This window comes from Niabella yanshanensis (assembly GCF_034424215.1).
GTDB classification, from domain to species: Bacteria; Bacteroidota; Bacteroidia; order Chitinophagales; family Chitinophagaceae; genus Niabella; species Niabella yanshanensis.
On sequence record NZ_CP139960.1, the window covers coordinates 2,710,554 to 2,825,896 of the forward strand.

Genomic DNA, 115,343 nt, shown 5'->3' on the forward strand with positions numbered 1-115,343 from the left:
AATGTTTAAAGTCCGGAATTCAAGATTTTAAATAGTTGAGATCCGGAACCTTAAACCTTAAATTTTAACCCTGTATACTTAAAAAGATGATTACCGGTATTGGATTAGATGTAATTGAAGTAGAGCGCGTTCAGCAAAAAATAGAGAAAGAACAGGGCTTTAGAGAACTGGTTTTTGGACCCGAGGAGATCGAATACTGTGAGCCTAAAACGCATAAGTATGAACACTATGCAGCGCGCTTTGCCGCCAAAGAAGCCTTATTTAAAGCTTTGGGAACAGGCTGGACAAACGGTACTGCTTACAATGAGATTGTTATACTGGGAGATCAGGCGGGTAAACCGGAAATTCACCTGAGAGGTAAAACCGCCCAAACACTTGATACACTGGACCTGTCTAGAATCAAAATATCCATCAGCCATCTTAAAAACATCGCAGCTGCTGTGGTTATTATTGAATCTTAGTTGGCCTGCTTATTACTGTTGTTATTATTCTCTCTTCTTCTTTGAGGATTTTGGTGTTGAGGCTTATTCCCGGCGTTACGCTGCTGCGGCCGGTGATTCCCCCTGTTTTGACCTTGCTTTTGTTGCTGACCCTGTACGCCCTGGTTCGCAGCTACAGCCTGGTTACCTTGTGGCGGACCGGTTCTGCGTTGTTGCTTACGCTTCTTATCCGCTCTTTCCAGGCTACGCAATGAAATCTGACCCACTACATCTACGAAAGCAGGTTCCACTTCTTTGGGTTTGGTAGATACTACCTCAACCGCTTCCAGTTCTTCAGGAACAATATTCTGACGGTTTAAAGATTTGATCTTTCTAACCCTTTCTATAGTTAACGGGTATTGCTTATTGCTGTCAGGCAAAGAATACCACATCAGGTTTTTAAAAATGTCCTTTTTAATCAGGTATGCTCGTCCTTTTGCTACTTCCAATTGGTCGCAGTCATTCGGAAAACCCTGTAAAGCATCCAGGTAAGTATCCAATTCATAGTTCAGGCAACATTTTAAACGCCCGCACTGGCCACTTAGTTTTGTTTGATTGATGGAAAGATTCTGGTAACGCGCTATAGAAGTGTTAACTGATTTGAACTCGGTCAGCCAGGTCGCACAACATAATTCACGGCCACAGCTCCCTATACCTCCTACCTTGCCGGCCTCCTGTCTGGCCCCAATCTGGCGCATTTCCACTTTTACTTTAAACTCTGTGGCATACACTTTAATCAGCTCCCTAAAGTCTACACGGCCATCCGCTATATAATAAAAGGTTGCTTTTCTGCCATCTGCCTGCATTTCTACCTGGCTTATTTTCATATCCAGTTTTAGCTGACGCGCTATGGCCCGGCTTCTGATCACCGCTTCCGGCTCTCTTTGTTTATTAATACCTCTCTGTTCGAGGTCTCTCTCCGTGGCCGTCCTTAACACTTTTTTCATCTCAGGATTGCCCTCTTTTACCCCGTATTTTTTCATTTGCAGGCGCACAATTTCTCCAGTCAAAGAAATCTCTCCAACATCCACTCCACTCACTCCTTCCACAGTAACCAAATCGCCCTTTTCAAAAAAATGGACAGTGGTATTTCTAAAAAAGTCCTTCCTGGTACCTTTATTAAAGCTCACTTCAACCACATTGCAATGACTGTCCATATCTGCAATTGGCAGATTGCGTAACCAGTCATACGTATTCATACGATTGCAGCCACCCGTACTACAGCCTCCGTTGCTCTTGCAACCACCCGGCTTGCTGCCATTAGCAGTACCACAACTTGTACAACCCATTGTTTGTAAATTATAATAAAAGGAAAGTGCAGGCAGAAATATGGCGTACAACAAAATACATTCAGGGAACAAGCCCTGTGTATTAAAAATAAAAAACTGTAAATCAGTTTATTATGAACACCTTACCCAATAGTAAGATAAAAATGCACCCACTTTTCTTTTCGCTCTACACCATTCGCTTTCCTCAAAAAAATTATTTAACTCCCCAAAACCTGTTACCTCAATCATTCAAAAGTACAACATTGTCCTGAATGATATGATATATTTTAATAGTAAGAGCCATGAACAGCATCTTACCATTTGCGTTTCTTTCAATATAATAGGCAGCATGATCCAACTCTTCGATAATGGCCTGCTGCTGTTCGATACTCGTGATCTTGTTCAAACGAAGCGCAAAATCCCGCTCTTTGTCGGGGTATTGCTGCGCCAGCTCCGGCATTACCTGTAACCTGAGCGCCAGCTGTAACAAGTGATTAAAATACCGTAAAAACTGCTTTTGGCCCTCTCGCCCCACCTGCCCTATTTCATCTACCCATTTCGACTGCGCTACCGGCCCTGTTTTCATAATGCTGTTCAGCCAGTCACGCAATAAATTTTGCCAATCCTCGTCAGAATGCTGCATAATTTGCAGGGCTTCCCGGTAATTACCTTCGCTGATGGCAGCTACACGGGCTGCTGTGGTTTCGTCGGCCTTGTTACGATTCACCAGGGCTTCTTTTATTTCAGCGTCTCCGGGCAAGGGTACTTTTATAAGTTGGCAACGACTCAGGATCGTTTGCAAAATCTGTCCCTCATTTTCAGCGATCAGTAAAAATACCGTCTTTTCAGGTGGCTCTTCTATCAACTTCAGGAGTTTGTTGCCTTCATTTCCCAGGTATTCGGGTAGCCACATTACCAGTACTTTGTATCCGCCTTCAAAACTCTTGAGGTTCAGCTTCCTGATAATATCGTTACACTCATTGGCAGTAATATTACCCTGCTTGTTCTCGGCACCTATAAATTGGAGCCAGTCATATACATTTCCGTAAGGGTATGTTTTAACAAATTCGCGCCATTCGGTAATATAGTCGGCACTTATGGGCGGAGTTCCGGCCTTCTTTGTAACCACCGGGTAGCTAAAATGAATATCCGGATGTGCCAGTTCAGCAGCTTTCTGGCAGGACGGGCATACACCGCAGGCGTCAGTTAATGCTTCCGGCTGGGCAGCGGGCAGATCGTCACCAAACAGGGACGGACCCGGATCTTTAGATGCGCCGTTAGCTTTCTCGCAAACAATGTATTGTGCAAATGCCAGTGCCAGGGGCAAACCACCAGCCCCCTCTTTTCCCAACAGCAGCATGGCATGAGCCAGGCGATTTTCCCGCATCAATTCCGTCAACTCTCCCTTCAGGTGCTCCTGTCCGATAACATCTTTAAACTGCATGAGTGCAAAATAAGGTTAATTGACAAATTGAAGAAATCAGGCCGGTTTGATTAAGTTCTGTTCTGCTTATTCATACATTTAATTGCAGATGAACAAAAAATCTTGAAATTTGTAATACGAGGTACCTATATTATGAAAATCGAACAAATTTATACAGGATGTCTGGCGCAGGGCGCTTATTATATTGTTTCCGGGAAAGAGGCAGCCATTATTGACCCCTTACGGGAAGTAGCTCCATATATCAATCGTGCCCAAAAAGACGGCGTAACTATCAAGTATATTTTTGAGACGCATTTTCATGCTGATTTTGTAAGCGGACATGTAGACCTGGCAGCTAAAACCGGGGCCCGGATCGTTTTCGGTCCTACCGATGCTGCCATTGGCTATGATGCATTGATTGCCAGGGATGGACAAGTGTTTGAAATTGGGACTATTAAAATAAAGCTGATCCATACGCCAGGGCACACACTGGAAAGCAGTTGCTATTTATTGTTGGATGAAAATGGTAGAGAAAAAGCTCTTTTTACCGGCGATACCTTATTTATAGGAGATGTAGGCAGGCCAGACCTGGCACAAAAAGTATCAGCTGATCTCACTAAAGAAAAGCTGGCAGGCATGCTTTTCGAATCGCTTCGCAATAAAATAGCTCCGTTGCCGGATGATGTAATTGTTTACCCCGCCCATGGAGCCGGCAGCGCCTGTGGTAAAAATATGAGCAAAGAAACGAGCGATACCCTGGGACGCCAGAAAATAACCAACTATGCCCTGAACATGGCATTAAGCCAAAAAGAATTTGTAGAACAGGTAACTGACGGCCTTACACCTCCCCCTCAATATTTTCCGCAAAACGTACAGATGAATATTGAGGGGTATGATGATATAGCAGCAGTAATTGAGCGGGGTACCCAGGCGCTTTCGCCTGATGCTTTTGAAGAAGCTGCCAATCATACAGGCGCTGTAATTTTAGACACCAGGAAAGCTGATGATTTCTCAAAAGCATTTGTGCCCAACTCTGTTAATATTGGTATTGATGGCAGTTTTGCGGTTTGGGTAGGCACTTTAATACCTGATGCGAAGCAGGAATTATTGATTATTGCGGACGCGGGGCGTGAAGAAGAAGTGGTAACACGCCTGGCGCGCGTAGGCTATGATTACAGTATCGGTTATTTACAGGGAGGGATCGATGTGTGGAAAGATGCTGGTAAAGAGCTGGACCATATCGAAAATATTTCAGCTACAGCACTTTCTGCCATTAAAGATGCCAATATTATTGATGTAAGAAAGGAAACGGAATTTGAACAGGAGCATATTCAAAACGCTCAGAACTTCCCGTTAGATTATATTAACGATCATCTTTCAGCCATCAACCCGGAAAAGCCGCACTACATTCACTGTGCCGCAGGTTACAGGTCAATGGCCTTTGCCTCCATTTTAAAGGCGCGCGGCTTTGACAATGTAGTAAATATAACCGGTGGCTTTAAATCGATAAAAGAAAGTGGTCAGTTTGACATCGTAAAAGGAGATGTTAGCGAACATACACATTAAGGCTGTTTACGCTCCAGGTAGTCCATCATGTTTTCTGACTCTATGATTGGTTTTCCCTCTACATCTTTATTGTACCAGTAAATCCAGGCGACCACTTCATCTCCGGCTTCATTGGTAGTAGTTACCAGTTCTCTTTTATAGTAGATATCTTCACCATCGTCCGGGTAGAGGCCCTCATAATCATCCAGTTGTGCCAGTATAAAAGATAATTCCTTAGGATTTCGGATTTCATATAATTCCCCTCTGATCATACGTCCCGTATTGTGAGAAGTACCTACCGGGAAAGTTCCCATATCATAGATCGTTCCCTTTACTGAAGCATTTCCTCTTAACTTAAAGTATTTAGAGATATACTCATAGGCCGGGCTTTTAAATCCGCTAAGGAGCGAGCCGTAAACAAAAAGAAAATGACTGTGTGTTTGCATAAAGTTTCGTTTGAATTGAACCTGCTGTACCCGATCAGCTTTTATCGTCTATCAGGAAAACATATACTTCTTTTGGCCCATGCACGCCTACCACCAGGGTTTTCTCAATATCGGCAGTTCGGCTTGGCCCTGTTGCAAAAGTAATCAGCGATGGCAGCGATGTACCGTATTTCTCCTTAACCCCTTCCAGGGCTTCTTTTATATCATATACCAATTGGCTGGTATAGGCAATACAAACATGTACCGGTGCATACACACTGGTATTGCGGCCGCTTTGTTCGGCAGCGCTCATTACAATGCTCCCGGTTCTCGCCACCAGGTATTCGCAACCGGTAACGGCTACATCGCAACCCGCGAGATTACTAAAGTCGTTCAAAAAATTGAGGCTGCCTCTTAAAATATCAGTGATATTGTGATCGATACAATAAATAGCTTTCCATCCTTTTTCTGTAACCAGCTGGTTAAATTGCTGTACCAACTCTTTCTGGTCGAAACAAAAAGCAAACTTTCCTTGCAAAGCAGTGAATCTTTCCGCGAACTCTACCTCAATATCCTGTACGAGTGGTGTGAATACAGACGATTGTCCCTCGCTTTTTGGAAATGGGATAGGCGTTGGTTGCGCCAACGCCTCTCTTATTTTTTTTAAAATATTTCCCCTGGCAGATTGCACTTTATTCTTCGTTGGTTGAAGCCGTGTTCGTAGTACTATTGTAAGGAGGTAATGCGCTTACGTCGGCATCGCCACTCGTAGTAGGCAATACCACCTCTGCCAGTGCTTTTTTCTCTTCGAAAGGACGCTTTCCTATCAACCGCTCGAGGTCATCTTTAAACAATACTTCTTTTTCGAGCAATGCTTCTGCAATGATGCGTACTTCTTCTTTTTTTTCTTCTATCAGGGCTTTAGACCTTGCATAAGCATTGTCAGATAACTTTTTCACTTCCTGGTCGATCAGCTTACCCGTTTCCTCGCTATATGGCTTTTGAAAACTGCCTTCGCTTTGAGGATCGTAGAACGAGATATTACCGATTTGCTCATTCATACCATAAATACTTACCATAGCATAAGCTGTACGGGTTACCTGTTGCAAATCGCTCAGCGCTCCTGTTGAAATTTTACCAAAGAAAACCTGCTCGGCGGCACGGCCTCCTAAAGTCATGCACATATCGTCTTCCAGCTCTTCAGTAAGCGTTAAATACTTTTCTTTAGGCAGGTATTGTGCAAATCCTAAAGCAGCAGTACCACGGGGTACGATCGTTACTTTCAAAAGCGGGTGTGCATGTTCGAGGAACCAACCGGTTACCGCATGGCCTGCTTCGTGATAGGCAATTACACGCTTTTCATCGGGTAATATGATCTTATTTTTCTTTTCGAGACCGCCGATAATACGATCGATGGCATCGTTAAAGTCCTGCATTTCTACTTCAGTCTTCCCGTTTCTTGCAGCTATTAATGCGGCTTCGTTACAAACATTAGCAATATCTGCACCTGCAAAACCAGGTGTTTGAGCCGCTAATTTATGGATATCAAGGTTCTGTGAAGTTTTAATCTCTTTCAGGTGCACTTTGAAGATCGCTTCGCGACCTGCCAGGTCTGGCTTATCAATCGATATCTGCCTGTCGAACCGGCCCGGCCTCAGTAATGCCGAATCCAATACATCCGGCCTGTTGGTAGCAGCTAATACAATGATGCCCGAATCGGTACCAAAGCCATCCATTTCCACCAGCATCTGGTTCAATGTGCTTTCGCGCTCATCATTGCTCATCATGGCATTTTTACCACGGGCGCGACCAATTGCATCAATCTCATCAATAAAAATCACACAAGGAGCTTTCTCCCGGGCCTGCTTAAACAGGTCACGTACACGGCTGGCACCCACGCCCACAAACATTTCCACAAAATCAGAACCGCTTAAGCTAAAGAACGGCACCTGCGCTTCACCCGCCATAGCCTTGGCCAACAACGTTTTACCTGTACCCGGAGGGCCCACCAATAAAGCTCCTTTAGGAATTTTACCACCCAGGCTGGTATATTTTTTAGGATTACGAAGGAAATCCACAATCTCCATTACTTCCACTTTCGCCTCGTCAAGGCCAGCAACATCGGCAAAGGTTATATTTACCTTAGTGCCTTTGTCAAATAAAGTTGCTTTTGATTTCCCAATGCTGAATATACCACCCGGACCACCGGCGCCGCCGGCGCCTCCACTCATTTTACGCATCAGCAATATCCAAACTCCTAGTAATAATACAAATGGTAAAAGGTATCCAATAGCTTTGCCTAAAAAATCATTGTCTGATTTTACTTCCGGCTCCATTCTGGCTATTCCTGGGTGACGCTCATAGAATTTCTCCATCTGATCATTAAACACTTCCGGACTTGAGATCTCAAAATAAAACTGTGGGGTTTCTTCTGCACCTTTAACCACGTTCTTATCTGCATTCGGGTATCCCGCAAGTGAATCGGGCTTTATCCATACACGCACCAGGTCTTTATTACTAACAATGGTATATTTCGAAACATGCCCTTTAACAAACATGTTTTGAAACTGGGATATATTGATCTCCTGCCTGGATGATCCCAAGGGATTCAGGAACTGGAAGGCCAGCATAATTGCCAATATGATGATGAAAGCCCAATAACTACCGAATTTCGGTCCTTTTTTCGGCTCTCCCGGTGTATTATTGTTGTTATTATTTGAAAACGGGTTTCTCTTTTCCTGCTTCGCCATTTTTTCTGTTTGATGTATAAGGTAAAAACCTTGTAAATTGTTTATTAAGACTTTAAATAATTATTGATGCTCTTCCACCACTGCATCGCTCCACATTTCTTCGAGGTTATAAAACTTACGGGTTTCCGGCTGCATAATATGAATGACCACATTCACAAAATCTACCAGCACCCATTGCATACTTTGAAACCCCTCTTTATGAAAGACGTTCTCCCCGCAATTTTCCTTTACACGCTCCTCAATATTGTCGGCAATAGCTTTTACCTGCGGCTGGCTCGTAGCCTCACATACGATAAAAAAATCAGCTACAGCTTCCGGAATTTTTCTTAAATCAAGTGAAACGATATTCTCTCCCTTCTTTTCCTGTATGGCGGCAATGACGGATTTGAATAATTTAGAGTTTTTTGTAAGTTTTCCAGATAAATTTCTGCGTTTTGTTAGCGAAGCCAATGGTTCCAATAGAAGATGTGATTTTAATTAAAAGAAGACATTTAGTACCGAAAGGTGAAACATTAGATAGGATGGCTATTTCCGGCTCATCACTTTATTTTATCCGTGTTTCAGGATTCATTATTTAATTTGCTCAAAAATAGCGAATATTGGCACAACAATCAGCAGATAATTGCCCTTTTCCGCCTGTAATCGAACTTTTATCCATCGATAGCACCAATAATTATGCCCTAAGCCGGTTAAAACAGGCCAACCTGACGGAGCGTCAGGAGACACTGCAGCACGGGTCGGCAGTTTTTGCGCATGAGCAGTACGCAGGCAAAGGACAGCGGGGTAAAACCTGGCAATCGAAAAGAGGCGAAAACGTTCATTTGAGCGTGGTACTAAATCCTGGAAAAATTGGGCTACATCAGCAATTTCTACTAATATCTGTAGTAGCATTAGCCGTAAAAACTGTTTTCGAACACTATGCAAGAAGTGATATCCGCATCAAATGGCCGAACGACATTTATTTTGGCAACCGCAAAGCTTGCGGCATCTTAATTGAAAACATCATCAGCGGGAGGGAATGGAAATGGGCTGTGGCAGGTATCGGAATGAATATCAACCAGGTACATTTTCCGGAGGTGACAGATCGGCAACCCGTTTCGTTAAGACAGATCACCGGGAAAAGTTTTGACTGCCTTGAAATAGCCTGTAAAGTAAGAGATGAAGTATTGCAGGTATATAACCATACAGATCCCGACCAACTGGTGACTGAGTACAACCGCTTTTTATATAAAAAAGATGAATCAGTAGTTTTTGAAAGGGATGGCGCAACCTTCGAAGGAGTCGTTAAAGAAGTGTCTTACGATGGAAAACTTCATGTTTATACTGAGACAATGCCTTTATCTTTTGATTTTGGGGAATTACAGTGGCTGCGCTGATAACGGCCCTGATTACGGCCTCAGCATAGGAAAACTTCAGCTATTACAATTGGTCACCAAAAAGGAGAGCCAACTCCTGCACGGGCTGGAAATGAGATGAAATATTTCCCGGTTTGGTTAGGAAGATGCTGTGGTAGCAGCTGTTGTTGCAGCTACTGCTACAGCGGCAGCGGCGGCCGAAGTAGCAGCGGCATTGATCTGGTCCTGGGCAGCCGCGCCTGTGTTGGCATTCGCAATACTAATAAAGCTATACCCCCAGCCCTTCAGTTCATTCTTCCAGCGAAAAGAGCCATCCTTTGCGCTCAGACAAAGTAAGATACCTGATACACCTATATAAAGTTTGTCATCTTCCAGGAAGATTTGTCCCACTGCATAGCTCAATGAGGTCTTAATGTATTCTTTCAATTTTACTTCCCATGAAATTTCACCCGTTTTCTTATCAATCGCAGCTACCCTGCCATTGCTCAAAATAAACAACTTATTGTCTGTTCTCATACTTCTAAAGTTATACCATTAGCATTGAAAGGCCTTATTTAGACAGCTTTTTCAGCAGCAGCTCCGGCTCATTGGTGGTAATAAAATCGATACCCTGCGACAGGAATTCATCCATTATCTTCTCATCGTTCACGGTCCATGCGTTAGTTTTTACACCCAAAGCTTTCGCATTTTTAATCCAGTTTTTATCTTTCTGAAATACACTGTAGTGATAGTCGGCATCGAGCTTATCTGCTTTTAATTTTTCGGCAGACGCATCTCCGTTTAAATATTGCACGGGAGCGGTTGGTTCCAGTTCGCGTACTTTTTTACATACGTCATAATCGAAGGCAATATACACAGTTTGAGCCTGCCCTTTGAGGCTGCGAACCGTTTCTACTACTTTGGCAGCCAGTCGAAGTGAGCGCTCTTTGCTGACTTTAGAAGTTTTTATTTCGGCCACCATAATGGTTTTCTTTTGTCCATACCCCTCTTTCAAATAGGCTTCAAGTGTCGGAATTTTTTCCCCGTTTGCCAGCGTCTTCGTCAATAACTGCTGGTAGGTATTGGTTTCTATTTCCATACCCAGGAACTTATCGTCATGATTGACCACTAATACTTCATCACTGGTCATGTGTATATCAAATTCAGATCCGCCACAACCCAGTGCTATGGCGGCCTTCAGCGAGGCAATAGAATTTTCCGGGGCGCCGGTATTTTTAAACGCACCCCGATGGGCAATTACTTTGTTCATAAAAGGAATTGAGGTTGCCACAACAGCCTTCTGGCTGGAACAACCGCTAACAAAAACTCCCACCAGGAGGGCAAAAAAGATATACTTCATACGGCGAAATTATACTTTGCAAAGAATGAACAAGCAGCAAGATAATTCTTTATAATTTGATAACGCACTTTCTGCATTAAACCTTGTGTATCCAATACTATTGTGAAAGCATGAACCGCTCTGCAATAGTTTCATCAGTTTCCGCAGCTCTAGCCTCGCATTCCAGCCCGCATTGATAATACCCCACTTGAAAGGTTTGCCATAAATAAGTGGCAATAAACCTGATAAAACCCAGGCGTTCATATTGTTCAATGTGCTTTAATTCATGGCGCAACCATCTTTCGTTCCTAAGAAAATGTTCCTTCGAAACGCCATATAAGTGAATGCGGCTTCCTAAAACGATAGCCACATTTTTACTGCGCAGCTTTTGTGCCGCCAGCTTTGCTATAAACGAGTTTTCTTTTATGGTGAAAGGTTTCACTGGCACAAAACTACGCAACAAATCTAATGTTAAACAGCCCGCGAATGATTCAGGTTTGTGGGTATATAAAAAAACGGCCTCCGTTCAGAGACCGTCTTTCCTTGTTTTCCTTCTTATCTGTTAAGCTTCTTTTACTATTTCAATATTGGCGATCAGTTTAACATCTTCACTTACTGCAATACCACCTGCTTCTGTAACAGCGTTCCAGGTAAGACCAAAATCTTTACGGTTGATTTTACCGGTAACCTCAAAACCACCAACTGTTTGTCCGTACATGCTTAAACCTACACCACCATGCTCTACATTAAAGGTAACCGGCTTGGTTACACCTTTCAAAGTCAGATCACCGGTAAGCTTATAATCATCGCCATCTTTTTCGATTGAAGTAGAAACGAATGTCAGTTTAGGGTAGGTTTCTGCTTCAAAAAAGTCAGCGCCTTTTAAGTGTGCATCTCTTTGCTCAACACCGGTATCGATGCTATCTACATCTGCGCTAAATGTAATTTTAGCATCAGAAAAATCATCTTTCTCCGCTACCACTGTTCCTTCAAAACTTTTGAATTTTCCTGATACGGTTGATATTACCAGGTGTTTTACTTTAAAACCTACTTCAGAGTGCATTGCATCTATTGTCCAAGTTGCCATAATTTTTGTTTTTTGTGATTTATAACACAAAGCTACATTTCATTGTTGCAACAGCAATTAATGTAGGTTAAGAAAACCCCGCTTATTGGTAAAACAACGTTAAAGCGGCTATCCCAATGCGTTATGCAGGTAATTATTGAGTGGCAACAGGGTTTCAAAAGCTCCAGTCACTTTCGTAAGAAGCGCTTTACTGGTTAAATCGGTATCAGCAATATTGGTAAGCGCTACAAAGCTCTTATGCTTTAGATATTCGGCCGCCGGATTATCGGTCTCGTATCCTTTGGGCACACGGGATAATACCTGGCCCTCTTCCACCGATAAGCTGCCATAGGTGGTTTTAAATTTTTTGGAAAGAATGATCTTTTCGAAATCGGCAAGATTATAGTCAATTTCCTGCCTTACTTTAGCCAGCATGTCGGCCGGCGGCTGCCACATGCCCCCGCCTGTAAAACTGGCCCCGGGTTCCAGATGAAAATAATATCCGGGCGTCATCGACTTTTTTCCTTCGCTGTTTATAAAAGCGCCAAAATTGGTTTTATAAGGAGTTTTATCTTTAGAGAACCGTATATCCCTGTTAATACGGAACATACAATCTTTTGCTGAAAGATGGGAAATGGACGGATCTGTTTTTGAAAATTTCCGGATCACCGTATCAATAAACGCAGCAAAGTCCTGCCGAGCGTTATCATAATTTTTACGGTTGTCATCAAACCAGGGTTTATTATTATTAAGCTTTAAGTCTTTTAAAAATTGTATCGTAGATGGTTGTAGCATAGCCGATTTATTTGGGCTAAGATAAATGTTTGTATAGACTTTCTTATTGCAGCTTTGCGCCAGGGGTATGCCCGGCTATATTTTTAAATTTTCTGCTAAATATTTATCTAATTCAACATATAAACTATCCCTGTCACTCGGTCGTTTTGCATCAGGCTCCACAATATTTCCATTTTTGTCAATTATTAAATAATGCGGCATTACAACAGCACTGTCTTTCGTGGTTTGCCGGTAAAGTTTTTCATACTGTGTTTCACTTACAAAAACATGATTTCCCTCTATATCATATTTTCTTATTTGTTCCTGCCATAGATATTCGTTGCCCTGTGATACGTACAAATACTCAATATCATCTCTTCCTCTATATTTAGCTTTTAAAGGTTTAGTAAAGTCTCTAAATTCCCGTAAACAGGGCCCACATGTAGTTCCCCAAAAATCAACATAGACCACTTTACCGTTAAAATTATCCTTGTACAATGTTTGGAGGGACGAGATACTGGGATCAAGTTTTAAAAACCTGACATTTTCATTTGTATTGATTCTGTTAACTATAAATATTTTTGTCAGCGTGAAACAAGCTACGAGTGTAATTGTATAAAACAGCGGTTTCCAAAGCTTCGGCTTCTTCTCCCTCCAATAACGTTTGAAAAAATAAAATCCCAAAATCAATAACAATATAATGGAGAAACTCTTTACGTAAAAAAGAAACATAAGCATTTGGTTCCGTTCAAATACCTTGTCTAGAATGGAGGCCTTTTTCTGCCTATCAAAAGAATACAGGTTCTGTACAACAGCTATCAATTCTTCTCTTACTTCTTTTTGCCAATCCAAATAGTGCTGTATAATATCCATCGCCAGCAAAGGAACAACGGCTATTAGAATTGCTGCCAACCAAAAATACTTAGCTTCAATTATCGATTTGCGTATACTGGAAAAAGTTTGTAACATTCCTTAGGGGTTCATTAATTTATATACAACTGATAGGTTTTTAACTTTTACCCTTTTATTTTTTGAAATACATATACACCGTAGCCTGCAACAGCGAACAATAAAGAATAAGCGGCCGAATATACAATAACAGTATTTGTGGAGGCACGTCCCTCCCTTGCATAAAGCATACTATAAACGTACGGGCTGAAGTAGATGTATCTCCATTTAAATGCAATAAGCGTAATGACGACTCCCCCCAGGCCAATTCCCAGGGGAACCATAAAATTCTTTATACGAAAGCTGATTATATATTGAAGCGTAACAATAGGAATGCAGGAAAGCAAATAGTATCCATTTAATTCAAGAAAATGAGACCAGGGTATGGCCTGATCAGGGAATCGATGATCATAAACCAGGCAGGGGATGACTGCAGAAAGGATAACACCTATGTTAAAATACAAAAAGAACTTTAATGTCATCAGCAGTAATACAGACAACTTAGCTGCATAAATGGTACTATACTTTTGTGGGGTCGCATTGAGCTGCTTCCAGGTATTATTCCTGAATTCCACCTGTGCTATCAGACTGGCAGCCAGCATTACGCCCATTGGGAGCAGGAAGAAAGACATACTCATCCAAAGCTGTTTAAAATATACCTGCCATATATCCGGGTGTGTTTCTCCATTGATGCTTTTACCCGTGCGGAAAAAGTTAATGCAATAAATCAGCGGAATCAGGAAACCGCCAACTATACATAACCATGATGCTGCACTGCTTTTTGTTTTCAGCCACTCACTGCGTATTGCGTTTACAAATGTTGCCACTTTATCCGGTTATAGTTTGCATAAATATGGTTTCCAAATCATCGGCTTCAACTGCAACTTCGTACACGTCAATATGCTCCAGAACAAGATCGCGGATAAGTTGTGCCGTTATTTCCTTTTGCTGAAAGGGAATTTTAATAGCACCCTCAGATCTTTCACAGACGATTCCTTTTTGGGAAAATATATCTTCCGCTTTTTCCATGTTGCTAATCCTGTAAATAACGGAAGATGTCCTGCTTTTTTTTGCTCTGAGCTCGCTCATCGTCCCTTCAAACAACATCATCCCCTGGTGTATCAAGCCTATATGCGTAGCCATCCTATCGATCTCAGAAAGCAAATGACTGGATACTACAATGGTCGTTCCACGATCCCGGTTCAGTTGCTGCAGCATTTCACGTATTTCAACGATGCCGTTGGGATCAAGACCATTAGTAGGCTCATCGAGGATCAATAACGATGGATTATGAAGCAAGGCAACTGCAATAGCCAATCGTTGCTTCATACCCAATGAAAACTGTCCGGCCTTTTTTCTACCTGCAGCTCCAAGCCCCACCATATTAAGAACTTCCTTGATTCTCGACTGCGTGACCTTATATACATTTTGGTAAACCTTTAAATTATCAGTTGCCGAAAGCTGACTATAAACAGAGGGTGATTCAATCAAACTGCCTACTTTACCAAGAATACTTATCCGGTTTTGACTAAAATCTTCACCCAGTATTTTTACCGATCCCTGCTGCTTACGGATCAAACCCAGGATAAGCTTCAGCGTGGTTGTTTTTCCTGCGCCGTTAGGACCTAAAAAGCCATAAATGGATCTTTCCGGCACCTGCAAAGTCACATTATTGAGCACGGGTTGCCCGTTTCCAAACCGGTATGCCAGGTTGGAAGCTTCAATAGAAAACATATACTGTAATTAACCAGGTTTTAGCAGCTTAAAGATTAAGTCATTGATTGCGACTATCTGGATTGATCGATCCTTATTTCAAAAATTTACTATACCGGTAAGGTGCATTGAAAAAAGAGGCTTCAGAAATATGGCCGCTTATGGTATCAATAGAAGTAGCTTCTCTAAAGCTAATATCAGATGTTCCATCTAAACCAAGCTCTAAATTTTTAATGTTTACCTGATCCCCAATCTTTATAGATGCATGATGGGCATTTACTGTTATTTTCTGGAACACTACCGGCTGAGGCATAGGTTCCCCCTGAATCGTAGCTATTGGCCTTATATCCAATGAGCCCGCAGAGAGTGCAAAGTTCATTGCTCCCAATGCAGCAGCACTGCTATCTATGGTGATACTTGTAGCACTTGCTATCACCGGAACGGATTGAGGAATGGTTATATCTATTTCTATACCATAGGAATAATTGGGCTCGTCTATTCTAATTGATTGCCTTGGAGTATATTCAACCAACAGCGTATCACCGACCAACCGTATGCGACAGCTATCCGTTCTACCTTCCTCAGGATTAGCCATATCGTAATTTTTGATAAAGTAGCTGAATTTATCGCCATACTTAATATGGGCTTTTAAGCCGAATTCAGTGGTAAACGGAATTCCGTTAAGCTTAATGGCAGTAAAGGCTTTTACCTCTTTTGGTGCAGACACTTCATAGCCGTTATTATTTTTTACAATATACCTGTCCGCTTTTATAGCTGCTTTAAAACCCATCACCAGTATTAATGGGAATGAAAAAAGCAGCAGCACCAGGCCAATCAATAATTTATTACTCGTCTTCATTCGTAAACATTTAGTTTGTTAGGCGTACTGTTTCTTAAATTTTTCGTATTTCTGTTTGAGGTCCTCCGGCTCTATTCCCAGCAGGTACATATTTCTAAAGAACGATGGTAACTCTTTCTCCATAAACTCCTGCTTGCGGTAAGCGGTGGCCGTCTTTAACCCCTCGGTAGTGATAAAATAACCAATGCCTCTTTTATCCTGTATGATATCCTGTTGTTTCAGAAAATCATAAGACCTCGCTACCGTGTTGGGGTTCACTTCCAGCTGCATTGCCAGATCGCGTACGCTTGGGATCTTGGCATCGGGCGGCCATTCCTTCAATAGTATTTTTTCACACACATAGTCGGCTATTTGTAAATAAATGGCCTGTGCATTATTATCAAATTGCATAAAATAGTTATTTCATTGGGGGATAAATCAGATTTGTTTTTCTTTTAGCTTTACCCATGTGATTAACCACAGAAATGGCGCTATCAAAAACTTAAGAAAGAACAGGATACTCTCCTTAATAACCGGTGACAAAGTATATTCTTTATAGGTCTCTTCGCCCCGGACGTAAGGATCCCGTAAAGAAAAAAGATTCCAGTTATAATTTGCCAGTGCACTGTTGGCAATCTTTGAAACATAATAAATAAATAAGAAAAGGAAAGCAGCAATAATCACAATAGTAATAATAAATGAGAATCGCTTAAAAGTAACAGAGCCCAATAAAAATGCCGCCTGTACCGCAAAAAAGGCGCTGATAAAATAGGGCAGGGCCGCATTAATTCCATTCTTATCATTCCAGTTCACACGCTTATATGCATATTTTCCAGGGTCATTGTCTGTCAATGCCCGGATGTAGGATTCAACGCCTGTTTTTAACAGTAAAAAACAAACCAGATACACAATAGAAAATACTAAAAAATTAAAAAACCAGGTTGCTATAAACTTTTCGAGGTGACTGGCCGGGAAACTGATCCAGTAGATGCCCTTATCCTTACTGCCTAACATGTTAAAAGCAGTACTCGCGAAAATAGCTCCGGTGATAAACAATCCAAATAACCCAATAAGATATGCGGCCTCCTCATTATAGCGGGGACCTCCATTGGCAGCCCAGAATCCAAATACAATGCCTAATAAGCCAAGCAAAGCCAATACCGACATCAGGTACATACGGCGGTTCTCCCCCCATTGTTTGCTTATTAGCTGAAAGGTTCTTTTAAGACTAAAATTTGCAGTCATTTCAAATAAGGTTTATGGTTGATTTTTGAATACAGTATTAACATTATTGCCGTTGGTTACAACCGCTTTGTACAACAATTCCAGGTCTATTTTAGACTCTTCTGCGTAGGTATTAGGTGCTACAATCACATTGCCTTTTAAGGACTCTTCTTTATAAAAAGCTTTCTTTGTTTCTTCATCATCAAATGAGATTCTAAATGACAGTTTAGAGCTAATGTCATCAATGGTCTGATCAAATAAAATATTCCCCTCATCAATAATGGTGATCCGGTCTATCAGGTTTTCGAGGTCTTTTACCTGGTGGGTGCTGATGATCACACATTTATTATCATCAATGGCCCCTGCAATCACCTTTCTAAACTGGCTTTTACTCATAATATCCAGTCCGTTTGAAGGTTCATCCATTAAAAGGATCGAAGTATTGCAAGCCAGGGCAAAACTGATCAATACTTTCTTTTTCTGACCATAGCTCATTTGCTGCAGGCTGTTCTCCAGGGGAATGTCGAACTCCTGCAAATAGGTGTTGAACTGCGGCCTGGAAAACCTGGGATAAAACGGCGCATTGCAGGATACAAATTTTTCAATAGCCACATCGGGTAAATAAAATTCCTCTGGCACTATAAACGCATCCTGTAAAAACGCGGGTTGCCGCTTGCCCGGTTGATATCCCAATACGTTAATACTGCCCTGGCTGGGGAATAAAGAGCCCATAATGTTCTTTAACAAGGTAGATTTACCGGTGCCGTTTTTACCCAGCAAGCCATAAATATGCCCCGGCGAAAATGACAAAGAAAGACCGTTAAAGATCTTCTTCTTTTTGTAGGAAAAATGCAGGTTATGGATCGTTATCATAATTAGTGATTTGGTGTACTATTTGTGTAGTACAGTGTAAATATAACACTAGTTTTTCCGCTTTTCCAAATTTTTTTAAAAAAACCTTCATTTTCCAGTTCCCTTTTTATCATTTATTTTTGTCTACTGTGTTAATAGGATAAAAATGAGTGAAGATTTTATCAAGTTTTTGTTTAATAGAAATTCCAGGTGCTTTTCTGGCTTCCCCGATAAGGGCGCGGTAGAAAGTTTTATCGATGAATTGTATACCGTACTGTTTCTCCCGAATGATATTGATCATAAATGCGAGGCACAGTTAAGAGACCAGTTTACATCGTTAAAAGATAAGTTTAGCCATTTGCTGCAGGATGTGATACAGGATCCCCAGGCGATACAGGATATAAGAGATGGCTATTTCGAATCGCTGCCATCCCTCTTTACCCTGCTATTGAAAGATGCTGAAGCCCTTCTGCAGTCAGACCCTGCTGCAAAATCGCTCGAAGAAGTAATGGCTGCTTATCCCGGATTTTACGCTACAGCAGTCTATCGCTTATCGCATCAGTTACACGAGCTGGAAGTACCGGTATTGCCCCGTCTTTTCAGCGAGTACGCTCATGGTAAAACAGGCATCGATATCCACCCCGGCGCCACAATAGGTCATTCTTTCAGTATTGATCATGGTACCGGTGTTGTAATTGGAGAAACATCCCTGATAGGCAACCATGTAAAAATTTACCAGGGTGTAACCCTTGGTGCGTTAAGCGTAGCTAAAACACTGGCTACCACCAAGCGACATCCTACTATTGAAGATAATGTAGTCATTTACTCGGGCGCCACGATACTGGGTGGTAATACGGTTATCGGAAAAGACAGTATCATAGGCGGTAATGTGTGGTTAACCAACAGTGTACCAAATAATTCCGTGGTTTATCATAAAAGCGAGGTGAATGTAAAAGACCTGCTGCCACCTGAAGAAAATATTTTGAATTTTGTAATCTGATTGATAATATCAGTTTTCAGATAAGCAGTTTTCGGCTGTCATCTGTCAGCTACCATCATCAGTCAACTAAAAAACATACATTGAAAGCACAAAACATCCTGCAAACAATTGGTAATACGCCACATGTTCAAATCAACCACCTTTTTGGCAATAACCATAAGGTATGGATCAAGCTGGAAAAAGCCAACCCCGGCGGCAGCATTAAGGACCGTATCGCTTTGGCGATGATTGAAGATGCCGAGCAAAAAGGTTTATTACATAAGGATTCGGTTATTATTGAACCTACCAGTGGGAATACGGGTATCGGGTTGGCCCTGGTTGCGGCGGTAAAAGGATATAAATTAATACTGGTGATGCCGGAAAGCATGAGCGTGGAGCGCCGGAAACTGATGAGTGTGTATGGCGCTGAATTTGTATTGACACCACGTGAGAGAGGTATGACCGGAGCGATTGAAAAAGCCAATGAACTGGCCGCCGCTACGCCTCATGCCTGGGTTCCTCAGCAATTTACTAATGAAGCCAATACAGCCATTCACCGTAAAACAACAGCAGCTGAAATACTGCAGGATTTTCCGGAGGGCATAGACTACCTGATCACAGGTGTTGGTACCGGTGGCCACATAACCGGCGTTGCCGAAATCTTAAAAGAGCAATTTCCTAACCTTAAAGTGTTTGCTGTAGAGCCTGAATTATCACCCGTTATCAGTGGCGGTGCACCGGGCCCGCATCCTTTGCAGGGTCTTGGAGCCGGTTTTATTCCAGGCATTTTAAAAACCGAAGTTCTGGACGGCGCCATCGCCGTAGGAAAAGATGAGTCTTTCGATTATGCTAAAAGATTGGCCAGAGAAGAGGGGATTTTTGTGGGGATCTCCACCGGCGCGGCATTAGCAGCGGTTGCAAAAAAGCTCCCTGAAATTCCGGAAGGCGCTACCATACTTACTTTCAACTATGACACGGGCGAGCGGTATTTGAGCATTGAAGGACTCTATTAGGAAGTAGAGGAATGTTGACAGATGGCAGGAAAACAGTTTAGTCTGAATAAGGATCATTGGAGCATTAGACACTGTCAACTGTCATCTACCCACCGTCAACTTTCTTACAGCTTTCCTTTTACATTCAGCGCATCTCTTAGCCCGTTTCCCAACAGGTTAAACGCCAGTACCAATATCATAATGGCAAAGCCGGGAGCCAGCGCCAGCATAGGGTTTTGAGTGATGATGAAGTTGTAGTTTTCTTTGATCATCAGTCCCCAGCTGGGCATGGGCGGCTGTACCCCAACGCCCAGGAAGCTCAGGCCCGCTTCAATTACTATAGCGGAAGCAAAATTAGCTGCAGCAATTACCAATACGGGTCCTACAATATTGGGCCAGATATGTATCGCAATAATCCTGATATTTCTGAAACCCAATGCCCTGGCCGCTTCTACATACTCAAGCTCCCGTACGGCCAATACCTGTCCGCGTACCAAACGCGCCACATTCACCCACATAGTAAGCCCCACTGCTATAAATACCTGCCAAAAACCTTTACCCAGCGCCAGTGTAATGGCAAATACCAGCAATAGCGTGGGTATACTCCATATTACGTTGATAAACCACATAATCAAATCATCGGTCTTCCCCCTGTAAAATCCTGCAAGCGATCCTAATATAAGCCCGATGCTAATGGAGATGATCACAGTGATCAATCCTACACTAAGGCTCACCCTTGTACCAACGATCAACCTGCTTAATATATCGCGCCCATAACTATCCGTTCCTACCCAATAGGTTTTCGTGCTTACAGGCTTATCAGCAAGAGCGGTTTTTGGATAACTGACCCGCTCGCTCACGCCCTCGTCAATGTATTTTTCCGCAATAATGCTATCCCCTTTTATACTGTATTGGTTGATGGGCATAAAATGATACGCATCTGGCTGCCCGTAAAATAGTTCTTCGAAAAAATCCGGAGGCTCATAGGCGTCTTTTTTAACCTGCAGGAATTGTTTTTTAGCGCCCGGTTTTTCACCTCCTATTTCAAGAATGATCCTGTTGGAATAAGGCGATCCGTCTGGTGCAATAAAATAGCAGAATACAGCGGCAAAAACAGCAATGATGATTACCACCAGCCCGGCCATCGCGCCCTTGTTCTTTTTAAGCCTTTTCCAGGCGGGGTTCTTAAATATGCTGCTCATTGTTCTCAAATGTAAATCAAAACACTAAAATGATTTGCTCAAAAACATTATGGTTATAATCAATAAAACTCATTTTACCGTCCTCCCCTTCCACTCATAACTTCCGAAGGTTCCCAGAAAACCGGAAATAATTGTATATCCAATATGGAGCGGCTGAAAAAAGAAGAAATATTTTAAAAGATGGCGGCGATTAAAAAAACGGCTTACTTTTTCTACAAAAGATACCTCGACCAAGGTTTTCAATACAATAAAAATTAAAAAAGCATACAGGTATATAATATTGAAAACCGACAATATTAAAAGTGCGGGAAAAGAACAATTGAAAAGGTACACCAGTAACAAAACGATAAAAATTCTTTTGTCATCATAACTGGTGGCCTTACTGGCCCACCGGATGCGCTGGTTGAAAAAAGATTTCCAGGTAGGCGCTGCTTCTGTCTCTACTATGGCTTCTTTTGATTTGAGGTATCCGATCTGCTCAGGATATCGCTTCCATATTTTATGCATCAAGAGCATGTCATCGCCCGACGCAATCGTATCAATTCCTTTAAACCCCTCTACCTCATAAAACACTTCCCGTTTATAAGCCAGGTTCGCCCCGTTACACATATTGTGCTTTTTGCCCGCAACAGAAGCCCCGGTGATACCCTGCAACGTTAAAAAATCCAATGCCTGGAAAATATACAAAACTGATTCTTTTTTCCCCTTTGAAGCACCTGCAATAAAGCTAACCGGGGCAGCTACAAAGACCGGATTTTTATCGTCGATAAAAGAGGCAAATACATTCAGCCAGTCCGGACTAACCATACAGTCTGCGTCGGTACACACGATCCATTCGTTTTTGGCGGCTGCAATACCGGTTTCGATAGCCTTTTTCTTATAAGAATTAATATGATCTTCTTTTAGCTGTATTAGTCTCACGCCTTCGTATCCATCCACTATGGCAGCTGTTGCGTCTGTTGAATGATCATCTACTACGATCACTTCAAATAAATCGCGCGAGTAGGTTTGTGACAAAATGCTATCGAGCAATGCACCGATATTATGGGCCTCATTTCTCGCCGGAATAATAATTGAAAACGTAGTACTTGGTATTATGATATTTCTGGGGGCATACTCGGGTATAGCTCCCCAGTTAGTATTGTAATAAAGGATCACTACCGCATATAAAACCCACAATAATAAAATAGCCACGAATAAGAAAATCATGTCGCAAAACTAAAGTCTGACCTTTTATTTATGCGATTTATTTAATAGCGGGAAAATCACAGGTGTCTGGAGATCTCCCATGCTTTCTTAAGCCAGATCAATAAATAATTTTAAAGTTTTTGTAATTCAGAATTCTTCCTAACTTTAATTAGTTGTTAAAACAACTATATGCCAAACAACCATTTTAAGAAAAGTGAGCTGTATAGCTTTATAACAGGAATTGCAAGCACGGCCATAGCAAGACGATTACAGAAGAAGTTTAATAACGCGGATTTGAATCTGACTATAGAGCAATGGAGCGTACTCTATCATTTATGGAAGGAAGATGGCATTAGCCAGCAGGATCTTTGCCAGGCAACGTTTAGAGACAAGCCCAGCATGACCCGGCTGGTAGACAACCTGGAAAAAGCGGGCCTGGTAACAAGGATTGCTTCAAAAACAGACCGCCGTAAAAACCTGGTGTATTTAACTGAGAAGGCAAAAGCCATCCAGGATCAGTGCCATGGATTTGCCGCTGAAACTGTTGAAGAAGCTCTGGCCGGAGTAAGTTTAGCTGATATTGAAATTTGTAAAGTGGTGCTGAAGCAGGTCTATGACAATTTAAAATAATTTGATTCCAATATATTAAATTCTACATATTATGAGTGCCGCCAATGATACCAAAGAATTAATAAAAGGAGCCGAATGGCTGATTAAAGAATCGTCGCCCGCTTCCACTTTTACCAGCGAGCAATTTAATGAAGAGGAATTGATGATCCGTGATATGTGCACACAGTTTCTTGCAGCAGAAGTAATGCCTATTTTAGACCGGATTGACAGCCTCGAAGAGGGCCTGATGAAATCGCTGGTGCAAAAAGCCGGAGACCAGGGGCTGCTGGCAGGTGCATTTCCTGAAGAATACGGTGGACTGGGCAAGGATTTTATCACTTCTACGATCATCAACGAATACCTAGGTGCCGGCCATTCCTTTTCAGTAGCCATTGCTGCTCATACGGGTATTGGCACTTTACCTATTTTATATTTTGGGACCGAGGAACAAAAACAAAAATATATACCCAAACTGATTACCGGCGAATGGGCAGGTGCCTATGGTTTAACTGAGCCGAATGCAGGTAGTGACGCACTAAGCTCAAAAACAACCGCCAAATTGAGTGAAGACGGGAAACATTATATCCTGAACGGGCAAAAATGCTGGATCACCAATGGCGGATTTGCGCAGGTATATACTGTTTTTGCCAGGGTAGTTGGCGAGGATGGACAGGCTGGATTTACCGGCTTTATTGTAGAAAGGGGTACAGAGGGTTTTACCAACGGACCCGAAGAGCATAAGATGGGTATAAAAGGATCCTCTACGGTACAGCTCTATTTCCAGGACGCCAAAGTACCGGTTGAAAACGTGCTGGGCGAAATTGGTAAAGGGCATAAGATCGCATTCAATATATTGAATATAGGACGCTTAAAGCTTTGCGCAGCAGCATTAGGAGGCGCTAAAATGGCATTTGAGATCTCAGTTCAATATGCCAAAACCCGGGAACAGTTTAAACAACCCATTGCGAACTTCGGCGCTATCAAGCACAAAATTGCAGAAATGGCCATCCGTATTTTCGCAGCAGAATCAGCTCTATATCGTACTGCCAAATGGATTGATGAGTGGGAGAAAAAACTATTAGAAGAGGGCAAACCTTTTAATGAATCATTGCTGGGGGCTGCCGAAGAATATGCGATAGAATGTGCGATATTGAAAGTGTATGGCAGCGAGTTGCTCGACTTTGTAGTAGATGAAGGCGTACAGATACATGGCGGAAATGGCTTTAGCGCTGAGTACAATATTTCGCGGGCTTACCGCGATAGCCGCATCAATCGCATTTATGAAGGAACTAACGAGATCAACCGTTTGCTGACACTGGATATGACGCTAAAACGAGCCATGCAAGGGCGTTTGAACCTGATGGGGCCGGCCATGGAAGTACAAAAAGAACTGATGAGCATACCCGATTTCGGAGATGGGGATGAAACACCTTTTACCGCCGAAAGAAAACTGATCGCTAATTTTAAAAAAGCCATACTGATGGTTTCAGGAGCAGCCGTACAAAAATTAATGATGCAGATTGAAAGCGAACAGGAAGTATTGATGAATATTGCGGATATGGCTATTCAAACCTTTCACGCTGAAAGCACCTTATTGCGGGTAATGAAAATAGCTGAAGAGAAGGGAATTGAGAAAGCAGCTCTTCATATCGATATCATGCAAACCTACCTGTACGATGCCGCTGATACTATTAATAAAAGCGGGAAGGATGCCGTCAATGCATTTGCCGAAGGTGACGAACACCGCATGATATTAATGGGGCTGAAACGCTTTACTAAAGCAGGGCCGTTTAATGCAAAGGCTGCCCGTAGAAGGATTGCGGACGCCGCTTTAAATTCGGGTAAGTATCATTTTTAAGGGTGTTTAACTTTAAGATATTTTTTTATTTATGCTGGTTAATTTTAAACCAGCATAAATTTTTGTATGGACCTATATCTAAAAAACATCTTAGCAGCCGGTTTAATTTTTTTAAGTAATTGGGCGCTGGCGAACGACTCTGCTTTTATTAAACTGGATTTTGCACCCTCCTTGAATCTTGACAAATTTGAGGTTATCGTTAATGATGGGATAAACAGGTTTTCTTTTACGCCGAAGGAAAGAAAATATTGGAGGGGCAAATTATATGCTCCTTTCGCTTACTTAGAAGTAATGTATTCCAACAATGACAGCACCTACCTTTTTAAGCAATGCTTTTTTAAAGAAAAAGATTGCTACATTAACATCATAAAATCGGTAGATGAAAATGAGTATTTTTCGATAGATGAAACACGGTCCAGTAATATAACCAGCTATGCTGAAGTGGGTGGCGCAGCCTTAGATAGTTTCACCAAAGTACAGTTCGACATTTGGCGAAAGTTTGTGCTTGATAATAATCCTAAGATCGGAAAAGATGCCGAAGTGACTCAAAAGTTGATGGCACTGTCAGACTCGATGCTTTTCAGGAGATTGGCATTTATCAAATCCTATCCTTCCCTTTACATTTCATCATGGATCTTTAGCACTGTTATCGCAAAGTCAGATAAAATTGCCGCCGAAACCCTTTTAAAGCTATATAATGATTTGATGCCGGATAGTTATAAAAACACCAGGGCTGGTATGTACACAGAAGATTTGATTCAAAATAAAATAAACATTGCATCTAAAGCTCAATTCCCAACATTTTCAGTTGTCGACACAAAAGGGAATTTAATTGAATCGCTTCATCTCAGGGGAAAATACGTTCTAGTACAGATTTGGGCATCCTGGTGTAAACCATGTATTGAAGAGTTGCCGATGTTAACTGCAATCCATAACAAGTACAAAGAGGCGGGCCTGGAACTCATTTCTTTTAGTATCGATGAGGATTCAACTGCCTTTAAAAAGGCAATCGATAAATACGCCATGAACTGGAAACAGATACTGGACAGCCAACTCTATAATTCTTTAGGTGGGGGAGGCATACCAAAAATTTACTTGCTCGACAAATTAGGTGTCGTTATTTATGATCGTGAATCAGCAAAAGATTTCGATTTAGTTTTATTGAGCAAGCTGCTATCCGAGCGATTGGATAACTGACTTATAATTTCTAGCATGATTTCCAGCTTCAAAAAAAGTATATTAATTGATAATATGAAAAACTTTTCTGACAGCTATTACAGGGATTAAAAAGCGGATTAAAATAAATACCTCCGCCATCTATCTTTTTTTTAATTTTGCAGAGCTAATTAAAGAGAAGATATAACTAACTGATAACTTATGATATCTATAATTCGTGTGGCAATGCTCAGCATCTGCTGCTTTGCTGTACAGTACATTTCTGCCCAGGGCAAAAACCCTGTTAAATTCGGGAAAGTATCCGTAGCCGATTTCAATATTACGTCGCCGGCAATTGATACTTCGAGCAATGCCGTTATCCTTGCCGATGTGGGCAGCTCCATACTGGAAGGGAATAATAAAGGATTTTTCTCGCTCAAATACACACACCTGAGACGGGTTAAAATTATTAATAAAAAAGGTATGGATGCCGCCGATGTGTCTATTTCCCTGTACACATCCGGTGATGCCGAAGAAAAACTGGATGAATGCAAAGCTATAACCTATAATCTTGAAAATGGCGAGGTAAAACAAACCAAACTGGAAAGCAATGGCATCTTCAAAGAAAAGCTTAGCAAGAACACTATAGTAAAAAAGTTTACATTTCCTAATGTAAAAGAAGGATCCATATTAGAATACACTTATACCGTCATATCAGATTTTCTTACCCATTTGAGACCCTGGGAGTTCCAGGGTACCAGCTGGCCACGTGTTTACTCTGAATATACAGTAAAGATTCCCCAATTTTTTAGCTATGTATTCCTGGCACAGGGATATATTCCACTGAAGAGTGAGAATAGCAGTAAAATGCAGTCGTACAATATTTCGGAGCAAAATGGCACGCAGGCATCCAGGCAGTTTTCATTGAGCGGCTATGAAAACAACAACCGTTGGATTGCCCGGGATGTGCCTGCGCTCAGGGAAGAGAACTATACCTCAACCATTGAAAATCACCTATCAAAAATCGACTTCCAGCTAAAGCAAACGGAGTTTCCCGGGCAAACGCCGACAGAATATATTGGAAGTTGGGCCAAAGCCGCTGAGAACATGTTGAAAAGAGAGGACTTTGGTAATGAAATTACCCGGGCCAACCTTTGGTTGAATGACGATATCAAAACTATTGCTGACGGAGCTAACTCCAACCCGGAAAAAATAAGACGGCTGTATGACTTCGTCCGGGACAATTTTACTGCTACCTATAACGCCGGATTATTTCTTAACGACAATACAACCCTGAAAGATATCTTCCGGAAAAAAAGTGGTAACGTGGCAGAGATCAACTTGTTACTGATAGCCATGTTACGTAATGCTGGCGCAACGGCCAACCCTGTAATGATCAGCACCAGGGGACATGGATGGGCACATCCTGTGTATCCCTTGATGACCAAGTATAACTACCTGGTATGTGAGACATTTGTAGATGGGGAGCCCGTTTACCTGGACGCATCCCGGCCGAAAATGGGCTTTGGGAAATTGTCACCCGATTGCTACAATGGAGCAGGTTTTGTAGTAAAGCCACAGCCAGTCAATATATCTTTTGAAGCCGACTCTGTTCTTGAACGTAAGGTAACGATGATCTTTTTGACCCAGGATGATAAAAACGGTCTTAAAGGATTTTTTAAATCTACTCCTGGTTATTATGAATCTACCAATCTTAGAAACAAATTAGCAACGCAAAGCATGGACGACCTTGTAAAGAATATCAAAAAGAGCTACTCCTTCCCGGTAACCATTAAAAAACCATTTGTCGACTCATTGAATAAGTTTGATTATCCGGTGTCTATCGGTTATGACATCGGCTTTGATTTTGAAGACCAGGAGATTGTATACCTGAATCCGATGTTCTCGGAGATCACCGGTAAAAACCCCTTTAGCGCAGCCGACAGGAAATACCCGGTGGAGATGCCTTTTAGAATTTCAGAAAACTATGTCCTTAATATGGACATTCCTAAAGGATACAAGGTGGATGAAATACCCAAATCGGCCAGGGTAAGGTTAAACGAAAATGATGGCATGTTTGAATACCTAGTGTCAGCCACTGATAAAAAAATAATGCTGAATTGCAGGATCGATATTAAAAAAGCTAATTTTCCTGCAGAGGACTACCAGTCGCTTCGCGAATTCTTTGGTTATGTTACGAAAAAGCAAAGCGAACAGATTGTTTTGAAAAAAATAAAATAGTTTTTACTACTTATGAAAAAAATGGTTGTGCTCCTTATTTTGATCGTCCTGGCTTACAGCAGCCAGGCGCAATATGCAGTTAAAGAAATACCTGAAGCTTTGACCTCAAATGCCCACCTGGTAAAAAGGCTGGACGATATACGCGTGGAGATAAAAAGCCCTGGTAAGGCTTATTATTACAGGCACTATGTTTATACGATTATGAATGAGGCCGCGGAACGCTATGCCTATTTTGTTGATTACTATGACAAATTCAGGGAGATCAACAACATATCAGGTACGCTTTACGATGCATCGGGCAATAAAATAAAAAATGTAAAGAAAAAAGATATAGCCGATGAAAGTGGCACCAGCAGAAATAACCTGGCCGATGACGCACGTTACAAAGTGCATAACTTTTATCATAAAAGCTATCCTTACACCGTTGAGTACGAAGTTGAAGGTGAAATGAAAGGTATTTTCAATTTACCGGAGTGGCAACCTGTACCAGCCCCGGAAGTAGCGGTAGAAAAATCCTCGTTAACGGTTATTACACCTAAAGATTATACGCTCCGTTATAAGGAACTTCTTTATTCAGGTAATGTACTCACCAAAGATGAGAAGTCGGGTAAGATCTATCAATGGCAACTCAATAGTGAAGCTGCAAAACCAGCCGAGGCCTATGCCCCTGAGTGGGACCATATTTCGACCCGTGTTATTATTGCGCCTTCCCTTTTTGAATTTGGCGGTTATAGTGGTGAAATGAGCAACTGGCAGAATTTTGGTAAGTTCATGCTATCGCTCTACAGTGGTCGCGATATACTGCCTGCCGATATTAAAGCTAAAGTACACCAGCTTACTGATCATTTAAAAAACAACCAGGAAAAGGTAGCTACCCTGTACCGTTTTATGCAGGATAACACACATTATATCAGTATCCAGCTGGGGATTGGAGGTTGGCAGCCGTTGGACGCTACTTACGTAGCCAATAACAAATATGGCGATTGCAAAGCGCTCTCTAACTACATGGTAGCATTACTTAATGAGGCTGGGATAAAAGCCAACAATGTTCTGATAAAAGCCGGTGAAGATGAAACGGATATTTTAAGTGATTTCCCATCCAACCAGTTCAATCATGTGGTTGTTTGTGTACCAAACGGTAAGGATACTACCTGGCTGGAATGCACCAGTCAAACAGTAGCGCCGGGCTATATGGGATCCTTCACCGGGAACAGGGAAGCTCTTTTGGTAAGTGAAAATGGCAGCACTATTGTTCGTACACCGGTTTATCGAAAAGAAAATAATTTGCAGATCCGCAACGTGAAAGCCGCTATTGATGCCAACGGTAAACTCACCGCAAAAGTGAGTACCACCAGCACAGGATTGCAGCAGGACAACCTGCATTCGTTGATCAATAACAGCACTCCTGACGAGCAGAAGAAGAGACTGCAAGGCCTTTTCACGCTGTCTAATTATGAAGTCCCTGCTTTCTCCTATTTAGAAAGCCGGGAGGCCCCGGTACCAAGCTTGAACGAGACATTGGAGCTTGTTGCAAACGACTATGCCAACATTACAGGCAAGCGCTTATTCCTGCGTCCGAATATTGTTTCCACCTATACATCCAAACTTGCGGAAACCGAAAAAAGAACGCACGATATCGTATGTACTTACGCTTTCATTGATAAAGACACGGTGCATATCACTATTCCAGAAGGTTACGAGATAGAATCCATGCCACCACCTGTTAAATTGAACAATCAATTTGGCGCTTACCATGTTTCTTATAAAATTGAAGGCCGTTCTATTCTACTGATACGCAGTTACGAGCGTAATGCCGGCACTTTCCCCGCAAAAGACTATACCGGTTTTGTAGATTTTTATAATAAGATCTACAAAGCAGACCAGGCAAGGATGGTTTTTGTAAAAAAGGAAGACTAGCTGATTCTCCGACAAGACAAGGGGTTAGTTCCCCTCGGGATAGGCATTTCCCTTATGGCAGGTATTACAGCTGATACGGGTCAAAAAAGCGGGATGCACTTTGGTGTCGTAATTAAAATAGTTCTTATTGATATCAATAGTGAGTCGCATCATGCGCCTGCCTTCTTCTTTTACCGGGTTATCATCTGAAGCAAAATTCAGGGTAGTATCTCCATTTTTTATTTCCTGTACATGGCAGAAATCACAGGTTACACCCAGGCCCTTGTTATAGGTCACCATCAGGCTGTCCAGCTTTTCATCACTGATATCCTTAGGTAAAACCTTGAAATTGCGTTCTTTGCCGGGCACCGTATTTACAAATCCCACCATCAGCAAACAGCTGACTACCAGCATCACAAATGATATTTTTTTTTGAAGCATCCAGCAATTTACACAAAAACGGTCATGCAATTGTCAAGCCTGCTAACAATCCCCTGTTTAATCGTACCTTTGCGCTCGATTTTAAAAATAAGATGTCAGAAGTTTTAGCGCCCACATTAACAGCAAAAGATTTCGCTACAGACCAGGAGGTAAGGTGGTGTCCCGGTTGCGGCGATTACTCCATATTAGCACAGGTTCAGCGTATTATGCCGGGCCTGGGCATTCCTAAAGAGAATATTGTATTTATATCGGGTATTGGCTGCAGCAGCCGTTTCCCATATTATATGAACACTTATGGCATGCACTCCATTCATGGCAGGGCTACTGCCATTGCCAGTGGTTTAAAAGCCGCAAGGCCTGAGCTGAGCGTTTGGATCGTGAGTGGTGACGGCGATAGCCTGAGTATCGGGGGCAACCATACTATTCATCTTTTAAGACGCAATTTCGACGTTAACTTACTGGTTTTCAACAACCAGATCTATGGTTTAACCAAGGGGCAATACTCTCCCACTTCAGAAGAAAATAAGATAACCAAGTCGACTCCTTTTGGCAGCATCGATCATCCTTTTAATCCTGCGGCCCTTGCATTAGGCGCTGATGCCAGTTTTGTGGCCAGAACCATGGATCGCGATCCTAAACATATGCAGGCCATGCTTTTAAGAGCTAACGGCCATAGGGGAGCCTCTTTCCTGGAGATCTACCAGAACTGCAATATCTTTAATGACGGGGCTTTTGAAATTTTTACTGAAAAAAGTACGAAGCCATTGGAGACCTTATTCCTGGAGCAAGGCAAGCCCCTGGTATTTGGAGCAGAAGGTAATAAAGGTTTAAGATTGGATGGATTTAAACCGCAGGTAGTAACCATTGGCGAAGGATACAGCGCAGATGACCTTTGGATACATGACGAACAGGACATTTACAAAGCACAGATATTAACCCGCATTTTTGACGATCCTACTATTGAAGGTCATTTACCAAGACCATTTGGTGTATTCTACGAAACAGACCGCCCTTGTTACGAAGAAATGATGGCACTTCAGCTCGAGGATGCTATTGCCCGCAAAGCTCCGGACCTGAATGCTTTATTGAGAGGTAAGGAAACCTGGACGGTGGCGTAAGTAGTTGACAAGTTGAAAGCCTGCCTGGCGGCAGACAGGGTTTGGAAGTTAATAAGGTGTCTATTTCCCAATCGGCCCGAGTCAACTTTTCCACTTAAGACCTGTCAACTTTAGTTAACTTTGATACATGCTTCTCCGTATCCATCCCAAAGATCCACAGGAACGCCTGATTAAACAGGTAGCAGAAACCCTGCGTAATGGAGGTATCATCGTTTATCCAACTGATACCATTTATGGCTTGGGCTGCGATATTTATCAGACCAAGGCTATTGAGCAGATCTGTCGCATCAAACAGATAGATCCCAGGAAAGCCCAGCTATCTTTTGTATGCTGTGACCTGAGCCACCTGAGCGACTTTGCAAGGCAGATATCCAATACTACTTACCGCGTTTTAAAAGAACATCTTCCCGGACCTTATACTTTTATCTTACCTGCCAGCAAACAGGTACCTAAGATATTGCAGAGTAAAAAAGACACTATCGGCCTGCGGGTACCCAATAATAAAATCGTTCATGAGTTGGTTAAAGAACTGGGCCATCCTATTCTAAGCACGACCCTTCCGGGTGACTTTGTCGAAGACTACACTGATCCTGAGATTATTTATGATAAATATAAGAACCTGGTAGATCTAGTAGTAGACGGAGGCATTGGTGGCAGCGAGCCATCCACGATCATTAACTGTGTTGACGACGCTTACGAAGTAATCAGGATGGGTGCAGGTGAATGGGAAGAATAATAAATTGGGAATTTCCAAAAACTTGTGCGGCCCGGCCTGGTTACGAATGAAGCCTGCGTGGCCATTTTCTTATTGAATAATATAAACTTGTATATGAAAATTAATAGCCCTCATGTAGCGCTGGTATTAAGTGTGCTGCTTTTAGCAGCTTGTTCAAACCCCCGCTATATCAACTCGCCTTCCGTACACAATGCTGCCTTTTTAAGGCAACAGGGAGATTTTAAGATCTCTGCAGCAGGAGCAGGTAACCCTGCCAAAATATTTTCAAGCATTGATAATGAAGATAACGATGAATCGCTGGGGCATTCCGCGGGATTTGACGGACAGGTTGCTGTAGCGGTAACCAATCACTTCATGTTAACTGCCAGCGGTAATTACCGGGACGAAAAAGATCACTATAACGATGATGATCTTTCAAATACCGACAGGAAATCGGACGTCAGGTATAACCGGCATATGTTTGACTTTGGCGCCGGCTTTTTTACTCCTATGGGGAGAAGCGAAAAAGTATATTTTAATGGTGTTGTAGGAGTAGGTTTTGGTAAAATGTCTTCCACTGATGCCGTAACGCCCTCTGACGCCACCCGTTTCAGACGTTATGAAGCCAATACGTTAAAGTACTTCTTTCATCCTTCTTTTAATTTTTTCTTCAACGAGTATATGCGTATGTCGGTAGCGCCGCGGTTTTCGCTGCTCCGGCTCAACAATATCAAAACCAGCTATACCGAATCCGAGGAGATCACTTTGGGATACATGGACGCCCGCAAACATACTTTTGGTGTTTTTGAACCATCCGTTCTACTGCAAACCGGGTTTAAAAACAATGATTGGCTCAAGCTCGATTTTGGATTTAATTTTTCGACCGATCCCTTCACCACATCAAAAAGTGATAATAGCGAATATGGTGTTCCTGCTGAAACCAGGACCTATAATGTACAGTCACGCAACTTCCTGTTATCAGTGGGTTTATCGGTTTATCCCGGCAGAAGATAGTTATTGAATCAATAGCTCATTGAAGGCTATAATATCGCCATTAAACACATTAAAGTCTACTTTGGCATCAATACCATTTACATTCCCTTTATCATTATGCTGCCAGAAGGTCCAGGGGCGGCTGATCCGGGGACTTTTACGCTCATAGTAGTGGGCCACCCATAAAGGATATTCATTAAACCCGGGGCCCATATATTTTTCATAAAATGCAGCGTTGGTATATATAACAGGCTTTACCTTGTAATGTGCTTCCACTAAATCCAGCCATGCCTGTATACGCGCACGAAACACATTCACAGGTAATATACCCGCCACTTCTGCGTCGAGCACCGGGGGCAGGTCTCCTTTTTCAAGTTTCACCCGCGATATAAAGTATTTGGCCTGTTGAACAGGATCCAGGCTCGGCACAAAAAAATGGTATGCCCCCCTGGGAACTTCATGTTTTTTAGATTGCCGCCAGTTGTACCTGAATTGCTTATCAGTAAGCGTCACGCCTTCAGTAGCTTTTATAAAAGCAAAATTGAGCTGGATATTCGCAACATTCATCTCTTTCACTCCCTGCCAGGCAATTTTTTTCTGGTAGCGCGAGACGTCTATACCGTGAATGGAGAATGCCACCGGCATATCAATACCAAATGCCTCATAGTGTACAAACTTTACTTTCCTGGAATTGATCCATTGAAGCAGGCCAATAACTAAAGCCACTATAAAAACCGCTGAAACAATTAGCTTGATATTATTGTAGTTGTATGTCTTTTTACGCGGCATGGTACGTGACTACAAATATATTGCATGCCTTGTAGCAGATGCCCCGGCTGTCAATAATTTTAACAAGGTGAAAAGAAGCTATTGCTGGTTATAGTTAGTGCGGAAACCATTTTTGCGGCTTTCAATTTCGTAAAGCTCGCTTTCTACGCTTGCAGGCCTGGTGATCTTTACCAGACCAGGCATACCGATATAGTCCCGGGAAGAGCTATAAATATAATCAGAAGAATATTGAACTACCCTTTCTTTTACCGGCAAACCATGTATGAACTCCAGTTGCTCCGCCATACTTTGCGGCTGTTTCATATCTATCTGTGCCGTTGTATTGATATCGCCCCAGCAGGATTGCTGAACAGGAGCTCCTTCGCTCATCCCCGCTTGTTGAAAATGGCTTAAGAGCCAGGTATTGCGTTCACTGGGATTACTTTGAATAGCTTCCACGATCTTACGGGATGTAAACACAACAAAATCATCTCTCAGTTCTTTTAAAGAAATGTTTTCCAGAGACTGGCCGATAAAATATAATTTGTTTGACATCAGACACCATCCATACACTATCAAACCTTTGCTATCAATAAAATGGTTCAGGCTATGTACTATGATCTGTTTGTACATAGTTTTTGTGAAAATATCTACGGTATCGATTGTCTCAAAGGTGAAGCAATAGCATCCATTGTCGCGAATAGGCATCATCTTGCTGTTGCGTTTTACCATACAATGCAAATCCTATTCCAGTTTTTTTAAAATATAGCGCTTTTGCTCCTGCGTCTCATTTTATGAGCCTTTAAATACTGCCGGCCTCTTTTCCAGAAACGCGTTAACACCCTCTTTACAATCGGCGGTCTGCAGTAGTTCACCAAACAGCCTGGCTTCAGTTAAGTAGCCAGCTTTATCGGCATCATATGCCTGTTGTGCAGCTTTAATGGAAGCGGCTACCGCCAAAGGAGCCTTTACATTAACAACAGCCAGTATGGACCTGGCTTTGGAGATTAATTCACTTCTGTCAACCACATGATTTACCAGCCCGTAATTAAAGGCAGTCAACGCATCAATCATATTACCCGTGGCCAACAGCTCGATCGTCCTTCCTTTACCAATTAGCTGTGTCAGCCGCTGCGTACCACCATAGCCCGGCAATAATCCCAGGTTCACTTCAGGCTGACCAAATTTTGCATTATCACTTGCCAACCTGAAATGGCAGGCCATTGCCAGCTCACAACCACCACCTAACGCATACCCGTTTACCGCGGCCACAATGATCTTGGGACTGCTTTCAATTTTATCAAAAATCAACTGCCCCCGCCGGGCCAGGGCTTCACCAGACGGTGAGTCCAGACTGCTGAACTCGCCAATATCAGCGCCCGCTACAAAAGCCTTTTCGCCCGCACCGGTTATAATCGCCGACCTGATGTCCGGTCTTTCAATAACGGTATCTACTAACCTGTCTAACTCGTCAAACACTGATTTATTTAAAGCATTGAGTTTATCGGGCCTGTTAATGGTGATAACGGCAATATGGTCCTGAACATCAAAAAGTATTATATCAGATAACATGACTATATTTTTACGAGGTGAACGAACGGATCGTAAATTTAGATAAAGCTGCTTAAAAAGCCACCGCTTAAATACATTTCATCTGCCGATAAAAATAATTCAAGGATTATCAATTGTATGAACGGCTCAGTTAATTTTGCGAAGTGACTTTCTTAACCGTCATAACCTACCTGGGTATCTTTATGTTTGCGCTTGCCGGTGCCTTTAAAGCCCGTGGCGCCAAACTGGATATATTTGGCGGGCTGGTAGTAGCTTTTGTATCGGCTTATGGAGGAGGAACGCTGCGGGACCTACTACTAGGCGTAAGACCGCTCACCTGGATTAACGATAACCTGGCTTTCGGATTGGTATTTGCCGGTACGGCGGTTACTTTCTTAGTAAAAGATAAGGTCAACAATTTCAGAAGAACGATCTTTTTTACCGATGCGATGGGTATTGGCCTTTTTACGGCTGTTGGTATAGAGGCCGCCATTCAAACAGGCACTAATAACCTGTACTCACTAATTATGGGTATTATTACGGCTACCTTCGGAGGTTTGATTGCCGATATATTCTGTGGGTATGCCCCGTTATTACTACGTAAAGGAGAACTTTATGCAACAGCCTGCGCTGCCGGGGGGCTTGCATTTATTCTTATTAATAAGTACTTTGACTTCCATCGCAGTTTAGATCTGAGTATTTGTGTAATACTTGTGGTGGCGGTCAGGATCTATTCCAAACGAAAAAGGCTGACGTTGCCGGAGATATAAAAAAACTACTTGAACCTGGTAATATCCAGTACTTCTTCGCAAAAGCCATATTCAGCAATATCATTACTACTTACTACAGCCAATCTTCCTGAACAGTAGGTTTTAATGAGCTGATTGTATAATTCTATACCTGCCGTATCCAAATTGGTGCAGGGTTCATCCAGTAATACCAGGGGCGTATCGGACAAAATACATTGAGCCAGCTTTACTCTTTGCTTCATACCGCTGCTGTATTCATTGATCTTTTTGTGACGGGCATGGGCCAGGTGAACGGCATCGATCACGGCATTAACGGTCATGCCGCCAACAAAAGGCTTGAACGATTGATGGAAGGTTAGAAACTCTGTAAGGGTGAATTCTTCTACCAGCTCAAGATAGGGGGCACAAAGCGAAGTATAGCTGAATATTTTTTCGGGGGAAATGGCAGCATTTTTCAATGAATGACTGCAGGACCCTTCATTGACGGAAACAGCGCCGCTTAAAACCTGTAAAAGCGTACTTTTACCACTTCCGTTGGGCCCGGTAATCGCATAATGCTTTCCGCACTGAAAAGTATAGTTGAGATTTCGGAAGATCCAGTCCCGGTTATAACGTTTGCCCGCATTATGCAATTGAATCGTCATCGCCATTGGCTTTGCTGTACCGCTTGATGATACCGCGGGTACTTTCCTGGATGAAAGTAAGTATTTCGTCCCTTTCTTCTGTTACAGGAAACTCTTCTTCGAGTATCTGAACAGCTTGTGTAACATTTAATCCTTTATTATACAAAACCCGGTAAATATCAAGAATATGATTGATTTGCTCGATGCTGTAGCCCCTGCGCTTTAAACCAACCGAGTTTACCCCGGCATAGCTTAAAGGCTGCCTGGCTGCTTTAATAAACGGTGGCACATCTTTGCTCACCAGCGACCCGCCGCTGATAAATGAGTGTGAACCAATCTTTACAAACTGATGTACCGCAACCACTCCTCCAAAACCCACATAGTCGCCCAGTACCACGTGACCGGCTATTTGAGTGCTATTACTTAAGGTACAATAGTTGCCTATGGTACAATCATGCCCGATATGGCTGTAGGCCAATATCCAGCAGCCTTTTCCAACTACTGTTTTCCATTTATCGCTGGTACCCCGGTGAATGGTAACAAATTCACGTATAACACAATCATCTCCAATCTCTACAGTTGTCTTTTCTCCAGCATACTTCTTATCCTGTGGTTCGGAACCAATAACAGTACCCGGGAATATCTTACAGTTTTTGCCAATGGTAGTTCCTTCCTGTATCGTAACATTGGAGCCAATCCAGGTACCCTCCCCTATTTCGACGTTGGGGTGAATAACTGTAAAAGGGTCTATTTTAACATTGGTCGCCACTTTAGCGTCAGGATGTATGTATGAGTTGAAATGTATCATTAAAAGCTGTAAAATTTTCTTTTTGCCGTTCGGGCTCCAATTAATTTGCCATTACCGCATAAGCGGCGTGCAAAATTAAAGATTTGATAATATCCTCCTATTATTTTGGCCCAATAAAGCTTCCAAATTTATAACTAATAGCTGTTAGTTGAATATTTTAACAAACAATATTATTTTTGCACCTAATTCATGAGTAAGCAAGACGAAATAACAACAGTCACAGGTCCATGGACACAGGCATTAAAAGGTCTGCAACCCATTGTATGTAAAGAGCAGCATATACCCGGGTCTGTAAATTACTCGATCAGGCGTTTCATGCGTGACGAAGATAACAGTGCAGAAGATATAGGTATTGTTAATTATGATTATAAAGGCAAAAGCAACGAGCAAAATGGCGTTAAATTAAGATTTTGCGTTGCAGGAAATATGTATTGTAGCACCGATGCCTGTCAGAAATGTACTTCGGGTAATACAAAAGCCTGTGCACAAAGCGTTCCTTCTTATGATGTGGTAGCGGTTGATTATTCGGCTCCGCAGCTTTCCCAGTTTGTAAACAGTAAAGTTAATTCTAATGCTACCGATTTACTGTTACGTTTTAATAAAAAAGATTCTTTTCAGAAAAATATACCGCTCTGTTGCAAAACACGTGGCGTAATTGAAGCATTGGTTAACCATAAATATACCGGTAGCCTGGAAAATATTTATGTGAATGCCCAATTACAGATGCTTTTATTATACAGCATGGATTGGATCTCTGATAAAGAAGAGGTTTTATCCTGCCGCTTCCTGAATAGTGATGTTGATCGGGAGAAAATAACGCTGGCGCGGGATATTTTAATCCAAAGCATTGGCCAACCTATCACCATCAAAGACCTTAGCCGTAAGGTAGCCATGAACGAGTGCTATCTTAAAAAAGGGTTTAAGGAAATGTATGGTACCACCATTTTTGATTTTTACCAGAACCAACGTATGGAACATGCCAAATACCTTTTATATGAAAAAGGGCTGAACGTTACAGACGTATCCATGATATTGGGCTATTCTTCTATTTCCCATTTCAGCACAGCCTTTAAAAAACAAACAGGGCTGAAGCCCTGTGAGTTGTTACTGCGATAATACTTGTTTCGCTTATCATTTTCCTTTCAGGCCTACTTTGTGGCCTGCAATAGCAAAGTATAAGATATATAGGTAACAAGGCAGTACAGTTATGAAATATGCCAGCTGAAAATCAAGCCCTGCAGTATCTTTTAACCAGGCATATATTAATGGCCATATAGCGCCGCCGGCTATACCCATGATCATAATGGCAGAACCCAGTTTGATAAATTTTCCTAAATGATTAATTCCCAGCGGGAAAATAGCCGGCCACATTAAAGAATTAGCCAGCCCCAGTAAAGCGATAAACACAACGGCGGTATAACCACTGCTCAGGTAAGCAATAACAGAAAATACAATTCCTAAAAGAGCGCAAATCCTGAGTGCTTTTTGTTGCGAAAGGTATTTGGGAATTGTTATAATACCAATTACATAGCCAATCAACATACCTGTTAGCGTAAGAGATGTAAAGTATTTGGCGATATCAGGACTAATACCTAATTCCTTTCCATATACCCCAATGATATCTCCCGCCATCACTTCAGCTGCAACATATACAAAAATGCAAAGCGCCCCCAAAAACAAATGCGGAAACTGAAAAATGCTTTTATGGTGAATAACCTGGCCGCTGGCTCCATCAACCACATCTTCTTCGGGCTGTATTTCAGGGAGGTTCAGAAACTTAACAAAAACAGCAAATAAAATAAAAATAACAGCCAGAACAATATAAGGCGTATTTACCCTTGACAGCACATCGTTCAATAATTGCAATTTCTCGTCGCCTGTTGCTGCTTGTATTTTCGCCTCTACTTCGCCTGCATTTTTAAGGAACAGCGCTCCCATAATAAAGGGAACGATCATTCCTGCAAACTTGTTGCAAATGCCAGCCATGCTGATACGTTTAGCAGCGCTCTCAATAGGGCCGATAATAGATAAATAAGGGTTTACCGCCGTTTGCAGCAAGGCCAGGGAAGCTCCCTGCACAAATATGCCGGTAAGAAACAAGCCAAAGGAATGCGAATTGGCGGCGGGAATAAATATTAATCCGCCAAGAGCAAGTACAACAAGACCCAGCACAATTCCGTTCTTAAAACCTGTTTGCTTTAATATCCAGGAAGAGGGAATAGCCAGGAAGAAATAAGCCATATAGGAAGCAGTGGCAACCAAAAAAGCGGCTCCATCGCTAAGACTGAAAGACATTTTAAAAAAAGGGATCAGTGTTCCATTCGCCCAGGTAATAAACCCGAAAATGAAAAACAATGCGCAGATCGTGATCAGCGGAACCGTATAATTTCTTTGAGAACCTGGTTGTGTGGCTACACTCATAAACAATTATTTTTAAAATGATGAGATAATAAAAATAAGGGAAGTTGTTGTAGAATGCATCAAAAAAACAAACGGTTGCGCACAATGCACAACCGCCTGCTATAAATATCTGTTTAATTATTATGCTTTATCAGCCAGTTCGCTGATCAATTCTGCCACCAACGCGCTCCAGCCGGTTTGGTGGTTGGCACCCAGGCCACGACCGGTATCGCCGTGAAAATATTCAAAGAATAAAATGAGCTCTTCGTTTTCGGGTTGCTGGTAGAACCAGTTATACGGACCATAAATAGGCCGGTTGCCCTCTTTATCTTTCTCGAACATACTGATCACCCTTTTTGCCAGCTCTGTTGAGGTATTAAAAAGATTCATCTGGCTGCCCGAACCTGTAGGGTATTCGACCATTAAAGAATCATGATAAAATTTCCCTAAACGCCTGATAGACTGTATGATGATAAAATTGATGGGTATCCAAACCGGTCCGCGCCAGTTAGAATTACCGCCAAACATATCTGAGGTGGAATCTCCCGGATCATATTGAATAGTATGCACTTCTCCGTTGATGGTAACGGAGTAGGGATGGGCTTCATGATACTTGGATAAAGCCCTGATACCGCCATCGGATAAAAACTCCTGCTCATCAAACAGACGCTTAAGCATTGACTTTAACCTGTCAGTTTGAACCATTGACAACAACAGCTCATTTCCATCGCTATGCTCTTCTTTTGGCCAGAAACGATTATTTTTCAACCGGTATTTCTTATACCAGTCGAACCGCTTGGCGAAGTCGGGCAATTTTTCAAATACTTCTTTCTTGATAGTTGCTACCGCATATAAAGAAGTAAGTCCTACAATAGATTGAATACGCAGCGGCTGGGGTGGCGCATCCCGCATACATAATACATCGTAGAAAAACTGGTCTTCCTCATTCCATAAGAAATGTTCATTCAATGCCTCAGCAATCAAGATAAAATGCTCGAAGAATTTCGTGGCCGCGTCTTCAAAGCTGCTGTCCACCATAGCAATCTCCAAAGCCATATCCATCATACTGAGCGCGTATACGCCCATCCAGCTCGTTCCATCGGCCTGTTCCAGTTGTATATCCCCCTGGTCGTGATAACTGCGGTTAAATACACCAATATTATCCAGTCCCAAAAAGCCTCCTTCAAAAATATTATCTCCTTTCCGGTCTTTTCGGTTGATCCACCAGGTGAAATTGATCAGCAGCTTATGGAACACTTTTTTCAGAAAATCAATATCCCCTTTACCGGTAGTCTTCCGTTCTATCTCGAAAATTTCCATTGCCGCCCAGGCTTGCACGGGAGGATTTACATCGCTAAAATTCCACTCGTAGGACGGTAGCTGTCCGTCGGGTTTCATATACCACTCCCGCATTAACAGCAGCAGCTGGTTCTTGGCAAAAATAGGGTCTACCACGGCCATCGAAATACACTGGAAGCTTTGATCCCATGCAGCATACCAGGGATACTCCCATTTATCCGGCATCGAAATCACATCCTGGTTTTTCAGGTGCTTCCAATCATTATTACGGCCGCTTTTACGCCTGTCATTGTTCTGTGCAATGCCATCCGAATTAGACAGCCATTTTTCAATATCGTAATGATAGTATTGCTTACTCCATAACAAACCGGCCAGTGCCTGGCGCTGCACTTTCGCCAGATCACTCTTTACGCCTTTGGGGAATATTTCTGCGTAGAATGCATCCGCTTCTTTTTTCCTTTTTTCAAACAATTTTTCAAAATCGCTGTCAAAAGGATCATCTTGCTGCTTTTCAGAAAGGCGGCAATAAATATCAATGGTTTCCCCCGCTTTAACCGTATAATGATATACCGGCGAAAACTTGGTACCCGATTTTCTCTGCCGTAGTTCATTCACATGGGTCTTATGAATAATAGCCTGGTGAAAAGCATCTTTTGTAAATATGCTTTCATTGGGCTGACCCGTTACTATTTGGGTATTCGTTTCATTGTCGGTGTATAACGCATCATCAGGCTCCTCGTAATAAAAGTAGTAGTTACCTAATCTCGAATGTTCCGCAAAAACAGTATTTTTTCCTGCAGGAGAAAAATTGGGTTTTGTTTTTAAACTGCCATGCTTGGTCCAGCGGTTATAAAACCAAAGTGTGGGCAATACGGTAATAGCAGCCGCTTTTTGATAACGGTTGGTGATGCTAATTTTAACTCCGATATCCGTACTATCGGTTTTAGCATAAGTAATTTTTACATCAAAATACCGGCTATCCTTAAATACATCGGTGTCCAGTATCTCATACTCAGGCTCATCTTTAGAGCGATTTTTGCTCTCTGTTCTCAATTGATCGTAAGGAAAAGCCTGTTGCGGGTATTTATACAGGTACTCCATATAATAATGGCTGGGTACATTATCCAGGTAGTAATAGAGCTCCTTTACGTCTTCTCCGTGATTGCCCTCGTAGTTACCCACACCAAATAAACGCTCTTTTAAGATAGGGTCTTTTCCATTCCACAATGCTATTGCAAAGCAGAGGTTTTGAAAATAATCTGAGATGCCAGCCAGCCCATCCTCACCCCAAAAGTAAGACCTGCAATAAGCATGATCAAAGGGGAAGTATCCCCAACTGTCTCCGTATTCACTATAATCTTCCCGAACGGTACCCCACTGGCGTTCACTTACATAAGGTCCCCATTTTTCTAATGGTACTTCTTTTTTTGCGTTCTCCTGTAACCTCTTATGTTCTTCTGTCATTTTTAAAATCCTATTTTTAATAACCTGCCACATTACCCGCAGATCTTTACCAATTCATTAATCACGTAAAGCAATGCCTCCGCGCAATATAACAATTAAAGTAATATGTGCGCCATACACATTGTATGTATGGCAATGATGTTCAGAGGGAATATTTGCCGGCATAATTCCCACTAAAAAAGGACGATGCCGATTTGGGCTGATCGGGGCTATTAATAATTAAAATTTACGGTATAGGTTATACAGCACTTTTTTATCGTATTCGCTAAGGGTACCGGAAATATCGTTTTGAATATAATGCAGCTTAAAAGCTTTGATAGCTGAAGCCTGATTACTGATATCGTAACCTATTACACGGAGAGCTAACAAGGCATTAAAATCGGCTGGAGGCGTTTGCATATTATAAGTATCGTACCAGTAACCGAAGCCTGCATCAGCGAGACGCTTCCAGGGAAAGTATTTACTGGGGTCACTTTTGCGGCTGGGTGCAATATCTGAGTGTGCAATAAAGTTGGATTGTGGAATGCCGTGTTGATCTTTTAAATAGTCGAGCAACTTAATAAGTGCGGAGACCTGGGCATCAGAAAATGGCTCTTCACCATTATTATCAATCTCAATACCCAGGCTGCAGGAGTTCATATCAGTAATGCTGCCCCATTTGCTGTTACCCGCATGCCAGGCACGTACATAGTCATTGAGCATTTGATAAACGACACCATCACGACCCACCACATAGTGAGCGCTGGTTTGTGTCCGGGAAATGGAAAAGGTAAATAAAGTTTGCTCTGCCGAGTTTTGCGCAGTATGATGTAATACTACGAAATTAGGTTTCCTTATATTGAAGTTAACTGAAGCATACCACTGTGCATTTACTGCAGGATTCTTTTTCTGAGAAGGGTTTTTAGCGATCTGGTTAATGATCTCATCAACCGTTTTTTCGTAAGAAGGTTTGGCGTAGTACTGTATACTATCTGTGATGCGTTTATAATATTGCGGAGAGCGATAAGTGTACGCCGCTGCATCATTTGAAGCAGGAGGAGGTGTGTAAGTTTCCTTTTCTCTTTCCGGTCTTTTGGTAACCTCCGGCGTATTATTTTGCTGATTATTTCTTGTAACCTGTTCAGGCTTTGTAAAAACGGTTTGGTTGGGCGGATTGCCGGGTGAAGGCTTTGTACCTGTATTTTTAGGAGGATTTCTATTGAGAACATTGGTTTTTTGGGGCGGCTTATTGCCACAGGCGCACAAAGCCAACAATGCCAAAGCCGGTAATGCTTTTTTGATAAACATCGTATTTACTGATCTTTTCTTTAACTAAAATGGTTCTTAATAAATATATCCGTTCGTAATGTGAAAGTAACGAAATTCATCGTAAAACGCCAACAAGGCTTTAAAATTGTGTGAACAATCAATAATATTTTAAGATTTCATTAATGCAATCCTATCTTTAAAAAAATTTTTTTATGGACGCACATTTTGGAATGATCGGCTTAGGTACTATGGGCCGGAATCTTGTTTTAAATATTGCAGATCATGGGTTTAAAGTATGTGGTTATGACCGTAGTGAAGAACAAACCCTACGCATGAAGGAGGAAGCCGGAGACCGGCCTGTTATCACAGTTTCCTCATCGGCGGATTTAATAAAAAATCTTCGTACGCCACGTATTATCATGTTTCTGGTACCTGCAGGTAAAATTGTAGACGCTGTAATTGATGAGTTGATACCCAACCTGGAAAAAGGCGATATCTTAATAGACGGGGGCAACTCTCATTTTATTGATACCGACAGAAGATATGCAGCCTTACAAAATTCAGGTATTCATTTTATAGGTATGGGTGTATCCGGCGGAGAAGAAGGCGCACGGTTTGGCCCGAGCATGATGCCAGGGGGCAATGAAGAAAGTTATAAGCTGGTACAGGATATCTTTGAATCAATCGCTGCCAAGGCAGACGGAGAACCTTGCGTTGCTTTTATGGGTAACAGCGCTGCCGGTCATTATGTAAAAATGGTGCACAATGGAATTGAATATGCTGTCATGCAGATGATCAGCGAAGTATACGGATTACTAAGAAATGAAGGTGTGTCTAACGCAGAGCTGCATCAGCTGTTTGACACCTGGAATAAGGGTGAGCTGCAATCCTTCCTGATTGAAATAACGGCTGATATATTTAAACAAAAAGACCCTGAAACCGGTAACGACCTGATCGACATGATATTGGACAAGGCCAAACAAAAAGGCACGGGGTTATGGACCTCTCAAAGCGCACTGGAATTAAATGTACCGCTTCCCACTATCGACACCTCTGTGTCCATGCGTTACCTGTCTGCGTTGAAAGAGGAGCGCACGCAGTTTGCACGTTTATACAATCATCAAAATAAAAAAACCGGTGTAGACGTAGAAGCTTTAAAGAAGGACTGCCGCGATGCATTACATTTCGGATTTATGATGGCCTATGCGCAGGGACTGGAACTGCTTTCAGTAGCTTCATCTATTTACAAATATGATATTCCAATTCCTACAGCTATCAAGGTTTGGCGTGCCGGATGTATTATCCGTTCGCTGATGCTGAACGACTTATATAAAGCTTTTTCTGAAGATGCCACATTGAAAAATGTAATTGCGTCACCGGTATTTGTACCGCTGCTAAAAGAAAAAAGACCGGGCCTGGTTAACTTCCTGAAAACGGCTATGGATGCAGGTATTCCCTCACTGGCTTTTTCTGCAGTATTGAATTATTTTGACGCATACGTTCAGGAAAGGCTGCCAGCCAACCTGGTTCAGGCGCAGCGCGATTATTTTGGAGCACACACTTACGAGCGTATCGATAAGGAAGGCGCCTTTCATACAGACTGGACTCCCGCTACTTAGATAGATAGCGTTCATGTATCATAGTTAATGGTTCATTACAGTTATCGATACCTGGCATCAGGAAATCAGCATGGAGCATCAAACGTCCGGTATCAAATATCAAAAAACCAGCATCAAACATCTTTTTTTATGAGCTTTAAAAGTACACCAGCTAACATTGTCATTTTTGGCGGTTTTGGAGATCTTGCCTGGCGTAAACTGATTCCTGCATTTTATAATTTATACATCAGCGGCTACCTGCCTGAAAAATTTGCTATTTACGGCGTTCATTACCAGGGCTTGCCCGAGGGCGCTTATGAAAAGCATATGCTGGAAGGGGTGAATCTTTTTTCGCGAAGAGGAAAAGCCAAAGCTGCAGAGTGGAAAAAATTCACGGATCATCTTTATTTTTTCCAGGGCGATTTTACGATAGACGAAACGTATACGCGGCTTAAAGCTACGCTTGACGAAAATGATAAAAAATGGAAGACCCGCGCCACCCGGCTTCTGTATTATTCTGTGGCGCCCAGCTTTATAGAGGTTATTTCCAATAGTGTATCTAAACACAATATTGCTGCCCAAAGAGAGAAGGATCGTATTGTAGTGGAAAAACCATTTGGAACCGACCTTGCATCAGCTAAAGGTTTGAACGACCTGCTCAATAAGCTTTTTTACGAGAACCAGATCTATCGCATCGATCATTACCTGGGCAAGGAAGTGGTACAAAATATCTCCGCCTTCCGGTTTGCCAACTATATTTTCGAGCCCTTATGGAACAGTAAGTTTATCGACCAGGTACAGATCAGCGTTACTGAAAGTGTAAGTGTGGGTACCCGAGGCAGCTATTACGATAAAAGCGGGGCCTTAAGGGATATGGTGCAGAACCACCTGCTGCAGCTGCTGTCTTTGGTTGCGATGGAATGCCCGGGGAATTATGATGCAGAAGATATCAGAAAGCAGAAAGTAAAAGTGCTGAAAAAAGTAAGGCCTTTTACAACAGCTACCGCCATACAGGATGTGGTAAGAGCACAATATACCAGGGGTGAAGTGAAAGGCAAAGAACAGCCCGGCTATAAAGAAGAAACGAATGTGGCCCGTAACTCAACTACAGAGACTTATGTGGCCATGAAAGTATGGATTGACAATCCACGCTGGAAAGGTGTTCCGTTTTACCTGAGAACCGGTAAAAGCCTGGAGAAACAATCTTCAGTAATTGTAGTGCAGTTTAAAGACAGTCCGCACAAAATATTTAAAGATGATGTAGTGCCCAATCGCCTCGTCATCAGTATTCAGCCGGAGCAAAAGATAAGCCTGCTATTTGAAGGTAAAGTGCCCGGCCTGGAAATGAAATTAAAGCCCCTGGAAATGGACTTCAGCTATCACGATTCTTTCATTGAAGAAGCGCCCGAAGCTTACGAAACTTTGTTGCTGGATGCACTGGAAGGAGATGCTACGCAGTTTATACGTGCCGACCAGGTGGAAACCGCCTGGAGCATTGTAATGCCCATATTGAATGCCTGGAGCAAAGAGAAGGGCGATATGAAAAAATACAAAGCCGGTAGCTGGGGACCTAAAGAAGCAGAGGACTTAATAAAAGAAGGCAGAATTAAATGGCTGATGCTGCCCGAATCATCTAAAACAAAAACTACCAAAAAGAAATAAATGAAACATATAAAATTGATCTGGGAGCACGCCGAAGCATTGAGCGCGGCAGCAGCACATTACTTTGTTGAACGTAGCGCTAAAAGCATTGCAGACACGGGGCGCTTTACCGTGGCTTTATCGGGTGGCAGCACGCCAAAAGCATTATACCGGTTATTAGCTACCCCTAAGTTTTCGAGAAATATCGATTGGAAAAAGGTGCACCTGCTTTGGGGTGACGAGCGCTTTGTACCTCATACGCATGAAGACAGCAATTACCGCATGGTAAAAGAAGCGCTGCTGGATCATGTAAAAGTGCCCCGTAAAAATATATTAGCCATGCCTACCAAAGGTGAAGCCAAAGACTGCGCAGTGCAGTACGAAAAAATGATAGCGGACACATTAGGTAAAAAGATGCAGATAGACCTTACCCTGCTGGGCATGGGAGATGATGGTCATACTGCATCTTTATTCCCGGGCACCGATATCCTGGATGAAAAGAAAAAGTATATTAAAGAAGTTTGGGTGGAAAGCAAGCAAACCTTCCGCTTAAGCTTTACCTATCGCCTGATCGATAATAGTAAAGAAGCTATGTTCCTCGTAGCAGGCGCCACCAAAGCCCCTGTGGTGAAGCATATTTTCGCAAAGAACGCAAAATCTAAATTCCCTGTACAGGAAGTAGATCTAAAAAAGGGTACGGCCATCTGGATGCTGGATGAAGCAGCAATGGGGAAATAGCGTTGCGTACCTAAGGCACGCCGGCATTTATCAACTGCTATTGCTACCGATACATGGTCCCTAACGGCACACATGACCAGCGTTCCCGTCATGGACAATACATGGGAGCGCCATCAGCCTGCCCTCCTTCGCTTCCCTTGTCCCTTTAGGAAACAAACTATTGGCAGAAAAATGTGGCCTAGCTGTTATTGCGTGCCTGCGGCACGCGCCATTTGTTAACTGTTGAATTATATGGCAGTCGTTTTCTCAGCTATACACCCTTATTTGTTCCGTAGGAACAAGTAATCGGTAGAAAAATTTACAGGTATCTATCGCGTGCCGCAGGTACGCAACTACAACTCGCAAAAAAATGATATGCCGGTTATCGAATTAGCAACATTTATTCATGCTGATATCCACACCTGCTTTGATTGTTCCAGGAGTATCGATTTACATACCCTATCGACCGCCAAAGCCAAAGAGAAGGCTATAGCAGGCAGAACAAGTGGTTTGATTGGCATGAATGAAACCGTAACCTGGGAGGCCACTCACTTTTTTGTGCGCCAAAAATTCACCTCCAAAATAACGGCGTATAATCGTCCTTTTCATTTCAGGGATGAGCAGCAAAAAGGCTCTTTCCGGTCATTTGAACATGATCATCTTTTTTGTGAAACAGGCACCGGAACTTTAATGAAAGATATTTTGTGTTTTCAATCGCCAGCGGGTGTACTGGGAAAATTGGTGGACCGGCTTATAATGACCCGCTATCTCAAACAGTTTTTAATAGAACGAAATGAGATGATCAGGCATTTTGCAGAAACCGGTAAGGGAGCAGCCTTATTACAATAAATTAATAACTAAGACGGAAAACAATGGTGCCGCCCTTTCTTAACAGCGCTGCATTCGTTTCGGAGGTGGCGTACCTACGGCACGCAAGGATTCGTCAATCACTACTTCTACCAGGATTTTGTCCTTACAGGACAAACAGCGTCTTGCCTCCCAGCTATTTCAAGCAGCTTATCCATTTTCATAGAAATAGCCTTGTTGAATCTTTGTTAATTAGCAAAAGCTAAACGATCCCCGATGAAAACAGGTAATACTTTTGCCGCAAATATTACCAGAATGAAAGCTTATCGTAGTACGGCTCTTTTATTTTTTGTATTAATCTGCTTTGCCTGTAAAAAGAAAGATTCGCTGAAAGGCATCAATAAAGCTGCTTTGTTTGCCACTCCCACTACAGAAGAAATTGATGCAGTAGCGCACAGCTGGGCGCAAAGAAACCTGGTGCCGCAGCAGGTTACAATTGAAGAAACGCAATCCATCAACTCCAAACTGTCTGCCTATATTATTTCATTCAGCCTGGGAACTATTAAAGAATATGCGGCTGTGCTGGCCCCTGTAACTCATCAACGGGTGCCCCTGTTATTTTATGCAGGCGGGTTCAGTATGAACGAGGAGCCGGTCAGTTCGGTAAAAGTAAAATTACCCGAAGAAGACCTGCCGTTTATTTATATAGTACCTGCTATGAGAGGCCAGTATGTAAGCCTGGAAGTGAGTGGTAAACTATTAAAATCTCCTTTATCGGGCGGATCAAGGCTGGATGCTTTTGATGGCGCTACAGACGATGTGATTGCCTGCCTGAACGCAGCGGGCCAACTGTTTCAACAGGCCGACACCAACAAGGCCATGATCAGGGGCGGTAGTCGTGGCGCCATTGTAGCCCTGCTGGCCGGCATACGCGATCAACGCTTTAAACGTGTAGCTCCTGTTGCATTTAACTCGGATTTTGTAGGTCTTACTGCCCAACACTACAATGATCCCACTTATAAAGCGCAATTCCTCAATGGTCTTATTAACGGCACTTCCACCCTGGCTCAAACCAGGCAGCTGATGATAGCGTCGTCGCCATTTTACTTTGCCAAACGGGTTCCTGAAGCACAGCTCCACGCCGCTCAAAATGACCGCATCACACCGGCATCAGAGGCTGAGCTGTTATTGAATGAAATGAAAAAACAAGGCGTTGGCAACCGTGCCACCTTATTCATTTATCCGGGTCGCGATCACCATACGATCGCTGCCGGCAATACCGAATTGGAAAGCCGGATCAATACCTTTTTTAGTGCACCCTGGTAAAATGGCTCCCGGTATTTTCATTTGAGCTATAAATTTTAAGCAGGATAACGCATGGCATATTTTTGGCTCGAAAATTTCATCCGTGTTTATACAATGAAAGCGATAATAATTGGCGCTACAGGCGCTACAGGAAAAGAATTACTGCAACTATTATTGCAGGATGAAAGTATCACCGGAGTAGCTGCTTTGGTAAGAAAGCCTTTATCCCTGCAGCATGCCAAACTGCAGGTGCACCTCGTTAATTTTGACCGGCCCCAGCAGTGGCAGGGCCTGGTTACCGGCGATATGGCATTCTCCTGCCTGGGCACTACCTTAAAAGCAGCGGGCAGCAAGGAGGCGCAATACAAAGTAGACTATGAATACCAGCTGGCATTTGCACAGGCCGCAAGCCAAAATGGCGTTCCCGGGTTTATTTTAATATCGGCAGGTATGGCCAATCCTAAATCACTGGTATTTTATTCGCGTATGAAGGGAGAGCTGGAACAGGCGGTTCGCTCGTTGAACTTTGAAAGTGTAACCTTGCTCCGGCCCGGCTTGCTGTCAAGACCCGGTACCGACAGGACAGGTGAAAAAGCAAGCGAATCGGTATTGCGCTTTTTTAACAGGCTGGGGCTGCTTAAAAGACTGGCGCCGCTGCCGGTACATCAACTGGCAATGCTGATGCTGCGCTACGGTAAACAAAATAACAAAGGTGTGCAGGTGCTGGAATCAAAGCAGATACTGAGCGAGGTGAAACGTTTTGCTTAAGCACCCAACACCTTTTCAAATGCTTTCCTCGGCGCCCCCATTAAAATAACTTCGCCACAATAGTGGTAGCCCAGCTTATCCAGTATTCTCAACATCGCAGGGTTGTCAAAATTGGTATCTACTTTGATACTGGGCATCTGTTGAGCAACGGCGTATCCCTCTATCGCTTTAAATAATCGGGTAGCTACACCTTTCCCCGCTACCCTGTCAGATACCGCTACGCGATGCACCACGAGAAAATCGCCCTGGGTTAACCAGGCGCCATCTATCTGATCATAAGCGGGTTCATCATTTTCAATTAACGCACTATAGGCAACCACACCCGTTTCATTGGTAAGCACAAAGCCCCAACCGTTTTCAATATCTGTTTGTACTGTTCCGGGATTAGGGTAACCGTCCTGCCATTGCCGGCTGCCATCGAGCCTGCGGCGTTCAATCGCCTGCTGTACTATCTCCCAGATACGATCAGCGTCACCGGTCTCTGCCTTTCTGAAAATAAAAGTTTCTGGCTGTTCTTTATCGGTCCCTTTCATAACTGCAAATTAAGCGCATCAGCCCCACATCTCTTTTGTTTCTTTTAACGACTGCAGGATCATTTTTTCCAGAATACCCAGGTTCAGATCTTCGAGTTTCTTGAAATAAATACAAGCCACCGCCTTTTTTATTTTTCCCAGCTGATCGGCCAGTTGGCTCTGTTCCGGGCTATCGCAACTCAAAATATACAATGAAAATTGAGCCTTGCGTGGTGAAAAGCCGATCCGGCACATAGCCCCTTCATGTCCGCTGGCATATTTATAATGGTACTTGCCAAACCCGATAATGGACGGCCCCCACATGGTAGCGTTCTCCCCCGATAGCCGCTCCATTATTTCGATCAGCCTGTAGCTATCTTCCACTTTTTTAGGGTCGCTTTTTTCGATAAATGCGGCTACATCTCCCGCAGTAGCTTTCGTTTTATTCTCGGCCATTGTGCATGTTTTTTTGCTGTTGTTATCGCTTATTGAAGTTACATAAAACGATCTGTTTATAAATAGTTGTATTTTGATGTATGAAAAATCGCATCCCCTCTATTGACATAGTAAGAGGCCTGGTGATGGTGATCATGGTGCTTGATCATACCCGCGACCTGTTTCATGAAACGGCGCTTACCCAACAACCTACAGACCTGGCCACTACTACCCTCCCCTTATTTTTCACCCGGTGGATCACCCATCTTTGCGCACCTACTTTCGTATTCCTGTCAGGTACATCTACCTGGCTATCGCTTCAAAACAAAAAAAGCGTGAAAGAACACCGGCAATTTCTTTTAAGCCGCGGTATCTGGCTGATCATCCTGGAGCTAACCCTGGTCAACTTTGGTATATGGTTCGACATTCATTTCAGCGTGATATTGATACAGGTGATCTTCGCTATTGGTTTTGGCTTTGTCATCCTATCCTTTTTATTAGGCCTGAGCAGCAGTACTATATTAATTACAGGCATCGTGATTATGGTATTTTCAGGCTTGCTGCCCCTGTTACCCTTACCTCAACAAAATGCTGGCACTACTATACTGAACCTCCTTTTTCAACCGGCCTTTATACCGCTTGGCGACAGGCATAGTGTTATTTACGGGTACCCGCCGCTGCCCTGGCTGGCCATTATGCTGGCAGGTTTTGGTTCGGCCAGATTATTTACCAAAGACCCTGCATTAGTCCGCCAATTCTGTATCCGTACGGGCATCCTATTGATTACCGTTTTTATTTTACTGAGATTAATTAATCTCTATGGTGACCCGGCACCCTGGTCCGGGCAAAGAAACATTATACTCACTTTCATTTCGTTTTTAAACGTCACTAAGTATCCGCCTACTTTACAATACACCCTGCTCTTTTCAGGCCTTATGTTTTTATTGCTGGCACTATTTACTCATAGCCGGAATCGCTTTTCAAAGATTATGACAGTATACGGCAAAGTACCCCTGTTCTTTTACCTGGTACATTGGTACCTGATACATACGACTTTAATACTTGTGATACTGTTGAGTGGCTTTCCCGTTAGCGACCTTGAATTTGGATTTAACTTCGGCCGGCCACAGGCATTTAAAGCGTTCTCCCTTCCTGTTGTTTATGGGGTATGGATACTGGCCATCCTGGTATTGTACCCGCTCTGCCGGTGGTATGGCGCTTATAAGGCGGCACACCGTACCAATAAATGGTTAAGCTATCTGTAAAAAATAATCATGAATTCACGGGCTAAATCTTAATTTGGTATCCTAAAAAAAAAATTGCAATGGGCTTATTCGATTTTATTAAGAACGAACTGATTGAAGTAATTGAATGGGTTGACAGCTCTGATAACACCATTATCTGGAAGTTCCAGGACAAGGGCAACAATATTAAAAGCGGCGCCAAATTAACCGTGCGCGAAAGCCAGGTGGCAGTACTGATGAATGAAGGAGAGTTTGGCGATGTGTATAACCCGGGCTTACATACACTTACCACCAGCAATATGCCGGTGATCACCACCCTCAAATCGTGGAAATATGGCTTTAACAGCCCTTTTAAAGTAGATATTTATTTTATCAATACCCGTCAGTTTACCGACTTAAAATGGGGCACATCAGGCCCGGTTTTAATGCGTGACCCCGAATTCGGCCAGGTGCGCATCCGGTCTTTTGGCAATTTTGCTATCAGTATTGTAGATGCCAAATTATTCATTACCGAATTCGCGGGCACCAATCCTTTTGTGCGTGTAGATGCGGTGGAAGAAACCTTACAAGGCATTGTATCGAGCAAATTTGCAGAAGCACTGGCACAGGCGAATGTAACGGTCTTAGACCTGGCGGCTAATTTTCAGGCTATTGGTGAAAAAATAAAACCGGCTTTTCAAAAAGAGCTGGATAGCTACGGTATTGCACTGGAAAAATTCTTTATTGAAAACGTATCGTTGCCTGAAGAGGTTGAGAAGATGCTGGATAAGAGAACCCAGCTGAATATATTGAAGGGAAACCTGAATGACTTTAACCAGATGCAGGGAGGTATTGCACTGGAAAAATTAGCAGATAATGACGCAGCCGGCAATATGGGTGGATTAGGAGCCGGAGTGCTGTTAAACAACCTGATGGGACAGGCAACCCAGCCTCAGCAACCCCAGGTCGAAAATACAGGTGAAAGCAAAGCTGCCATCCTGGAAACCCTGAAACAATTGGGCGAATTAAAAGCACAGGGCATTCTTACAGAAGAAGAGTTTAACGCTAAAAAAACAGAATTGCTGAGCAGGTTATAGTATGCAGGTTTTAAAAGAACACCCTTGTCCTAATTGCAACTCAGAACTGAATTTTGATGCAGATAAAAACGCGCTGAAGTGTTTGCATTGCGGCGCAATATTTCCCATTGAAAAAAGCAGCCAGGTTGTAGAAGAAAATAATATCCGGGTATTTAAGGATGCTGCGGCTATTCCGATAGAGCCGGTTACTACCGTTATTTATAAGTGTAGTAAATGTGGCCAGGAAACGCAGGCCGGAGCCGATATAGCTTTTTTTGAATGCCGCAGTTGTGGCAATAATGTGTTGAATCCCGAAGCCTATAAAACCCGTACCATTACGCCTACGGGTATACTGCCTTTCCATTTATCTAAACAGGAAGCATTAGATGTTTTTAAACAATGGATCGGTAAAGGCTTCTGGAATGACAGCAGTTTAAAAGAGCTATCACTGGCCGATAAACTGGAAGGGCACTATGTCCCTTTCTTCACCTTCGACTGTCAAACTTACAATCAGTGGGAAGGTTATGCCGGTACTTATTATTATGAAACCATCCGTACTAAAGATGCCAGTGGCAAAGAGGTCACACAAAGTGTGCAGCGAACACGTTGGTACTGGCGCGAGGGCTCTTTTGAACGTTTCTTTGATGATATATTGATCTGTGGCAACACAAGAATTACGCAGGATCAAATTAATAAGATCTACCCTTTCAACCTGCAACAGGTAGAACTATTTAACCCTGAATATTTGTTGGGATGGCATGCCCGTGCGTTCGACAAAGAACTGTCTGACACTTTTGATGCGGCCCGTAACGAAATTAACGATCGGGTGCAACGGGAAGCAGCGCAACACCTGGCCGACGATACTTACAAGGACCTTAGCGTACAAACTCGCTATACCAGCGAAACTTTTAAGCAGGTGATACTGCCCGTTTGGTTATGCCAGTATCTCTTTAAAGGAAAAACCTATCACTTCATCATCAATGGTCAAACGGGTACCATTAGCGGCAATAAACCGTTGTCTACTTCCAAAATTGTGATCGCCGTCGTTATCGCTATTATCGTAATAGCGGTGTTGTATGGAATGAGCCAATAGTGTTTTGCTGACAGGAAGATGCTACAACTTTCTGATCTGCTCCAAAATAAAATCAGTCCGGCTGGTCACGGTGCCTTTAGGCACGCCTATTACATCGTATCCATAGCCGATGTATACTTCTTTCATAGCTTCATAAGTTCTCACTGCTTCTGCCCAGGTTTGCTTGCGTTCTTTATCGGTTTGATAAATTTCCCTCCATGGTGGTAATATAAATACGCGACGGTTATAAGAACATAATTTCACCCATTTGTTTGCCTTTCTGGTAACAGGCATGTCTTCCATCATCATATAGCACACTGCATCCACGATACCTCGATCGAAGAAAACAGCTTGAACGGAAGATACGCTGGTTGCTGCCTTCCGATAAGATTGCCGGCTTTCTTCCAACATTAATTGTGCATACAACTCCTTGTTTTCCCAGGGCAACCCGTCTCCGTCTATGGCAACCTGTTCTTGTATGATACGCCTGGCATCTTCAGGAATGATGGTAAATCCACGCTTTCCTAATTCAGTTAATAAAGTTGTTTTGCCAACACCCGGTCCGCCCGTTATTACAAAGTAGTTATGTTGCTGCATGTTACTGGTCATTAAAATGTTCGATGATATACTGTCGTGCTTCTTCCTGTGTTAATACGGCAAAGCCACGATAGCGATGATGCACATCAATGATCTCTTCCAGCGCATCCATCACTAATTGCCGGTTATCCCAGCTTTTAAGATTTGCTACTACAGTTGCCAGACAGTCCTTTTTATAAGCAATCTGGCCTATGACATGCACTAATGTATTTCTCACCCTGGCTGTTTCATCATGCTGCAGCTCCATTAATAAAGGCAAAATATCTTCAGGATACTTCCTGCCTCTTAATTCGATACCGTGACAGATTTCGCGCCGTATTTCCTTATCCTCATGATGAAGATACTTTTTCGCCCAGGCCAAAACCGGCACAGGGTTTACTTCACCCATCTTTTTTATCGATCCAATAACGGCATTTCTGGGCGAGTGATGCACATCAAACAAACCTTTCTCAAAGAAATGTTTTACTACTTCGAAATCTTTTTTACCGATTTCACCTGCTGCATTGATAACGGTTTGCCTGACTTTAAAATCTTTCTCATCTAAAAGTTGATTCAATAAAATAATGATAGAAGATTGCAAATGTTCCTGCTCAAAATAAATACGCCCTATCGCCAGGTAACCGGCTTTGCGGATGTAAGTATCGGCATCAGTAAAATAAACGATGACACCTTCCACCAGCAATGATGAAACTGCATCACTGATTTGCTTCTTTATGGTAGCAGACAGAGCCGCTCTGTCGTCTTTTGCCAGATCGTAAAATGCCATGTTCTTTAACTATCTATATAAATAGATAAAATTAATGATGAGAGCCATAACTCCAATTTACCCCTCCACAAGCGCTTTAAAAATATATAAAAGATTGACCTGCAAACACTAGTTTGTCAACTCTAACGCTTCATTATTCACTTCGCGATCCTTTTTAATAAACACAACAGGCATTGGCGCAGCGGGCAGTTTTAATGAGAAGGTCGTTCCCTTTTCGGGGCGACTGGTGAAATTTAAATGCCCTCCAATTTTTACGGCAAACTCCTGGCAAAGCATCAGCCCCAGCCCGGTTCCTTTCTCGGATTCAGTGCCTCTTCTCGGGCCAGACTCCATTCTGAAAATACCGGGCTGCATTGCGTCTGGAATACCTATACCGTCATCTTTAACCATTACCGTACACTGATCTCCTTCAGTAGTTGCGGTTATCCATATATTACCGCCCTTACGTGTAAATTTGATCGCATTCATTAAAAGATTCCGGATAATCAATGCCAGCATTTGTGCATCTGCTTTTACATAAATATGACGGGGAAGATCGATCTCAAAAGATATATCCTTTTTAAGACTAATACTTCTGGCTAACTCAACTACGTGAGTAAGTACGTCTTTAACACCGAGTATCTGCAAATCTGCACTCAAACGCTGCTCCTGAGCCCGGGTCCATGCGAGTATATTGGAAAGCATGAATGAAGTATTGCGTGTCATACTCAGCAATTGTGCATTCATTTCTTTCTGCTCCTGCTCATCCAGCTCAAAATCTGCCAATAACTCCAGATATCCCTGGAGTGAGGCTAAAGGCTCTTTCAGGTCATGACCTAAAATAGATAAAAGCTTATTTTTGGTATTATTAGCTTCTTCGAGGGCAATTGATTTTGCAATCAGTTCCTCACGTTGCCGGTTATAAGATCTCCGGACGAACATTGTTACGATAAAAATAAATATGACAATCCCCAGGTAGGAAAAGAAAATATCAACAAACCGGCTGGTCGTATCACTATAAGTTAATTCAATAAAGTTGGGATGGGTATATTCTACCATCATAATCCCCGAGAGCAATAATATATTAAGAGGTAGCCATATATAATATTGCTTTATGGGAGCCGTTGCCGCCGAAATAAAAAAAGCTACAAGAAATATAATATGATTCGGACCGTCGATACCTGAATTATAATAGTAATTTACTACCAGTGCTATATTTAAAGCAATCTGGAAGAGTGTAGCGCTTATCCCTGAAAGACCTTTAAAACGGGATAAATAATATAATATACCTACTAAAAAAGCCATACCCACCAATATCAGGAATAACTCCATTGTCAGTAAAAAATACGAGATGGGAGAGTATAACAGTACGCATATAATAAGAGCAATGCATGTAGCGTTAAAGATCCTTCCTTCTAATGTAAAGTGATCCTTATCTCCCATTAACCATTTCCAATAGCGAACCATACTAGTTTTTTATGCGGGCTGAAGCAGTGTCGACTTTTAGTGGGCATTGTACCTAAAACGTGACAATTTAAGCAGTAAAGATAGCGGTTTTGGCTTTTATTACCGGCACTCCCCTAAAATACAAAACAAATTTTCAGCACCTGGAAAAAAGGCCTGTCTCACAACTTTTTCTAAAAATCAAATATTCTTAATCTACATTAAGTGGCGGGTAGCCAAAGGAGTTTAGCTTCGCGTTTCATATCAAAAATTAACACATACACATGAAACGTTATTTATTTATTGCAGTAGCATTTTTAGGCCTTTCGGCATTTACCTTTAATAATTTATGGAAGAATGATCCGGCTCATTCTCAACTGGGTTTTACAGTAACCCACCTGGGCATTAATGATGTTTCGGGATTTTTTAAAGATTTTACAGTATCCGTAGAATCGACCCAACCCGATCTGAGTGACGCAGTAGTTACGCTGTCTGCAAAAACAACATCTATTGATACAAGGATTGAAGCAAGGGATAATCACCTGAAAAGTGCCGATTTTTTTGACGCGGAAAAATTCCCTGAAATTTCCTTTAAAAGCACCGGCATTAAAAAAGCGGGTAAAGATGCTTACAAACTGAGTGGTGATTTAACGCTTCATGGTATTACAAAACCGGTTGTCGTAGACCTGTTATACAAAGGCAAAACCCAAAACCCGATGAGCAAAAAAGAGACCATTGCCTTCCAGGTTACAGGTAGCATTAAGCGCTCAGATTTTAAAGTAGGTGAAAAATTCCCCGACGGAATGGTGAGCGATGTAGTACGAATTAAAGCTGACGGAGAATTTGCCCAATAGCACATTACCTGTTTAATAAATTGAAAGCAATCTTCGGGTTGCTTTTTTTATGCTTGCAGGTTTTTGAAGTCGATTTTTTGTGCGCATAATATCAAAACTATAGTTACGTAAGAGAAATAGCTTTTGATTGTAAAAGTTCTTTGGTATAGGTGTAGCAATGATCGAAAATAGCCCTGCCCTGTTTTTTATCGAACATACTGAACCGGGTCATTTCAGGCGGATCTATAAACAAATCACAAAGGTGCGCCTTATTGTACACATTATTGTTAATACTCAGGTGCACAATACGGTCGAACAATTGCCGGCCAGTGGGAACGAGTTGCTTACCCGGTGCAATTGCATTTACATGCACACCGATCAACTTATCACAACGCCCCTGTAAAATCTCTACCGGAAGGTTGTTAATAATGCCTCCATCCAAAAAATGCTCCTGTTTTACAGTAGCCACCGGAAATATAAAAGGTATGCTGGCTGAAGCAATCAGCGGTTCAAAAAGCGGCCCTTCAGAAAAAAACTGTGTCTTCCCGGTAACAATATTCGTTGCTGTAACATACAACGGAATTTTAAGCGCACCAAAATCATCTTCAGGTAAAAAGGTTTTAAACAATGGATAGAACATCTGCGGAGTAAAAACAGCATATCTTCTTAGCCGAAAAGCTGAAAATCCAAAAAACTGGAGAACGGGCAGTTTATCTATGATAACATCCGGACTATTTCCCATAGCGTAAAAGGCGCCCACAATGGCTCCTGCACTGGTACCCGCAATCATATCCGGCTTAATATTATATTCTTCTAATGCCTTAAGAACCCCTAAATGCCCGATGCCCCTGAGGCCGCCTCCTGATAACACTAAACCAATGGTTTTCTTTCTACGAAAAAATGACAGCATATCATTTAATGTTAGATAAAACAAAGAAATAGAGCGATGAGAAATAAACTTTAAAGCCCTCAGGATAGTTCGGGATTTCAACGCTTTGCAATATCCTGAAGGTTCTTAATCTACATTATTTATACCGCGATAGGAAGATAGTACATTCGCTTAACAAAAAGGAGCATGATATGAAAAATTTAAAAGCCTATACAGTAGCAGATCCTGCAACCAACCTGGATAGCTTTAAACAGGTAGCCGGGAAATTCGACGGACTGGAAGTACAATATGAAACAGATATAGAGCAGGCCATCAATACGTTCAGCCTGCAAAGTTTTGATTTGTTGATTATTGATAAAGGCTTATCGCACGAAGATTATAACAAGCTGCATAAAGTAGCAGACCTGTTACATCCCGATGCAGCGCTGGTAGCATTTATAATGACGGATGAAGAGTTTATTCATTACAAGCTGGCTGGTTTGTTAGCTAAATGGACTGAAGCTCATTCAGAAAGTAAAACCAATTTTATTGATAACCCTAAATTGTAAGAATTTATGAAACCTGAATTTGAGAATATCGCTTTGGTACAAAATCAAGACAAATCGCGCTTTGAAATAGTTGTAGATGGCTTGTATGCTTTTGTGGAGTACGAAACAGATGAAGACGGGCTGGTGGCATTGGTGCATACGGAAGCCGACCCGGGCTTAGCCGGAAAGGGCGTTGCAGCTGCAGTGGTTGAAAAAACATTATTGCAGTTGGAAAAGGACGGTAAGCAGATTTTACCCTATTGTCCCTATGTATTTGCCTATATCAAAAAGCATCCAGAATGGAAACGACTGGTACACCCCGGCTTCCCGGCTTATCATCAACTTTAATTGATTATTTTTAAAGTAGCTTAATCGTTGATATTATGTCAAATATTGGAATGATACATGAAGAGCAGGCGGCTAATATCGGGAACTTCCTGGTAGGCCGCCTGTTGCCGTTTCGCGAAAAAAGATCGGTAGGGCCTTTTGTGTTTATCGATCATATGGGACCGGTCTATATGAAGGACTACCAGAATTTTGATGTGGCCGCCCACCCGCATATTGGTCTTTCCACATTAACTTACCTGTTTGAAGGTTCTATCTTCCATCGGGACAGCATAGGCAGCGCTGTTGAAATCAAACCAGGTGCGGTAAACTGGATGACCGCAGGTAAGGGTGTGGTACATTCTGAAAGAACACCTGAGTATTTACGTCACACCGATAAAAGTTTGCATGGATTCCAGATATGGGTAGGGCTACCGGCTGAACTGGAAGACTGCGAGCCATCCTTTCATCATACGGAAGCCGCTGATATCCCTTCCTGGCAGGAGGGAGACATTTCCTATAAGCTGATCGCTGGTGAAGCGTTTGGAAGAAAGTCTCCGGTACCAGTACATAGCTCCTTGTTTTTTCTTGAAATCAAAAGCACAACTGAACAAACCATCAATATTGGAAAACATCTTTTCGGAGAAGCCGCTATGTATGTGCTGGAAGGAAAAGTAAATATTGAGGGCAACGATTATGGCACCAAGCAGTTGCTGATCGCTCAAAATGCAACCTTATGCGAATTCACATTACATGCGAATACCAGTGTATACATTTTTGGAGGAGCGCCTTTTGAAGAGCCGCGCTTCATTTACTGGAACTTTGTAAGTACCAGCAGGGACAAAATAGAAACGGCGAAGCAAAACTGGCAGGAGCAAAACCTCGTCGCTTTTCCCAAAGTACCGGGTGATGACCAGGAGTTTGTACCCTTACCCCAACCCAAGCTGGGATAGCATCAAGATACGCTTCCAATAGCTAAATTATTTTAACCACTGGTATAAAGAGAAGTCTATTATGCCATCCCTTGTGGCACCTGTTACTTCTATAGCAATGCGATTATTCCATTGTTTAATCAAATGCATAAAAGAGGTCAGATTAATATCATCCGAATGCCTCCTGGTTCTTACATCTTTTTCCTGCCATACCAGCTCCCCGTTGATAAAGATCTTTACATCGCCTGAAGCATACAGCTTTAAACCCAGTCCCTCCGGCACTTTGCCGAAATCAATATCCTGGTACAAATAAACATTGTTTCCTTTCTTCACTTCAACCGGTTGTTTACTTTTTTCAAACTTAACAGGCCCTGTTAACCAATCTGCTGCTGGCTGCTGGTGCGAAGAAAAAATAAAGGGCCGGTCCATCTCTGTTCGCTGGTTTACAAAAAGAATACGCCCGTCCGCATCATTATAAATAGGCTGATGTACTTGTTTCAATAAGGCCTCTGGTATTTTGACTACCTCCCGGTCATACGTAATCAAACCGTTTACTTCGCCTTCCACATCGGTTGTTTGTGTATAGATGGCGGCAGATAATCCGCGCTTCACCATTAGTGCTACATTGTGCATCAGCTCTGTATATTCCTTAATTAATGTATCACTTTCGGTGTAGGTTTTATATCCCCAGTTTCTTTTATTAGGATCCCATATATGATCTTTCACTACGAGGCCCAGTCCACCAAATTCGCCCAGTACCATCGCCCTCCAGGGGTTTTGATCCACCACTCCCATAGCCGGTCCCGGGTACTGGTGCACATCCAGCACATCGCCTACGCCACGGTCGGTCCAGCCACTGGGCGCATCCACCAAACGGGTTCGATCATATTGCTGCGTCCAGGCCGCTATCCTCCTGGTATCGTATTGTCCCCATCCTTCATTAAATGGTACCCACATGGCAATGGAAGGGAAAAAGCGCAGGTGGTCTATGATGGCCTTCCATTCCTTTTCAAACTGAGCAGCCGACTCCTGGGGCCGCACCCAATCCTGTGGGTTATCATGTTTTACAAATGACAGATCATTGGTCCCCTTGAATCCCGAGGGCATATCCTGCCAAACCAGCATCCCGATGGAATCGGTCATGTAGTAGTAGCGGGAAGGCTCTACTTTGATATGTTTGCGAATGGTATTAAAACCCATTTCTTTCAACTTAACAATATCGAACATCATTGCGGTCTCTGACGGTGGGGTCAATAACCCATCGGGCCACCAACCCTGGTCAAGGGTACCCAGGTGGAAAACAGGTTTATTATTCAGCGCCAGTCGCATGTACCCATTCTTATCTTTGATCATATTGATCTTGCGCAAAGCAAAATAAGTATTGAATTGATCTACAATTTTTCCTTTTTTCTTAATGGTAATGGTAGTATAATATAACTGGGGGTCTGCCGGGGTCCATAGTTTAGCATCCGGTATCGGAAGTATTACACTATTCTGAAAGAAAAACGTCGTGTCTTTTACAACAACGTTACCATTTTTAATGGAAATATTCAACTCATGCGACCTGGTCAGGTTTTCTGCCTGGAACGTAAAATAAACCCTGCTGCGATCAACATCGGGCATGGGATATACGTTGACAATATGCTCCTTTGAAACAGCCTCCAGCCATACCGTTTGCCAGATGCCCGAAACCGCTTTATACCATATCCCCTGGGGATCCAGAACCTGCTTGCCGCGTGCCTGTAGATCAGTATCTGTAGGATCCCAAACAGATACGACAATCTCCTGCTCGCCCTTACCTTTTAAGTAGGGGGTTATATTTACCTGGAAAGGATCAGACCCTCCTTTATGTGTAATAACCTGTTTGCCGTTTACCCATACTTTGGTTTCCCAATCTACCGCTTCAAAATGAAGGATAATATTTTTATCAGCCCAATCGGCAGGAATGCTAAAGTTCCGGTTATACCAAAGCTCCTGTTCGGGCAACAAAGGCTTGCCAACACCGGACAAAGAAGATTCAATAGCAAACGGTACTAATATCTTGCTATCATATTGGGTGGGTTTTGCAGCTCCCTTTTTCTGAATACTATAATTCCAGAGCCCATTGAGGTTTTGCCATGCTACCCGTTGCATCTGCGGCCGGGGATGCTGTTGCCAAACATTATCGGGCCTGACTTCACGTCCCCATTTGGTAGAAAGCGAAACCGGTGCCGGTTTATAATCCTGTGCCTGCACAGATAAAACCGCCAGGACGAGTATACTGGTTAAGAGTTTGTACATCAAAATGGTTTTAAGAGGGCTTGTCAGAAGTAGCTGGTTATTGTTAACGCTGGCCGATTACACCTATTGGCTAACGATGTCTAACGCAAAAATACCGGCTATCATCCGAAATACTAATAACTATTTCCAGCAAAATGCGGGCCTGTTTCTGTTGATGGAAAAAGCAGAAGGAGTAAACGCTGGGAAGGGCGAAGTATCAGCGTTCAATAAGGCTGCTTAAAAGGAAGTCGACTCTGTAGAAACAGAACGACTTACGATTGAATTGTAACTAAAAAGATGGTTAAATGATGTATAGATCACTTCATACATCAATACAATACTTTATGGTGCTGCCCGAAGCTGCGCCTGCAGAAACCTGGCTATCACCTCGGTGGTGGTATCGATCCACGGATGGAACAACCAGAAGGGATGTACCATCACATCAAACTTATATACCTCTGTATATTTGTTCCATTCCCTCATCATGCCGATAAGCTCATCCTGCCCTGCATGAAAACGTGAGTAGCCACTGTTCAAAAACAATATAGGAACAACCGTTTCTTTGGTGGCCCAGAAAATAGGCGACGCTTCTTTCCAGGTATCCGGCTTTTGGCTATAGGATCCGCCCAGCCATTCGATATCCGGAGAGTCTGGTTTTCTTACCAGGTTGAGTGAAGCTGGTGCCAGAAAATCAACCACACCATCAATATCTACAATGGCATGCACTTTACTGCTTACCGTAAATATACCCTGCTTCCCTTCAAAATGGGCAAGTCCATTTGTCAAACCTGTAAGTGCAGCCAGGTGGCCACCAGCCGAGCAGCCCGATATAGCGATGCGGTTGGTGTCAACCTGGTAAGTTGCCGCATTGGCTTTAATCCAGCGAATCGCTGCTTTGATATTATGTATTGCCGCCGGATATTTAGCCTCCAGCGAAAGCTGGTATTCTACCGGTATCGTTACAAATCCTTTCGAAGCCAGCTGTTGTGCCAATGGCACCTGCATTGAACGGGTACCCGATCGCCAGCCACCGCCATGTATCATTATAAGAGCGGGATGCAGCCCTTCGCTTTCCGGCTGAAATACATCCAGGTGCAATTCCCTTTTACCAAAAGGTGTATGCTCCAACACATTGTAAACTAGATTGCGGGTAGCTTTTACGTTTGCAGGTAAACTATCTTTTGCCGGAACGGCTATAGGGTAATCGCCCGATATCTGGTTATACACCCTGTTTACATTATAGCTGGAATCGACAGGTATTTTACGCTGGGCGCTTACAGCCAGCGATGTAAAAAGCACGATACCAATAAGAAATATTTTATGCATTGTATGTGTTTTAAAGATAAATACTATGGCGCCGCCTTCGTAGTAATGCGTGCCACCAGCGGCAATTGCTGTTTCCTCATTTCAGCCAAAACCAGCTCTGCCATGCGACGGGCGCCGTACTCATTAAAGTGGGTACCATCTTTTCTTCCATTGGGATAATGAGGATGCTGCATAGAATCGAGGTACATGAAAAGCATTTGGGAAGGCTCAGGACCCAGTTGCTGTAATAGTTTCCTGCTATGCGCATCCAGGTCTATTACCGGCACTTTATACTGCTTTCCTACTTTCCATACAGCCGCTGTATATTCGGTATGGGTTTCCAATGCTGTACCCTGGTCATTAAAGCGCATACGGCTAACGGGCGTCACCAGCACTGGTATAGCCTGGTTGGCCCTTGTATCAGTAATCATCAAAGCCAGGTTTTTTTTATAATCCGGCACAGGTGTATACCGGTCTTTATACTGTGGTTCTTTAGCTTCATCATTATGACCAAACTGTATCAACACATAGTCTCCGGCCTTCATCTCTTTTTTCACCGTTTCCCATCTGCCTTCACTGATAAAAGTCCGGGTACTGCGTCCACCCTTTGCATGATTTTTTACTACCACCGTAGAATCGAAAAAGGCAGCAAAAGGAGTGCCCCAGCCCGTTACCGGTGCACGGTCAAGCGGTTGATCACAAACGGTAGAGTCGCCTACCAACCAAACAGTTATTTTTTCTTCCGGCACTACCAGGGCAGTAGCTCCAAAGAAAAGCAACACCAATAAACCGGTTCTTAAAATTTGTTGTTTCATTTTCCAATGTTATAAAAATTAAATATAGATCCCGGTTTATTGTAGAACAGGGATCTATATTTAGCTTCAGCTCAGGATGCAAATAAAATTAATACCCCTCGTTTTGAGAAAGATTGGGGTTGGCCACCAGCTGTGCCGCTGGTATCGGGTAGATCTTCCTGAAAGATTCGGTCTGCCTGGTTTTAAAAGCCCAGGTACCGGTAAAGAAACTACCAAAGCGGATCATATCCGTTCTCCTGCATCCTTCCCAAAGAAATTCCCTGGCACGCTCGTTCTCTATATCCTGTATCGTCAATGCATTCAGCGGTGTAGCATTGCTCCGGTTTCTTACCTGGTTCACCAATAACAGGGCATCCGAAGGCCGTGAAGTTCTGAATAAAGCTTCAGCTTTCATCAGCAATACATTAGAGTAGCGTTCCAAAACCAGGTCGTTATCTGCATTAAAGCCAGAGAACGCAGCGCCCACAGGTGTATACTTTAATACTTTATACCCTTCATTATCCTGTGCTGCTACAATGTCTTTTACCGGTACCAATACCAGCTGTGTACCATTGGGGTAGGTAAGCGGCTTACCATCCAGGTAAAACTGGGGACCATGCTGGATCATCGATTTCCTGATGTCCCTGTCTTCATACCGGTCTAATGCAGCCTGTGTAGTACTATAACCATTGGCCGGCGCAAAAGGAAGATTGTATTTTTTCTGATCCAATGCATTTTGCGTGTACAGTATAAACTGGTTATTGCCGGCATTCTTGGTTGGGTCTTTGGTGAACGCTGCAATAATTTCTTTTGAAGCGGCCTGCTGCGTTGAAGTAAAATTGTCAATTACGTTGGGCATTAAGCTGTATGCCCCTGTATTGATCACCAGGTCGCACATATCTACTACTTTTTGCCATTGTGCCGTGCCGGTGTATACTTCCGCGTTCAGGTACATGTAAGCCAAAGCAGTGTATATGGCTTCTTTGGTGAACCGCGGATAATAAGCGGTACGGTCTACGTCTTTAACCGAAGGCATATCAGCCACAGCCGCCAGCATTTCTGTTTCAATAAATTTATATACATCAGCACGTGAAGTACTCGGAGGAAGATTCTTAGGATCGAGCTTGGCAATAGTTACCAGCGGCACATCGCCCCAGTTATCCATGGCAAAAAAATAGCCATAAGCCCGCAGTGCTCTTGTTTCTGCGATCAGGGTTTTGAGATTGTCCTTGTTAGGCGAAGACTCGAGGCTTTCCAATACAGCATTGGCAGTGCCTATTTCCTGGAAGATATTGACCCAGGCCCTGGCTACCGTATTATTATTTACATCCTGTACATGATTGGTCAGGTCTACATTACTTTGATCGTACCATCCGCCGCTGGCTCTTCCCGGTACAATAAACTCATCGGTGCTGAATTCCTTCATACGCCAGGGGTCCCCGATATCTACGTTATAGGACAGCAGCTGGTATACTCCTACAACAGAGGACAACGCTTCTTCTTCGTTCCTGTAATAAGTATCCGGCGAAAGGCTGCCGAAAGTTTCCTCATCCAGTTTGGTGCACCCCGCACTTAGCAGCAGGCAGGTTGCAGCGATCATCGGTAATTTCAAATATTTATACATAACAAACAATCTTATAATTACTAGTAGTGATTAAAAAGTAAGATTTACACCAAGGCTTAAAGAACGTGCGCGTGGGTAAGCCAGGTAGTCGATACCCAAAGGAGCAGTACCTGTACCTGATACTTCCGAGTTTACTTCAGGATCAACACCCGAGTAGTTGGTAAATAACAGCAGGTTTTGACCGGTAAGGAACAGTCTTGCAGAAGAGATAAAGCTGTTCTTCACATTAACATTATAGCCTAACGAAAGATTATCCAGTCTTACAAAGCTTCCATCCTCGATCCATCTTGAAGAATACTGCTTAGGTGCGTCCCGGTTCAAGCCGCTGTTAACTGCAGAAGCCAGTACATTTTTACCAGGCAGGTTGCTGAGATAACTCATATTAGCGGCAGTAAGATTAAACACATCGTTACCCACTGATCCGCGGAAGAGGAAGTTCAGCGTCCATCTTTTATAATTGAAGGTATTGGAAAAACCGAAAATATATTTAGGCTGTGCTACCCCAATAATCGTATCCGCGCCATTATACGCATAGGTTTCTTTGCCATCGGTAATACCGCTAAATTGAGGGCCATAGAAAGTACCCAAAGGCTCGCCCGGCACCACCAGCTGTGCGAACCGGCCCAGCGACACCGTTCCCTGCAAGGGAGCGATCTGGATATTCTTACCGCTGAACTGGTCATTAGACAAACTCAGTACCTTGTTACGGTTAAAGCTGATGTTGAAGTTGGATTCCCAGCCAAAGTCTGTTCTATCTACTATCACACCTGTAATACTTACTTCAAGCCCCCGGTTTTGCACACTACCTACATTGGCCAGCTGTGTGCTGATGGCGCTTGGCGTGGGTACGGGGATCCTCAACAGAAGATCGGTGGTTTTCTTATCATAATAATCTAATGAGCCACGCAGTCTTCCGCCGAACAGTGCATAATCAATACCAATATCCAACTGTGCCGTCTGCTCCCATTTCAGAGAAGGATTTGCATATTGTTGAGGTAACACCGTTGTGATCCTTTTGCCGCCCACAATATAACCGGTAGTAGTAGCACCCAGGGTAGTGATCGAATTCAGGTTTCCTATTTCCTGGTTACCGGTTAAACCATAGCTTACTCTTAGCTTCAGATCGTTGATCTTGTCTACATTGAAGAATTTTTCTTTCGATATTCTCCAGGCCAATGAACCAGATGGAAATATCCCCCATTTATTGCCCGAGCCAAAACGGCTGCTTCCATCGCGTCTTACCGTTCCGGTAAAAAGTATCTTATCCGCATAACTATAATTAGCTCTTGCATAGAAGGATATTAATTTATTACTCCCTTGAAAAGTGGATACGCTATTGATGGTGCTGGCAGCCTGGAGGCTATACCATTTAAACTCATCGGACAGGAAGCCATTAGCGGCAGTACGATTACCGTTGTTTAAAAAATACTGCCAGGAATAGCCCGCTATGGCGTCAAGCGTATGATCGCCGAAGGTGTTGTTATAGCGCAAGACGGTTTCCAGTAACTTGCTATAGTCTTCCAGTTTCTGAACGCTGGCTAACCCACCCAGTCCCTGACCCAACAGGTTAGCCTTTGCGATATAAGAATTACGATTTATATTCTGATTGGTATAGCCAATATTTACATTTACGCTTAAGGGCTTTACAATCTTTAAAGTGGTAGACAGGTTCCCGATAAAACGGTTATTGGTTAACTCATCCAATACCTGGTCTGAGAAAGATACAGGGTTAACACGGTAGGGCGGTACATTGTAGTAATTACCGGCTTCGTCTCTTACCGGGTAAGTAGGATTAAATACCATTGCTTCATAGTTCATGCTGCTGGCAAACTCGCTACCCACTGTATTCGATACGGGCGACTGCCTGGAGAAGGTTTGACCATAGTTCACTCTCAGGTCAAAGGTCAGCCGGTCTTTGATAGCAGCGTGATTCACATTGATCCGTGCATTAGTTCGGGTAAGATCCGAACCTATCATGATGCTTTGCTGGTTGCCATATCCCAACGATGCACGATAAGTAGTTTTACCGCTTCCGCCGGAAAGCGAAAGATTATAATCCTGCAGGGCTGCTGTTCTGAATATCTCTTTCTGCCAATCAGTGTTAGCACCTTTATCATCGATGGTAAGACCCAGATCGGCAATCGCTTTCCTGTATTCATCGGCCGATAAAACATCCAGTGTTTTGGCTACTTTGGATGCGCCGAAGGATGCGTTTAAAGCGACCATTGGAGACCCGCCGGTTCCTTTTTTAGTGGTAACTACAATGACGCCATTGGCACCGCGCGAGCCATAGATAGCTGTAGCCGAAGCATCCTTCAAAACGGTGATCGATTCAATATCATCCGGGTTCAATGTCATCAGCGGGTTCGTGGGTTCCATATCAAAAACATTTTGCTGACCGTTGCTATTGATATTGGCCTGGCTCACACCGGCATTGGTTGAAATGGGCACCCCGTCTATCACGTAAAGCGGATCGTTAGATTGCGTCAACGAAGTACCACCTCGAATACGGATGGTATTACTGCCCCCCGGCTTACCACTGTTCTGTGATATATTAACACCCGTCAACTTACCCTGGATGGATTGCTGGGGGCTTAATACCATACCCTGGTTAAAATCTTTTGATGTAATTGCCGACACAGCACCCGTTAAATCTTTCTGCCTCTGGGTACCATAACCAATCACCACTACCTGGTCCATCGAAGTGGACTGCGATTTCAATTTCACCAGCAAAGAAATATCAGCCCCGTTGCTGATCTTGTAACCCGAAAGGGTCTGCGTTTCATAACCAACGGAGGAGATCGTAAACTCATAATCGCTTCCGTCAGCCAATCCTCTGAATCTGAACAAGCCGGTTGAATCCGTTTCCGTACCACCGGTAAAGCCAGTTTTATTGTCCTTCACCGAAACGGTTGCGTGATTAACGGGGTTTCCCGCTTCGTCTCTTACATAACCCTTGACATTGTTGGATGGCGTTTGGGCCAGCGCCACCAGCTGCCCTAACAGGGCCATTACCAGCATGCATAGCAGCACACTGTGTTTTCCTCTTAAACAAGTGATCATACTTAACTAAATGGTTTAAATTTCAAACAATCATTACAGGCATGCCGGAACCGGGTAGAAGTAAGCCCGATGCAATCGTTACAGAATGCCCTTCCTATACATATACGTTCAGAATTAAAAACACCCTACCCCCTTTCTCTTTTTTTTATAATTTTTTTTTGGGAAGCTATAGAGAGAACGCCGACTGAAGAGAAAGGCAGCAGTTTATTGATTACCGGGCTTTTTCATCAGGAACCCATGAGGTTCCCTGATCACCTCAAGGTTATTCAGCCGGCCTATCAGCCGGAGAACAGTCTCCAGCGTGTCGGTTTTATCAATGCGTCCTATAAAGGACAAGCCCTCCAGGTCTGTTGCCGTATAAAATATCTTCTCATTATATAAAAGCGAGAGCTGATCGAGCACAGTGGTTAATGGCTGGTTATTGAACATATACCAGTTATTATCTTCCATCAGGTTGTCTGGTAGCGGTTGCTGGTTAGCTCCTTTTGCCGTACCCACTGATACCCCCGGTGTTTTAGAAGATATAAAACGAACCTGCCCGTTCTGCTTATCATAGGTCAGCACATCACCTGGTGACAGGTAAAACGGCGTTCTCACGGCCGGACGGCCGGGGTCGGCATTACCCACTGCCACTACCCCTTTAAATAAAGCCACTTTGATCTGCCTCTCCTTTTCAAAGCTCTTCACCGAAAAAACAGTTCCCAAAACTGTGGTACTTAAAGGATAGGACTGCACCACAAATGGCATCTGCGCATTCTTAACCACTTCAAAGTAAGCCTCTCCTTTTAATTCAATAATCCGTTTGCCATCCTGGAAAGGCTCTTTGTACATAATGGTACTTTTAGGCGACAAGGATACCAACGAACTATCAGGAAGCATAATATTCATCAGTTTCTCTGTAGTATTAGCTATCACTCTTGCCTGGAAAGCCGGACCTTCTTTTTGGGGATTCGTATCCTTAGCCAGGTACTGCCACCCGAAAAAAGCAACAGCAATAACCGCTGCGGCGGCTGCGAGGTAATAAATAACCGGTCTTTTTTTCTCCACCGCACTACCAATTGTCCTGGTTTTAATATTATGGAGCAATTCACCCGCACGCCGGCTATCCAGCTCATTACTGAACTCGTAGCCAACCCATTCTTCCTCAGGCATATATTGCGCCAACTCGTTGGGATGCTGCTCGAAATAGCGCACCACTGCATCGGCCTCTGAAGGACTGCATTGATACCTGAAAAACCGTTCTATCTGCTCTTTGGTAACCATTTTTTCTTTTGCGCGCACTGGCTTTTTGCTGGTGCTTTAATGATACATACGTTTGTAACTCCCTGTTCCCTTACTCGGTTTATATATTTTTTATAAAATTTCTTAAGATCCAGCCGATAAGTAATATACCATACAAAAGCGGCCTCAATTGCTGAAGGGCTTTTGAAATATGCTTTTCCACCGTTTTTACCGAAATGGACAACTGCTCCGCAATATCTTTATAACTCATTCCCTCCAGGCGACTGAGCTCAAAAACCTTCCTTCTCATTTCAGGTAGCTCTGTTAATGCCTTTGCCAGTTTCCGGTTGGTCTCATTATAATCTATCTTGGCATCCAGTTCATTTGCTGCTGCTTCCGGTTTACTTTTTAATTGCGTTAAGGCAAAACTGAGGTGGTTCTGCTTCCTGATATAATCGATCATCGTCGTTCGTGCAATCCTGAACACCTGTAGTGAGAGCGCTATTTCGGGGTTCAGCCGCTGCCTGTTTTCCCAAAGCTTCACAAATGTGGTTTGCGTTACTTCTTCCGCCAGCCATTCCGATCTTGTTTTCCCCAATACAAAATGATACAGCTTCAGGTAATACTCTTCGTATACCTGTTCAAAAACAAAAGGATCACCTGCCTGTATATCAGCTATAGCGCTCAAGAAAAACCAATATCGGGTTTAGTTTATATTCAATCTGTCGGGGATCATACACTATGTACACTTCCATTCAACAACTCTGTAATGGGCAGCAGTTAAAGAGCCTGGCAAAGTATCAAAAGAGTTTTTCCTGTGGCAATTTAAGAAAAAAGTCTTCAAAAATATTTTTGGCTGTACCCTTTTCTACCAGAAAGTTCCATTCCTGAAGCACCTGAAAAAGCACACCATTGCTTATAACGGCGCAAAGGCTATAATTGTACCTATTTTTGAAGCGCAATCAATAGTAAGAGATATTAGATGACAGATAATAATAACGGACAAGCAGTAAATAAAAAGAATAAACAACATTTCGTACGTAAACATGGATTTTCCATCCTTGTGGGTTTGATCATTGTTATTCTTTTTGTAAGCCCGGAGGCCAAATCCTGGACAATACGGCAACTGATGCGTACGGGGCTTTATAATGTCGGGATAGAAAAAGATGCAGCCGTCCTGCCACAACTAGAAACCGCATTTGACTTTGAGGATGAAAAAGGGATGATTCAAAATACAGCTGCATTAAAAGGCAAGGTGGTGTTTATTAATTTCTGGGCTTCCTGGTGTCCTCCCTGCCGTGCAGAGTTTCCGTCTATCGAAACACTGTATTCAAAATTTAAAAACAACCCTAACGTTTTCTTTCTAATGCTCAATGAAGATGAGGATTGGGCGGCTGGCCGGGAATACCTGCAAAAGAAAAATTATATCACCCCAATGTTCAAAATTAAATCGGCTGCTCCTGCCGCCATTTATAACGGCACTTTACCTACTACGTTGGTTGTAGATAAAAACGGCAAAGTAGTTTTCAGGCACGAAGGTTTTGCCAATTATGCCTCGGAGGAATTTATAAGCCAGATAGAGGCACTTATAAAAGAATAAGCAACTGGCATTAGTAGCTAAGGCTTTACTACGGCCCAGCCTTCATATTGGCGCAAAATAATTTCGCCGTTGGCACTGGGTACATAATGTACAAAAGGGTACAGCTCATCACGCGATATTCCCCTGCCCGTTAATGTATTTGTACATTGTACAAACACCACTCCCTTCTCTATCAAAGGGCGCAACAGCTCCCCGTAATTGTTTGCTTTAAGCAGCATTTCTATGCCATCGCCAAAAGCCAGCAACTCAATAAAAAGCTTACCCTCCAGCCGGGGATCCTTCAACACATTGGTAATATTACCAATGATGCTTTTTATTTTAGGTCCCGCTTCATTAATAACATACAGCGCGTAGTACTGTTGTAGCGGAGCCGATGCAGGACTAAAGCTGATGGCGGCGGCTTTATTTAAATCATTCTTATTCATTCCTTGTATTGTGATAGTATGGTAACCTTGCTAATTTACATAAACAGCTAATATCATTCAAATAAGAGGCCCAAACGCCCCTGCTTTGCCGCTTCACGCTCAGGTTGGTACAGGTATGCTATATAGCCGGGGTGTTTTGTACCTGTTTATTTTTTGTATATTCGGCTAACCAACTTCCCTCTAACATAACCCTGCCTATTATGCTGAACTCTTTATGGTGGATGATCTTCTATGTAGTACTCCTGTTTACTTCCCTGTTATTGGGTATCCGCTATGGCACTGTGCACAAAAAGAAGCGATCCTGGGAAAGCTCGGGCATTGAAAATGCCATCATAGGTATTTTCGGCCTTATCATTTCGTTTACCTTTTTACAGGCGGGTAATGCACATAGAGAACGATCGGCCAACCTGCACCGGGAGGTGAATAATATTGATATGCTGTACCGTTATAGCCGGGAGCTTCCGGACTCTATGTATCGCTATACCCAAGTGATGCTGACCGGCTTTTTGCAAAACCAACTGCACTACGAAAAAACAGGGGATGTAACCACTTTTGCTACTTCACGAAAAATGAGCGATACTTACTGGAAACACCTGAGACACTTTAAAAAGCAGGCAGCGCCTCAACAGGCTGAGATAGTAGATAAGATCTCCGGGTATTTTGAGCAGATTATGGCAGCAGCTACATCGTATGCTTATGCCAATTATGAGCGAACACCGGTTTTTATTATGTTCCTGCTGATCACTGTATCGTTACTCATTGGCTTCCTGGTAGGTTTTATGAATGGTATTAAAAGCCGTGTTCATTTCCTGGTACCTATCATCTACTTTGTAACCATCTCGCTCACCATGCTGGTGATCAGCGATCTTAATAATCCGCGTATTGGTTTGATCCGGCCTGGTTACCATCATCTACAGGCGGCTTATGATTTTATTAAACAGTAGTAGCTGACTACGACAAATTTCCAATGCAGGGTAAATCAGCCCGTGCTTTCAGGCAGGTAAGGCCACGAATACGCAGATGGAACGGCCAGATACGTTTATAAAGCTTTATAACGGATATTTGTTTCGCATATTTCTGAGTTACTCGTATTAAATAACACTTCCATGCAAAAAGCAATCTTGTTTCTGTTCGTTTCCGCAATTTTAGTAGGCTGTGCTGCAAAACTCACGGCAGATCAACAGGCCCAATTGAAAAAACAATTGGAAGATATGGTTACTGTTGACCAAATTGCTGCAAATATTCCCAAAGGGAAATACAAAGAACTCCCCAGGGATCAATGGAATAGATTTAAAGACAGTGTTTTTACCAGCAACAAAGCGCAGGCGGAGGTAATTTTCAATAAATACGGATTTCCTGGTTTTGATAAAGTGGGGAAAGAAGGCTCACAACATTTCTGGTTACTGGTTCAGCATTGCGATCAATATCCTGAGTTTCAAAAAAAAGTATTGAAGTCGATGAACAGGGAAGTAAAAAAGCACAATGCCAATCCCAATAACTACGCTTACCTGTACGACCGTGTAAAAGTAAATGCGGGAGCAAAGCAGTTATTTGGAACACAGGTAACTTACGAAGTTGAAACCACAGGCAGAGCCATTCCTAAAATAGGGCTCGCAGACTCCGCCAACGTTGACCAATTAAGAAAAGCGTACGGCCTCGACTCCTTAAAAAGCTACTTAAATATGATGACCACCATGCACTACGAAATGAATAAGGAAAGCTATCAAAAAAAAGGAATAAAGTCGCCCCAGTTATATAAATAAACACAGCCAACAACCCCTCTTCATGGTTTGACTTCCCGCCCCAGTTGGTGTTTTTTCACCAACTGATCAAACGGGGCAATTAACTGGCACCCTTGTGAGGAGGCCTGCTGATGAGAAACACCCAGCACAGGCGAAAATGAGTCCCCCAATTGCCATTGTATTTATCAAATATTTATTTGTTCTCCAAAATATCGGTTACTGATGTACCACCAATTTGTTCAGCTAAACCAACAAGCAATCCCTCTGTTCCCCGAATGTAGCAGAGTTTGTATATGTTTTCATAGTTTACCACTTCTCCTACAATTTCAACACCTTGCTTTTCAAGACGGAGCAGTAATTCGTCAAGGTTGTCAACTCTGAACATAATTCTAAGATAGCCAAGAGAGTTAACTGGTGCGGTTCTATGATCCGAAATTGTTTCAGGTGAAATAAATTTCGAAAGCTCAAGCCGACTATATCCGTCAGGTGTAACCATCATAGCAACTTCTACAGATTGATTTCCAAGTCCTGTTACTTGTCCTGCCCACTCGCCTTCAACCATCATGCGCCCTTCAAGTTCTAATCCAATTTCATTGAAAAACTTAATTGCATTATCAAGGTTCTCTACAACGATGCCAACGTTGTTCATTTCAATTAATTTACTTTTTGTCATAATTTACTTTGGTTTATAAATGGTCTATTGGTTTATGGCGTTTTTGTTCTTGTCAAGAGTAATAAAAGAGTTTTGCGCAACTTCAATTATGTTCCTTCAATGTCTGTGAAGTAAAAGAAAAGCCCACCAAATAGTGGTTCTGTCGGCTCCTTTAAAATTATCACTTTGTCCTTCAGTTGATCGTAAATTTCTAAGACTTCTTCTTTGCTCTCTACATTGTAGCCAATTGTCACCGGGCGAAAACCTTGTCCGTTGTGGTCAACCCCGATAAAGTCAGCCAGCATTTTTTTTGTTGCAGATGCTTAATAAAAAGCCATTGAGCTTATAAAATACAATGTCTTTATTCTCTACAACTGCAGTCCAGCCTAAAACTTGTCCATAAAAACATTTCATTGCATTCACGTCTTCCGCTCCAATTGTCAATACGCTAATTCTTTGTTCCATTTATATTTCTGTATGATTCCGTGTCGTCTTTTACAATAACTACCAACAGCTCGCGGCCCGGCGATAGTGCAGGATAAAACTGAACGGAAGGTTCAGTTTCGCACCGCCGCAAGCCAATGCGGTTTCCGTGTTTGTAAACTTAATAAAATAAAAAATATTCCGGCAACGCAGCACGGATATCCCTATTGTACAGGTCCTGTTAAGGACCAGTTATTGGTAGAAGCCCCAACCCGTAGGTTATCGCGTGCCGTAGGTACGCACTAAATAAGCTTATTCAAATAACCGCCCCGCTTCAACCATCGGTAATTTTATACAAATTTAAATTTCACTTATGCATATTTTGTTCTATATTAGAGTTACCAACAGTAACAATGCTAACATTGCCAACTGTTAACCGAAAAACAATTTTTAACCGGGTCCTCCCCAATGGGCCAAAAATGAAAAAGTATGCCAATAAGCAACCTTAACAATGTGCACCTTAGTGCCGAGCAGGTAGCGCAGGCGCAAACCGCGCTTAGCCAGCTGGAACAAATTTTAGCTGTTGTAAACGTAAACCTTACGCCCGATGAGCGACAGAGGTATGGCAGCGTAAACGAGCAAAACAAGCTATTCATTAACAAAGTGCGGGACTATTATGTAAGTCAGCCCACCCTGTCAGCATCGGAGGTAGAGTGGAACGAATTTAATGCCGATTATCAAAGCCGCAGTAATTATGAAGGCATCATGGCACGGTTGTACAACCTGGTAGACCGGTTGAATAATGCCAAAACCCTGCACGATTACGACAATTATCAATCTGCTCTTACCGACTATGCGTTTACTGCCTATAAAGCGGGCAGCAATGCGGCAGGCTATGAGGCCAAATTGAACGATCTCAAACAATTCTTTAGCAAAACTTCGAAACCCGGCGCAGCAAATCCGCCTGCTTAGCGTTTCGAGATTCAAAGGTATCCGCAAATTACTGGTGGGTTTAGTCGTGTTGCTCTTACAGGATTTGCGGTTGTTAAACCCCGTTGTTTAGGTAGCTCAACCTATCCGGCGGGGTTCTTTACATATCCGGCGGGGTTCCAAACTCCTCGCGCGGGGTTGCGAACCGCTCCGCTGGGGTTGGTGAACCTATAATTTGGGGTTGTATAACCCCAAATTCGGGGTCCGGAACCTAAAATTTGGGGTTCGGAACCTCAAAAATGGGGTTGTACAACCCCAACGGACCAGTAAAAGACCGCTCCGGACCTATCTTTTAATGGTCCGGAGCAGTAAATAACCCTGCCGGACCATCAGGAATTGTCATCGCAACCATATCCCGCTCCGAAATTTCGCGGTTCGGGAGGAGTGGGGGAATCTTTTTTCGGGTTATTCAATGCCCTTGATACCCGCCTGGATGACTCGGTCGCCTGTCCGGACGAGCACTCGGACGAGGACAGATCGTATGCAACCATAATCACACGAATGTCAGCCACCTACTACCGTCATCCCGAGTGTAATCCCGATAGCTATCGGGATGGAGCCGAGGGATCTGATCTCCTTTAAATGCCACAGATGCACGGATGAATAACCCAGTCGCCTTTCCGAACGAGGACAGGCACGAACGATGTACCGCCGAAAATAAAACAGACGTCGTGGTGGGGCGGAAACCCTTACCGGGATGTGTGCAGCGCCCCGGCGGAGCATTAAAAAAAGGTGTCGCTATTTGATCGTTGGTGCGCTTAACCGCTCAAAACAATGACTTTACCGAAAACGTGCGGTTTTCAAATGATGGGTGCACTTATTTCTTTAGTTTACACCAATACAGCAGACCTCTAAACCTTGACTGAAGACCACATCATTAAAAAACGTATGGTTTATTTATGAACAAACTTTTAATAGCAACGCTGTTTGCATGGCTTCAAATATCGGTAACTGCCCGTGCTCTTGTAAGGCATCCGCAAGCTGCTCCAACAGTAGGCGACACCACCATCGATGCATTGTTGGGCAACAAAGAGGCGGTGGAAAAATGGCTGCAGATGAATAAAGTACCTGCCCTGGGTATTGGTATTATTAATAAAGGAAAGCTGGTACAAATAAGTGTGTATGGCGAGTTGAAGAAAGGAGTAGCCGCTCCGTTTAACGCTATATTTAATGTAGCCTCTCTTACAAAGCCCATAGTGAGTATGCTTACTTTAAAATTGGTAAGCAACGGGCAACTTAGCCTGGACGAGCCGCTATACCCCTATTGGGTGGACCCGGATATTAAAGCCGATAAAAGATACCAAAAACTAACGCCGCGGATCATTTTAAGCCACCAAACAGGATTTCGCAACTGGAGATGGGAATACGAAGATGGCAAGCTTCACTTCGATTTTGAACCGGGAACAAAATTTCAATATTCGGGCGAGGGGTTTGAGTATTTAAAAAAGGCGCTGGAAGTAAAATTTAAACAGCCTTTGGAGCGGTTAGCAGATTCTTTATTATTGACGCCGCTGGGCATGCAAGACACGCGGTTTACCTGGAACTCGCAAATGGATACCCTGCGGTTAGCCTGGCCACATAATACCGAAGGCGGCTTGTACGAGCCGGTGAGGCGTACCGAAGCCAGCGCTGCAGATGATTTGATGACAACGGTGGAAGACTATGGAAAATTTGCCGTCGCTATAATGAACCAAACCTATTTGCCGGCACCTGTTTTTAAAGAGATGGTACACTCCAGGGCTGAAATGAAAGAGCATAAGCATATGGGGTTAGGCTGGCAGGTATATACGCATTTAGATGCTAAAGGCAGTTATGCTATATCGCATGGAGGGAGTGACAAGGGAACCCAGGCCAGGGTGTTTTTGGTACCCGCTTCAGGCGACGGATTGATCATGATTACCAATGGCGACAATGGCCCTAAATTGTACAAAGACCTTTTGTTTCATTATCTAGGCCATTATGGACAATCCATCTTTGCTATTGAAACCAAGCCGGAGTAAGCAGATGTACCGCCGTAAATCAAACGGATGTCAGCCTCTTAGTATCGTCATCCCGACCGCAGTCTCGAATGCTTTCGGGAGGAGCGGAGGGATCTCTTCAGGAATGCCAACCGCCTTAAATACGGAAAAACCGTATCTCGTTTTACAAAAAATAAGTACATTAGCTAAAAGGCCTTGGGGAAAACCCCACCAGTAAAAACGCACCCTAAATAAGTGCAAACCTGATGTATCAGTAATAACAGCAAATATGAAAAAACTACAATTCAAAAAGGACATTAACGCGACAGCCGCAAAAGTTTATGAAACGATGTTGGGCCTGAAAGACAAAAGCACTTATGAATATTGGGTATCGGTATTTAATCCCAGTTCTACCTTCGAAGGAAGCTGGGAACAGGGCAGTAAAATTATTTTTGCTGGAGTAGACGAAAAGGGTAAGAGGGGCGGAATGATTTCTGAAATTGAAGAACACCAACCCGTCCAATTTGTATCTATAAAGCATTATGGTTTTTTGGATGGCGATGTTGAAATAACAACAGGATCAGAGGTAGAAAAATGGGCCGGCGGGCATGAAAACTATTCCTACCAGGAAAATGGTGGTGTAACCACTGTAACGGTAGATATAGATACTGTTGATGAGTACGTCGAGTATTTTAACAACAATTATCCGGCAGCATTAGATAAATTGAAGGAGATCGCGGAGCGATAAGTTACGGGGGTTGAAAAAAGGACAAATTATTTTTGTAGCCGAAACCATGGTTAAGGGATCAGCCAAAACGGTATCTACATTACCTGAAATGGATGACTTTAGTACGGAAGACTGTATTTCATTTTACAAAAAATAAGTACATTAGCAAAACTGCTTTGGGAAAGCCGATGGAAACACCAAAGATTGCCCAATAGCTACAAACTATATTATTGACAATTAAAGCAGCCGCTGCATAGGCGTTGTAAGTATTTATTAGTGATACTATTTCGCACATTCTAAGTTATAGGCAAGCATATTGAAATCCTGCACGACAATATTGACCTTCATTATTCTGGCAACATTTTTTGCTTGTTCAGAAGCTCAATTTTCCGACAGAAATGTTGAGAAGAATGCAATTGCCATTTCTCAAAAACTTGACAGTAACTCAATCAAAACATTTAAGGAATGGGCCTACGGCAGACGTGGCGATTTTGACATTTGGACGAAGATAAAAAATAACAGTTCTGAATATTCTTTCTTCTACCAACAGCTAAAAGACACGACTTTCCTAACGATTTTTAGAGCTCTGAATTTTCAAAATGACTTTCGTTCCACCTTTTCGTTTGACACATCAATATATTGGCGATTTACATTTGCAGAATTAAATAAAAAAATTTTTCGCATTACTTCCGTTGACAATCAAGGGCAGGACAAAATAATTGACACTACAATTTTAACGACACAGATTTTTCCCAACCAAAATCCTTTCCTGATTTTATCATCTTTAACAAAACAAAAGGACAACTTAAAAATTGTTGGTAGCGCTTATAGACCAGATGTTGGAAACTTTATTGAATTTTGGCTTTCACCAAACCACAAACTCGTTTACTTGCCTGACAATTTAAAAATCAATGACAAGAACACTTCATTTTGGGAAGAGGATCTTAAAAAAGGCAAGCCATTAAACAAAAATTGGGTTCTCATACATTATGAGAATCTCAAGGAAGACGGTTAGACAAAGCCTACAGTGTACATTGGGTTTATGCAGGTTAAGCATGACCTTCTAAAATTAGCTAATTGCAAATCCTGGATTCAGTTTAAGCTAAATTACTTTAATTTGAAAATACAGATTAACAATACAAATTACTCCTATTACAAAAAGATATATGAGATAATCTGGTCTCACTATAAGATAATCTTTCCTCCTGAAATTTTGCACGACGACAGCGACCCGGTTGCAATATTAAACAGATGGGAACAAAAAAACAGGTCAATAGCTAAGCGTGGCCTTAAGGCAGGATTGCAGGATTTCATTTCAAGCATTAAGGAATTTCCTGAAGATTTAAAGAATGCGATTGACAATGATCTAACTTCAAATGGGCTTGCTAATCTAAAGGATTTGCAGGGAGTTGTCAAAAAAGACCATTGCAAGAGTACTTAACCGGAAAAAAATAAATAGTTTGGAGGAATTCTACATAGTAAAAGAGAAAGTGATTGACCAAACTACGGATCTGGTTGGCGATGTTAGAAGTATACTGGATAAATTGCTTACAGAATTTGAGATTTCAAAAAACAAGAAAAACGACATATAACATCGCTTTAGCGCGATGGCGGTTACAGAATATGTTCTCAGGCTTTGTTCGCTAATCGGCTTCGGTTTTGGCAGACAAATAACGCGAAGCTGTAAAATAAACATTGAGCTTTTGTATCTTTAATCAGCAGCGGCACCAAGCGGATGTAACCCAGAATACTACCACATCACCAATACTTCAACCTTAGTGATAATTTTATGGAAACAAACGACAAATTTATACCAGACGAAAAAGAATTTTGGAAATTACTCCCTTTACTCTCAAAGTTTCCTCGATTGCATAATACAATTAAAAAAGACTTTGAACTACTTTTAAAGCTGACAGAGGAAAGTGAATGCAACCCTGAGAATTTTGCAATGCTTTGCAGGACATCAATAAGAAATCTATTTTCACTAATTGAAGCTGATCTTTATTATTATAATTTATTTGACAGCTACGAAGGTTATGATGACGGGCATAAGTTTTTTGATAAATTTAAAAAAACATTTAAACAAATTTGTAAGACTTGGAATAGACAGGAATTGCAAGAAAAATATTTTTCTTCAAAACTTGCTGAGTTGAAAGAATTAAAATACCTGAGAGATAAGTTAACTCATCCAAAAGAAATCGAGCACATAATTGCACCAACTAAAGATACTTTTATCAAAGTAAAAAAAGTTTACAATGATTATGATGTTTTTATATCTACAATTATGGGCAACTTTTTTATTAGTACTACAATACCCTTTCGGTAAAAACATAGCTGAGGACATATCACCAAAAGCGAAGTTTTAACGATTGCCCTTTTATTTAACCTTCAACTACAATTCCGAATGAACAACCTTGACTGGCAAGCATACGAATCCATCACCAAATATGTTTACGAAACTTTAGGCCAAGAATTTGGCATTAAGATAGAAGGCTACGGCCACAATTGCAAAGTGATAGGGAAATCAGGAATCAAACATCAAATAGACGTACTGACTTCAAGCAGTGACAGGGCACATAAATATCAAACCGCAATTGAATGTAAATATTGGAATAGAAAAGTGAATAAAGATATTGTGATGAAGTTGCGAGGTGTTATTCAAGACGCAGATATTGACAAGGGTATCATTGTTTCAAAAAGTGGTTTTACAAAAGATACTATCGATTTTGCCAGGCATTACAATATTGAGATAGTTGAATTAAGGGAAGTAGGAAAAAAAGATCCGGAAGCTAACAGAGAAAACATTGCTGTCGCTTTTATTGAAATTCGTCAACATATAACGGTACTTAGGCCGGAAATACTTACCATCGCTATCGACTACGTAGATGATGTTAATGATGAAACTGAACCAATAAATAGATATCGTTATACTATCCTTACATCTGATGGGAAGAGAACTCGTCTTGACGATTACGCTTTATCGTTCCAGAAAGCGCTAAGAGAACAAAACAAACTATTTAAAACTGTAACACAACGACAAGAAATCATTGGTGGAAAGCTAATTGACCATACAAATCAATCTTCAAGAGATATCAAAGCACTGGAATTTACAGGAATACTTAAAAAGATTAAGAATAATTACAATACGGAATTTAAACTCGTAGATCAGGTATCTTTAATTATGAAATCCATATTTGAAGAGCGCACGTTTAGGATTTCCGAAAACGGCTATATTATAGAAAATAAGAAATAGAAAGAGTAATGGTTAAATGCGTCCTTACTCTTCCAGCTCAACCTCAAAATCCAATAATTTTTTAGGCTGAATCCCCAAGCCCTTGGACAGTTCAAGAATAGTTAGTATTTGGATATTAACCTGTCCCTTTTCAATTTTGCTGATCTTACTATGATCTACACTGCACAATTGGGCCAGCTCTCTGTAACTTAAATTTTTCTTCTTACGATAATAAGCCAGCTTGTTTCCCAGCTCTGAAAGAAATTGATCAGCTATATTATCCATCCTGAATTATTTGCCGTAAGGTGTGAATAGTTTAAAAAAATATTGTAGTCTTTATGAACTACAATTGAATATTTCTTTCTATATTCGTAATAGAAATTATTTTCGCGTTTACTTCATAAAAATATTTGAAGCATTCGCTTTGAATCTCGAACTGAAAACTGGTAATTTTTAACACACGAGAGGATAAGTAGAATAGCTCACGACCTAGGCGTGAGCTCTCTTGTCTGTGTGTGGGTATACCAGTACCTCAGTTCGGCAAGTTGAGCGCCACGCCTTTTTTATGCGGGTGCTTTATTAAAACCACCTGTTATGAACGCCGTTACTACACCTACCCAACACCACCCGTTTAACGAGGCCCAATGGCTGCGTATTTTATTTCTCATTGCCGATACCGAGCAATGGTTACAGCAATTACATAAAGATATTTTTTACCAGCTGCCCCTTAAACAGCATAAAAAGCTATTGCGTAATAGCTGGTACCTAAGCGCCTCCACACTGGCGCATATACTGGAGCGGCATTATGCACCTATGGCCCGCCACCCCGGCGCAGGTAAGTTTACCATTGGCGTGGAGCTCATTGTTGCCATCATTAAAGAGGCTTTTGCCGCTACCCCGCAGCCGGTGCCGCAAAGTTGTAATTACCAAAGGGTTTGGGATGCGGGGAGCATTATTGGTTATGATGTTTGTGGGAGTGCTACGCAGGTTGTTACCGTTATTGCTGACGCTGCGGGGCGGATTGTTACAGCGTTTCCGGGTATTATTGCTAATGCTATGCCTGAGGGTTCAGGGTCACCATAATAATACTGCGTGCAAGCAGTATGTTTCGGATCGCATATGTTACCAAAGTAATGTTTGAAGCCTCTTGCCTGATACCTTTATGTCAATAGGCTGAATCTTTATGCTAAGATTTGGCTTTTCAAGGTTAAATTTTCTTTGTTCTTTTTTGCTTGTCCAAAAAAGAACGAAAAAAAGACCCCCGGCGGCACTTACGGGCCTGCCGCCGGGAAGGGTGCTACTAGCAACTGTGAATATAGTGGTCTGTTCGCCCCTATGTACCTACCGTGCTATGGGCGAACGCTGATCTGTGAATATTTGCCTGCCGGTCGCAGGCAGGCTTACGTACGCTAACGTTTTACGAGCTCAGGCAACTAAATCATGTTTGAGCCCAACGGATGCCAGGCGGCCTTGAAAAAATGGCGTTAAGAAATAATTGAAGTAAGCCGTTAAGAAGCCGTCCCGAATGCTTTCGGGATTCGAGCCCGTGGGAACTGAATAATTGTCACGCACTCCGGGGCGTCCCGAACCTTCGGGATGGCGGGTTTAGGCTTGCAAAATTATTTTAGCCAATTTTTTCACAGCCTTGATTTTTGGCTCCACCTTTTTATCAAGAAAAAGGTGGAGAAAAGATAAAACTGGTTTGGATTTCAAATAGGAACTGTAAAGCATATATGTTGGTGGGCGACCATTCGCTGTATGCAAAACCTACATAAACAGCATATCCGCTAACCATAGAAACACTTGTTTCGCATTAGTGATTTAAGAACATTAAAATTGTTTTCAATTTCAGCCATGGTTCGTCAGGCTCACCATGACATTACAATATAATCTGCCTTATGCTCCTTATCTGCCATACAAATCTCAAATAAAACCTCATGAAAAAACACTTTCACATCAACCTAAACCGCATTGCCGCAACCTGCAAAGGCAATCCGCTGAAAGCATCACCAATAGGCATATTAAAAGAGTTCTTCAACTACGCCACACCTGCAGAGCATACCAAAGCCTTTGATGAATTCTGCAGGGCCGCACTCAAACAAAAGTATGGCTGGCACAGGGGTAGCCCGGGTAATGCCCTGCATTATGCCGAACAATTAGAGCTGTTAATAGAAGCCGCGTACCTGCTTCATAAAGACCGGCAGCTATACCGCAATTCATTGACGCAACAACAGGCAGCAACAGAGTCGGCGGAGTATGCGGACGCCTTGCATTATTCAAAGACATTTTTCAGTCAGGCCCCGCTTAGGAAATGGAAAAAGTGGCTGCATGTATTTACTATGGCTGCAATCTCTCAACAATCAGCAGCGGATGAAATGAAGCCTGTAACGATCTATACATTTACCAGCCTTATAACACTGCTGTTGCAGATGGCAGCAGTGATGGTAAAGAATAATGGATAATACAATTGGAACGGCTATTTGCCAATGCAAAACTTGCCAAAGATCGTCCCCAGTATATCCCGGTCAACCTCTACCTGGCCGGTGATCTCGCCCAGGTAATGCAGGGCCCGTCGGATATCGATGGTGAGCAGGTCTCCGCTGAGGTTATTTTGCATACCGGCTTCAATAGCATCAATGCTTTCAATAATTTTCTGCAGCGCTTCGTGGTGGCGGGCATTGGTAACAATAGTGCTTTCGGTATTGATTGCTTCACCAATGGCTTTTTCGTACATGGCCGATTGCAGGGCCTCTATATTGTTTTTGTTTTTTGCGGATATGGATATTTGATACTTGATGCCGGATACTGGTGCAACATCTGCCTTGTTCAAAACAGTTATGGTTTTATCTTCAAATTGCTTTAGCCAATCAAAATCGTTTTCCTCTTTATCTGTAGCATCGAGCAGGTGAATAATAATATCGGCCTTCTCCGCATTTTGCTTGCTGCGTTCAATACCCAGGTTTTCTATAGTATCTGTACTATGTTCGCGGATACCGGCCGTATCTATGAGACGAAATAATATCCCGCCTATGTTCAGGCTTTCCTCAATAGTATCCCGGGTAGTGCCTGCAATATCACTTACAATGGCGCGCTCTTCGTTCAGCAAGGCATTTAATAAAGTGGATTTACCGGCATTTGGTTTGCCAATAATAGCTACGCTGATACCGTTTTTAATAGCATTGCCGAGTTTAAAAGATTCTAACAGACCAGAGACCTGCGATTTAAGATTCGAGATCAAAGCCTGGAACTTAGTCCGGTCTGCAAATTCTACATCCTCATCACTAAAATCGAGCTCCAGCTCTATCAATGCCGCAAAGTTGATCAGCTCATCGCGCAATAGTTTTAAGTCGCTCGAAAAGCCGCCCCTTAACTGGTTCAATGCGGTTTGCTGGGCTGCTTTGCTATTGGCCGCAATAAGGTCAGCAACCGCTTCGGCCTGTGCCAGGTCCAGCTTGCCATTTAAAAAAGCGCGTTGGGTATACTCCCCCGGTCTTGCCAGTCGGGCGCCTGCAGCTACAGCAGCTTCAATGATCTTGCCCAGTATATAAGGCGATCCATGTCCGCTGATCTCAACCGTATTTTCTCCTGTATAACTTCTCTTATCCAGGTATAAAGAAACTACCACTTCATCAATGACCTCATCGCCGGAAATAATGTGACCAAAATGAATGGTATGAGAAGCCTGTTTTAGCAGGTTTTTACCCCTGAAAATTTTATCCGCAATATGAATGGCATCAGCGCCACTCAGCCTGATAACGCCTATTGCACTTACACCGGGAGCTGTTGCCAGCGCCACAATGGTATCACCCAAACCCGAAAGCATATTCATGCGGCAAAATTATGTATTCACCGCCACACTGGTATGCGCGGGTATTATATACCACCGATCGATTATATTTACAGCGGCATGCCATTTAATAAAGCCCAACTAAAACTCATTTTTTTGATATGACCCGCTTAAAACATACCCTGCTGCTTTGCCTTATTTTCCTGCTTACAAAAGCTGATGCGCAGAAAAATGCACGTGAATATTACCAGCTTACTGTTTACCAGTACAGCTCGGCTGCGCAGGAAACCGCTTTGAACGATTATTTTCAAAACGCATTATTGCCTACCCTGCACCGGCTGGGTATTACCCGTGTTGGCGCCTTCAGCAACCTGGCTAATGATACGGCAAAGCAAAAGAAAATGTATGTATTGATCCCCTTTCGCGGGCCGGAGCAATGGATCAGCATTAATGACCAATTAAGTACCGATGCCGCCTACCAGAAAGCGGCTGCGGCTTATATGAATGCACCCAACAAAGCGGGCGTGTACGACCGCATGGAAACCATTTTGATGAAGGCTTTTACTAATGCGCCGGTATTGCAAAAGCCGGGCCTTACCAATACAAAAACCGATAGGGTATACGAGCTTCGGAGCTATGAAAGCGGCACCGAAAAGCTCTTTCATAATAAAGTAGAAATGTTTAATAAAGGTGGGGAAGTAGGTATATTTAAGCGACTGGGATTTAACGCGGTATTTTATGGAGAAGTGATTGCCGGGGCCAGCATGCCGAACCTTATGTATATGACCACGCATGCCGATATGGCTGCGAGAGACCGTAACTGGAAAAGCTTTAGTACCGATGCGGGATGGAACCAGCTAAAGGTGGATCCTGCTTACCAGGACAATGTATCGCGTATCGAGATCAATTTTTTAAAAGCCCGGCCCTATTCTGATCTGTAAACAAAATGCCGGCCGCGGCTGTTAATAAAGGCACTAAAATTATAATTTCTTCCCTGGTAAAAAATAGATATATGAGATGGGTAACAATAGTAGCGATGCTGTTTTTGGGTAGCCTGGCCACTTTTGCTCAGGCTGATGCCGACGGATCGGTAACGAAAACCGGCGACAAAGTGCCGGCGTTTACTTTTGAAATAGAAAAGGGTAAGAAAGTGAGCATTGCCGATTACAAGGGTAAGCTGGTGCTCATCAACCTGTTTGCTACCTGGTGCCCGCCCTGTCGCAAGGAGCTGCCCGAAATGCAAAAGCAAATTTGGGAAAAGCACAGCAAGAACGACAAATTTGCGCTGTTCGTATTTGGCCGTGAAGAAAACTGGGATGTGTTGACTCCGTTCAAAGAAAAATTCAAATACACATTTCCTATTCTGCCCGATGTTGAAAGAGGCGTTTTCAGCAAATTCGCTACACAATCTATTCCGCGTAATATATTGATTGATGAAAGGGGCACTATTATTTACCAATCTATTGGTTATGAGCCTGCCGAATTTAAAAAGCTGGTGGAGCTGATTGATGCGAAGCTGACTAAGTAGCCTCAGTTTTACAAATCGATTTATAGAATGCCACGAATGCACGAATATATCTTCTCTTCATCCGTGCATTCGTGGCGAATATTCATGCGCCCAGGGCATCTCACTCTAATTACCTGGCGCTTAGGTTACGGCAAATTGGAGAAATACAACATACAGTGCTTTTATTCTTCATCCGTGCCTGCCCGTCCGGATCAGGCGGGCATTCGTGGCTATAAATAGATGCTGCCACAAATAAGAATGCCGCCTCATTAATCAACAAGGTTTATTTTTGCCGAATGACTATTTATTATTGTTATGATGCGCATTGCGGCTGGTGTTATGGATTTAGTAAAGTGATCAGCCGGTTAGCCACAGAGTATCAGGACCATTTTCACTTTGAAGTGCTGAGCGGGGGCATGATTCCCAAAGAAACGGCCAGGCCTATAAAAGCAATGGCAGGGTATATCGGCGAAGCCTATAAAAGAGTAGAAGAACTGGCAGATGTACAATTTGGCGCAGATTATCTATGGCATATTCAAAACCCCGATGACAGCGACTGGTTTCCTGAATCCTTAACACCCGCAATAGCTCTTTGTATTTTTAAAGAATATCAGCCCGAGCAGCAAGTGGCTATAGTGGCTGATTTTCAAAAAGCAATGTTTGAAGAAGGGCGAGACCTGAGCGATGGCGAAGCCTATCGCCATTTGCTGGAAAAATATAACATACCTGCTGATGCTTTTTATGAAAAGCTGAAAGACCCCACTTATGCAGAAAAAGCAAGGTATGAATTTGCCCTTTGCGCCCAACTGGAGGTAACGGGCTTTCCAAAATTATTATTACAGGTAAACGACACTAAATTTTACCTGGTAGCCGAGGGCTTTACCCCCTACGATACACTTACTGCAAGACTGGAAAAAATTTTGCAGGAACTATCTGCCACCAACCCCGTAACACCCCATTAATTCCGGCACTGCTATTTATTACAATGACTACTGAAGATTTACAAACTATTGATTTTGCCGAAGGCGCCGTTTTATTGATTGATAAGCCTCTTGACTGGACCTCCTTCGACGCAGTAAGAAAAATACGCAATCTCATCAAAATAAAAAAAGTGGGACATGCCGGCACATTAGATCCATTGGCTAGTGGATTGCTGATTGTGTGCACCGGCAAGTTTACCAAAAGGATCAATGAATACATGGCGCAGGAAAAGGAGTATACCGGCACGTTTACCCTGGGTGCCACTACACCTACCTACGACCTGGAAAGTGAACCGGTCAATATTCAGTCCATCAATCATTTATCTGTAACAGATATAGAGAACGCTACTGCTGGCTTCCTGGGCGAAATTGACCAGGTACCTCCCATTCATTCTGCTATAAAAATAGACGGCAAGCGGGTATATGAGCTGGCACGAAAAGGCGTGGATGTAAAGCTGGAGCCGCGGAAAATAACCATCAAAGAATTTGAAGTAAATGCATCAGCCTTGCCCATTGTATCCTTTAGGGTGGTGTGTACTACCGGCACTTATATACGTAGCCTGGCCAACGATTTTGGTGGAGCCCTTGGTTGCGGCGCTTATTTAAGCAGCCTGCGCCGTACCCGTATTGGCGCTTTTACTACCGAAGAGGCAGTAACTATGGAAACCTTTGAAAAAGTGATGCGCGAAAGAAAAGCAAAGGCTTCTGATCAGCTCCAATAGGATGGTTTTTCTTAAACCCGTTTAAGTTTAAAGGTTATAGCTTTAGACATCTTTGTTGTGAACAAACAACAAATAAATAATAACAAATGGAAAAAAGATTAAACATTTACGAAACAGAACCGGCAGGTTATAAAGCTATGATGGGCCTGGAAGGATACCTGGCTACTACCCAATTAACCAAAACACATAAGGAGCTGATCAAAATAAGAGCGTCTCAAATAAATGGTTGTGCCTTTTGTATTGACATGCATACCAAAGATGCTTTAAAAAACGGCGAAACCAACCAGCGTATTTTCCTGTTGAACGCCTGGCGTGAAACTGACCTGTTTACCGCTGAAGAAAAAGCCATACTGGCGATTACCGAAGAAATGACCCTGATCCACCAGCATGGTTTGTCGGATGCCAGCTACCAGCAGGCTTTACAATTCTTTGATAAAAATTATGTGGCACAGATCATTATGGCCGTGGTTACTATTAATGCCTGGAACCGCATTGCGATTAGTACGCAATTGGAAGTACCGAGATAGATTCCTAGAGATTTAACCCCGCCTGAATAGGCGGGCAGGCGCGAGGGCGCGAGGACGCGAGGAAAACTATTCTTACTTCTAAAGAAACTTAGCGTCATGGCGCCTTTGCGGTAAAAAATGTGATATAACAACTTATCCTTTATTCCCCTCGATAGTAGCCTGCATAAAAGCCCGGTCGTTCTTATACTCCTCCCAGTTAAACTGTAAGAGGAAGTTGGTAGCAGCTTCTGCCCCTCTTTCAAACATGGCCAGCTTCTCGGCATCGGTAATAAAAAAGTTCAGCCAGTTATATTCGGCTAAAGGAATAGAGCCAATCCCTTTTGAATATACTTTGTTCTTGAGCTGGAAATCTTTATCGTAGTAATTGCGTATGGTATTAAAAATACGGCCAAAATAGCCCATAATGGTCCAGCTATCGGCATGCTTGGTTTTATCTTCAGGTGCAGAATCATCGAGGTCGATACCAAAAGACGGAAGCCGGGGCACCATAACCTTAGGATTGTAAAAAATATTAATGGGGAAATTGGACAAAATGCCGCCATCTACAAAACGCGCCACCGATGGCGGGTCATCTTCATCAAAAACCTCCTTCCATTGCTTCCTGATCCCGGGCAGCTGACAAGGAATATCCTTGATAAAGTACGATTCAAAAAACATGGGAATCGACATGGACGCCCTGACAAAGCCCGCGGGATGCAGGTCGTCTTTTCCTGCACTGCGAAATAATGCCGCCATTGCCGGGAACTCAATCTTGTTTTGGGTTACCAGTTCGGAAGTGATCAATGTGATATCGCCTTTTAAACCAGCTATACCCTGCGGATGATCATGCCGTACATGCAAGCCCGGAATATCCTGGCCAGCTTTATTCACCAGGTCGGTAGTATTCAAGACACCATTGTCGCGCATTTGCTTCTCGATCCAGTTATAAAAAAAATGACCGGGATTGATGCCATAGCCCGCTGTTTTAAATTTCCTGAACAGCTTTAAAATATAATGTACCAGCTCTCCAATTATAATCATTATCACTACCAGCGCAAATAACAAAGAGCGGCTCAGGTTAAGTAGTCCTTCATTTTTTTGCACCAGTATCAGCGAAACAATACTGCCAACCAGTAATAAAGCAAATAAACCCAATATCCCAATAGCCACATTACGTACCCTCTGAAAATAATTCTTATGGGTAATAAATTTTTTAATCAACCAACGGGCAGCAGGATGGCCATCTACCAGGTCGAAGAAATTAAGATTGGTGATCGCGTCCAGCACACGGCCAGATTTCTCTTCCTGCTTTTTTCCAATTACCGTTAGCATCGCAGTATTAATAGCCCCCGCGCTGGTGCCCGCCATCCTTAAAAACCGGATACCCATTTGCTCTAAAACATAGGTATATCCTACCAGGGCTACCCCTAACACGCCTCCGCCTTTTTGTACCAGGTTTACATATTGATGTCCCTCTGCATCCAACACATCTGATACTACAAAGGGTTTTCCATTAGGACCAAAAGTCTCTCTCAGGGTTCTAAGATTGTTCTGCACTTTGGGACTATTGGTAAAGTCGGAAACAGTAATTTTAGGTGTGGACATGGTGGTGGGCTTTAATGGATTGTTCTTTAATAACCTCAGGAGCCTGTATGACTATGAAGATAAAAATATCTGTTTAAAATAAACCGGTAGCAACATCCCCAATTTTAGCTATCAGCCCGTCCAGGCCTTAAAATAAGGTATATTTAAAATGCTAAAACTGCTTATTCAGCACTAAAAATGAATATATGAAAGCGGCTCATTTGATATTGGTTATTTTTACCTCCTTATTTTATTTACAAAAAACAAGTGCACAAATGACCGCTGTTCAATGGCCTGCTATACAACATCCTGTTCCCGCTAAAAAAGCGCATATAAGAGATATACATGGAGAACAGGTGAATGATGATTATTACTGGATGATCGACTTCTTTAAAAAAGGACCTGATAGTAACGAAGTGGTGAAATACCTGGAAGCGGAGAACAAATACCTTGATGATATGATGGCCGATACCAGGGCCCTGCAGGAAACACTTTTTAAAGAAATGCGGGGAAGGATTAAGGAAGAAGATCAAATGGTGCCTTATTTTAAGAACGGTTATTTTTATTATCGCCGTACGGAAACCGGCAAACAATACTATAAGTTGTGCCGGAAAAAGGGTTCCCTTTCTGCCCCGGAAGAGATACTGCTGGATGTGGATGCCATGGCAGAAAAACATGCCTACTATTCTATAGCCGGCGCTGCCGTAAGCCCTGATAATAACTGGCTGATTTTTGGAGAAGATACGGTAAGCCGCAGGCAATACTCGGTAATGGTTAAAGATCTTACCACCGGAATCATCACTCCGCAGGGCATTATAAATACGAGCGATGATTATGTTTGGGCAGCAGATAACAAAACGATATTCTATATTTCTAACAACCCCTTGACGCTGTTATCTGAAAAAGTATGGCGCCATACCATTAATGAACCTGCGTCAGCAGATGTGTTGGTGTATGAAGAAAAAAGTAACAATAACTACCTGGGACTTCACAAAACCAAAGCAGATAATTTTATCCTGATCAGCTCGGGTAATTTTACCAACTCCGAAATACGTTACCTGGCGGTGGATAAGCCATCCGGCAACTTCAATGTTTTCCAGGAAAGAATGGATAGCGTATTGTATGAAGTGGATGCTGATACCGAACAGTTCTATATCGTAAATAATAATAAAGCGTTGAACTTTAAAGTGTCTACAGCACCGTTCAATGCTACTGCAGCAGCGCATTGGAAGGATTATGTGCCACATCGCCCGGATGTATTGGTGGAAGAAATAGCCCTGACCAAGGATTTCGTGATCGTAAAATCAAAGCAAAATGGGCTGGACCAGTTTCAGCTATTATCTAAAGATGGTAAAGAAAATAAATTAATTCCTTTTGAAGATGCAGTTTACACAGCCTCCTTCTCTTCCAATGCAGATTATAACGCCACACAGCTCAGGTATAGCTACAGCTCACCGGTAACCCCTAACAGTGTTTATGATTATAATCTGTCAACCGGGCAAAAAACATTATTAAAGCAGCAGGAAATACCAAGTGGGTATAATAAAGACGAATACACTACCGAGAGGGTATATGTAATGGCTAAAGATGGCTCTAAAATCCCGCTATCTATTGCCTATAAAAAGGGTTTTCAAAAAGATGGTACACAACCTTTTTTGCTGATTGGTTATGGTAGCTATGGATTTTCTTATCCTACTTACTTCAACGCCAACCTGGTAAGCCTGATGAACAGGGGCTTTGCCTATGGCATTGCTCATATAAGAGGCGGGCAGGAAATGGGCCGCCAATGGTATGAGGATGGCCGATTGATGAAAAAGAAAAATACTTTCACTGATTTTATAGATTGTGCTTCCTGGCTTATAAATGAAAAATATACTTCCCCTGCTCATCTATATGCCAACGGAGGCAGTGCCGGAGGACTATTAATGGGCGCTGTAGCCAATATGGGCGGCGAATTATTTAATGGTATGATTGCCGATGTTCCTTTTGTGGATGTGGTCAATACCATGCTCGATCCAACCATTCCGCTTACCACCAACGAATACGATCAATGGGGTAACCCCGAGACCAGCAAGAAGGCTTACCAGTATATGAAATCTTATTCTCCCTACGAGAATATAGAAAAGAAAGCCTACCCCAATATACTGGCCACTACCGGCCTACATGATAGCCAGGTGCAATACTTTGAACCGGCCAAATGGGTACCCAAACTTCGTGATCTGCAAACCAATAACAGCATGATCTTTTTGCGTACCAATATGGAGTATGGTCATGGTGGCGCTTCAGGCCGCTTTGACTATTTAAAAGAAGATGCGTTGCGCTATGCCTTTTTATTGAAGTTGGAAGGGATAACAAAATAGACAGATACCATACAAATAAAACAGGCCACCATTTAAATGGTGGCCTGCCAATGCATTGATGGGAATTGTAATTTTTGTTACACCACCTGCTCTACCACAAAATATTTATCCAGCTCTTCTACCAACTCATGCTTGGTAATAGGTATACCCATGATCTTATGGTACCCTTTGGCATCTACTAAGTACTGGTCGCGGATAATTTTAATCAGCTGGCCATTATTAATCTCCGGGATAATCACATGCTCAAAATTGCGGATAATTTCGCCCAGGTTTTTAGGGAACGGGCGTAAATGACGGATATGTGCATGGCTTACACTTTTGCCCTGCGCCTGCAGTTCAGCTACTGCAGATTTAATAGCGCCATAGGTAGAGCCCCAGCCCAGTACCAGTACTTTACCTTTATCCGCACCGCTGTCTATTTTTTGATCCGGGATATGTTCTGCTATTTTATCTACCTTTTCCTGGCGGATCTTCACCATGGTTTGGTGATTCTCCGGGTCATAGCTGATATTACCGGTTATATTTTGTTTTTCGATACCACCAATCCGGTGTTCTAGCCCGGGGGTACCAGGTACTGCCCAGGGGCGCACCAGGTTTTCGTCCCTTAAGTAAGGCTGAAATTTATCTTCATGATCCCATAGCTCTGTTTTAAATTTCACATGAATAGGCGCCAGGGTTTCTTCGGTAGGGAAACGCCAGGGCTCTGCACCGTTGGCAATATATCCGTCGCTCAGGAAGATAACCGGCGTCATATGTTGTACACTTATTTTAACCGCTTCATAAACCGCATCAAAACAATCGGCGGGACTGCTTGCCGCAATTACCGGCATAGGGCATTCGCCATTTCTACCGTAGTAAGCCTGTAACAGATCCGATTGCTCGGTTTTGGTAGGCAAGCCGGTTGAAGGGCCGCCACGCTGCACGTTTACAATTACTAAGGGAATTTCGAGCATCACGGCCAGTCCCATTGCTTCTGTTTTCAGGGCCATGCCGGGCCCGGAAGTAGTAGTAACACCTAAAGCGCCACCATAAGAAGCGCCTATGGCTGCTGTGATAGCTGCAATCTCATCTTCAGCCTGGAACGTACGAATGCCGAAATTTTTATGACGGCTTAATTCGTGAAGGATATCGCTGGCAGGTGTGATAGGATAGGTACCTAAGAACATAGGTAACCCGCTCTTGGTAGAAGCCGCAATTAAACCCAGCGCCAGAGACTGATTACCCATAATGGAACGGTAGGTTCCGGGCTCAATCCTTGCTTTTTCAACCTTATAAGTAGTGGTAAATGTTTCGGTAGTATCGCCGTAATTGTAACCGGCCTTTAAAGCTTTAATATTACTATCTAAAATATCGGGCTTTTTGGAAAACTTCTCGGTTAAGAAATTGATCGTATTCTCCATATCACGATTGTACATCCAGTATAAAAATCCCAGGATGAACATATTTTTTGCCCGGTCTTTTTCCTTGGTGCCCAGGGTAAACTCTTTCAACGCCTCCCGCGTAAGCTTGGTTACATCTATTTTGATAAGCTCGTAACCATCCAGGCTGTTATTCTCAATAGGATTTACACCATCGGGATAGTTGGCCAGGCGCAGGTTTTTGGAGTCAAATCCATCTGTATTAGCAATGATCCTTCCGCCTTTTTTCAGGCCTTTCAAATTGGCTTTCAATGCCGCAGCGTTCATCGCTACCAGCACATCGCACTCATCTCCGGGGGTATATATATGATCTGATGAAAATCGTAACTGGAAACCACTCACACCCGGAATGGTGCCCTGCGGGGCTCTTATTTCTGCCGGAAAATCGGGAAAAGTGGAAAGATCTGCGCCTAGTAAGGCGGTATTGGTAGTAAACTGGGTGCCTGTAAGCTGCATTCCATCGCCGCTGTCACCCGCAAATTTGATAACTACATCCTTTAAAACTTCCTGTGTTCTGTTCATGCCTCAAAAATTGGGGCACAAAGGTACGAAAGTTCCAAGCTTGGACTCTTTAATTTTACGAAGGGCTGACAAAGGGAGAAGGATGACTGTTTGTGGTTGACAGATGACGGTAGCGTTATACTAACAACTGTCATCTGTCAGCTAACATCCTATCTTACGGCAATCATGCTGATCTCTACATTCACAAACTTGGGTAACGCAGATACCTGAACTGTTTCTCTGGCAGGAAAATTGTCGGTAAAGTACTGCCCGTAAACCTCGTTGATCTCGGCAAAGCGGTTCATATCCGTGATAAAAATAGTGGTTTTGACCACATCAGGGAAGTTAAGTCCTGCTTCTGTTAAAATAGCCTGCAGGTTTTTCATACACTGGTGGGTCTCATCCTGCAAAGTTGCATTATTGAGTTCACCGGTGGACGGATCGATGGGGATTTGCCCGGATATATATAAGGTATCCCCTGCAAAAACGGCTTGATTATAAGGACCAATGGGTGCGGGGGCATTAACCGTAGTTATTATTTTTTTTTCCATAAATATTAATTGAAAGAAGCTTTGCAAGTGTACAAAAGAACCATTAAATAAACAATTTCTATAGCTTTAGCCCTGTTTTTAAAACTTTAAATGTAATTAAGACATATTTTAAACAATATTCATTTTTTTTGCAGGAATGCTTTTTTTAAATATAGATACGGCAATTGATAAAGGATCCTTCTGCATCAGCAGGAATAACGAGGTGATTACCTTTGAAATGACCGAAAGCAGGAACGAACAGGCCGGTTGGCTACACGAGGCAATTCAGCATTCTTTTAAACAAAATAACCTGGATTTCCGTGAGCTGGATGCCGTAGCGGTAAGCAATGGTCCCGGTTCCTACACCGGTTTAAGAATAGGTCTTTCAACCGCAAAAGGGCTTTGTTATGCATTAAACAAGCCTTTAATTTGCATCAATACGCTACAAATTATTGCAGCGGCAGTAGAGTTAGAAGCCAAACGTTATATTTGCCCAATGATTGATGCGCGCCGTATGGAAGTGTTCACAGCGCTATTTGATAAAAACCTGACTCTCATAAAAGAGCCCTTTGCCACAATACTAAACGAGAAAAGTTTTTCAGATACCTTAAAAGAAGATCATATCGTATTCACCGGCAACGGCAGTAAGAAGTTCAGGTCACTGATAAACGACAATGTGAATGCTGAAATAGTGGAGCATAACATTGATGCGCGGAACATGATATCCCTATCGGCTCAATATTATCAGGAAAAAAATTTCGCAGATGTTGCATATTGTGAACCATATTACGTTAAAGATGTATATATATCTAAAAAAGAAATATAAATAGCATTGCAATAAATCATTTTTAAGCTGGTATTTTTAACCCTCTAAACACGATCATTTAAATGAGCAATTATCACATTTCATTCGGGGTAAAGGAAAGCCCCGGAGAAGAATTAACTCTTGATACTCTGGCTATAAAGAAAGCCGCATTAATTTTGCGGGCTTTTAATCACAAGTTAAGGCAACAAATACTGAAACTGATTGATAATCAGGAGAAAGTAACAGTTACTGAAATTTACGTAAAATTAAGAATTGAACAATCTGTAGCGTCTCAACACCTGGCAATTCTGCGGAAAGCAGACTTTGTAAAAACGGAGCGCGACGGAAAATTTATCTACTATACGGTAAATACCCAACGTATGAAAGACCTTAACAAATTTGTTGGGGAGCTTTTATCCTAATTTTTCACCATATTTTCGCGGCATGACAGCACTCGGCATTGAAGCGTTTAGCCAATTCGCAGAACAGGGACTCACCATCATTGATATCAGAAGTACTGAATTGTTGAAGCAGGGTTTTATAAAGGGCAGTATTTCACTTGGTTCCCCGGCCATTTTTGGTGCTCAAATCGGTACGCTTTCCGGGTTCTCACTCAGCTCCGGCTTTAGTCCTGTTTTATTAGTAGGCGATGCCGTTCAGGATTTCGAACCTTTTCTACAACAATTACCCAATGGCTCCAATAACTGGGTAAAAGGTTACCTGGAAGGCGGATTTAACGCCTGGGAAAAAGCCGGCGGAGCTGTTGACCTGATTATTGACGTGGAAGTGGATGAACTAATTATGGATATTCCGTTTGATGAAAACCTGGTGATCATGGATATCCGGCCAGCCGTTAATTTTGGTAATGGCCATTTAAAAGATGCGGTAAGCCTGCCATTAGCTCAAATAAATGATCCTCTCAGAATTTCTGCAATCGAGGAAAATGATAATTTATACATTGTAGGAGAAAATGACGATGCAGCATTTTTAGCTGCAACGATCTTAAAAAAGCAGGACATTCATAATCTACGGGTGGTGCTGGGTGGCTGGGAAGTCATTCAATCGGAGAAAAAAGCCCAGATTGTAAAAGAACCGGGAATGTTGAACTAGGCAAAACTGCCAGGTTTCACAATAATTTTATGGGAAACCCATTAATATTTTAAGTAATTTCGTTGCCCCCGCCACCCGCGGGGGCAATTTTTTTATTTTCAATTTACAGGAAAGAATGAACTTATTTGATGTTTATCCCCTCAACGATGTAACTATCACCAAAGCTAAAGGCTCTTATGTTTGGGATAGTGAAGGCAACCAGTATTTAGACCTTTATGGCGGGCACGCTGTGATCAGCATTGGCCATACACATCCTCACTGGGTGCGACGCATTGAAGAGCAATTGGAGAAAATAGCATTCTATTCCAACTCTATTCAAAATCCCCTGCAAGGAGAGCTTGCGAAAAAGCTGGGTGAAGTATCGGGAAAAGGAGATTATAACCTTTTTCTATGCAACTCTGGCGCGGAAGCTAATGAGAATGCATTGAAGATGGCCTCCTTTCATACAGGCCGGAAAAAAATAGTTGCTTTCAGCAAAGCCTTTCACGGACGTACATCATTGGCCGTAGCTGCAACGGATAATAAAAATTACGTGGCACCGGTAAATGAAACCAATAATGTGGATTTTTTGCCGTTTAACGATGAAGAAGCACTGGCTGTTCATTTTGCAAAACATGGCAAAGAGATCGCAGCTGTGATCATCGAAGGTATACAGGGCGTAGGTGGCATCAACGTAGCCAGTGAATCTTTTTTACAATTGATCCGATCTTTATGCGACAAATATGGCGCAGTATATATTGCAGATGCGGTACAATGTGGTTACGGCCGTAGCGGAAAGTTCTTTAGTCACGACTTCGCAGGAGTAAATGCTGATATTTACTCAATGGCTAAAGGCATGGGCAACGGTTTCCCTATTGGCGGTATCATCATTGCGCCTCATATCAAGCCTAAACATTTTCAACTAGGTACCACCTTTGGCGGCAACCACCTGGCTTGCGCCGCTGCCATGGCTGTATTGGAAGTAATGAAGGAGGAAAAACTGATGGGCAATGCCGTAATGACCGGGAAATACCTGCGTGATGAATTGAACGCTATTCCGGAAGTACAAAATGTGCGTGGACGCGGATTAATGATCGGTTTTGATGTGCCCCAGGAAATTGCTGCTTTGAAGAAAAACCTGTTGACGAATCAGAAGATCTTCACCGGTGAAGCAAAGCCTAATGTAATCAGACTGCTTCCTTCTTTGGCTTTAAAGAAAAAAGACGCTGAGCAGTTTATTGATGCAATAAAAGAAGAGATCGAGGCCTTTGCTGTTGCAGCAGAATAATTTCCGGTCTCCTGTCTTCAAAGACATTCTTGAGATTTGTTCTTTTGTGCATACATCAGACAATATTACAATGGTTCGTGCACACACACGAACCATTATTTTTTTTTAGTAATTAGTATATTAAAACTTTATCCATACAATCATGTCACTTTTAAAAGGCAACACATTTATCAGTGCATTAGATGTTACCGACATCAACGCATTGGCAGCGAAAGCACTTGCTTACAAAGCAAACCCTTTAACTGATAAAAAACTGGGAGAAGGTAAACGCATCGGATGCCTGTTTTTGAACCCAAGTATGCGTACCCGCTTAAGCACTCAAATTGCGGCGCAGAACCTGGGCATGGAAGCCATTGTGTTTAATGTGGGCAATGAAGGCTGGCAATTGGAATTTGAAGAAGAAGCCATCATGAGCGGAACGACTGTGGAGCATGTGAAAGATGCCGCGCCTATTTTTGGAAAGTATTTTGATATACTTGCTATTCGTACATTTCCATCTTTGGTTAATAAAGAAGATGACTACAGCGAATTATACATCAACCAGTTTATTAAATATGCTGGCTTGCCCGTAGTAAGCCTGGAGAGCGCTACGCTCCATCCTTTACAAAGTCTTACAGATGTAATCACTATTAAAGAAACATTTAAGGAGCAACGTAAACCTAAAGTAGTGTTAACCTGGGCTCCGCATGTAAAGCCGTTGCCGCAATGTGTGGCTAACAGCTTCGCCCAATGGATGACCGAATGGGGTGAAGTAGATTTTGTAGTAACTCACCCGGAAGACTATGAACTGGATCAAAAATTCACCGGCAATGCACCCATTGTTTACGACCAGGACGAAGCATTGAAAGATGCTGATTATGTGTATGTAAAAAACTGGAGCACTTATAACGACTACGGGAAGATTTACAGTAATGAACCAGAGTGGATGCTGACGCAGGAAAAACTAAAGCTTACCAACCCCGCAAATGGCGGGGCTAAAGTCATGCATTGCCTTCCCGTGCGCAGAAACGTAGAGCTGAGCGATGAAATATTAGATAGCCCCAATAGCATCGTTACCCAGGAAGCAGGCAACAGGGTATGGGCAGCACAGGCAGTATTGAGTGAGCTGTTGAAAAAGTAACGCTACTTATGAACAATTTTGCACAACTTATAAAAGCCGTTTCCTTTACACATCGGCAACTTCAGTCCAAAGCTGCAGGTGCGGTAAACCAGGCATTAACCATAAGAAATTATCTTATCGGCTATTACATTGTAGAGTTTGAGCAAAATGGCAAGGGAAGAGCAGCGTATGGTAAAAGTCTTCTGGATAAGATGGCTGCAAAACTTGATATTCGTGGACTTACAGCTCCTGAGTTATCCAGGTGCAGACAGTTCTATTTAGTGTATCCTCAAATTCTTGGGACACTGTCCCAAGAATCTCATTTATTACCTGCAAACATTTTTGGGACGCTGTCCCAAAAATCTAAAAAAGCGGCACCAGCAAAAAGCGTAACCGTTACCGCGGCCAAAATAGTATCCAACTTATCTTTTTCGCATATAGCTGAACTAATAAAAATTGAAGACCCCTTAAAACGTAGCTTTTATGAGGTAGAGGCTATCAAGGGGATATGGGGAGTAAGAGAACTAAAACGGCAAATAAACAGCCTGTATTTCGAAAGAAGCAGTTTATCATCAAAGCCTCAAAAGCTAGCAACAGCTATACGAAAAAAGGTAACACCACAGGAACCTTCTGACATCGTTAAAAATATTTATGCCTTTGAATTCTTAGGATTGCCGGCAAAGGATATCGTTGAAGAATCTGATCTGGAAGCGGCATTATTAGATAACCTGCAAGGTTTTATTCTGGAAATGGGTAATGGCTTTTGCCTGGAAGGAAGACAGAGAAAAATACTCATTGGGCAAAAGCACTATTTTGTTGACCTGGTGTTTTATCATCGTATTTTAAAATGCCATGTTTTATTGGAATTAAAGATCGGAGAGTTTGAGCATGGTGATATCAGCCAGCTTAATACCTATCTGAATTTTTTTAAAGGGGAAGTCTGTGAATCAACAGACAACCCTCCTGTTGGCATATTGCTGGTAGCAGAAAAAGATCAGGCTTTGGTAGAGTATGCCACAGCGGGCATGGACAAGCATTTGTTTGTTAAAAAGTATATGCTTCGGCTTCCTCAAAAAGGAAAGCTTAAGAAATATGTAGAGAAAGAAATACAACGTTTAAAATGATTTTGAATTCTTGGGACAGTGTCCCAAGAATTCAAAACAGAAGTAATTTATATAAAAAGAAAAATGTCAGAAACTCTCTTTGTAGTAAAAATAGGTGGTAACGTTATTGACTCCCCCGATGCATTGCATGCCTTTCTAAAAGACTTTGCAATGGTAAAGGGCCATAAGATACTGATCCATGGGGGCGGCAAGATTGCTACCAAAATAGGAGATCAGCTAGGTGTACAATCCAAATACATCAATGGACGGCGTATTACAGATGATGATACGATTGATATTGTTACGATGGTATATGGTGGATTGGTCAATAAAAAAATAGTAGCACAGCTACAGGCCCTGCAAACCAATGCCATTGGCTTAACGGGCGCCGATGCCAATATGATACCAGCCACCAAAAGACCATTGAAGCTCATCAATGGCGAAAGTGTTGACTTTGGCTGGGTAGGTGATGTAGACCATTCAAGGTTTGAGAGCCAAAATTTAAAATTACTAATAGGGGCTGGATTTACTCCCGTATTTGCACCGCTTACGCACGATGGACAGGGACATATCTTAAATACCAATGCCGACACTATCGCTTCAACGCTGGCAGTGGGCTTGTCATCGTTGTATCATGTACGATTGATCTACTGCTTTGAAAAGAAGGGCGTATTGGAAGACGTGAATAACGATGACTCTGTAATAAGAAATATCAACAAAGAAAAGTACCAGCAACTGCTGGCAGAGAACAAATTATTTGAAGGCATTCTTCCTAAAATAGATAATGCTTTTGACGCTATCAATGCCGGTGTAAAAGAAGTATTGATTGGTCATGCAGCCGATTTGGTTAAAAACACTACTGAAGCAACCGAAGGAACATTAATTACCCGCTGATGAATGAACAAACATTATACAATAGTGCCGTAGCACTATTAAAGCAATTAATAAAAACTTCCAGCTTCAGTAAAGAGGAACAGGAGACCGCAGCACATATTAAACAGCACTTATTACAGTTTGGTATTACCGCTGAACAATTGGGAAACAATATCATCGCCAAAAATAAATTTTTCGACCCCGCTAAGCCAACTGTGCTGCTCAATTCGCATCACGATACTGTAAAGCCTAACCCCAACTATACTTTAGACCCTTTCGATCCAATTGAGAAAGATGGAAAGCTATTTGGCTTGGGAAGCAATGATGCCGGTGGTTGCCTGGTGTCTTTAATTGCTACTTTTATTCATTTCTACGACAAAACCTCGCTGCCTTATAACGTGATGTTAGTAGCAAGTGCCGAAGAAGAGATATCTGGTTACAATGGTATTGAAGCTGTAGTAAAAGAATTGCCGCCCATTGATTTTGCCATAGTAGGCGAACCCACTTTAATGCAGATGGCAGTTGCAGAGCGCGGCCTTATGGTGTTGGACGCCGTTGCGCATGGCAAGGCGGGGCACGCTGCGCGCAATGAAGGCGAAAACGCCATTATCAAAGCCCTAAAGGATATTGAATGGTTTCATACTTACCAGTTCGGTAAAGTATCGCCACTCTTGGGGCCTAATAAAATGTCAGTTACTGTAATTGAAACAGAAAACAAGGCACATAACGTGGTACCTTCCATCTGTAAATACGTGGTAGATGTAAGAGTGAATGAGCTCTACACTTTTGATGAAGTGATTGCAGAAATAGAACAACATGTACAAAGCGAAATTAAACCCCGGTCTACACGTTTAAAATCCACTTCCATTGCTACCGACCACCCGGTCATCCAGGCTGGATTAGCAATGGGTAAAACCATGTATGGCTCTCCCACTACTTCAGACAAAGCCTTAATGCCCTTTCCGGCTTTAAAAATGGGGCCTGGCGACAGCGCCCGCAGCCATTCTGCTGATGAGTTTATTTACCTGGAAGAAATTGAAAAAGGGATCAAAGATTATATCAAGATCTTAGAGAAAATTATGTAATTGCTTCTTTTTATTCATCATCATAAAAAACTGATGAGAAATCTTGTCCTTCCCTGTTGCCTGTTACTGTCTTTTGTTCTGAATGCACAAAAAGGCATCACCTTCGATGTTGAACAATTAACTCCTCCGGAAAGGCTTTTGGAGGAAAACCACGATACGAACATCTATAAACGGTTATTACAGCCAGATGCTACCGGAAGTATTCCTGTTATGGCGAAACAGGTTAATTCGCTTACAGATTTGGTCGCTCGTTATAAAGCATCCGGGACTTTAGTAAACTTTGGTTACCACTCCTTTTTTGATGGCATATATCATGCTTATGCAGAGCACCGGCCGGTGGTATTATCACCCGATATGATCTGGTTATTGATTTCTCAGGGCTTTGCCCATCATGTCAATAATAATGCTGAAGCTTTACGAAAGCATTTTGTAAAACACGATGGCAGGGTGTCTTTAATCGTAAAGGATAACCGTATCCGGCTTAACGATCCTGAAAGCCCCTGGCAGGATGTCTTTCCCGCTTTTACACAACAGATTGAGAAACATACCGGCAAGGCACTTATAAATGCATTAACTGCTGATTTTACCACCACCACACCCATTACCCGTATAGCATCGCAAATCACTATTATGGACGCAATGAAAAAATATTTCGAATACATAATAGTGCGCATTGGCTGCGGTATACCCCAAGTAACACTCCAGGGAACTACAGCTGACTGGGAAAAAGTACTGGAAAAAGCGAGGTCACTGAAAAAATATGAGCTGGATTGGTGGCTTTCCGGTGTAGAGCCACTGTTACAGGAATTTGTTAATGCTTCGAAAGGTAACATAAATAGGGACTTCTGGCGCAACATGTTCAAATACCATGATGTAAAGGGAATTTATAAAAGCAAAACAATAGACGGCTGGTTCGTTAAATTTTTCCCATACAATAAAGAAGGTAAGCGTAACAATCTAGATAGTCTTTCAGGAAGCGCAGGTTTGCCAGATGAAATAGTGAAGGTTGATTTGCGCTATTTGGTACTGGGAGATGACGGCAGTATTATTCAAGATACCCCTTTAGAACTCTGGGCGGGATTTATTGGTTTACGTCAGAATAAAACCAACTACGCATTAACGCCCGAAATAGGCTGGCTGATCAAAAGAAAAGATACGCTTCCCGATCCTGCAATTGTCAATCGGCTAAAAAGGGAAAAAGACGATGCATTTGGTGGCATAGAGATACGGGTAAATGAAGTGCCCCGGGAGATCCTGCAAATCGATCGTTTTAAAAAATTAACCATTATATTTATCGATAGTATACGCATACCCCAAGCAATGGGCAACATACAGGTAGAGCAGTTAATACTCAAAGGGAAAATCAGCCAGCAGGAAGAACAAAGAATTTTCAACCTTTTTCCACAGACGAATGTCTTTATAAACTCCAAAACGAGGAATGACCAGGATTAGTCAACCCTACTTAAAGCTCCATAATACTTTTAAGCGATATTTTGTCATTGGTATGGTTGTTATGACAGATGCCTGGGAATATGAAGAATATTAAATTTTAGCCTCAAAACATACTGGGATAAGCACAGATTACGTTTCTTTGTAAGCCATAAATCGTATTAGACGTTTTAAGGCTTTTTAACAGCGGGTCACTTACATTTTGACGCCATCATAATTATTATTACAGCATGAAACTCTGGCAAAAAGATACAGCAGCGCTTAAGGAGGTAGAAACTTTTACAGTAGGGAAGGATAGGGAAATGGACCTATACCTGGCCCCGTTTGATGTACTGGGCTCGCTGGCTCATACCCGTATGCTGGAATCAGTGGGCTTGTTAGACAAAAAAGACCTGGCCGATCTGCAGTCAGCCCTCAAAGAAATTTATCAGCAAATAGAAAAAGGTACGTTTACACTACAGCATAACGTAGAGGATATTCACTCACAGGTAGAATTACTGCTTACGCAAAAACTGGGCGATGCCGGTAAAAAAATACATAGCGCCAGAAGCCGTAATGACCAGGTTTTGGTAGATATTAAGTTGTTTTTGCGTAGTGAAATTGAAGGGATGGTGAATGCGATGCTCCCGCTTTTTGACCTGTTGCAAACACAAAGTGAAAAATTCAAAGACCATTTATACCCTGGCTATACGCATTTACAATTGGCTATGCCTTCGTCATTTGGACTGTGGTTTGGCGCTTATGCCGAAGGCCTGGTAGATGATATGTTAACCCTGAAAGCAGCTTTCGAAGTGGTAAATAAAAACCCCCTCGGGTCGGCTGCAGGATACGGCTCTTCCTTCCCTATCAACCGGCAAATGACTACCGATCTGTTAGGATTTTCGACTCTTAATTATAATGTGGTGTACGCCCAAATGGGAAGAGGCAAGGCGGAGCGTGTTGTGGCACAGGCCCTGGCCAACATTGCCGATACCCTGTCCAGACTGAGCATGGACATGACCTTATACCTGAACCAGAATTTTGCATTTGTAAGCTTCCCTGCTGAGTTAACAACCGGCAGCAGTATTATGCCTCATAAAAAGAACCCTGATGTATTTGAGCTCATCCGCTCTCATTGCAACCGCATTAAAGCATTACCTAATGAGATAGCAATGATGACCACCAACCTCCCATCTGGCTATCACAGGGATCTGCAGTTATTGAAGGAACATTTATTTCCCGCTTTTAAAACATTAAAAGATTGTATTGAGATGGCGGGCCTGATGCTTTCCAATATTGATATAAAAAAAGATATACTGATGGACGAAAAATATAAATACCTGTTTACCGTAGACCTGGTAAATCAACTGGTATTACAGGGCGTTACTTTCCGCGATGCCTATATACAGGTAGGAAGATCGGTAGAAGATGGGACTTATACAGTACCCGAACAAACACCCATCAGTAATCCGCATGAAGGGGCTATTCAAAACCTTTGTACAAAAGAAATAAAGAGCTTGATGGATAAGGCGGTGAGCGATTTCGAGTTTGGAAAGGTGCATCATGCTATAAAAAGCCTGTTACAATAAATCATTTATAAAGAGCCGGAGGTGATATTCCCGGCTCTTAAGTTATATTGCTAATCATTTCAATCGCTCCAGCTTCCCCTTTCTCTTCACCAGGTTTTTATAATCCCACTGAATATCCCTGGCTTTTTTCAACCATCGCTTCAGGTCTTTTATATTAATCTGCTCTTTGGATGTATACGTCACGGAAGCATCCTTAAACTTTCCCGTTCCGGGTATTAAGAGCGGCTCCTCAAAATCTGCCCCGCTCCAGAACATTAAACGAAGCCCTGCTTTCAACCTGCTGTAACCCGCCACAGGATTGCCGTCTAAAAACCAAACGGGATGTGCATGCCAAATTTTGCTTTCTGCTTCCGGCAAAGCTTTATCAATCTGTCGGGACAGCTCGTTGCAGATCGCCGCATCACCGGCAGTTTGAGCCCCGTTATATAATTCAATTTCTTTATACATGTTGCCTTTTGTATGGAAATTTACACCTTTTATAAAAAGTTTGCTACCTAACTGTAACATTCTGGAAGTTTTTTCGATTACTACTAGTTATGTTTATCGTATCCAAACCACTAATGAGACATTTTTTGTATTTGCTAACCGCGGTTGCCTGCCTTTTATTTTCAGCTACATCATTTGCGCAGGGTTCTGTTAAGGGCAAACTGGTAGATGCCGATACCCAAAAGCCTTTATATATGGCTACGGTTACTGTATTTCAGGCGCAGGATACATCTTTAGTCACCTATAGGCTAAGTGCGGAGGATGGCACTTTCAAGCTGCCGGGACTCGCAACTAACCTCCCTTATCGTATTCTTGTTTCTTTTAGTGGCTATGCGGTACACCGCCAGCCGTTTTTATTAAAAGCCGACTCCCTCGATATGGATCTGGGTACCATTATCATGCAGCCTGCTACGACCCAACTGGACGAGGTGTTGGTAATTGCGGAAAGGCCTCCCATGATCATCAGGAGAGACACGGTAGAGTTTAATGCTAATGCTTTTAAAACCTTGCCCAATGCAATGGTGGAAGACCTGCTTAAGAAGCTGCCTGGTGTACAGGTAGATAAGCAAGGCAATATTATGGTAAATGGTAAACGCGTGAACCGGATACTGGTGGACGGGAAAAATTTCTTTGGCAGCGATCCCAAAATGGCTTCACGCAACCTGCCATCTAATGTCATTGATAAAATACAGGTTACCGATGATAAAGACGAGTTGCTGGAGCGCGGTGATGATAACCTTAATAATGTAGGAAAAGTGATCAACCTGACTTTTAAGAAAGGAGTTAAAAAGGGAATGTTTGGTAAAGCTTATGGTGGTGGCGGATCGGGCATCAATGGCGGACGCTATGAAGCCGGCGCTATTGCCAACATATTCAGAGACACGTTGCAGGTTAGTCTCTTAGGATATACCAATAACCTTAATCGCCCGGGCTTTGGCTGGGCAGACCTTATGCAAACCGGTGGCCTGCAGAGAAATCGCGATGTGAGCGGCGGTGGCAACAACAATACTAATAATTCTAATTTTGGATCTACGATATCCATTAACGGCATCAACTTCGGAGGTATGTCCCGTATGGGAGGCGTTACTACCAGTAATGGTCTCGGTTTTAACCTCAATCATTCTCCCAATAACAAGAAAGCTTTTTTCGCCCAATATTATCTGGGAGGAGTTAATACAGATGTTGAAAGCAACACCACTACAAGAATATCCAATGGTGACACTATTATTACCAACCGCTCTTTGTATGATGCGAAGATCAAAGGATTGACCCATACATTTGGCGCGGGAATCAACCTTAAACCTGACACCGTTACAACCATTAATGCCACCGCCAACTATATATTAGCTACCGAAAGAACCAACAGCATCAACAACCAAAGTGGCGAGAACAACCTGCTAGGCTTGTTAAATGAAGGCGCAGTGGGCATCAATGGCAAAATAGGTAACAATATATTAAGACAGAACTTTTCCATTACCCGATTATCCAAGAAGAAAACCGGGCGACGTATTTCATTAGCACAGGGCCTTACCTGGAACAGCCGTTCGGTGGATAATTATACTGATGCAGAAATCAACTACCGCCAGCCCAGGCAATATGATAGCCTTATTAACCAGTTAAGACAGGAGCGTGTGCCCACCTGGTTTGCCTATGCCGGTATCAACTACAGGGAGCCGCTTGCTAAAAAACTCTTCCTCCGTGCCGGAGCCCGATACGAATACGAAAACCTTAAGAATGATATTACTACCCTGGATAAACAAGGCGCCGTTTACGATACGCGTAATAACGACCTGAGCAGTGATTTTTCAAGGAACAGTAACCGTTATTTCTTAAGCACCGGTTTGGAATTAAAATTGAAAGACCTGGCTATTACCCCGGGCGTAAGGTATCAATATCAGCAATTCGATAACAAACTTTCTTTTGTTGCTAACCCTGTAGTACAAAGATTAAATAATGTGCTGCCACAATTAGAAATCACCTATCGTAAGCTTACGGTAAATTACAACAGAGATATCGTGTTGCCAGATTACACCTACATGATACCCGTAAGAAACAACACCAATCCTTACCTGGTGAACCTGGGCAATACCGATCTGCTACCTGCCGTAATGGACAGGATTAATGTGAACCTTAATACTTTTAACCCCAAGAACAACCTGAATGTATGGAGCTGGGGTGAGGCATGGGTAGCGAATAACGATGTAGTGCAGAGTATTACCATGGATGCGAGTGGGTTACAAACCATCAAACCGATCAACGCTGATGGCAGCAAGCGCATCGCCGCCAATTTTGGCCTGAACCAGGATATTAAATACAAAAACAGTTTTACTTTCTCATGGAACGTAGGCACCTGGACAGAATACCGGGAAAACCCATTTTACTATAATAACCAGGAAAGTAAGCAGAGAAGATTGCTGAGCAATATATGGAGCAACATAGGGTTTAACTGGGATGATAAACTGGAAGTTATTCCAGCGTATTCTTTTTCTTATATGCAGGTGAAGAACACTAATTCATTATTTACAACGCAAAGCAGCTTCGATCAAACTATAGGTATTGAAACCATCATGCGCTATATCAAGCATGTGATCTTCGATAGCGAATTACGGTATCTCAATAATAATGCATTTGCCAACCCTGAGTTTCGCCGTATGTTTATGTGGAACGCCGGCGTCAACTTTACTTTCTTTAAAGATGAAAGGGCTGTATTAAGAATATTTGCCAACGACATTTTAAATCAGGCGCGTAATACGGACATTATCCCCAATCAAAATACGGTGCGTACCATTTATAGCAATATTATAGGCCAGTATTTTATGGCGACCTTTACGTATAACCTGCGTCCTTCGGGCGCTAAAGGAAAAGTAGGCGGCGGGTGGTCTTTATTTTAAGGCCTACACAACAAGGGCTCCTTTTGTAGCAGGTTGCTCCCCTTTATTTAAAGTTGCTATGCTGTCAAGCGTTACTGCAGCAATTTGCTCCAAAGCTTCTTTTGTAAAAAAAGCCTGGTGGGCAGTAACCAATACATTGGGAAAACTCATCAGGCGCTGTATCATATCATCCTGTATAATATGAGTAGAAAGATCTTTAAAGAACAGCTTTTCTTCCTGCTCATAAACATCTATACCCAGGTAGCCGATATGACCGGTTTTTAAAGCGTCTATCGCGTCTTTGGTATCTATCAGCTTACCCCGACCGGTATTGATGATCATTACTCCCCTTTTCATAAAAGGAATGGTTTGTTTATCGATTAAATGAGTGGTTTGCTCATTCAGCGGGCAGTGCAGGGAAATGATATCACTCTGTTGCAGCAACATTATCAATGGCAGAAATACCACTCCTTCGGCTTCCAGGTTTTTATCTGCAATCAGATCAAATGCCAGAACATTGCAGCCCATTCCGAGCATCATCCGGCAAAAAGCTTTTCCTATATTGCCGGTACCTATTACGCCTACGGTTTTCTGGTAGAGGTTAAAACCCAATAGTCCCTGCAAGGAAAAGTTCTGCTCGCGTACCCGGTTATACGCTTTATGCGTTTTACGGTTCAGCGCCATAACCATTGCCAATGCATGTTCTGCTACAGCCTCGGGTGAGTAAGCCGGTACACGGCACACCCTGATACCCAGTTCGCGCGCAGCTTCTATATCCAGGTTATTAAAACCGGCACATCTCAGCGCTATCATTTTCACCCCTTTTACAGCCAAGGCCTCCAATACCTGCCTGTTCAGCTTATCATTTACAAAGGCACATACTACTTCACTGCTTTGCACCATTTCCACCGTAGGTGCACTTAACTCGGTTTCAAAAAATTCAAATTCGAATCCGTATGCTTCATTGGCATGCAGGAAACTTTCTTTATCGTAAGGTTTTGCGGAGAAGAATGTAATTTTCAAAGTAGAAGGTTATAAGTTAAAAAGACAAATTTAGTCATCTACTTTATATCTCTATCTCCGGCACAGTTTTGTATTATTAAAAGGTATGAAACGCTGGACCTTTTATGTATTGCTGATCTTTCTCATCCCTGCCTGCAAGCAGATACGTCCGTTGCTGCAAAATACCGTTCGTGGTAAATACGAAAGCGGCTTTAGTAAAAAGGACAGCCTGTTTAAGGTATGGAAGGCATCACACGAACGAGCTATGGCGACCCCGCTACAGGTAGATATCCCTTATATTGCAAGCATACAAATAAAACATGCAGATGCATCGGCCCTGGTTTATACGGTATCTGTCAAAAGAGGAGAACAGCTAATAGCTGAAATTAAAAAACCCGCCGATAGCAGCCGTTTTATACTGGAATTTTTTAATGGAGACCCGGCAGCCAGCAAAACCCTGCTGGCCGAATTGGCAGAAAAAGCAGGCAGTGCTTATTGGACCGCACAAGATGACGACAGTGTGCGTATCAGCCTGCAGCCAGGGGTAAACGATTCGGGCATCTTTCATTTTAAGATCTATAAACAACCTTCCTATCAATTTCCCGTAGCCGGTAAAAACAATACTGCTATTCAAAGTTTTTGGGGGGCCAATCGCGATGGAGGAGCACGCTTGCATGAGGGCATTGATATTTTTGCGCCAAGAGGCACGCCGATAGCGGCGGTGGCCGATGGCCGCATTGGTTTTGCGGGTGACAGAGGATTAGGCGGCAAACAGGTTTGGTTACGTGAAAACCTTGCTGGCTTTAATGTATATTATGCGCACCTTGACAGCTTTATAGTAAACAGCGGTGATGCAGTGAAACGCGGAGACACATTGGGTTTCGTGGGCAATACGGGAAATGCCGCAGGAGGGGCTCCGCATCTGCATTTCGGTATCTACGGCAATGACGGCGCAGTAGACCCTTTGGCTTTTATAAAGGAGTTGCCCGTTCCTGCCGACCGGGCATTTACTATCGATCCCCAGGCTAAACTATCCCGCAGTGGGCCGCTTCGTAAAGGTCCCGGCACTAAATACCCTCCACTTATGCAGCTTAATAAAAATGAACCTCTTAAATTTCAGGCACGATCGGACAATTGGCTCCATGTAACAGTAAGAGATAGTGTTGCCGGGTTTGTGCCGAAATAGCGGGAATGAAACCTTTGTGCTAAGTACTAATGAACTCGCATTAAACAGTTGGGCCTAGCACGAATGCTTACCAGCCGTTGGCACGTTATAGACGGTGTGTAGTAAATTGTATGCTTATGAAAATGAAGAAAAAATTTAAAATAGCCGCAGTTATCTTATGTCTATTCCTGGTTTTTAGATTTGTAAACCCGGATATAGCGAAAAACATTAAAGTTCAGGACTGTGACAGCAAATATAAAAAGTCGGTATTCGGGCGTGATCACGAAGGCTATAATTATCACAATGCAAAAATGGACATTGCTACATGTTTATGTGAAAAATATATAGCTACAAAGGATAAAAAATATGCAACCGAAATCGGAAAAATATTAAACGAATTTGAAGCCTATGAAAACATTAAAAACGAACCGGTAGAAGACATCTGTAGAAATGCAGACAGCATATTTATTTATTGGTATTACGAATAAAGCCGGCTGGTCTACAATGTATGGCCGATTTTGTGACAATGGCATTAAAATAAGTGCAACCAATAAATTTTAACACAGGCAATACTAAGATAAAAATAAAAGGAACAATGATAACAATGCGCAGAACTAATTCTGGTGACAATAATTTCCTGCATCTGGTTGTTGAGCTGGATAAGGACCTGGCCAAACGAAACGGGGACAGCAACGATTTCTTTGCTCAGTTTAATAAAACAGACCTCATCAAAAACGTTATTGTTGCTTTCAAGGGCAATACACCTGCAGGTTGTGGCGCCATGAAGCCCTATGACCACTACGTCATGGAAATAAAGAGAATGTTTGTACAACCCGACATGCGCGGCAACGGCATTGCTGTAGCCATGTTGCAGGAGCTGGAAGCGTGGGCAAAGGAACTGGGTTACAAAAAATGCATATTAGAAACCGGTGATCAAATGCCCGAAGCCATCAGGCTTTATCAGAAAACCGGTTATCAGATTATCGCCAACTACTGCCCGTACGAAAATGTAGCGAGCAGTATTTGTTTTGAAAAGGCTTTGTGAAAGGACCCATAAAGTTTCTTCAAGGATTATATCGGCACGCAAATCTGAAATCAATGATGTAAGATTACGAAAGCTAACAATAGGTTATATCTACATCCTATTTTCGTGTTTTTAAGTTCCGTCAAGAACAACCTTGGTAGCCGAATTTCAACGCCACGATGCGCGTGCCATAGGTACGCCACTAATTGTAAGTACAATATTCCGTAACAGAAAAATGGCTACATTAGCAAAATGGCCGGGCCAACGGTGAATGAGGAACGCCTGAGATCATTCCGCCGCAACTGAGATTACCGATCATTTTTCTTTGCGGGAAATCTTCCCTCATTCATTAAAAACATACCACAAATGAACAAATTGCTGCTTCTACTTCTTTTCCCAATTGTGTGTTTTGCACAGGTTGACAGTACTGATATCATTGTTAAACAAATGATGGAACAGCAAAAAATTGTGGGCCTTTCGCTGGCGATTATCAAAAACGGGAAAGCTATTGTTAATAAAGGTTATGGGTTAGCTAACGCAGAATTAGAAGTGCCTGTGGATTCAAAAACCGTCATCCGGCTCGGCTCTATAAGCAAGCAGTTTTTTACCACCGCCATTCTAAAATTAATGGAAGAGGGTGTATTAAGCATTGATGATTCTGTACACCGTTTTTTTCCTGACGCGCCGGAAACATGGCGGCCCATTATCATAAAGCATCTGATGTCCCATACATCCGGCCTGCAAAGAGAAGGGCCCGCTTATGACAATAATAAAATTCAGCCGGACATAGATATTATTAAGTCTGCCT

117 protein-coding genes (2 of these 117 cut by a window edge) are annotated in these 115,343 nt (G+C 42.6%); 64 read left to right on the top strand and 53 right to left on the bottom strand.

The genetic code is table 11. The annotated features are described in order from the left end of the window. Together yidD and acpS are read left to right on the top strand one after the other, a co-directional pair. Position 1, top strand: a 1-nt sliver of a protein-coding gene (yidD, locus tag U0035_RS11150) for a membrane protein insertion efficiency factor YidD (RefSeq protein ID WP_114789874.1). The gene continues 230 nt to the left of window position 1, outside the view; only 1 of the gene's 231 nt is visible here; its start codon lies off the left edge, out of view; the stop codon is cut by the window's left edge — 1 of its three bases falls inside, at position 1. A gap of 85 nt (positions 2 to 86) precedes the next feature. Next, positions 87 to 461, top strand: a complete 375-nt coding sequence (gene acpS / locus U0035_RS11155) for a holo-ACP synthase (protein WP_114789875.1) — start codon at positions 87 to 89, stop codon at positions 459 to 461. Here acpS and U0035_RS11160 read toward each other — a convergent pair. Next, the gene (locus tag U0035_RS11160) at positions 458 to 1,768 is read right to left on the bottom strand and encodes a PSP1 domain-containing protein (protein WP_114789876.1); all 1,311 of its coding nucleotides are present in this window, start codon (positions 1,766 to 1,768) and stop codon (positions 458 to 460) included. The genes acpS and U0035_RS11160 overlap by 4 nt on opposite strands. A 220-nt stretch (positions 1,769 to 1,988) precedes the next feature. Then, positions 1,989 to 3,191: a DNA polymerase III subunit gene (locus tag U0035_RS11165; protein ID WP_114789877.1), complete on the bottom strand. Its 1,203-nt coding sequence runs from the start codon at positions 3,189 to 3,191 to the stop codon at positions 1,989 to 1,991. Positions 3,192 to 3,323: 132 nt separating this feature from the next. Here U0035_RS11165 and U0035_RS11170 point away from each other — a divergent pair, with 132 nt between their 5' ends. Continuing rightward, positions 3,324 to 4,736, top strand: a complete 1,413-nt coding sequence (locus U0035_RS11170; RefSeq protein WP_114789878.1) for an MBL fold metallo-hydrolase — start codon at positions 3,324 to 3,326, stop codon at positions 4,734 to 4,736. On the opposite strand, the gene U0035_RS11175 is transcribed toward U0035_RS11170, so the two are convergent. Genes U0035_RS11175 through rsfS form a run of 4 tightly spaced genes read right to left on the bottom strand, consistent with a single transcriptional unit; the run spans position 4,733 to position 8,349 of the window. After that, a complete protein-coding gene (locus tag U0035_RS11175; protein WP_114789879.1) occupies positions 4,733 to 5,161 on the bottom strand; it encodes a gamma-glutamylcyclotransferase family protein in 429 nt (142 codons plus the stop codon). The genes U0035_RS11170 and U0035_RS11175 overlap by 4 nt on opposite strands. A gap of 34 nt (positions 5,162 to 5,195) precedes the next feature. Continuing rightward, positions 5,196 to 5,831: a LutC/YkgG family protein gene (locus tag U0035_RS11180; RefSeq protein WP_114789880.1), complete on the bottom strand. Its 636-nt coding sequence runs from the start codon at positions 5,829 to 5,831 to the stop codon at positions 5,196 to 5,198. Between the two features lies 1 nt (position 5,832). After that, positions 5,833 to 7,890 carry an ATP-dependent zinc metalloprotease FtsH gene (gene ftsH / locus U0035_RS11185; protein ID WP_114789881.1) on the bottom strand — a complete coding sequence of 686 codons (2,058 nt, stop codon included), beginning with the start codon at positions 7,888 to 7,890 and terminating at the stop codon, positions 5,833 to 5,835. Positions 7,891 to 7,950: 60 nt separating this feature from the next. Then, on the bottom strand, positions 7,951 to 8,349 hold the full coding sequence (gene rsfS / locus U0035_RS11190; protein ID WP_114789882.1) for a ribosome silencing factor: 399 nt from the start codon (positions 8,347 to 8,349) through the stop codon (positions 7,951 to 7,953). A gap of 140 nt (positions 8,350 to 8,489) precedes the next feature. Between rsfS and U0035_RS11195 the strand changes: the two genes are divergently transcribed. Continuing rightward, positions 8,490 to 9,266: a biotin--[acetyl-CoA-carboxylase] ligase gene (locus U0035_RS11195; RefSeq protein ID WP_162817781.1), complete on the top strand. Its 777-nt coding sequence runs from the start codon at positions 8,490 to 8,492 to the stop codon at positions 9,264 to 9,266. A gap of 117 nt (positions 9,267 to 9,383) precedes the next feature. Here U0035_RS11195 and U0035_RS11200 read toward each other — a convergent pair whose 3' ends face one another. The 12 genes from U0035_RS11200 to U0035_RS11255 all read right to left on the bottom strand — a co-directional run bounded on the left by U0035_RS11200 (position 9,384) and on the right by U0035_RS11255 (position 17,999). Then, complete coding sequence (locus U0035_RS11200) at positions 9,384 to 9,761, bottom strand: outer membrane protein assembly factor BamB family protein (RefSeq protein WP_114789884.1); 378 nt, start codon at positions 9,759 to 9,761, stop codon at positions 9,384 to 9,386. Positions 9,762 to 9,795: 34 nt separating this feature from the next. Continuing rightward, complete coding sequence (locus tag U0035_RS11205) at positions 9,796 to 10,584, bottom strand: glycerophosphodiester phosphodiesterase (RefSeq protein ID WP_114789885.1); 789 nt, start codon at positions 10,582 to 10,584, stop codon at positions 9,796 to 9,798. 97 nt (positions 10,585 to 10,681) lie between these two features. Next, the gene (locus U0035_RS11210) at positions 10,682 to 11,026 is read right to left on the bottom strand and encodes a DUF4157 domain-containing protein (RefSeq protein WP_245957647.1); all 345 of its coding nucleotides are present in this window, start codon (positions 11,024 to 11,026) and stop codon (positions 10,682 to 10,684) included. 99 nt (positions 11,027 to 11,125) lie between these two features. Next, positions 11,126 to 11,650, bottom strand: a complete 525-nt coding sequence (locus tag U0035_RS11215) for a YceI family protein (protein ID WP_114789886.1) — start codon at positions 11,648 to 11,650, stop codon at positions 11,126 to 11,128. Positions 11,651 to 11,758: 108 nt separating this feature from the next. After that, positions 11,759 to 12,424: a DUF2461 domain-containing protein gene (locus tag U0035_RS11220; protein WP_114789887.1), complete on the bottom strand. Its 666-nt coding sequence runs from the start codon at positions 12,422 to 12,424 to the stop codon at positions 11,759 to 11,761. Between the two features lie 75 nt (positions 12,425 to 12,499). Then, a complete protein-coding gene (locus tag U0035_RS11225; protein WP_114789888.1) occupies positions 12,500 to 13,372 on the bottom strand; it encodes a TlpA family protein disulfide reductase in 873 nt (290 codons plus the stop codon). A gap of 47 nt (positions 13,373 to 13,419) precedes the next feature. Next, positions 13,420 to 14,178, bottom strand: a complete 759-nt coding sequence (locus U0035_RS11230) for an ABC transporter permease (protein ID WP_114789889.1) — start codon at positions 14,176 to 14,178, stop codon at positions 13,420 to 13,422. A gap of 1 nt (position 14,179) precedes the next feature. Continuing rightward, the gene (locus U0035_RS11235) at positions 14,180 to 15,085 is read right to left on the bottom strand and encodes an ABC transporter ATP-binding protein (RefSeq protein WP_114789890.1); all 906 of its coding nucleotides are present in this window, start codon (positions 15,083 to 15,085) and stop codon (positions 14,180 to 14,182) included. Positions 15,086 to 15,158: 73 nt separating this feature from the next. Continuing rightward, a complete protein-coding gene (locus U0035_RS11240) occupies positions 15,159 to 15,923 on the bottom strand; it encodes a hypothetical protein (RefSeq protein ID WP_114789891.1) in 765 nt (254 codons plus the stop codon). Between the two features lie 18 nt (positions 15,924 to 15,941). Next, positions 15,942 to 16,313 carry a GntR family transcriptional regulator gene (locus tag U0035_RS11245; RefSeq protein ID WP_114789892.1) on the bottom strand — a complete coding sequence of 124 codons (372 nt, stop codon included), beginning with the start codon at positions 16,311 to 16,313 and terminating at the stop codon, positions 15,942 to 15,944. 27 nt (positions 16,314 to 16,340) lie between these two features. Beyond that, positions 16,341 to 17,147 carry a hypothetical protein gene (locus U0035_RS11250; RefSeq protein WP_114789893.1) on the bottom strand — a complete coding sequence of 269 codons (807 nt, stop codon included), beginning with the start codon at positions 17,145 to 17,147 and terminating at the stop codon, positions 16,341 to 16,343. A gap of 12 nt (positions 17,148 to 17,159) precedes the next feature. Next, complete coding sequence (locus tag U0035_RS11255) at positions 17,160 to 17,999, bottom strand: ABC transporter ATP-binding protein (RefSeq protein ID WP_114789894.1); 840 nt, start codon at positions 17,997 to 17,999, stop codon at positions 17,160 to 17,162. A 145-nt stretch (positions 18,000 to 18,144) separates the two neighbouring features. On the opposite strand from U0035_RS11255, the gene epsC reads away from it, so the two are divergent. Together epsC and cysK are read left to right on the top strand one after the other, a co-directional pair. After that, a complete protein-coding gene (gene epsC, locus U0035_RS11260) occupies positions 18,145 to 18,978 on the top strand; it encodes a serine O-acetyltransferase EpsC (protein WP_114789895.1) in 834 nt (277 codons plus the stop codon). An 80-nt stretch (positions 18,979 to 19,058) separates the two neighbouring features. Continuing rightward, entirely contained in the window at positions 19,059 to 19,970 is a 912-nt protein-coding gene (gene cysK, locus U0035_RS11265) for a cysteine synthase A (RefSeq protein WP_114789896.1), read from the top strand. Positions 19,971 to 20,074: 104 nt separating this feature from the next. Here the strand turns inward: cysK and U0035_RS11270 are convergent, their stop codons facing one another. Both U0035_RS11270 and U0035_RS11275 read right to left on the bottom strand, forming a co-directional pair. After that, positions 20,075 to 21,151, bottom strand: coding sequence for an ABC transporter permease (locus U0035_RS11270; protein WP_114789897.1), 1,077 nt, complete (start codon positions 21,149 to 21,151; stop codon positions 20,075 to 20,077). Between the two features lie 69 nt (positions 21,152 to 21,220). Continuing rightward, positions 21,221 to 22,360, bottom strand: coding sequence for a glycosyltransferase (locus U0035_RS11275; RefSeq protein ID WP_114789898.1), 1,140 nt, complete (start codon positions 22,358 to 22,360; stop codon positions 21,221 to 21,223). Positions 22,361 to 22,528: 168 nt separating this feature from the next. Here U0035_RS11275 and U0035_RS11280 point away from each other — a divergent pair, with 168 nt between their 5' ends. The 5 genes from U0035_RS11280 (at position 22,529) to U0035_RS11300 (ending at position 30,119) form a co-directional block, all read left to right on the top strand. After that, positions 22,529 to 22,969 carry a MarR family winged helix-turn-helix transcriptional regulator gene (locus U0035_RS11280; RefSeq protein WP_114789899.1) on the top strand — a complete coding sequence of 147 codons (441 nt, stop codon included), beginning with the start codon at positions 22,529 to 22,531 and terminating at the stop codon, positions 22,967 to 22,969. Positions 22,970 to 23,000: 31 nt separating this feature from the next. Further along, complete coding sequence (locus U0035_RS11285) at positions 23,001 to 24,806, top strand: acyl-CoA dehydrogenase FadE (protein WP_114789900.1); 1,806 nt, start codon at positions 23,001 to 23,003, stop codon at positions 24,804 to 24,806. Between the two features lie 171 nt (positions 24,807 to 24,977). After that, a complete protein-coding gene (locus U0035_RS11290; protein ID WP_162817782.1) occupies positions 24,978 to 26,003 on the top strand; it encodes a TlpA family protein disulfide reductase in 1,026 nt (341 codons plus the stop codon). A 180-nt stretch (positions 26,004 to 26,183) separates the two neighbouring features. Further along, positions 26,184 to 28,202, top strand: a complete 2,019-nt coding sequence (locus U0035_RS11295) for a transglutaminase family protein (protein WP_114789902.1) — start codon at positions 26,184 to 26,186, stop codon at positions 28,200 to 28,202. 12 nt (positions 28,203 to 28,214) lie between these two features. Further along, a complete protein-coding gene (locus U0035_RS11300) occupies positions 28,215 to 30,119 on the top strand; it encodes a DUF3858 domain-containing protein (RefSeq protein WP_114789903.1) in 1,905 nt (634 codons plus the stop codon). Positions 30,120 to 30,143: 24 nt separating this feature from the next. On the opposite strand, the gene U0035_RS11305 is transcribed toward U0035_RS11300, so the two are convergent. Further along, the gene (locus tag U0035_RS11305; RefSeq protein ID WP_114789904.1) at positions 30,144 to 30,539 is read right to left on the bottom strand and encodes a c-type cytochrome; all 396 of its coding nucleotides are present in this window, start codon (positions 30,537 to 30,539) and stop codon (positions 30,144 to 30,146) included. A 92-nt stretch (positions 30,540 to 30,631) separates the two neighbouring features. Here U0035_RS11305 and U0035_RS11310 point away from each other — a divergent pair, with 92 nt between their 5' ends. The 3 genes from U0035_RS11310 (at position 30,632) to U0035_RS11320 (ending at position 33,386) form a co-directional block, all read left to right on the top strand. Further along, positions 30,632 to 31,657, top strand: a complete 1,026-nt coding sequence (locus U0035_RS11310) for a 2-oxoacid:ferredoxin oxidoreductase subunit beta (RefSeq protein ID WP_114789905.1) — start codon at positions 30,632 to 30,634, stop codon at positions 31,655 to 31,657. A 127-nt stretch (positions 31,658 to 31,784) separates the two neighbouring features. Next, complete coding sequence (locus U0035_RS11315) at positions 31,785 to 32,393, top strand: L-threonylcarbamoyladenylate synthase (RefSeq protein ID WP_114789906.1); 609 nt, start codon at positions 31,785 to 31,787, stop codon at positions 32,391 to 32,393. 93 nt (positions 32,394 to 32,486) lie between these two features. After that, entirely contained in the window at positions 32,487 to 33,386 is a 900-nt protein-coding gene (locus U0035_RS11320) for a hypothetical protein (protein ID WP_162817783.1), read from the top strand. On the opposite strand, the gene U0035_RS11325 is transcribed toward U0035_RS11320, so the two are convergent. The 3 genes from U0035_RS11325 to U0035_RS11335 all read right to left on the bottom strand — a co-directional run bounded on the left by U0035_RS11325 (position 33,387) and on the right by U0035_RS11335 (position 35,705). Next, positions 33,387 to 34,154 (bottom strand): glycoside hydrolase family 25 protein, encoded by a 768-nt coding sequence (locus U0035_RS11325; protein ID WP_114789908.1) that lies wholly within the window; start codon positions 34,152 to 34,154, stop codon positions 33,387 to 33,389. A 78-nt stretch (positions 34,155 to 34,232) separates the two neighbouring features. Further along, positions 34,233 to 34,844 carry a hypothetical protein gene (locus U0035_RS11330; RefSeq protein ID WP_211316360.1) on the bottom strand — a complete coding sequence of 204 codons (612 nt, stop codon included), beginning with the start codon at positions 34,842 to 34,844 and terminating at the stop codon, positions 34,233 to 34,235. Between the two features lie 81 nt (positions 34,845 to 34,925). Continuing rightward, complete coding sequence (locus tag U0035_RS11335) at positions 34,926 to 35,705, bottom strand: enoyl-CoA hydratase/isomerase family protein (RefSeq protein ID WP_114789910.1); 780 nt, start codon at positions 35,703 to 35,705, stop codon at positions 34,926 to 34,928. A gap of 143 nt (positions 35,706 to 35,848) precedes the next feature. Between U0035_RS11335 and U0035_RS11340 the strand changes: the two genes are divergently transcribed. Then, positions 35,849 to 36,454, top strand: coding sequence for a trimeric intracellular cation channel family protein (locus U0035_RS11340; RefSeq protein WP_162817785.1), 606 nt, complete (start codon positions 35,849 to 35,851; stop codon positions 36,452 to 36,454). 5 nt (positions 36,455 to 36,459) lie between these two features. Here U0035_RS11340 and U0035_RS11345 read toward each other — a convergent pair whose 3' ends face one another. Further along, the gene (locus tag U0035_RS11345) at positions 36,460 to 37,077 is read right to left on the bottom strand and encodes an ABC transporter ATP-binding protein (RefSeq protein ID WP_114789912.1); all 618 of its coding nucleotides are present in this window, start codon (positions 37,075 to 37,077) and stop codon (positions 36,460 to 36,462) included. Further along, on the bottom strand, positions 37,058 to 37,864 hold the full coding sequence (lpxA, locus tag U0035_RS11350) for an acyl-ACP--UDP-N-acetylglucosamine O-acyltransferase (protein ID WP_114789913.1): 807 nt from the start codon (positions 37,862 to 37,864) through the stop codon (positions 37,058 to 37,060). The genes U0035_RS11345 and lpxA overlap by 20 nt, the downstream gene beginning before the upstream one ends. Before the next feature lie 189 nt (positions 37,865 to 38,053). On the opposite strand from lpxA, the gene U0035_RS11355 reads away from it, so the two are divergent. Continuing rightward, the gene (locus U0035_RS11355) at positions 38,054 to 38,980 is read left to right on the top strand and encodes a helix-turn-helix domain-containing protein (RefSeq protein ID WP_114789914.1); all 927 of its coding nucleotides are present in this window, start codon (positions 38,054 to 38,056) and stop codon (positions 38,978 to 38,980) included. 15 nt (positions 38,981 to 38,995) lie between these two features. Here U0035_RS11355 and U0035_RS11360 read toward each other — a convergent pair whose 3' ends face one another. From U0035_RS11360 to U0035_RS11370, 3 genes are all read right to left on the bottom strand, one after another. Continuing rightward, complete coding sequence (locus U0035_RS11360) at positions 38,996 to 40,285, bottom strand: sugar MFS transporter (protein WP_114789915.1); 1,290 nt, start codon at positions 40,283 to 40,285, stop codon at positions 38,996 to 38,998. Between the two features lie 120 nt (positions 40,286 to 40,405). Next, the gene (locus U0035_RS11365; RefSeq protein WP_114789916.1) at positions 40,406 to 43,027 is read right to left on the bottom strand and encodes an MGH1-like glycoside hydrolase domain-containing protein; all 2,622 of its coding nucleotides are present in this window, start codon (positions 43,025 to 43,027) and stop codon (positions 40,406 to 40,408) included. 219 nt (positions 43,028 to 43,246) lie between these two features. Then, on the bottom strand, positions 43,247 to 44,314 hold the full coding sequence (locus U0035_RS11370; RefSeq protein WP_114789917.1) for an N-acetylmuramoyl-L-alanine amidase: 1,068 nt from the start codon (positions 44,312 to 44,314) through the stop codon (positions 43,247 to 43,249). A 173-nt stretch (positions 44,315 to 44,487) separates the two neighbouring features. Between U0035_RS11370 and gndA the strand changes: the two genes are divergently transcribed. The 6 genes from gndA to U0035_RS11400 all read left to right on the top strand — a co-directional run bounded on the left by gndA (position 44,488) and on the right by U0035_RS11400 (position 51,111). Further along, on the top strand, positions 44,488 to 45,894 hold the full coding sequence (gene gndA / locus U0035_RS11375) for an NADP-dependent phosphogluconate dehydrogenase (RefSeq protein WP_114789918.1): 1,407 nt from the start codon (positions 44,488 to 44,490) through the stop codon (positions 45,892 to 45,894). Positions 45,895 to 46,023: 129 nt separating this feature from the next. Then, entirely contained in the window at positions 46,024 to 47,535 is a 1,512-nt protein-coding gene (zwf, locus tag U0035_RS11380; protein WP_114789919.1) for a glucose-6-phosphate dehydrogenase, read from the top strand. Next, positions 47,536 to 48,252: a 6-phosphogluconolactonase gene (gene pgl, locus U0035_RS11385; protein WP_114789920.1), complete on the top strand. Its 717-nt coding sequence runs from the start codon at positions 47,536 to 47,538 to the stop codon at positions 48,250 to 48,252. It begins immediately after the preceding gene. Between the two features lie 354 nt (positions 48,253 to 48,606). Further along, the gene (locus U0035_RS11390; RefSeq protein ID WP_114789921.1) at positions 48,607 to 49,080 is read left to right on the top strand and encodes an SRPBCC family protein; all 474 of its coding nucleotides are present in this window, start codon (positions 48,607 to 48,609) and stop codon (positions 49,078 to 49,080) included. 234 nt (positions 49,081 to 49,314) lie between these two features. Beyond that, positions 49,315 to 50,364 carry an alpha/beta hydrolase family protein gene (locus U0035_RS11395; RefSeq protein WP_114789922.1) on the top strand — a complete coding sequence of 350 codons (1,050 nt, stop codon included), beginning with the start codon at positions 49,315 to 49,317 and terminating at the stop codon, positions 50,362 to 50,364. 93 nt (positions 50,365 to 50,457) lie between these two features. Further along, the gene (locus tag U0035_RS11400; protein ID WP_162817786.1) at positions 50,458 to 51,111 is read left to right on the top strand and encodes an NAD(P)H-binding protein; all 654 of its coding nucleotides are present in this window, start codon (positions 50,458 to 50,460) and stop codon (positions 51,109 to 51,111) included. On the opposite strand, the gene U0035_RS11405 is transcribed toward U0035_RS11400, so the two are convergent. Then, positions 51,108 to 51,644 carry a GNAT family N-acetyltransferase gene (locus tag U0035_RS11405; protein ID WP_114789924.1) on the bottom strand — a complete coding sequence of 179 codons (537 nt, stop codon included), beginning with the start codon at positions 51,642 to 51,644 and terminating at the stop codon, positions 51,108 to 51,110. The genes U0035_RS11400 and U0035_RS11405 overlap by 4 nt on opposite strands. Before the next feature lie 18 nt (positions 51,645 to 51,662). Next, on the bottom strand, positions 51,663 to 52,079 hold the full coding sequence (locus U0035_RS11410; protein ID WP_114789925.1) for a DUF1801 domain-containing protein: 417 nt from the start codon (positions 52,077 to 52,079) through the stop codon (positions 51,663 to 51,665). Between the two features lie 80 nt (positions 52,080 to 52,159). On the opposite strand from U0035_RS11410, the gene U0035_RS11415 reads away from it, so the two are divergent. From U0035_RS11415 to U0035_RS11425, 3 genes are read left to right on the top strand one after another with little or no spacing between them, the layout of a single operon-like run. After that, positions 52,160 to 53,323 (top strand): acetyltransferase domain-containing protein, encoded by a 1,164-nt coding sequence (locus U0035_RS11415; RefSeq protein ID WP_114789926.1) that lies wholly within the window; start codon positions 52,160 to 52,162, stop codon positions 53,321 to 53,323. A 59-nt stretch (positions 53,324 to 53,382) separates the two neighbouring features. Further along, positions 53,383 to 54,378, top strand: coding sequence for an SPFH domain-containing protein (locus tag U0035_RS11420; protein ID WP_114789927.1), 996 nt, complete (start codon positions 53,383 to 53,385; stop codon positions 54,376 to 54,378). A gap of 1 nt (position 54,379) precedes the next feature. After that, positions 54,380 to 55,450: a hypothetical protein gene (locus U0035_RS11425; protein WP_114789928.1), complete on the top strand. Its 1,071-nt coding sequence runs from the start codon at positions 54,380 to 54,382 to the stop codon at positions 55,448 to 55,450. Positions 55,451 to 55,471: 21 nt separating this feature from the next. Here the strand turns inward: U0035_RS11425 and U0035_RS11430 are convergent, their stop codons facing one another. From U0035_RS11430 to U0035_RS11440, 3 genes are all read right to left on the bottom strand, one after another. Then, a complete protein-coding gene (locus U0035_RS11430; RefSeq protein ID WP_114789929.1) occupies positions 55,472 to 56,026 on the bottom strand; it encodes an AAA family ATPase in 555 nt (184 codons plus the stop codon). 1 nt (position 56,027) lies between these two features. Continuing rightward, the gene (locus tag U0035_RS11435; protein ID WP_114789930.1) at positions 56,028 to 56,792 is read right to left on the bottom strand and encodes a HEAT repeat domain-containing protein; all 765 of its coding nucleotides are present in this window, start codon (positions 56,790 to 56,792) and stop codon (positions 56,028 to 56,030) included. 108 nt (positions 56,793 to 56,900) lie between these two features. Then, positions 56,901 to 58,238, bottom strand: a complete 1,338-nt coding sequence (locus U0035_RS11440) for a sensor histidine kinase (RefSeq protein WP_114789931.1) — start codon at positions 58,236 to 58,238, stop codon at positions 56,901 to 56,903. 260 nt (positions 58,239 to 58,498) lie between these two features. Between U0035_RS11440 and U0035_RS11445 the strand changes: the two genes are divergently transcribed. Next, positions 58,499 to 59,068, top strand: a complete 570-nt coding sequence (locus U0035_RS11445; RefSeq protein WP_114789932.1) for a YceI family protein — start codon at positions 58,499 to 58,501, stop codon at positions 59,066 to 59,068. A 103-nt stretch (positions 59,069 to 59,171) separates the two neighbouring features. Here the strand turns inward: U0035_RS11445 and U0035_RS11450 are convergent, their stop codons facing one another. Further along, a complete protein-coding gene (locus U0035_RS11450; protein ID WP_114789933.1) occupies positions 59,172 to 59,957 on the bottom strand; it encodes a patatin-like phospholipase family protein in 786 nt (261 codons plus the stop codon). Positions 59,958 to 60,127: 170 nt separating this feature from the next. Here U0035_RS11450 and U0035_RS11455 point away from each other — a divergent pair, with 170 nt between their 5' ends. From U0035_RS11455 to U0035_RS11465, 3 genes are read left to right on the top strand one after another with little or no spacing between them, the layout of a single operon-like run. Then, positions 60,128 to 60,484, top strand: a complete 357-nt coding sequence (locus U0035_RS11455; protein WP_114789934.1) for a hypothetical protein — start codon at positions 60,128 to 60,130, stop codon at positions 60,482 to 60,484. Between the two features lie 6 nt (positions 60,485 to 60,490). Continuing rightward, entirely contained in the window at positions 60,491 to 60,811 is a 321-nt protein-coding gene (locus tag U0035_RS11460; protein ID WP_114789935.1) for a GNAT family N-acetyltransferase, read from the top strand. 35 nt (positions 60,812 to 60,846) lie between these two features. Continuing rightward, complete coding sequence (locus U0035_RS11465) at positions 60,847 to 61,740, top strand: pirin family protein (RefSeq protein WP_114789936.1); 894 nt, start codon at positions 60,847 to 60,849, stop codon at positions 61,738 to 61,740. A gap of 27 nt (positions 61,741 to 61,767) precedes the next feature. On the opposite strand, the gene U0035_RS11470 is transcribed toward U0035_RS11465, so the two are convergent. Continuing rightward, complete coding sequence (locus U0035_RS11470) at positions 61,768 to 63,999, bottom strand: glycoside hydrolase family 2 protein (RefSeq protein WP_211316361.1); 2,232 nt, start codon at positions 63,997 to 63,999, stop codon at positions 61,768 to 61,770. A 4-nt stretch (positions 64,000 to 64,003) separates the two neighbouring features. Here U0035_RS11470 and U0035_RS11475 point away from each other — a divergent pair, with 4 nt between their 5' ends. Beyond that, positions 64,004 to 64,219: a hypothetical protein gene (locus U0035_RS11475; protein WP_114789938.1), complete on the top strand. Its 216-nt coding sequence runs from the start codon at positions 64,004 to 64,006 to the stop codon at positions 64,217 to 64,219. Between the two features lie 101 nt (positions 64,220 to 64,320). Here U0035_RS11475 and U0035_RS11480 read toward each other — a convergent pair whose 3' ends face one another. From U0035_RS11480 to U0035_RS11505, 6 genes are all read right to left on the bottom strand, one after another. Next, a complete protein-coding gene (locus tag U0035_RS11480) occupies positions 64,321 to 65,304 on the bottom strand; it encodes an alpha/beta hydrolase (protein WP_114789939.1) in 984 nt (327 codons plus the stop codon). Between the two features lie 23 nt (positions 65,305 to 65,327). Next, positions 65,328 to 66,098, bottom strand: coding sequence for a rhamnogalacturonan acetylesterase (locus tag U0035_RS11485; RefSeq protein ID WP_114789940.1), 771 nt, complete (start codon positions 66,096 to 66,098; stop codon positions 65,328 to 65,330). Positions 66,099 to 66,186: 88 nt separating this feature from the next. Continuing rightward, entirely contained in the window at positions 66,187 to 67,701 is a 1,515-nt protein-coding gene (locus tag U0035_RS11490) for a RagB/SusD family nutrient uptake outer membrane protein (RefSeq protein WP_114789941.1), read from the bottom strand. 30 nt (positions 67,702 to 67,731) lie between these two features. Then, the gene (locus tag U0035_RS11495; RefSeq protein WP_211316362.1) at positions 67,732 to 70,764 is read right to left on the bottom strand and encodes a SusC/RagA family TonB-linked outer membrane protein; all 3,033 of its coding nucleotides are present in this window, start codon (positions 70,762 to 70,764) and stop codon (positions 67,732 to 67,734) included. 204 nt (positions 70,765 to 70,968) lie between these two features. Beyond that, on the bottom strand, positions 70,969 to 72,045 hold the full coding sequence (locus U0035_RS11500; protein ID WP_162817787.1) for a FecR family protein: 1,077 nt from the start codon (positions 72,043 to 72,045) through the stop codon (positions 70,969 to 70,971). 61 nt (positions 72,046 to 72,106) lie between these two features. After that, a complete protein-coding gene (locus tag U0035_RS11505) occupies positions 72,107 to 72,673 on the bottom strand; it encodes an RNA polymerase sigma-70 factor (protein ID WP_114789944.1) in 567 nt (188 codons plus the stop codon). Positions 72,674 to 72,967: 294 nt separating this feature from the next. Here U0035_RS11505 and U0035_RS11510 point away from each other — a divergent pair, with 294 nt between their 5' ends. Continuing rightward, positions 72,968 to 73,585 carry a TlpA family protein disulfide reductase gene (locus U0035_RS11510; protein WP_114789945.1) on the top strand — a complete coding sequence of 206 codons (618 nt, stop codon included), beginning with the start codon at positions 72,968 to 72,970 and terminating at the stop codon, positions 73,583 to 73,585. 17 nt (positions 73,586 to 73,602) lie between these two features. Here U0035_RS11510 and U0035_RS11515 read toward each other — a convergent pair whose 3' ends face one another. Further along, a complete protein-coding gene (locus U0035_RS11515; RefSeq protein ID WP_114789946.1) occupies positions 73,603 to 74,010 on the bottom strand; it encodes a DsrE family protein in 408 nt (135 codons plus the stop codon). Between the two features lie 200 nt (positions 74,011 to 74,210). On the opposite strand from U0035_RS11515, the gene U0035_RS11520 reads away from it, so the two are divergent. Both U0035_RS11520 and U0035_RS11525 read left to right on the top strand, forming a co-directional pair. Next, on the top strand, positions 74,211 to 74,954 hold the full coding sequence (locus U0035_RS11520) for a bestrophin-like domain (RefSeq protein ID WP_114789947.1): 744 nt from the start codon (positions 74,211 to 74,213) through the stop codon (positions 74,952 to 74,954). Positions 74,955 to 75,116: 162 nt separating this feature from the next. Next, positions 75,117 to 75,773: a DUF6624 domain-containing protein gene (locus U0035_RS11525; protein ID WP_114789948.1), complete on the top strand. Its 657-nt coding sequence runs from the start codon at positions 75,117 to 75,119 to the stop codon at positions 75,771 to 75,773. 172 nt (positions 75,774 to 75,945) lie between these two features. Here U0035_RS11525 and U0035_RS11530 read toward each other — a convergent pair whose 3' ends face one another. The 3 genes from U0035_RS11530 to U0035_RS11540 form a co-directional block, all read right to left on the bottom strand. After that, entirely contained in the window at positions 75,946 to 76,425 is a 480-nt protein-coding gene (locus U0035_RS11530) for a VOC family protein (RefSeq protein WP_114789949.1), read from the bottom strand. An 86-nt stretch (positions 76,426 to 76,511) separates the two neighbouring features. Next, the gene (locus tag U0035_RS11535) at positions 76,512 to 76,709 is read right to left on the bottom strand and encodes a VOC family protein (RefSeq protein ID WP_114789950.1); all 198 of its coding nucleotides are present in this window, start codon (positions 76,707 to 76,709) and stop codon (positions 76,512 to 76,514) included. Next, complete coding sequence (locus U0035_RS11540) at positions 76,699 to 76,869, bottom strand: VOC family protein (protein WP_162817788.1); 171 nt, start codon at positions 76,867 to 76,869, stop codon at positions 76,699 to 76,701. The genes U0035_RS11535 and U0035_RS11540 overlap by 11 nt, the downstream gene beginning before the upstream one ends. 447 nt (positions 76,870 to 77,316) lie before the next feature. Here U0035_RS11540 and U0035_RS11545 point away from each other — a divergent pair, with 447 nt between their 5' ends. The 8 genes from U0035_RS11545 (at position 77,317) to U0035_RS11580 (ending at position 83,755) form a co-directional block, all read left to right on the top strand. Next, a complete protein-coding gene (locus U0035_RS11545; protein WP_114789951.1) occupies positions 77,317 to 77,799 on the top strand; it encodes a hypothetical protein in 483 nt (160 codons plus the stop codon). 917 nt (positions 77,800 to 78,716) lie between these two features. Next, a complete protein-coding gene (locus U0035_RS11550; protein WP_114789952.1) occupies positions 78,717 to 79,817 on the top strand; it encodes a serine hydrolase domain-containing protein in 1,101 nt (366 codons plus the stop codon). 247 nt (positions 79,818 to 80,064) lie between these two features. Next, positions 80,065 to 80,523: an SRPBCC domain-containing protein gene (locus tag U0035_RS11555; protein WP_114789953.1), complete on the top strand. Its 459-nt coding sequence runs from the start codon at positions 80,065 to 80,067 to the stop codon at positions 80,521 to 80,523. 316 nt (positions 80,524 to 80,839) lie between these two features. Then, on the top strand, positions 80,840 to 81,517 hold the full coding sequence (locus tag U0035_RS11560; protein WP_114789954.1) for a hypothetical protein: 678 nt from the start codon (positions 80,840 to 80,842) through the stop codon (positions 81,515 to 81,517). A 102-nt stretch (positions 81,518 to 81,619) separates the two neighbouring features. Continuing rightward, positions 81,620 to 81,943 (top strand): hypothetical protein, encoded by a 324-nt coding sequence (locus tag U0035_RS11565; RefSeq protein WP_162817789.1) that lies wholly within the window; start codon positions 81,620 to 81,622, stop codon positions 81,941 to 81,943. A gap of 19 nt (positions 81,944 to 81,962) precedes the next feature. Continuing rightward, on the top strand, positions 81,963 to 82,094 hold the full coding sequence (locus U0035_RS11570; protein WP_262510771.1) for a hypothetical protein: 132 nt from the start codon (positions 81,963 to 81,965) through the stop codon (positions 82,092 to 82,094). A gap of 197 nt (positions 82,095 to 82,291) precedes the next feature. Continuing rightward, the gene (locus U0035_RS11575; RefSeq protein ID WP_114789956.1) at positions 82,292 to 82,828 is read left to right on the top strand and encodes a macro domain-containing protein; all 537 of its coding nucleotides are present in this window, start codon (positions 82,292 to 82,294) and stop codon (positions 82,826 to 82,828) included. Between the two features lie 78 nt (positions 82,829 to 82,906). Further along, positions 82,907 to 83,755, top strand: coding sequence for a restriction endonuclease (locus U0035_RS11580; RefSeq protein WP_114789957.1), 849 nt, complete (start codon positions 82,907 to 82,909; stop codon positions 83,753 to 83,755). 24 nt (positions 83,756 to 83,779) lie between these two features. Here U0035_RS11580 and U0035_RS11585 read toward each other — a convergent pair whose 3' ends face one another. Further along, the gene (locus tag U0035_RS11585; RefSeq protein WP_114789958.1) at positions 83,780 to 84,019 is read right to left on the bottom strand and encodes a helix-turn-helix domain-containing protein; all 240 of its coding nucleotides are present in this window, start codon (positions 84,017 to 84,019) and stop codon (positions 83,780 to 83,782) included. A gap of 309 nt (positions 84,020 to 84,328) precedes the next feature. Here U0035_RS11585 and U0035_RS11590 point away from each other — a divergent pair, with 309 nt between their 5' ends. Both U0035_RS11590 and U0035_RS11595 read left to right on the top strand, forming a co-directional pair. Next, positions 84,329 to 84,817 (top strand): hypothetical protein, encoded by a 489-nt coding sequence (locus tag U0035_RS11590; RefSeq protein ID WP_114789959.1) that lies wholly within the window; start codon positions 84,329 to 84,331, stop codon positions 84,815 to 84,817. 854 nt (positions 84,818 to 85,671) lie between these two features. Beyond that, a complete protein-coding gene (locus tag U0035_RS11595; RefSeq protein WP_114789960.1) occupies positions 85,672 to 86,196 on the top strand; it encodes a hypothetical protein in 525 nt (174 codons plus the stop codon). A 14-nt stretch (positions 86,197 to 86,210) separates the two neighbouring features. Here the strand turns inward: U0035_RS11595 and mnmE are convergent, their stop codons facing one another. Continuing rightward, positions 86,211 to 87,563: a tRNA uridine-5-carboxymethylaminomethyl(34) synthesis GTPase MnmE gene (mnmE, locus tag U0035_RS11600; RefSeq protein WP_114789961.1), complete on the bottom strand. Its 1,353-nt coding sequence runs from the start codon at positions 87,561 to 87,563 to the stop codon at positions 86,211 to 86,213. Between the two features lie 119 nt (positions 87,564 to 87,682). On the opposite strand from mnmE, the gene U0035_RS11605 reads away from it, so the two are divergent. From U0035_RS11605 to U0035_RS11625, 5 genes are all read left to right on the top strand, one after another. Beyond that, positions 87,683 to 88,462: an NIPSNAP family protein gene (locus U0035_RS11605; RefSeq protein WP_114789962.1), complete on the top strand. Its 780-nt coding sequence runs from the start codon at positions 87,683 to 87,685 to the stop codon at positions 88,460 to 88,462. 71 nt (positions 88,463 to 88,533) lie between these two features. After that, positions 88,534 to 89,049 carry a TlpA family protein disulfide reductase gene (locus U0035_RS11610; RefSeq protein WP_114790461.1) on the top strand — a complete coding sequence of 172 codons (516 nt, stop codon included), beginning with the start codon at positions 88,534 to 88,536 and terminating at the stop codon, positions 89,047 to 89,049. Between the two features lie 275 nt (positions 89,050 to 89,324). Then, a complete protein-coding gene (locus U0035_RS11615) occupies positions 89,325 to 89,990 on the top strand; it encodes a DsbA family protein (RefSeq protein WP_114789963.1) in 666 nt (221 codons plus the stop codon). 23 nt (positions 89,991 to 90,013) lie between these two features. Then, positions 90,014 to 90,730: a tRNA pseudouridine(55) synthase TruB gene (truB, locus tag U0035_RS11620; RefSeq protein ID WP_114789964.1), complete on the top strand. Its 717-nt coding sequence runs from the start codon at positions 90,014 to 90,016 to the stop codon at positions 90,728 to 90,730. A gap of 86 nt (positions 90,731 to 90,816) precedes the next feature. Next, entirely contained in the window at positions 90,817 to 91,257 is a 441-nt protein-coding gene (locus U0035_RS11625; RefSeq protein WP_114789965.1) for a carboxymuconolactone decarboxylase family protein, read from the top strand. 132 nt (positions 91,258 to 91,389) lie between these two features. Here the strand turns inward: U0035_RS11625 and U0035_RS11630 are convergent, their stop codons facing one another. Continuing rightward, a complete protein-coding gene (locus U0035_RS11630) occupies positions 91,390 to 92,841 on the bottom strand; it encodes a patatin-like phospholipase family protein (protein ID WP_114789966.1) in 1,452 nt (483 codons plus the stop codon). A gap of 185 nt (positions 92,842 to 93,026) precedes the next feature. On the opposite strand from U0035_RS11630, the gene U0035_RS11635 reads away from it, so the two are divergent. Next, positions 93,027 to 95,180, top strand: a complete 2,154-nt coding sequence (locus U0035_RS11635; protein WP_245957648.1) for a S9 family peptidase — start codon at positions 93,027 to 93,029, stop codon at positions 95,178 to 95,180. Between the two features lie 77 nt (positions 95,181 to 95,257). On the opposite strand, the gene U0035_RS11640 is transcribed toward U0035_RS11635, so the two are convergent. Further along, positions 95,258 to 97,120 (bottom strand): 2-oxoacid:acceptor oxidoreductase subunit alpha, encoded by a 1,863-nt coding sequence (locus U0035_RS11640; RefSeq protein WP_114789967.1) that lies wholly within the window; start codon positions 97,118 to 97,120, stop codon positions 95,258 to 95,260. Between the two features lie 149 nt (positions 97,121 to 97,269). Continuing rightward, positions 97,270 to 97,650 (bottom strand): RidA family protein, encoded by a 381-nt coding sequence (locus U0035_RS11645; RefSeq protein ID WP_114789968.1) that lies wholly within the window; start codon positions 97,648 to 97,650, stop codon positions 97,270 to 97,272. Between the two features lie 136 nt (positions 97,651 to 97,786). Here U0035_RS11645 and tsaB point away from each other — a divergent pair, with 136 nt between their 5' ends. The 10 genes from tsaB to argH all read left to right on the top strand — a co-directional run bounded on the left by tsaB (position 97,787) and on the right by argH (position 107,988). Continuing rightward, positions 97,787 to 98,455, top strand: a complete 669-nt coding sequence (gene tsaB, locus U0035_RS11650) for a tRNA (adenosine(37)-N6)-threonylcarbamoyltransferase complex dimerization subunit type 1 TsaB (protein WP_114789969.1) — start codon at positions 97,787 to 97,789, stop codon at positions 98,453 to 98,455. A 62-nt stretch (positions 98,456 to 98,517) separates the two neighbouring features. Further along, on the top strand, positions 98,518 to 98,856 hold the full coding sequence (locus U0035_RS11655) for an ArsR/SmtB family transcription factor (RefSeq protein WP_114789970.1): 339 nt from the start codon (positions 98,518 to 98,520) through the stop codon (positions 98,854 to 98,856). Between the two features lie 22 nt (positions 98,857 to 98,878). Further along, positions 98,879 to 99,544, top strand: coding sequence for a rhodanese-like domain-containing protein (locus U0035_RS11660; protein WP_114789971.1), 666 nt, complete (start codon positions 98,879 to 98,881; stop codon positions 99,542 to 99,544). Between the two features lie 115 nt (positions 99,545 to 99,659). Continuing rightward, positions 99,660 to 100,811, top strand: a complete 1,152-nt coding sequence (locus tag U0035_RS11665) for an aspartate aminotransferase family protein (protein ID WP_114789972.1) — start codon at positions 99,660 to 99,662, stop codon at positions 100,809 to 100,811. A gap of 142 nt (positions 100,812 to 100,953) precedes the next feature. After that, positions 100,954 to 101,931, top strand: a complete 978-nt coding sequence (locus U0035_RS11670; RefSeq protein ID WP_114789973.1) for a Rossmann-fold NAD(P)-binding domain-containing protein — start codon at positions 100,954 to 100,956, stop codon at positions 101,929 to 101,931. 8 nt (positions 101,932 to 101,939) lie between these two features. Continuing rightward, complete coding sequence (locus U0035_RS11675; RefSeq protein WP_114789974.1) at positions 101,940 to 103,034, top strand: PDDEXK nuclease domain-containing protein; 1,095 nt, start codon at positions 101,940 to 101,942, stop codon at positions 103,032 to 103,034. A 63-nt stretch (positions 103,035 to 103,097) separates the two neighbouring features. Beyond that, entirely contained in the window at positions 103,098 to 103,907 is an 810-nt protein-coding gene (argB, locus tag U0035_RS11680) for an acetylglutamate kinase (protein WP_114790463.1), read from the top strand. Next, on the top strand, positions 103,907 to 104,971 hold the full coding sequence (locus tag U0035_RS11685; protein ID WP_114789975.1) for a M20 family metallo-hydrolase: 1,065 nt from the start codon (positions 103,907 to 103,909) through the stop codon (positions 104,969 to 104,971). The genes argB and U0035_RS11685 overlap by 1 nt, the downstream gene beginning before the upstream one ends. A gap of 33 nt (positions 104,972 to 105,004) precedes the next feature. Continuing rightward, positions 105,005 to 106,423, top strand: a complete 1,419-nt coding sequence (locus U0035_RS11690; RefSeq protein ID WP_114789976.1) for a DUF4419 domain-containing protein — start codon at positions 105,005 to 105,007, stop codon at positions 106,421 to 106,423. Between the two features lie 227 nt (positions 106,424 to 106,650). Next, a complete protein-coding gene (gene argH / locus U0035_RS11695; RefSeq protein ID WP_114789977.1) occupies positions 106,651 to 107,988 on the top strand; it encodes an argininosuccinate lyase in 1,338 nt (445 codons plus the stop codon). A gap of 54 nt (positions 107,989 to 108,042) precedes the next feature. Here argH and U0035_RS11700 read toward each other — a convergent pair whose 3' ends face one another. Continuing rightward, positions 108,043 to 108,495, bottom strand: coding sequence for a DUF1801 domain-containing protein (locus U0035_RS11700; protein WP_245957649.1), 453 nt, complete (start codon positions 108,493 to 108,495; stop codon positions 108,043 to 108,045). Positions 108,496 to 108,548: 53 nt separating this feature from the next. On the opposite strand from U0035_RS11700, the gene U0035_RS11705 reads away from it, so the two are divergent. Continuing rightward, the gene (locus tag U0035_RS11705; RefSeq protein ID WP_114789978.1) at positions 108,549 to 111,365 is read left to right on the top strand and encodes an outer membrane beta-barrel protein; all 2,817 of its coding nucleotides are present in this window, start codon (positions 108,549 to 108,551) and stop codon (positions 111,363 to 111,365) included. Between the two features lie 3 nt (positions 111,366 to 111,368). On the opposite strand, the gene U0035_RS11710 is transcribed toward U0035_RS11705, so the two are convergent. Next, complete coding sequence (locus tag U0035_RS11710; RefSeq protein ID WP_114789979.1) at positions 111,369 to 112,367, bottom strand: 2-hydroxyacid dehydrogenase; 999 nt, start codon at positions 112,365 to 112,367, stop codon at positions 111,369 to 111,371. Positions 112,368 to 112,452: 85 nt separating this feature from the next. Here U0035_RS11710 and U0035_RS11715 point away from each other — a divergent pair, with 85 nt between their 5' ends. From U0035_RS11715 to U0035_RS11730, 4 genes are all read left to right on the top strand, one after another. After that, complete coding sequence (locus U0035_RS11715) at positions 112,453 to 113,532, top strand: M23 family metallopeptidase (protein WP_114789980.1); 1,080 nt, start codon at positions 112,453 to 112,455, stop codon at positions 113,530 to 113,532. Positions 113,533 to 113,654: 122 nt separating this feature from the next. Next, positions 113,655 to 113,999 carry a hypothetical protein gene (locus U0035_RS11720; protein ID WP_211316363.1) on the top strand — a complete coding sequence of 115 codons (345 nt, stop codon included), beginning with the start codon at positions 113,655 to 113,657 and terminating at the stop codon, positions 113,997 to 113,999. 116 nt (positions 114,000 to 114,115) lie between these two features. Next, complete coding sequence (locus U0035_RS11725) at positions 114,116 to 114,556, top strand: GNAT family N-acetyltransferase (RefSeq protein ID WP_211316364.1); 441 nt, start codon at positions 114,116 to 114,118, stop codon at positions 114,554 to 114,556. 345 nt (positions 114,557 to 114,901) lie between these two features. Then, positions 114,902 to 115,343, top strand: the start of a protein-coding gene (locus tag U0035_RS11730) for a serine hydrolase domain-containing protein (protein ID WP_114789983.1). The gene runs 599 nt beyond the window's last position; only the first 442 of its 1,041 coding nucleotides appear in the window; the start codon lies at positions 114,902 to 114,904; its stop codon lies beyond the right edge, outside the window.

What these genes read in the sequence shown, in the direction of transcription:
- acpS (WP_114789875.1), top strand. Translation starts at nt 87, where the DNA reads ATGATTACCGGTATTGGATTAGATGTAATTGAAGTAGAGCGCGTTCAG.
- U0035_RS11160 (WP_114789876.1), bottom strand. Translation starts at nt 1,768, where the DNA reads ATGGGTTGTACAAGTTGTGGTACTGCTAATGGCAGCAAGCCGGGTGGT.
- U0035_RS11165 (WP_114789877.1), bottom strand. Translation starts at nt 3,191, where the DNA reads ATGCAGTTTAAAGATGTTATCGGACAGGAGCACCTGAAGGGAGAGTTG.
- U0035_RS11170 (WP_114789878.1), top strand. Translation starts at nt 3,324, where the DNA reads ATGAAAATCGAACAAATTTATACAGGATGTCTGGCGCAGGGCGCTTAT.
- U0035_RS11175 (WP_114789879.1), bottom strand. Translation starts at nt 5,161, where the DNA reads ATGCAAACACACAGTCATTTTCTTTTTGTTTACGGCTCGCTCCTTAGC.
- ftsH (WP_114789881.1), bottom strand. Translation starts at nt 7,890, where the DNA reads ATGGCGAAGCAGGAAAAGAGAAACCCGTTTTCAAATAATAACAACAAT.
- U0035_RS11200 (WP_114789884.1), bottom strand. Translation starts at nt 9,761, where the DNA reads ATGAGAACAGACAATAAGTTGTTTATTTTGAGCAATGGCAGGGTAGCT.
- U0035_RS11205 (WP_114789885.1), bottom strand. Translation starts at nt 10,584, where the DNA reads ATGAAGTATATCTTTTTTGCCCTCCTGGTGGGAGTTTTTGTTAGCGGT.
- U0035_RS11215 (WP_114789886.1), bottom strand. Translation starts at nt 11,650, where the DNA reads ATGGCAACTTGGACAATAGATGCAATGCACTCTGAAGTAGGTTTTAAA.
- U0035_RS11220 (WP_114789887.1), bottom strand. Translation starts at nt 12,424, where the DNA reads ATGCTACAACCATCTACGATACAATTTTTAAAAGACTTAAAGCTTAAT.
- U0035_RS11225 (WP_114789888.1), bottom strand. Translation starts at nt 13,372, where the DNA reads ATGTTACAAACTTTTTCCAGTATACGCAAATCGATAATTGAAGCTAAG.
- U0035_RS11235 (WP_114789890.1), bottom strand. Translation starts at nt 15,085, where the DNA reads ATGTTTTCTATTGAAGCTTCCAACCTGGCATACCGGTTTGGAAACGGG.
- U0035_RS11240 (WP_114789891.1), bottom strand. Translation starts at nt 15,923, where the DNA reads ATGAAGACGAGTAATAAATTATTGATTGGCCTGGTGCTGCTGCTTTTT.
- U0035_RS11245 (WP_114789892.1), bottom strand. Translation starts at nt 16,313, where the DNA reads ATGCAATTTGATAATAATGCACAGGCCATTTATTTACAAATAGCCGAC.
- U0035_RS11250 (WP_114789893.1), bottom strand. Translation starts at nt 17,147, where the DNA reads ATGACTGCAAATTTTAGTCTTAAAAGAACCTTTCAGCTAATAAGCAAA.
- U0035_RS11255 (WP_114789894.1), bottom strand. Translation starts at nt 17,999, where the DNA reads ATGATAACGATCCATAACCTGCATTTTTCCTACAAAAAGAAGAAGATC.
- epsC (WP_114789895.1), top strand. Translation starts at nt 18,145, where the DNA reads ATGAGTGAAGATTTTATCAAGTTTTTGTTTAATAGAAATTCCAGGTGC.
- U0035_RS11270 (WP_114789897.1), bottom strand. Translation starts at nt 21,151, where the DNA reads ATGAGCAGCATATTTAAGAACCCCGCCTGGAAAAGGCTTAAAAAGAAC.
- U0035_RS11275 (WP_114789898.1), bottom strand. Translation starts at nt 22,360, where the DNA reads ATGATTTTCTTATTCGTGGCTATTTTATTATTGTGGGTTTTATATGCG.
- U0035_RS11280 (WP_114789899.1), top strand. Translation starts at nt 22,529, where the DNA reads ATGCCAAACAACCATTTTAAGAAAAGTGAGCTGTATAGCTTTATAACA.
- U0035_RS11285 (WP_114789900.1), top strand. Translation starts at nt 23,001, where the DNA reads ATGAGTGCCGCCAATGATACCAAAGAATTAATAAAAGGAGCCGAATGG.
- U0035_RS11295 (WP_114789902.1), top strand. Translation starts at nt 26,184, where the DNA reads ATGATATCTATAATTCGTGTGGCAATGCTCAGCATCTGCTGCTTTGCT.
- U0035_RS11300 (WP_114789903.1), top strand. Translation starts at nt 28,215, where the DNA reads ATGAAAAAAATGGTTGTGCTCCTTATTTTGATCGTCCTGGCTTACAGC.
- U0035_RS11305 (WP_114789904.1), bottom strand. Translation starts at nt 30,539, where the DNA reads ATGCTTCAAAAAAAAATATCATTTGTGATGCTGGTAGTCAGCTGTTTG.
- U0035_RS11310 (WP_114789905.1), top strand. Translation starts at nt 30,632, where the DNA reads ATGTCAGAAGTTTTAGCGCCCACATTAACAGCAAAAGATTTCGCTACA.
- U0035_RS11315 (WP_114789906.1), top strand. Translation starts at nt 31,785, where the DNA reads ATGCTTCTCCGTATCCATCCCAAAGATCCACAGGAACGCCTGATTAAA.
- U0035_RS11320 (WP_162817783.1), top strand. Translation starts at nt 32,487, where the DNA reads ATGAAAATTAATAGCCCTCATGTAGCGCTGGTATTAAGTGTGCTGCTT.
- U0035_RS11325 (WP_114789908.1), bottom strand. Translation starts at nt 34,154, where the DNA reads ATGCCGCGTAAAAAGACATACAACTACAATAATATCAAGCTAATTGTT.
- U0035_RS11330 (WP_211316360.1), bottom strand. Translation starts at nt 34,844, where the DNA reads ATGATGCCTATTCGCGACAATGGATGCTATTGCTTCACCTTTGAGACA.
- U0035_RS11335 (WP_114789910.1), bottom strand. Translation starts at nt 35,705, where the DNA reads ATGTTATCTGATATAATACTTTTTGATGTTCAGGACCATATTGCCGTT.
- U0035_RS11345 (WP_114789912.1), bottom strand. Translation starts at nt 37,077, where the DNA reads ATGACGATTCAATTGCATAATGCGGGCAAACGTTATAACCGGGACTGG.
- lpxA (WP_114789913.1), bottom strand. Translation starts at nt 37,864, where the DNA reads ATGATACATTTCAACTCATACATACATCCTGACGCTAAAGTGGCGACC.
- U0035_RS11355 (WP_114789914.1), top strand. Translation starts at nt 38,054, where the DNA reads ATGAGTAAGCAAGACGAAATAACAACAGTCACAGGTCCATGGACACAG.
- U0035_RS11360 (WP_114789915.1), bottom strand. Translation starts at nt 40,285, where the DNA reads ATGAGTGTAGCCACACAACCAGGTTCTCAAAGAAATTATACGGTTCCG.
- U0035_RS11365 (WP_114789916.1), bottom strand. Translation starts at nt 43,027, where the DNA reads ATGACAGAAGAACATAAGAGGTTACAGGAGAACGCAAAAAAAGAAGTA.
- U0035_RS11370 (WP_114789917.1), bottom strand. Translation starts at nt 44,314, where the DNA reads ATGTTTATCAAAAAAGCATTACCGGCTTTGGCATTGTTGGCTTTGTGC.
- gndA (WP_114789918.1), top strand. Translation starts at nt 44,488, where the DNA reads ATGGACGCACATTTTGGAATGATCGGCTTAGGTACTATGGGCCGGAAT.
- zwf (WP_114789919.1), top strand. Translation starts at nt 46,024, where the DNA reads ATGAGCTTTAAAAGTACACCAGCTAACATTGTCATTTTTGGCGGTTTT.
- pgl (WP_114789920.1), top strand. Translation starts at nt 47,536, where the DNA reads ATGAAACATATAAAATTGATCTGGGAGCACGCCGAAGCATTGAGCGCG.
- U0035_RS11390 (WP_114789921.1), top strand. Translation starts at nt 48,607, where the DNA reads ATGCCGGTTATCGAATTAGCAACATTTATTCATGCTGATATCCACACC.
- U0035_RS11395 (WP_114789922.1), top strand. Translation starts at nt 49,315, where the DNA reads ATGAAAACAGGTAATACTTTTGCCGCAAATATTACCAGAATGAAAGCT.
- U0035_RS11400 (WP_162817786.1), top strand. Translation starts at nt 50,458, where the DNA reads ATGAAAGCGATAATAATTGGCGCTACAGGCGCTACAGGAAAAGAATTA.
- U0035_RS11405 (WP_114789924.1), bottom strand. Translation starts at nt 51,644, where the DNA reads ATGAAAGGGACCGATAAAGAACAGCCAGAAACTTTTATTTTCAGAAAG.
- U0035_RS11410 (WP_114789925.1), bottom strand. Translation starts at nt 52,079, where the DNA reads ATGGCCGAGAATAAAACGAAAGCTACTGCGGGAGATGTAGCCGCATTT.
- U0035_RS11415 (WP_114789926.1), top strand. Translation starts at nt 52,160, where the DNA reads ATGAAAAATCGCATCCCCTCTATTGACATAGTAAGAGGCCTGGTGATG.
- U0035_RS11420 (WP_114789927.1), top strand. Translation starts at nt 53,383, where the DNA reads ATGGGCTTATTCGATTTTATTAAGAACGAACTGATTGAAGTAATTGAA.
- U0035_RS11425 (WP_114789928.1), top strand. Translation starts at nt 54,380, where the DNA reads ATGCAGGTTTTAAAAGAACACCCTTGTCCTAATTGCAACTCAGAACTG.
- U0035_RS11430 (WP_114789929.1), bottom strand. Translation starts at nt 56,026, where the DNA reads ATGCAGCAACATAACTACTTTGTAATAACGGGCGGACCGGGTGTTGGC.
- U0035_RS11435 (WP_114789930.1), bottom strand. Translation starts at nt 56,792, where the DNA reads ATGGCATTTTACGATCTGGCAAAAGACGACAGAGCGGCTCTGTCTGCT.
- U0035_RS11440 (WP_114789931.1), bottom strand. Translation starts at nt 58,238, where the DNA reads ATGGTTCGCTATTGGAAATGGTTAATGGGAGATAAGGATCACTTTACA.
- U0035_RS11445 (WP_114789932.1), top strand. Translation starts at nt 58,499, where the DNA reads ATGAAACGTTATTTATTTATTGCAGTAGCATTTTTAGGCCTTTCGGCA.
- U0035_RS11450 (WP_114789933.1), bottom strand. Translation starts at nt 59,957, where the DNA reads ATGCTGTCATTTTTTCGTAGAAAGAAAACCATTGGTTTAGTGTTATCA.
- U0035_RS11455 (WP_114789934.1), top strand. Translation starts at nt 60,128, where the DNA reads ATGAAAAATTTAAAAGCCTATACAGTAGCAGATCCTGCAACCAACCTG.
- U0035_RS11460 (WP_114789935.1), top strand. Translation starts at nt 60,491, where the DNA reads ATGAAACCTGAATTTGAGAATATCGCTTTGGTACAAAATCAAGACAAA.
- U0035_RS11465 (WP_114789936.1), top strand. Translation starts at nt 60,847, where the DNA reads ATGTCAAATATTGGAATGATACATGAAGAGCAGGCGGCTAATATCGGG.
- U0035_RS11470 (WP_211316361.1), bottom strand. Translation starts at nt 63,999, where the DNA reads ATGTACAAACTCTTAACCAGTATACTCGTCCTGGCGGTTTTATCTGTG.
- U0035_RS11475 (WP_114789938.1), top strand. Translation starts at nt 64,004, where the DNA reads ATGGTTTTAAGAGGGCTTGTCAGAAGTAGCTGGTTATTGTTAACGCTG.
- U0035_RS11480 (WP_114789939.1), bottom strand. Translation starts at nt 65,304, where the DNA reads ATGCATAAAATATTTCTTATTGGTATCGTGCTTTTTACATCGCTGGCT.
- U0035_RS11485 (WP_114789940.1), bottom strand. Translation starts at nt 66,098, where the DNA reads ATGAAACAACAAATTTTAAGAACCGGTTTATTGGTGTTGCTTTTCTTT.
- U0035_RS11490 (WP_114789941.1), bottom strand. Translation starts at nt 67,701, where the DNA reads ATGTATAAATATTTGAAATTACCGATGATCGCTGCAACCTGCCTGCTG.
- U0035_RS11495 (WP_211316362.1), bottom strand. Translation starts at nt 70,764, where the DNA reads ATGATCACTTGTTTAAGAGGAAAACACAGTGTGCTGCTATGCATGCTG.
- U0035_RS11510 (WP_114789945.1), top strand. Translation starts at nt 72,968, where the DNA reads ATGACAGATAATAATAACGGACAAGCAGTAAATAAAAAGAATAAACAA.
- U0035_RS11515 (WP_114789946.1), bottom strand. Translation starts at nt 74,010, where the DNA reads ATGAATAAGAATGATTTAAATAAAGCCGCCGCCATCAGCTTTAGTCCT.
- U0035_RS11520 (WP_114789947.1), top strand. Translation starts at nt 74,211, where the DNA reads ATGCTGAACTCTTTATGGTGGATGATCTTCTATGTAGTACTCCTGTTT.
- U0035_RS11525 (WP_114789948.1), top strand. Translation starts at nt 75,117, where the DNA reads ATGCAAAAAGCAATCTTGTTTCTGTTCGTTTCCGCAATTTTAGTAGGC.
- U0035_RS11530 (WP_114789949.1), bottom strand. Translation starts at nt 76,425, where the DNA reads ATGACAAAAAGTAAATTAATTGAAATGAACAACGTTGGCATCGTTGTA.
- U0035_RS11535 (WP_114789950.1), bottom strand. Translation starts at nt 76,709, where the DNA reads ATGCTGGCTGACTTTATCGGGGTTGACCACAACGGACAAGGTTTTCGC.
- U0035_RS11540 (WP_162817788.1), bottom strand. Translation starts at nt 76,869, where the DNA reads ATGGAACAAAGAATTAGCGTATTGACAATTGGAGCGGAAGACGTGAAT.
- U0035_RS11545 (WP_114789951.1), top strand. Translation starts at nt 77,317, where the DNA reads ATGCCAATAAGCAACCTTAACAATGTGCACCTTAGTGCCGAGCAGGTA.
- U0035_RS11550 (WP_114789952.1), top strand. Translation starts at nt 78,717, where the DNA reads ATGAACAAACTTTTAATAGCAACGCTGTTTGCATGGCTTCAAATATCG.
- U0035_RS11555 (WP_114789953.1), top strand. Translation starts at nt 80,065, where the DNA reads ATGAAAAAACTACAATTCAAAAAGGACATTAACGCGACAGCCGCAAAA.
- U0035_RS11575 (WP_114789956.1), top strand. Translation starts at nt 82,292, where the DNA reads ATGGAAACAAACGACAAATTTATACCAGACGAAAAAGAATTTTGGAAA.
- U0035_RS11580 (WP_114789957.1), top strand. Translation starts at nt 82,907, where the DNA reads ATGAACAACCTTGACTGGCAAGCATACGAATCCATCACCAAATATGTT.
- U0035_RS11585 (WP_114789958.1), bottom strand. Translation starts at nt 84,019, where the DNA reads ATGGATAATATAGCTGATCAATTTCTTTCAGAGCTGGGAAACAAGCTG.
- U0035_RS11590 (WP_114789959.1), top strand. Translation starts at nt 84,329, where the DNA reads ATGAACGCCGTTACTACACCTACCCAACACCACCCGTTTAACGAGGCC.
- U0035_RS11595 (WP_114789960.1), top strand. Translation starts at nt 85,672, where the DNA reads ATGAAAAAACACTTTCACATCAACCTAAACCGCATTGCCGCAACCTGC.
- mnmE (WP_114789961.1), bottom strand. Translation starts at nt 87,563, where the DNA reads ATGAATATGCTTTCGGGTTTGGGTGATACCATTGTGGCGCTGGCAACA.
- U0035_RS11605 (WP_114789962.1), top strand. Translation starts at nt 87,683, where the DNA reads ATGACCCGCTTAAAACATACCCTGCTGCTTTGCCTTATTTTCCTGCTT.
- U0035_RS11610 (WP_114790461.1), top strand. Translation starts at nt 88,534, where the DNA reads ATGAGATGGGTAACAATAGTAGCGATGCTGTTTTTGGGTAGCCTGGCC.
- U0035_RS11615 (WP_114789963.1), top strand. Translation starts at nt 89,325, where the DNA reads ATGACTATTTATTATTGTTATGATGCGCATTGCGGCTGGTGTTATGGA.
- truB (WP_114789964.1), top strand. Translation starts at nt 90,014, where the DNA reads ATGACTACTGAAGATTTACAAACTATTGATTTTGCCGAAGGCGCCGTT.
- U0035_RS11625 (WP_114789965.1), top strand. Translation starts at nt 90,817, where the DNA reads ATGGAAAAAAGATTAAACATTTACGAAACAGAACCGGCAGGTTATAAA.
- U0035_RS11630 (WP_114789966.1), bottom strand. Translation starts at nt 92,841, where the DNA reads ATGTCCACACCTAAAATTACTGTTTCCGACTTTACCAATAGTCCCAAA.
- U0035_RS11635 (WP_245957648.1), top strand. Translation starts at nt 93,027, where the DNA reads ATGAAAGCGGCTCATTTGATATTGGTTATTTTTACCTCCTTATTTTAT.
- U0035_RS11640 (WP_114789967.1), bottom strand. Translation starts at nt 97,120, where the DNA reads ATGAACAGAACACAGGAAGTTTTAAAGGATGTAGTTATCAAATTTGCG.
- U0035_RS11645 (WP_114789968.1), bottom strand. Translation starts at nt 97,650, where the DNA reads ATGGAAAAAAAAATAATAACTACGGTTAATGCCCCCGCACCCATTGGT.
- tsaB (WP_114789969.1), top strand. Translation starts at nt 97,787, where the DNA reads ATGCTTTTTTTAAATATAGATACGGCAATTGATAAAGGATCCTTCTGC.
- U0035_RS11655 (WP_114789970.1), top strand. Translation starts at nt 98,518, where the DNA reads ATGAGCAATTATCACATTTCATTCGGGGTAAAGGAAAGCCCCGGAGAA.
- U0035_RS11660 (WP_114789971.1), top strand. Translation starts at nt 98,879, where the DNA reads ATGACAGCACTCGGCATTGAAGCGTTTAGCCAATTCGCAGAACAGGGA.
- U0035_RS11665 (WP_114789972.1), top strand. Translation starts at nt 99,660, where the DNA reads ATGAACTTATTTGATGTTTATCCCCTCAACGATGTAACTATCACCAAA.
- U0035_RS11670 (WP_114789973.1), top strand. Translation starts at nt 100,954, where the DNA reads ATGTCACTTTTAAAAGGCAACACATTTATCAGTGCATTAGATGTTACC.
- U0035_RS11675 (WP_114789974.1), top strand. Translation starts at nt 101,940, where the DNA reads ATGAACAATTTTGCACAACTTATAAAAGCCGTTTCCTTTACACATCGG.
- argB (WP_114790463.1), top strand. Translation starts at nt 103,098, where the DNA reads ATGTCAGAAACTCTCTTTGTAGTAAAAATAGGTGGTAACGTTATTGAC.
- U0035_RS11685 (WP_114789975.1), top strand. Translation starts at nt 103,907, where the DNA reads ATGAATGAACAAACATTATACAATAGTGCCGTAGCACTATTAAAGCAA.
- U0035_RS11690 (WP_114789976.1), top strand. Translation starts at nt 105,005, where the DNA reads ATGAGAAATCTTGTCCTTCCCTGTTGCCTGTTACTGTCTTTTGTTCTG.
- argH (WP_114789977.1), top strand. Translation starts at nt 106,651, where the DNA reads ATGAAACTCTGGCAAAAAGATACAGCAGCGCTTAAGGAGGTAGAAACT.
- U0035_RS11700 (WP_245957649.1), bottom strand. Translation starts at nt 108,495, where the DNA reads ATGTTACAGTTAGGTAGCAAACTTTTTATAAAAGGTGTAAATTTCCAT.
- U0035_RS11705 (WP_114789978.1), top strand. Translation starts at nt 108,549, where the DNA reads ATGAGACATTTTTTGTATTTGCTAACCGCGGTTGCCTGCCTTTTATTT.
- U0035_RS11715 (WP_114789980.1), top strand. Translation starts at nt 112,453, where the DNA reads ATGAAACGCTGGACCTTTTATGTATTGCTGATCTTTCTCATCCCTGCC.
- U0035_RS11720 (WP_211316363.1), top strand. Translation starts at nt 113,655, where the DNA reads ATGAAGAAAAAATTTAAAATAGCCGCAGTTATCTTATGTCTATTCCTG.
- U0035_RS11725 (WP_211316364.1), top strand. Translation starts at nt 114,116, where the DNA reads ATGCGCAGAACTAATTCTGGTGACAATAATTTCCTGCATCTGGTTGTT.